Genomic DNA, 90407 nt, shown 5'->3' on the forward strand with positions numbered 1-90407 from the left:
GGTCACGGTAGCGGCTGTGCTCGAACCACCCGATGTGCGTGATGCCCAGCGGGGTACGCACCTTCCGTGGCGCCTGGCCCCACAGGCCGCGCTCGTAGCCGACCCGGGCGATCCGGGCGCCGGTGAGGTGGTGCACCGCCACGTCGAGCAGCGGCAGCTCCACCTGCAGATCGGTCGTTCGCGGCCACCAGACGCCGTCGGCGACCTCCATCCCTGGGCGCGGTGACAGAGCAAGTCGAGGGGTCTGGTCGAAGGCGTCGCTCGATGAGCCGGGCGAGCGGTTCGTCGCCGGCTCTGGGGCCGGCTCAAGGAGCGGCTGGGCCAATGGCGTGGTGAGCGCCGGCGGCTGGGGTGGGGAGGCGAGGACTGGCGGGGACAGGGGCATGGCGTTCACAGCGGCTCCTCGGGAGCGGTGGTGTGAGGGATGGACCGCGGCTCCCTCGTCACTTCCCGCCCGTGAGTCCGACGCCGCGCAAGGGTCGGGTCCTCTGTCGCCTGCCGACGCCGACAGCCCTGACGGGGCTCTCACGTCTCCTCGTCAGCCTACGCCTGACCGGCGCATTCACCTACGACGAGTCTCGTGATCGTTCCCCCACCGCCCCACGGTGGGTGCCCGGCAGCCCCGCCCACGTGGCGACTAAGCCGCGCGGCAGGGCGTCGGGGCGCAGACCACCCCAGTCGAGCAGGCGCCCGTTGAAACGCACAGGGACGGTACCGGCGGCGGAAGTCGCTCGCAACGGCGACGCGTTCCTCCACCGTGAGGAGCCGGTGATGTGGGGCGACCATAGGTCGCAACCTGACGCGATCCTGTCAAGGATCACGCTCGCCGCCTCGAACACTCGTTCGACCGTCCGGCAGACTGGCGCCATGGCCGGCGGATCAGGACGGGGGCACGAGCACCCCATCCCTCCCGTGCCACCCAGCCGCCGGCACTGTTGGGTCGCCGTCGAGGCAGTGACCGCGACACCGACGCGCCGGCGGGGCGCTTCGACCGCCTTCTTCCTCATCGCCGACATGGCCGGTGGCGCCCTGGTGCGCATGTCCCACGGCTCCTCGGACTCGGCCCTGGCTCTCCAGGGGCTCGGCGGCGTAGAGGGAGTGCCACGGCGGCAGGATCTCCGGTCGTCGCTTCGCCCTGACCCGGCCTTGGCTGCGCGACCTGCCCGCCTGCTGAAGATCACTACCGGTCCACTCTTCGCTGGACAGGCCCTCTCGCCTGTCCTGCTCGTGCGCGGCGACGTCCGCTCCGGGCTCCCGGCGCAGATCGCCGACGGCTACCACCGGGTCTGCGCCAACTATCTCACGCACGAGAACTGCGACATCCCCGTCCGTATCATCGACGTACCTGGAACGCGCTGAGCCACCATGGGATTCGCCACCCTGGCCCTGATCAGCCTCGTCGCGCTCCTCGGTCCGGTCCTGTCCCTCTCACGGTGGCTGCACCTTCCCGTTGTCATCGGCGAGCTCCTGGTGGGCATCGTGCTGGGTCCTTCCGTGGGGCCTGACGAGAGCCGTCGCTGTCGGCGTGCTGGCGGTGCCTGCCGGGTGGTTCCTGGCCCACTTCTTCGGCACAGGGCACGCAGCCCTGTACGCCGTGCTGCTCGCATCGTCGTCGGCGAGCCTGGTGCTCCCGGTGCTCGACGGCACCCCGGTAAGAGGCCCGATGATGGTGCAGCTGCTGCCGCAGCTAGCCATAGCTGACGCGGCCTGCATCGTGGCGCTGCCGCTCGCGATCGACCCGGTGCACGCCGGGCGCGCCGTGCTCGGGGCGCTCGCGGTCATTGCCTGCGCCGGGATTCTCTGGCTCTTCCTGCGGTGGTTCGTCGGGTCGGGTCGGGAGCGTCGGGTCCGTGAGGTCTCGCACGAGCGGGGCTTGGCCGTCGAGCTGCGGGCCTCTGTGGCGATCTTGTTCGGGCTCGCCGCGGTGGCATCGGCCACACACGTTTCCGTCATGCTGGCCGGCTTCGCCGCCGGCATTGCCGTTGCGGCAGTCGGTGAGCCGCGTCGCGTCGCCAGGCAGCTCTTCGCGGTGACCGAAGGCTTCTTTGCGCCGATCTTCTTCATGTGGCTAGGTGCCTCGCTTGACCTGGGCGAGCTCGGCAGCCACCCCAGCGCCATCCTGCTCGGGCTGGGGCTCGGCGCCACGGCGTTGCTCGTGCACGGTCTGATGGTCCTCACGCGTCAGCCGTGGCCGGCCGCGGTGATCACTGCGGCCCAGGTCGGCGTCCCGGTGGCGGCCGCGACGCTCGGCAGTACGCTCGGCCTGCTCAGCCCGGCTGAGGCGCCCGCGATGCTGCTCGGGGCACTGATCACGATCGTGGCAACGGCCGTGCTCGCTGGACGAGTGAAGGCGCTGGCACCAACTGCAGACGCAGATGGCCCTGTCCAACCGCCACCCGGAACATCAGGCCCGGCCGCACCCGCGCCCCCCGGCTGAGCCTCGTCGCACCGGCCGGACGCTGCTGGGAGCTTGCCGTACGCGCGCCGACTTCGAGCTACCGGCCAGCTCAGTTCCTCACCGGGCGTGGACGATCACGCCGCGGCGCGTCAGCGCCATGTCCATGTTCTCGTTACCGGGCGGTTCATCGCTGCACTGAGCTCCCGACCGATGCCGAAGGTCACGAGCACGGCCACGTCCCATCAGCGGGTAGGTCCAGTTGGGCAACCGGTCAAGACGACGCAACAACTCTCGAGCGCGTTGACGATCCAGCGCTCGGTGCGCATAGCGACTCCTCAGAGTGAGGCCCGTGCCTGCCTGTCGGGCTCGGGCTGGGAGTTGATTGCTCGTCATGGGACCGACGAAACCGACGGCGCACCAGGGCGGCGGCGCTTCACGCCGGCCTGGTCCACGGCCCTGCGCACCGCCGACTGCGACCGGCCCGTCCGGTCGGCGAGCTCGTGGATGGACCGGCCGGCGCCGTGCTGCTCGGCGCAGAACGCGAGCAACCGGGTAGAACCGCCGGGACCGCCGTATTTTCGTCGCGCCGTTGGTCCTCGAAGTCTTACACGAGGTCGCAGGCGGCGGAGTTGCCCACCAAGGTCGGCTGATGAGCGAACGCTTTCGTGGTCACCCCTTTCGGGCCTCCTCAGAGTGGCCTAGATTGCGGCCATGACCCCTCGAGACGGAACCGATCGCGGAGAACCGTCCAACGCCGACACCGGCACCAGCGCGGAGCATGACGAGCTGGCGCGCCAGCTCAGCGCCTTCGCCCGCCGAGCGCAGTCCCAGGACGACCCGGGCCTGATGCTCGACGAGGTGGTCAGGGCAGCCGTCGCCCTGATCCCGGGCGCCGAGGAAGGGTCGATCAGCGTCGTCACCGGACGCAGAGACGTCACCTCCCAGCACCCCTCCGGTGAACTCCCTGCCCAGGTCGATGCCCTGCAGACGGAGACCGGCCAGGGCCCGTGCCTGGACGCCGCCTACGAGCACGAGACGGTCCGAGTCCCGGACATGGCCACTGAGGACCGGTGGCCGAAGTTCGCCGCCCGCGCATCCGCACTGGGAGCTGCGAGCATGCTCTCCATCCAGCTGTGGGTCGAGAACGACAACCTGGGAGCACTGAACCTCTACAGCCGCACCGCCGAGAGCTTCACCGACGAGTCCGAGCACGTCGGCCTCCTCTTCGCCAGCCACGCCGCCATCGCCTTCGCGGGCGCCGACAAGGCCCACCACCTCAACATCGGCCTGGCCCGGCGCGACCTCATCGGTCAGGCCAAGGGCATTCTGATGGAGCGCTTCAAGATCACCGCGGACCAGGCGTTCGCCATCCTGGTGCGAACGAGCCAGGGCGCCAACCGCAAGCTCTACGACGTCGTAGAGGAGCTCGTCGCCACCGGGGTCATCGACGAAGGACGGCGCAGGTGACCCTGCAGCGCGGGTTTGCGCTCCTGCTCCTCACCTCCGACCTCGTCCGCGAGCGCGTGACCTCGGACGGCCCCTCCACCCCGTCGCCGTACGGTGGGCCCCAGTACAAAGGTCCACCGTGCAGATCCGCCACCGTATGCCGGCCGCGCTGACCTGGCGTGGTTGCTGAGACCGTGTCGCTGCTCGACCAGGTGGCTGAGCAGGACACGTCCGCAGGTCCGGGGCGCGTCGAGCGTGCACCCCTCCTGCGCACTCGTTGCCCCGGGTCGGCCTGCCCTTGACCCGACCCGTTCAAGGGTCTGGGTGCTCGCCAAGCCCCGGCGGCACAAGACGGACGGCCGCTTTTTGCCAACCCGTCCTGCGTGATGTGGCGCTCGACCTCGCGGAGACTGGCCTCTTGGACTCGCCCGCCCGAGCCGAAGAAGGACACTCTGACTGACGGTCGCTCATCGGCAGGAGCGCATCGCGGCAACTCCGGATGTTCGAAGGATGCGCGACAGTCGGTTGTGACGCTGGTGCCCGCGTTGGCCCGATCGTTCGTCGTCTTTGGGTGGCGGCGCTGGTCGAGCCGGTGTTCGCGACCGGGTGTCGGACCGACGTGTGGCACATGCCTGCGTCCCGCGTTAGCGTGGGGTGCGGTAGGGGCTGCGACCTGGTCGTTCCCCGTGATGGGGCGACCGCGGAACGGCCTGTGGCGACGTCTTCGAGGGTCCGCGGGGAGGTCACAATGGTGACGACGGATGCGCTAACGATCTCGTTCTTGGGCGATCCGGTTCGCGTGGTGATTGTCGGCGAGATCGACCGGGACACTCGTGAGCAGTTCAAGGCCGCCCTAGCGCGAACCTTCGGCAGCGACGGCGACACCGTGTTGGACCTGAACGGTGTGCCGTTCATGGACACCCACTCGGTGACCGCCGTGGTGCACTGTGCCAACCGACTGTTCGCCGAGGGCGGGCGGTTGATCGTCCATCGTCCGCCGCCGTCCCTGCGCCGCATCTTCGAGGTGCTGTGGGGAGGCGACGGTGGAGCACGGCTCTACATCTCCGAGAAGCAAGAAGAGCGGGGAGAACGTGAGCGACGCTGACGGCGTCCACGCCGGGCTGGTGCACGAAGCGATGCTCTACCGCGGCGACGCCGAGTTCGTGTCCGGGGTCGTCGGTCAGATCCGCGCCGCGCTTGCCGCCGACCAGCCGGTCCTGGTGGAACTGCCCGGCGCCCGCGGCGACCTGATCCGAGACGCCCTCGGAACTGATGCCCATTCCGTTCGGTTCGGCGACATGGCCGACCACGGCCGCAACCCCGGACGCATCATTCCCGGCGTCATGCACGACTTCGTCGTTGGCCACCTCGACCGCCGGGTGGTGATCATCGCGGAGTCGACCTGGGCGACACGGTCCGCCCCCGAATACGCCGCGTGCGTGGAACATGAGGCGCTGACCAACCTGGCCTTCGCCGAGCAGCAGGTCAGCATCCAGTGCCCGTACAACCTCACCGACCTCCCAGAACACGCCGTCGCCGACGCCGAGCGCACCCACCCGACGCTGTGGCAACACGGCGCACGCCGCGTTAGCACCGCGTATACGGAACCGCACGCGGTTGTCGACTCGATCGCCGCGCTGCAACCGCCGACGCCCGCGCGTGCTCGACGACTCGACTACACCTTGGTCTCCCAGGCGCGGCACGCCGCCACAGAATGGGGCAGACGCGCCGGATTGCCCGAGGACCGCCTCACCGACCTGATCATCGCGGTAAGCGAAGTCGGCGGCAACAGCGTGGCCCACACCGGTCACGGCGGGTCACTGCTGTGGTGGCAGAACGGCGACTCCCTGGTGTACGAGATGCGCGACGGTGGCCACATTCAGAACCTGCTCGCGGGTCGGGTGCCACCCCCACCGGAGGCAGAGACCGGGAGGGGCCTTCTCATGGTGAACCTGCTGTGCGACCTCGTCCAGGTCAAGACAGGCCCGTCGGGCACCGCGATCCGACTGTGGATGACGTTGCCGGCCCAGGCCCAGGGGCAGCAGCGAAGTCGCGGGACACGCTGACCCGCGGACGCGGCTCCTGCTGTCAAGGTCGGCCCCAGCGGCCCCGCCGCGCGGGAAAGCCGCGCCACCTCGCGCACTCACCCCGAGGGCGGGGCCCGCCCCCCGTGGGCGGGAGTTACGTGGAGCGCGTGCCGAACGGAGCGATGCGAGCTTCGAGCGGGAGGCAGCGGGAGGGAATCGGCGTGCAGCGGCGGGCGAACGGTCGGCAGGGGCTGGCGGTCGATCGTTGATCCGCGGCAGCTGGTCGGCAGGCGTCGCGTGATGAGCCCGAACAACGTGAGGTCGTACGGAACCTCGTCGTCAACGACGATCCCGGTACCCCCTCACGCGGGTAAGCGGCGCGCGTCGTTGACCACCCCGCGGCCATGGCGAGCGTCATCTCCGCGCTCCGGGCAGCGACGGGAAGGTCGCTGGAGACGGGAACGGCACAGGTCTGACGCGGCCCGTTCTGACCGGGCAGCCCTTTCTGCGAATCGTCCGCTCATCGGCATCATGTGGGTGAAACTTCTTCCGCGGACTCTCGGCGTGTTTCTTCGTCTGATCGCCTCGCGGGTGGGGATGGTGGGAGTGCGGACATACCCACATAAAAAACCTGAACTGACAAAAACTGCGGGCTTGATGCCCTGGGGGTCGGCTCCCCACCCGGCCAGAGGCCATACCAAAACAAATTGCCGTCACACACCCACACACACACTTTCTGGTCCGCCATCTTCTTCGTGATCGCTACTTCGTGATCTTTGACGTGGCCGGCGTGTGAGCAACCCCGCGGCGCCGGCATCTCCTTCTCGGACAACGCTTTCGGTGCCGCCCTTTCGGACCGGGTGTGTCGTGCAGCGCGGGGTTGCATCAGCTGGCACGGCACACCCACCCGGACAGGGAAGGGGGTGGCCGTCATGACCCGGGCAACACGAGACCGCATCTGGGACGCCGTCCCCCTCCGCTCCGGCGAGCAGCCCATCGGCGAGGGTCACCCGCTGGACCTGGGCCACCTCGACCCGGCCACCGAAGCCCAGGTCGTCGCCCGACTGCTGTCAGGCGACTTCGACGCCTGGTCCGAGGCCGTCTCCCGGGTCGGGCACTGCGCCAGACCGATTCGTCTCCACGGCCACTCCGACACCGTCGACGTGAACACGGGCGAGGTCGTCTCGAGCTTCTCCTCGGTCGACAGCCCGCTCGGAGTGCTCCACGTCCGGTGCGGAAACCGCCGGGCCGCCGACTGCCCGTCCTGCTCGAGGGTGTACGCCGCGGACACCTTCCACCTCATCCGGGCCGGGGTCACCGGCGGCAAAGGCGTCCCCGAGCAGGTGGGCGAGAACCCACTCGTGTTCGCGACCCTGACCGCGCCCTCGTTCGGGCTCGTCCACGGGACCCGCGGCGGCCGCACCTGCCGCCCCTTCACCACCAAGGGTCAGGACCGGACCTGTGCCCACAGCCGCCCGACGGTCTGCCACGCCCGGCACGCCGACGGAGACGAGCAGCTCGGGCAGCCGCTATGTCGGGACTGCTACGACTACGAGGGCCACCTCGTATGGCAGTGGTGGGCGCCGGAGCTGTGGCGCCGGTTCACCATCGACCTGCGCCGCGCCCTCGTCCGACACCTTGGCGTCCCCGAGTCGAGGCTCGCGGACGTCGTGACGGTGCAGTACGCGAAGGTCGCCGAGTACCAACTCCGGGGCATCGTCCACTTCCACGCCCTGATCCGCCTTGACGGCCCCAAGTCGGCGGACGGGTTCGCGCCCGCCCCGGCTTGCCTGACCGCGGCCCTGCTGGCCCGGCTCGTCGAGCAGGCCGCCGCCGGTGTGGTGTTCGACGCGCCGCCGCTGCACGAGGGTGATGTGGTGCGCCGGCTCCGGTTCGGCAGCCAGCTCGACTCACGTCCCATCGCCGCCGCGCGCCGGACCGACGACCCGGACCGGGCCCTGACCCCGGAGCAGGTCGCCGGCTACCTGGCGAAGTACGCGACGAAGTCCGCCACCGACTCCACGAACACCGACAGCCCGCACGCGCGACGGCTGCGGGCCACCATCGCGCAGGTCACCGACCGGATCCACAGCGACGCCCACGGTGACGCGGACAAAGAGGGCGTCCCGCTGCGGGAGCACCCGTACGGGCTCCTATTCAAGTGGCGGCATATGCTCGGCTTTCGCGGCCACTTCTCGACCAAGTCCCGCCGCTACTCGGTCACCCTCGGGCAGCTCCGCCGCCGACGGGTCCGGTACGAACGGGTCCTCGCCGCCGCGAAACGCGAGGGCCGCTCCCTCGACGTCCGCGAGCTCGACGACCTCCTCCAAGCCGACGTCGAGGAGACCACCCTCGTCATCGGCCAGTGGACCTACGCCGGGAGCGGCTGGGACACCGACGGCGACACCGAGCTCGCCAAAGCGGCCGCCGCCCGAGCCCGTGAGTATGCACAGTGGAAGGCAGCGCAGAAAGCGAATTCCGCGTCACCGCAGGTCGATCGGAGTAGGGGAGAAGGGCAATGAGTCAGACTGAAGTGCTTTGGACCGTGCAGGACGTAAGCGACTTCCTGCGTGTTCCGGTGGCGACGATCTATCAATGGCGGGTTCGTCACGAAGGTCCTCCGGCGATGCGGATCGGTCGTCACCTTCGCTTCGACCCTGAGACCGTCCGAGCTTGGTCTCGAGAGCAGCTGGAGGTCGTCTGATGGCGAGCATCAGCAAGAATCCTAAGGACCCCGGATGGCAAGCCAGGTGGCGCGATCCGGGTGGGCGGCAGCGCAAGAAGAACTTCACCCGCAAGGTCGATGCTCAAAGGTGGCTCGACCAGATGCAGGCGGAGCGGCATCGGGGTCAGTACATCGATCCCCGGGCCGGCAAGGTGCGAGTGCGTGACGTGGCCGAAGCCTGGGCTTCCGGCCTGACGCATCTCAAGGTGTCGACCGCGACCCGCTACCGCGGGCTCGTCAACGGGCACATCCTTCCCCGATTCGGTGGCTGGGCTATCGGGGAGCTGAGGCACAGCGACGTACGGGACTGGGTGCGCGATCTGTCGGCGAGCGGTCTGTCGCCCGGAACCGTGCGGCAGGCGCACCGGGTGCTGTCGCTGATCCTCGCCGAGGCGGTGAAGGACGGACGACTCTCTCGCAACCCTGCGTCGGGTGTGCAACTGCTCAGGGCCGTCCGGTCCGATCCGCGCTTCCTGACCGCAGCCGAGGTCGCCCGCCTCGTCGAGGCAGCGCACCCGAATGGCCTCAGCGTGGCTGTCCTCGCGTTTTGCGGCCTGCGGTTCGGTGAGCTCGCGGCGCTCCGGGTTCGTCGGGTCAACCTGCTCCGCCGTCGCCTGGTCGTCGCGGAGAGTGTCACCGAAGTGGCCGGCCGCGCAGTCTGGTCACTACCCAAGACCAACCGCACAAGGACGGTGCCGTTCCCGCCGTCACTGGCGCCGGGGATCGAGGCGCTGTGCCAGGGAAAGGGGCCCGAGAATCCGCTCTTCACGGCTCCCGAGGGGGGCGTCCTACGCCTGGGCAACTGGCGGCGCCGCGTCTTCGACCCGGCCTGCCGAGCAGCCGGCCTCGTCGACGTCACGCCCCACGACCTGAGGCACACTGCGGCCTCGCTGGCCATCGCCTCGGGTGCCAACGTCAAGGCCGTGCAGCAGATGCTGGGCCATGCCTCGGCCGCCATGACGCTCGATGTCTACGCTGGCCTGTTCGGCGACGATCTCGACGCCGTGGCGCTGGCTCTTGACGGGCTTGTGCCCCCTTTGCGCCCCCTGGAGTCCCGTGACGGTGCCGGCCCGAGAGAGGCGAACGGGGCGGACAGTGCCTGACCTGCGGAAACAAGGAGTGGGCCCCGTCGGGCTCGAACCGACGACCGGCGGATTAAAAGTCCGATGCTCTACCGACTGAGCTAGAGGCCCTTCGCGGCGCTGCTGGCCGCCCAGACAGTATGCCGCAGCGGCGTCGCTCTGCCCGCACCACGTCGGCCGGGCGCGTCCCGTCGGGCAGGACCGCGCACGCGAACGCGCCGGGCACCCGGGTCGGTGGACCCGGCTGCCCGGCGCGACGGCATACGCCCGGGTGGGGCGTCAGCCGCTGGTGCGACCCAGCGCCGGCTCGCTGACGGAGGGTGACCGGTCTCGAGGTGTCCTGCGAAGGAACGCAGGAAGGGGGTGCCGTCGGCGACGACGGTGAGGTCGTACCACCCGCCGGTGGCGGACGTGTCGACGACGACAGGACGGGCGCCGACCTTCGTGCGCCCGCCGTACGCGTTCGCGACGGAGACCGCGGCGCCCCGCGGTGCGTCGACGGCGACGGACAGGCGCTGGGTGTGACCGACCCGGGTCACCCGCACCTTCACGCGATCGGTCGAGGTGCTGCCGGAGGAGCGGCGGAAGAAACCGTCCCGGCCGTCGCCGCCTCGCGCACGTCGAGGTCGTACGGCGTCCGGTCGTGCCGGCCGGCTGCCGGTGCTCCAGGGCGACACGACGAACATCGGGACGCGCGGGACCAGGCCGTACGAGCCCGGCCCGTGCTGGCCGTCGTAGAACTCGCGGTCGGTCGGGACCGTCGAGGCGCCGGGGATGACAGGGGAGTTCGCGTGGGGCGGCACGAGATGGTCGAAGAAGCCGTCGTTCTCGTCGCAGGTGATGAGCAGGATCGTCTTCGCCCACACCTCGGGTCGAGGTCAGCGTGTCGAGGACCTTGGAGGTGTACCAGGCGCCGTAGTTCGTCGGCCAGTTCGAGTGCTCGCTGAAGGCCTCGGGGGCCGCGATGTAGCTGACCGACGGCAGCTCGCCGGCGTGCACGTCTCGACGTAGGAGCTCGAAGTAGTCCTGCCCGTCACGGGCGTTGGTGCCGCGACGAGCCTTGTCGTACAGGGGACTTCCGGGTGCGGCGTTGCGATAGCTGTTGGAGTAGAGCAGGGGAGTTGTCGCCGTAGTTGCCGATGTAGGGGTCTGATGTCCAGCCCCACGAGCCGGCGGAGTCCAGTCCCGTGCCCTCGTCCTGGTAGACCTTCCACGAGACGCCCGCCTGCTCGAGGCGCTCCGGATAGTTGGTCAGCGCGACGAGCGGCGACGACGGCGCCAGTCGGTGCATCTCGTTGAGTGCACCCCAGTCGAAGGACTGGATCGTCACCTGGTCCTCGATGCCCGGGGCCAGTCCATGGTCTTCACCTGGGCGAGCGTGAGGTCCTTGAGGTACTTCCCGACGTAGGGGTACATCGGGTCACCAGGTGTGACGGGCGCCGTGTCGCGGCACTTCTGCGCGCTCACCTGCCGGTCGTGGTTGACGACGACCGTCTCGTCCTTGGTCACCTGCATGTCGAGCTCGAGCGTGGTGACGCCGAGGCGCATCGCCTTGCCGAATCCCTCGAGGGACTCCTCGGTCGTCATGCCGATGCCGCCGCGTGGGCCTGCAGGTCGAAGTGTGTCTTCTGGGGGAGCACGGGGGGCGGTGGCGGCATCGCCGGCTGCGGCAGAGCCGGCGGCGCTCGCAGCGAGGGGGCCGGCCAGGGCCAGGGCGGTCAGGAGGTGGCGAAGCTGCATCAGAGGTCCTCTGGGGTGGTGGGGTTCTGGCCACTCGACGCTAGGGACGTCGCTGCCGATGGGGGTGCCGTCGACATGGCGCGGCCGTGAACCGTTGCCGAACTCGGGCGAACCGGACACCCCACCGCACCCGAGGACGTATGCCGTCACGCCGGCTGGGGCGACCACGGCTGGTCCAGTGGCGAGTGCACCCTCTATTCACCCGGCGGCGATACGTTCACGGTGGTGCCCGGTGTCGCTCGGGCCTCGACGTCGTGAGGAGTACGCGTGTTGGACCCTTTGCTGGCCGGTGGACGTGCGGCCCCACCCCGGACGCTGGTGGACGTGCTCGCCGACGTGACGTCCCGGCACCCGGAGGCTCCGGCCCTCGACGACACCCGGACGGTCCTCACGTACACGCAGCTCACCGAGCAGGCCGTGCGGATGGCCGCCGAGCTCACTGCGGCGGGTGTCCGCCGCGGTGACCGGGTCGGGGTGAGGGTGCCCTCCGGCACGACCGACCTCTACGTCGCGGTGCTCGGCGTCCTGCACGCCGGCGCGGCCTACGTTCCCGTCGACGTCGACGACCCGCAGGAGCGGGCCGACCTCGTCTTCTCCGAGGCCGCCGTGACCGCCGTCGTCGGCGCCCGGCGCCAGATCTCGGTGCCGGGGGTGAAGGGGCGGCGCCCGGTGCCTGACCCGACGTCCCCCGCCCCGGCCCGCAGCGTGCCCGACGTCGGCGTCGATGACGACGCCTGGGTCATCTTCACGTCGGGGTCGACCGGGGTGCCCAAGGGCGTTGCCGTGTCGCACCGGTCGGCGGCGGCCTTCGTCGACGCGGAGTCGCGGATGTTCTTGCAGGACAGCCCGATCGGTCCCGGCGACAGAGTGCTCGCAGGACTGTCCGTGGCGTTCGACGCGTCCTGCGAGGAGATGTGGCTGGCGTGGGGCCACGGCGCCTGCCTCGTGCCCGCGCCCCGCAGCCTCGTCCGCACGGGCATGGACCTCGGCCCCTGGCTCGTCGCCCAGGACGTGACAGTCGTCTCGACGGTCCCCACCCTGGCGGCGCTGTGGCCGGCGGAGGCCCTCGAGCCGGTCCGCCTGCTCATCTTCGGTGGCGAGGCCTGCCCGCCCGACCTCGCCCAGCGTCTCGTCGCACCCGACCGCGAGGTCTGGAACACCTACGGCCCCACCGAGGCGACCGTCGTGGCGTGTGGGGCCCGCATCGACGGCAGCCTGCCGATCCGGATCGGTCTCCCGCTCGACGGCTGGGACCTCGCCGTCGTCGGCCCGGACGACCAGCCGGTGCCGCCGGGTGAGACCGGCCAGCTGATCATCGGCGGGGTCGGTCTGGCCCGCTACCTCGACCCGGCCAAGGACGCCGAGAAGTACGCGCCGATGCCGACCCTCGGGTGGGAGCGTGCGTACCGGTCGGGAGACCTCGTGGTCAACGACACCGAGGGCCTCGTGTTCGTCGGCCGGGCCGACGAGCAGGTCAAGCTCGGGGGCCGCCGCATCGAGCTCGGCGAGGTGGACTCCGCCCTGCAGGGCCTGCCCGGGGTGACCGGCGCCGCCGCAGCGGTCAAGACGACGACGGCCGGCACGCAGATGCTCGTCGGTTACGTCGTCCCCGAGTCCCCGGAGTCCTTCGACCGCACCGAGGCGCTCGCGAGGCTGCACGAGGAGCTCCCGGCGGCCCTCGTGCCCGTGCTCGCGCTGACGGACTCACTGCCGACGCGAACCTCCGGCAAGGTGGACCGCGCGGCCCTCCCGTGGCCGCTCCCGGGCGCGGCCGACGACGAGCCCAGCACCCTGACGGGCACCGCCGCGTGGCTGGCGAGCAACTGGGCCGCTGTGCTCGGCACCGACGTCCACTCCGAGGACGCCGACTTCTTCGACCACGGCGGCGGCAGCCTCTCGTCGGCCCAGCTCGTCTCCATCGTGCGCAAGCGCTACCCGACCGTCACCGTGGCCGACATCCACGCCCACCCACGTCTCGGGGCGCAGGCGGAGCTCCTCGAGACCATGGTGCCGGCCGACGGGTCCACGGTCGGTCGCACGGTCCGCCGCATCCCACGCCGCAGCCAGCTCGTGCAGACCCTCGTCTCTGTCGTGCTGCTCACCGTCAAGGGACTGCAGTGGCTCGTGGCGCTCGCGACGCTCACCGAGCTCGGTCGTCTCGCCGACCTCGTCTCCTGGTCGGTGCCCGTCTCGTGGTGGGTCCTCGCCGCCGGCTGGCTGGCCTTCATCACGCCGATCGGGCGAATGGGCCTGTCGGCGCTGGCCGCCCGCGTGCTGCTCGCCGGCGTCAAGCCGGGAACCTACCCGCGCGGCGGCAGGGTGCAGATGCGGCTCTGGGCCGCGGAACGCTTCGCCGACGCCATGGGTGCCATCACGATGGCGGGTGCACCGTGGATCGTCTACTACGCCAGGCTGCTCGGCGCCTCGATCGGTCCCGGCGTCGACCTCCACTCCGTCCCGCCCGTCACGGGCATGCTGACCATCGGTGCGGGCGCGAGCATCGAGCCCGAGGTCGACCTGACCGGCTACTGGGTCGACGGCGACCTGGTGCACGTCGGGCCGGTCCACATCGGTCGCGACGCCATCGTCGGAGCCCGCAGCACCATCGGCCCGGACGTCCACATCGGCCGTGACGCCGTGGTCGAGGCAGGGTCCACGGTGCTGCGGTCGGTGCGCCCCGGCCGCGTCGTCGCGGGCTCGCCGGCGGAGCGGGTCGACCGGCCCAGCCACACGACCTGGCCCGCCGAGAGGCCGCCGAACGCTCCCGCGTGGGTCGGCGTCTACGGCCTGACCGGACTGGTGCTTTCGGTCCTCCCGTTCCTGGCCCTGCTGCCCGGCGTCGCGCTCGTGGGGGGAGGGGTCGCCCGAGCCGCCAGTGGCGGGGAGGCGACCGTGACGGCATACGCGGCCGTGCCCGTCGTGACGGTGCTGGGACTTCTCGGGCTGGCGCTGCTCACCATCGTGCTCGTGAGGCTGCTCGGGCTCGGGCTGCGCGAGGGCTTCTACCCGGTGCGCAGCCGCGTCGGTTGGCAGGTGTGGGCCACCGAGCGCCTCCTCGACCAGGCGCGCACCCTGCTCTTCCCGATCTACGCCAGCCTCGTGACGCCGACCTGGCTGCGGGCCCTGGGCGCCCGCGTCGGGCGTGACGTCGAGGCCTCGACGGTGCTGCTCCTGCCCTCGATGACGACGGTCGCCGACGGCGCCTTCCTCGCCGACGACACCATGGTCGCCGGCTACGAGCTCGCCCACGGGTGGGTGCGCATCGCACCGGCCAAGATCGGCAAACGTGCCTTCCTCGGCAACAGTGGGATGGCCGCGCCCGGTCGGCGCGTGCCCAAGCACGGTCTCGTCGCCGTCTTGTCCGCCGCGCCGCAGAAGTCCAAGGCCGGGTCGAGCTGGCTCGGCAGCCCGCCCGTCCGGCTCCGGCGCCCCCCACAGGGTTCGGACGACGAGCGCACGTTCGCTCCGCCCGTGCGGCTCAAGGTGGTCCGCGGTCTGGTCGAGTTGTGCCGCATCGTGCCCGTCATGGTCACCGTCGCCATCGCCGTGACGGTGCTCGCCGCGCTCGGGTGGCTGACGTCGACGGTGGGCCTGCTCGGCGCGGCCGCGCTCGGCGGCGTGGTGCTGGCGGCGGCCGGCGCCGTCGCAGCCGCGGTCACGACCCTGGCCAAGTGGGCCGTCGTCGGCCGCATCGGCGCCGTGGAGCACCCGCTGTGGAGCTCTTTCGTGTGGCGCAACGAGGTCGTCGACACCTTCGTCGAGATGGTCGCCGGGCCGTGGTTCGCCTGGACGGCCACGGGCACGCCGGCCATCAACGTGTGGCTGCGCACCCTCGGCGCCCGGATCGGCCACGGCGTGTGGTGCGAGACCTACTGGCTGCCCGAGGCCGACCTCGTCACCCTCGGCGAAGGCGTCACGGTCAACCGGGGCTGCGTCCTCCAGACCCACCTGTTCCATGATCGAATCATGAGCATGGACACGGTCACGCTCGAGGACGGAGCCACGCTCGGCCCCAACGGAGTCATCCTGCCCGCGGCCACGATCGGGGCGGGTGCCACCGTCGGCCCCGGCTCGCTCGTGCTGAGGGGGGAGGCCGTTCCCGACGGCTCACGCTGGACGGGCAACCCGATCGCGCCGTGGACGAGCAGCTCCGACCCGCAGCCCCAGCCGGCCGGCGCCGTCGGCACCCTCGCCTGATGGGGGGTGGCGTCACCCACGAGGCCCCGGCGCTCGCCGACCCGTACACCCCCGACCGCGGCGACCCGGCATACGCCGTCACGCACTACGACCTCGAGCTCGACTACAAGGTGTCGAGCAACCGCCTCTCGGGGCGTGCCGTCCTCGACGTCCGCGTCGTCCAGGACGCCCGCCGTCTCGTCGTCGACCTCGTCGGCCTGCGCGTCAGCAAGGTCTCGGTCGGTGGGGCTGCCGCGCGCTGGGCCCACCGGGGCGCACGGCTGGTCATCACCCCGGCCAGACCACTGACGCGTGGCGAGCGCACGCAGGTGACGATCACGTATGCCGGCACGCCCGGTCCCGTGTCGACGCGCTGGGGCGATGTCGGCTGGGAGGAGCTCACCGAGGGCGCGCTCGTCGCCGCCCAGCCCAACGGGGCGCCTACGTGGTTCCCGTGCAACGACCACCCACGAAACAAGGCGACCTACCGCCTGTCGTTCGAGTGCGACTCGCCCTTCGACGTCGTCGCCACCGGCGCGCTCGTCTCAAGCCGCGCCCGCGGCAGTCGCACCCGACGGGTCTTCGTGCAGGACGTGCCGATGGCCACCTACCTGGCGACCGTTCACGTGGGGCGCTACGTCCACCGCGACCTCGGGCCCGCAGCCGTGCCGGTCACCGTCGCACTGCCCCCCGCGGTGGAGCGTCCGGTGCTTCACGACCTCGGCCGGCTGCCGCAGATGACCTTCCACTTCGGCGAGCTCTTCGGCGACTACCCGTTCGACGACTACACGGTCGTCGTCACCGCAGACGACCTCGAGATCCCCCTCGAGGCGCAGGCGCTCGCGACGTTCGGCCCGAACTGGCTCGACGGCAACCGCCGCCACGAGCGGCTCGTCGCCCACGAGCTCGCCCACCAGTGGTTCGGCAACAGCCTCACCACGGCGACGTGGGCCGACATCTGGCTCAACGAGGGGTTCGCCTGCTACGCCGAGTGGCTCTGGGCCGAGCACGCCGACGGGGTGCCCGCCCACCTCAACGCGACCACCTACTGGGCGCGGCTCTCCCGGCTGCCGCAGGACCTCGTGCTCGCCGACCCCGGCCCCGACCTCATGTTCGACGACCGCGTCTACAAACGGGGCGCCCTGACCCTGCACGCGCTCCGTCGACGCCTCGGTGACGACGCCTTCTTCGACCTGGTGCGCGACTGGGTCGCCACCCACCGGCACGGCTCCGTGAGCACCGACGAGTTCGTCGAGCACACGGCCCGGCACGCGACTCGGGCGGAGGGCGAGCACGGCGGCGACGACGTGCGACGGCTTCTCGAGGCGTGGCTGTGGACTCGACCGCTGCCCCCGCTGGAGCCGCGCCCCTGACCTGCTCCCCTCGACTGCGGGTGCCTCAGTGCCGCCGGACCACGACGGGAGCATCCCCTCCCACCAGGGCCACGGCGACGGCGTGAACCCCGACCTGGGGTCCGGGGTCGACGTCGACGACCGAGACGACGGGGTGCCCGGCGACGACCACGCAAGCCCGGTCGACGGGGGGCGTGCGGATGCTCGTGGGGTCGGTGCGCAGCCCCACGCCGAGGGCCTTGAGCGCCGCCTCCTTGCGCACCCACGCGGTCAACCCGTCGACACTCGCCGGCCCTGTGGTCCGTTCGTCCGGATGGAGCGCGACCTCGGCGAAGCCGTCGAACGAGGTCGCCCCCCGCCGCTCGACGTCGACGCCGACGGGGCCCGACCTCGTGACGGCGAGCGCGACGAGGGTCGCAGTGCGACTCAGCGAGAAGTGCAGACTCGGCTGGTCGAGCAGCCGTGGACGACCGTGCGGCGCACCGCAGGTCTCGCACGTCCGGTCGAACCGAAGGGAGCCAGGGTCGCGGTCCACGAGTCGGCCGATCTCGTTGCGCGCCAAGGCATGCGCTGCGGCATACGACAGGGCGCTCTCAGCGTGCGCGAAGCGATGCCAACGCTCCCGCTCCACGGGGTCGAGCAGCTGCGTCCCGGGGTCGCCGGTGGTGTCCGTCGGCTCACGGAGCCAGAGGTCGACGACCGCCTCAGCCCTGGGACGGCCCACGGGTGTCGGTCACCCCAGCCGCCGGCGCGCCCGCGCCGGGCTCGGTGGCGCCCCCGTCGACGCGCCCGTCGCTGTCGCCGTCGTGGGTGGCGAAGGCGAGCCGGTCTCGGGCAGCGTGCTCGACGAGCACCGGCACGAAGTCGCGCACGTGCCCGGTGAGCTGCGAGTGCGAGAGGCGGACGGCCGCCTCGACCACCTCGGAGTCGAGGTGGGGAAAGCGTTCCTCGAGACGCGCTTGCACGTCGGCCAGCGCCCTCAGCTCGTCCGTGCGGTCCACGGTCCAAGGATGAGGTCGACGCTCGGCGCGCGCAAGCCTCCGTCCACGCCGCGCGGGGTTACGTTGAGCCCATGCGTCGCACCCCGTCCCGCCGCCATCGCGAGCCACGGTCGAGCCGGGGGGAGAACCGCTTCCCGCCCGCAGTCGCCGTGGTGGTCGCGGCGGTGGCGTATGCCGCCCTGCCGGAGTCACTGCTCGTGGGTCCTCGTCTGGCCATCCCCGTCGTCGAGCTCGTCCTGCTCGCAGCCCTGCTCGTCACCAACCCGCGGCGGCTCGTGCGCCAGACCGCGTGGTCGCGATCCGTGTCGATCGGTTTGGCGTGCCTCGTGATCGCGACCAACCTGCTGGCGCTCGGCATGCTCGTGTCGTCACTCGGCTCGTCGAAGGCCGGCGGCATGCCGCTCCTCGTGGCGGGCATGCAGGTGTGGCTGACCAACGTCATCGGGTTCGGCCTGCTCTTCTGGGAGATCGACCGTGGTGGCCCGGTGGCGCGCCAGACCGTGACCCGCGACCGGCTGCCGCCCGCGGACTGGCGGTTCTCGCAGGACGAGAACCAGGACGCCGTCAAGGAGGTGGCAGCCGGGTCGAGCGTCACGACCAACTGGCGGCCGCACTTCGTGGACTACCTCTACGTGTCGCTGACCAACTCCAGCGCGTTCAGCCCGACCGACACGATGCCCCTGTCGCCGCGAGCCAAGTGCCTCATGGGTCTCGAGGCGACGGCCGCGCTGCTCACGTCACTGCTCGTCGTTGCCAGAGCAATCGGGGCACTGCCCTCGGGCGGCTGATCCGTCGAGCCGCGACCTCAGCCGGCTCGCCCAGTGACCCACTCCTCGAGCGTGCCCTCGTCGCGTCCCTCCATCACCAGCGCCCACACGAGGACGGTCGCTGCGAAAGCGCCCACGGGCGTCTGGGAGGCCACGTCGTCGCGTACGGCCGAGAATCCGGCAGCGTCGGCGGGTTGACGGAAGCGCAGCCGGGGAGAGTCGAGGACGGCTGCCCGGGCTGCCGCCGGCAGATCGTCGAGGGTGGCCGGTCGTGCACGGGCCGCCTTGCGGCGCAAGCGCACTGCGCGCCAGCGGATGATGCCGCCGACGCCCACGCCGACGGCAGCAGCCGCAAGGACCACGGCGACGCCCATGGCCACGTCGCTCTGCCGCGGCGGCCACTGGAGGCCGACGGCCACGGCGAGCGCGAGGAGCGCGAGGGCCACGGCGAACGGCCAGCTGATCCGCCACCAGGCCCCGTCCCGCCGGAGCCGATGCTGCTCGTAGAAGCGCGAGGCCCACTCGCGCACGGCGAACACCGGGAAGTCGCTCGGCGACAAGGGATCTCGTTCGACGCCCGGTTGTTGCGGCCGCACCCTGCGCGGCTCCCGGTGTTCTCCCCTCACGGTGGCCCCCTGTCCCTTTTGCCCGGTTCGCCTCCAGGGTAGCCAGCGGGGTGAACCGTTGCAGGGACGTCCACGTCCTCGCTTTCGGAGGCGCCGGGACAGGACGGCAACCAGCCGCAGGCGGGTACGGTGCAAGAGCCAACGAGATCGCAGGAGGACCCCCATGAGCCTCGACCGTCCGGTCGCCCCCAACCCCTACGAGCTGCTGCCCAGCGTGGCCTCCTTCACCGTGACGAGCGACGACGTCACCGACGGGGCGCACCTCAAGGACGACCAGGTGGCGGCGAAGGGCAACACGTCGCCGCAGCTGTCGTGGAGCGGCGCTCCCGAGGGCACGCAGAGCTACGTCGTCACCTGCTTCGACCCCGACGCTCCGACGCCCTCGGGCTTCTGGCACTGGGTGCTGGTCGACCTGCCGGCCGACGTGACCTCACTCGACACCGGGGCGGCTGCCGCAGGACTGGCCGGCAAGGCCTTCCACGTGCGCAACGACGGTGGCGAGGCCGGCTTCATGGGCGCGGCGCCTCCGCAGGGCGACATGCCGCACCGCTACTTCTTCGTCGTGCACGCGGTGTCGGAGCCGACGCTGGGCGTCGACGACTCGGCGTCACCCGCAGTCGTCTCGTTCAACCTGGCCTTCAAGACCCTCGCACGGGCCGTCCTGCACGGGACCTACCAGCACTGACCGTCTCCCGGCGGCGCACTGCCTGGACGAGTGGGTGGTCAGCCGGTGAGCCGCGTGGTGAAGGCCCGATGGTCCGGCATCCGGTGGGATGATCACCCCACCCGATGCCGGACCATCGCAGCACGTCGTGTCGATCGCGTGCCGCATGCTCCCCCGGGATCCCCGGTTTTCGGGACGTCAGGCGCTGAGCAGCTCTGCCGAACCGAGGTGGCCGCGCAGCTCGGCGAGGATGCGACGCAGCAGCCGGCTGACCTGCATCGCGCTCAGGCCCATCGTCTCGGCGATCTCGGCCTGCGTCATGTCGTGGGCGAAGCGCAGCTCGACGATGCGCTGCTCACGGGCGGGCAGCCGCATGAGGGCGGTGCGCACGACGATGCCCTCGTCTCGGGCGGGGTCGGAGTCGTGGTCGGCGCGGGCGTCGACGAGGTCGAGAACGGGTCGGCCGCCCTCGGTCGTGGTGGCGTCGAGCGAGGCGGGGCGCAGGTTGGTCGAGGCGACCTGCGCCTCCTTGACCTCCTCGAGCGTGAGGCCGAGGGCGCGTGCGATGTCTGCGTGGTCGGGCTCGTGCCCGAGCTCCTGCTCGAGTCGGGTGCGGGCGTCGGCCACCACCTGGCGGCGCTCCTGGAGCCCGCGCGGAGGGCGCACCAGCCAGCCGTGGTCTCGGAAGTGTCGACGCAGCTCGCCGGTGATGGTCGGCGTGGCGTACGCGCCGAACTCGGTGGGCTGGGCGAGGTCGAAGCGCTGGATCGCCTTGAGCAGGGCGAGGAACGCGACCTGCTCGAGGTCCTCGCGGTCGAGGCCCTTGCCGGAGTAGCGGTGGGCCAGGGCCCGTGCCAGCGGCATGTGGAGGCGGGTCACGGCATCGAGTGCCTCCGAGCGCTCACTCTCCGACGTGCAGGTGCGGACCGTGGTGATGAGCTCACGGGTGCGAGCGTCCTTGCGGGGGCCGTGCGACGGGTTGGTCATGTCAGCTCCATCCAGAATTGGTGGCGGCGCTTTCTTGACCGACACCGGAACCCTAGACAAAGACTCAACATTGCACAAGGGCTGGACAGGAACTCATGTGTCATCGACGGCCGCGGGACCGATTGGCGACCGGTCTCGTCGGCGCCGAGGGCTAGCCTTCAGGGATGAGCGAGAGCGAGCATCGCGCCCACCGGCGGCCCGCCTTCTTCAGCGAGTCCGCGCTCGAGGCGCACGGTCCTGCGTACGACCCGACCGAGCAGATCCACGTCGCCCATGAGACGGCGCTGGCCCTCGTCCACGCGGGTCGCGCCGCCGCCGACCCTGTCGTCACCCAGAAGCTCGTCGCCCTCGTCGACGACATTGGCCTCTCGACCCTCGCCGAGCTGTGGTCCCAACGTCCGGCCCGCTCCCTGCCCGGGGCCCTCTGGCGGCTCTACGTCCTGCGCGAGTGGGTGCAGCGCGCGCCCGACGATGCCAGTCGCGAGTACGCCGCCGGCATCCGCTTCACCGGTCCCAACCACGCCGTCGCCGGGGCCGCCGAGCCGCCCGGACCCCAGGAGATGGGGCGGGTCATCGACGAGGTGATGCGCGGCGTCTTCGAGGGAGACCTCGCCGTCGCCCTCGAACGGGCGGCGGCCTTCTGCCGCGTGGTGTCCGCCGGACGTGCCGACACCTCGTCGGGCGACGACACGGCAGAGCAGGCGGCCAACGTCCTCGTCATGGCCGAGGACCTCACGGTGTGTGCCCGCCTCTGGCGCGCCGACTCGCTCGACTGACGCGCGGCCGACTGACGCCAGTTTCTGCGATGTTCTTTGGTGATCCGTTCGGGGCGATCTATCCTTGACCCGCGTCGGGTCGCGGTAGCCCCGGGTCCCAAATTCAGCCGCTGCGAGCGGCCCAGTGCCGAGAGGCGCTCCCGGCCCGACGCAACTACTTCGCACTCCGCGCCGGCTCGTCGCGCCGTCAGCGCACTCCTGTCGCAGGTCTCTCCGGGGCATGTGCAATGTCTGTCGAGGCGATGGCCCATCTCGTTCGGCCCTTCACCACACGGGCCCAGCGCAGGTGCCTACAGTGATCTCATGACACCCGAGGAGGAACGCTCCGGAGACCTGCTCGATGTCGCACTGGCCGATGAGATCGAGCTCGTGAGCGACCTGGTCGTCGCTGCCTCCTCCAGCCCGCGCCACTTCACGCCCGACGAGGTCGACGACCTGCTCGGCATCACGGGCGGGGCCCCGGCGGGGAGCCCGTCCGGCACCGCTCCCGCCTGATCGCCGTCCCATTGGTGGGGCGGGTCCCGAACGCGGGGCGAACGGCTGATGACCGCCGGGTTGCGTCCGGGTCACTACTACGCCGTAGCATCGTCCCCGGACCAGCCGCCGATCGACCGGAGCACACCTCGTGGGTTTTCGCCTCACACCCCAGGACACGAGCTTTTTCACCCTCTTCACCTCATCCGCCGAGCTCCTCGTCGAGGCGACCCGGGAGCTGACCCGCTTCCTCGAGGTCGAGCCCTCGAAGCGACAGGCTGTCGCAGACCGGCTCAAGGAGCTCGAGCACGCCGCTGACGATGCGACGCACGAGCTGATCAACAAGGTGAACACCTCGTTCATCACCCCGTTCGACCGCGAGGACATCCACAACCTCGCCGCGTCCCTCGACGACTGCATGGACTTCATCGAGGAGACCGCCGACCTGATCGTGCTCTACCGCCTCGGTGAGATTCCCGAGGGCCTGGCCGACCAGTTCGAGATCCTCGCGCGGATGGCCGAGGTCACGGCCGAGGCGATGCCTCGCCTGCGCTCGCTCAAGGACCTCAAGAGCTACTGGATCGAGATCAACCGCCTCGAGAACCAAGCCGACTCGCTGCACCGCAAGCAGGTCGCCGCCCTGTTCAACAACGCCCACGACGCGATCGAAGTCATCAAGGTCAAGGCCATCGTCGACGGGTTCGAGAACGCCGCAGACGCGTTCGAGAAGGTGGCCCACGTCGTCGAGGGCATCGCGGTCAAGGAGTCCTGACCCCCTGATGGACACGACCATCCCCGTCCTCGGGGTCGGTGCGGTCATCGCACTGGCCATGGGCTTCAACTACACCAACGGCTTCCACGACGCCGCCAACGCGATCGCGACCTCCGTCTCGACGCGAGCCCTGACGCCACGGGTGGCGCTCGGCATGGCGGCCGTGGCCAACCTCTTCGGAGCCTTCTTCGGCACCAAGGTGGCCAAGACGATCGGCTCCGGCATCATCGAGCAGCCCCAGGGCGTCGACGGCCTGTGGCTCGTCGCGGCTGCCCTCATCGGCGCGATCGGCTGGAACCTGCTCACCTGGTGGTTCGGCCTGCCGTCGTCCTCCTCGCACGCCCTCATCGGCGGTCTCGGGGGTGCGGCGCTCGTCGCCGGCGTGAAGGTGCAGTGGACCGTCATCTGGGAGAAGGTCATCATCCCGATGATCGCCTCACCGATCATCGGGATCGTGCTCGGCTACCTGGTGATGACGGCCATCCTCTGGATGTTCCGCAACGCCAACCCCGGACGCGTCTCACGCGGGTTCCGCACGGCCCAGACGGCCTCGGCCGCGGCGATGGCGTTCGGCCACGGCCTCCAAGACGCCGCCAAGACGGCCGGCGTCGTCGTGCTCGCCCTCAACATCTCGGGCCACCACACCGAAGACAGCATCCCGCTGTGGGTGCTCGTGCTGTCGGCCATCGTCATCTCGCTGGGCACGTATGCCGGCGGGTGGCGCATCATGCGCACGCTGGGCCGGCGCATCATCCACATGACGCCTCCGCAGGGCTTCGCGGCCGAGACGACGGCCGCAGCGATCCTCTACGTCGCCGGGCTCGCCTTCGGGGCCCCCATCTCGACGACGCACACGATCACGTCGTCGATCATGGGCGTCGGCGCCACGAAGCGCCTCTCGGCGGTGCGCTGGGGGGTGGCCAGCAACATCGTCGGCGCGTGGGTGCTCACCTTCCCCGGCGCCGGACTCGTCGCGGTCGCCGCCTGGTACATCACCGCGATCTTCCGCTGACCCCACGGGACGTCAGCAAAGTGCCCACTCGACCGGTCGGACCGGTCGAGTGGGCACTTTGCTGTGCGGAGCGGAAGGTGCGGCTCAGCCGAAGCGGCCGGAGATGTAGTCCTCGGTGGCCTGCTCGGTCGGGTTGTTGAAGATCCGCGTCGTGTCGTCGACCTCGATCAGGCGGCCCGGCTCGCCGGTCGCCTTGAGGTTGAAGAAGGCGGTGCGGTCGGAGACGCGCGCGGCCTGCTGCATGTTGTGGGTCACGATGACGATCGTGTAGTCGTTCTTGAGCTCGTTGATGAGGTCCTCGATCGCGAGCGTCGAGATCGGGTCGAGCGCCGAGCACGGCTCGTCCATGAGCAGCACCTGCGGTTGCACCGCGATGGCGCGGGCGATGCAGAGGCGCTGCTGCTGGCCGCCCGAGAGCCCGGCACCCGGCTTGTTCAGGCGGTCCTTGACCTCGCTCCACAGGTTGGCGCCCTGGAGCGAGCTCTCGACGATGCCGTCGAGCGTCTTCTTGTTCTTGACTCCGTTGAGCCGCAGCCCGGCGGCGACGTTGTCGTAGATCGACATCGTCGGGAAGGGGTTCGGCCGCTGGAAGACCATGCCGACCGTGCGGCGCACGGTGACGGGGTCCATCGAGGCGGCATACAGGTCCTGGTCGTCGAGCATGACCTTGCCCTCGACCCGGCCGCCGGGGATCACCTCGTGCATGCGGTTGAGCGTGCGGAGGAAGGTCGACTTGCCGCAGCCCGAGGGGCCGATGAAGGCCGTGACGGACCGGGGCTCGACCGTCATCGAGACGCCCTCGACGGCCTTGAAGGAGCCGTAGTAGACGTTGAGGTCGCTGACGTCGATTCGCTTTGCCATCGAAAGGCTTCTCTTTCTCTTACTTCTTGACCGCGTTGAAGTGGGCGACCACGCGGCCGATCACGTTGAGCAGCAGGACGAGGAGGATCAGGGTCAGCGCGGCACCCCACATGCGCTCGGCGGCCGCGGGCAGGGCGAGGTCTCCGCGGTCCTGGTTGATCATCATCGGCAGGGTGGGGAAGTTGCCGTTGAACAGGTCACGCTGGAAGTTCTTGGTGTACGGCGCGAGGATCAGCAGCGGCGCCGTCTCGCCCATGACGCGGGCGACGCCGAGCAGCACGCCGGTGATGATGCCCGAGAACGCCGTGCGCAGCACCACTTTGACGACGGTCACCCACTTCGGCACGCCGAGCGCGTACGCCGCCTCGCGCAGCTCGTTCGGCACGAGCTTGAGCATCTCCTCGGTCGAGCGCACGATGACGGGGATCATGAGCAGCACGAGGGCCAGCGAGGCGGCGAAGCCCGACTGGCGCAGGCCGAGGGTCGTGACGACGACGGCGTAGATGAAGAGGCCGGCGACGATCGACGGGATGCCCGAGAGGATGTCGACCATGAAGCTGATCGCCTTGGCGAGCGGCCCCCGGCCGTACTCGACGAGGTAGACGGCCGTCATGATGCCGATCGGCACCGCGATGATGGCCGTCATGCCGACCATCTGGAGTGTGCCCTCGATGGCGTGACGCGCGCCGCCGCCGAAGTCGGCGGAGTTGATGTTGCGCTGGTTGCCGGTCCACCACGTGGCGGTGCCGAGCATGTGGACGCCCTTGGCGACGACGGTCGACAGGATCCAGACGAGCGGGATCATGGCCAGGCCGAAGGCGAGCCACATGACGACCCGGGCCACGACGTCCTTGACGGCGCGGGCGCGGTGCGGGTTGTCCATCTCGCGAAGCGCGTCGCGGCCTCGCTTGCTTCGGGGCGGGGCGGCGTCGGGCGTGACGCCGTCGGCGGGCCCGCGGCTCTCGGTCACCGTGCTCATTCGCTGAAGGCCTTCCTGCGCTCGATGACGATGCGGGCGATGCTGTTGACGAGGAAGGTCAGCACGAAGAGCACGAGACCGGCTGCGATGTAGGCGCCGGTCTTGCTCGGGTTGCTGAACTCGGACGCGTTGTTGGCGATCTTCGAGGCGAAGGTCTCGCCGCCGTTGAAGAGCGACCACGTCCACCTGGCGCCGTCGGGAAGGGCGGAGACGAGGAAGGTGACGGCGATCGTCTCGCCGAGCGCCCGTCCGAGGGCGAGCATGGCTGCGGAGATGACGCCCGGCCTGCCGAAGGGCAGCACGGCCGTGCGGATCATCTCCCACTGCGTGGCGCCGAGGGCGAGTGCGCCCTCCTTGTGCGTCGCGGGCGTCTGGGCGAACACCTCGCGCGAGAGGGCCGTGACGATGGGCAGCACCATGATGGCGAGGACGACGCCGATGAAGGCGATGGTGCCCCCGGTGATGCCGGCCGTCCCGAAGAGCGGGAACCAGCCCAGGGTGTCCTCGACCCACTGCTGGACCGGCTTCCACACGGGGAAGAAGACGATCAGGCCCCACAGCCCGTAGACGATCGAGGGCACGGCGGCGAGCAGGTCGACGAGGCCGGCGGCGGGCCGCCGCATCCAGACCGGGGCGTACTGCGTGAGGAAGAGCGCGACGGCGACGCCGGCGGGCACTGCGATCAGCATGGCGATCGTCGAGGCGGCGACCGTGGTCCAGAGGAACTCGAGGATGCCGAACGCCGGCTTGTCACCACCGGGTGCCCACACGCGACTGGTGAAGAAGTTCTCCGAGTTGTTCGTCAGGGCAGGGATGGCCTGCACGACGAGGAACACCGCGATCAGGGTGACGATCGCGATGACGATCACGCCGGAGAACGTGGCGAAGCCGCCGAACAGGCGGTCACCCAGGCGCCCGGTGGAGGCGCGGTCGCCGCGGAGTGGCACGTGCGGCTTGCCGCCGTCGGGGCCGGGAAGTTCGTCCGCGGCAGATACACCTGTCACTGTCGACACGTGGGCCTCTTCCTTGTTGGGGAGAACTGGCGCAAGGGCGGACGCCGAGTGCGGCGCCCGCCCCTGCGTTGTGGGCCAGTCCGGTGTGATCCGGACTGGCCGGACGGTGGATCAGGAGATCGCGTCGACCGCGGTCTTGACCTTCGTGGCGACCTCGGTCGGCAGCGGGGCGTAGCCCTGTGCGGCGAGGCCCTTCTGCGTCTCGTCGGAGGCGAAGGACTTGAGGAAGGACTTGACCTTCTTGCCCGTCGCGGCGTCGGCGTACTTGGAGCAGACGACCTCGTAGGTCACGAGGACGATCGGGTACGCGCCGGCCTCCTTGGTGGCGTAGTCGATCTTGAGCGCGAGGTCGTTGCCGGTGCCCGTCTGCTTGGCGGTCGCGACGGTCTTGCCGGCAGACTCGGCGGTCAGCTCGACCGGGCCGGCGCCCGTGTCGATCTGGGCCATCGGGAGCTGGTTCTGCTGCGCGTAGGAGAGCTCGACGTAGGTGATGCCGCCGTCCTGGCCCTTCGTCGCGGTGGCGACACCGGCCGACTTCTCCTTGCCCTCGCCCTTGCCGGTCCACTTCTTGCCGGTCTCGTAGGACCAGGCGTCGGGCGCGGCGGCCTTGAGGTACTTGGTGAAGTTCTCGGTCGTGCCCGACTCGTCGGAGCGGAAGAAGACCTTGATCGCGGTCGAGGGGAGCGTGACGCCCTTGTTGAGCGCGGCGATGGCCGGGTCGTTCCAGGTGGTGATCTTGCCGTCGAAGATCTTGGCGGCGACCTCGGCGTTGAGCACGAGCTTGTCGACGCCCTTGACGTTGTAGGCGATCGCGATCGGGCCGGTGACCATGGGCAGGTTCCAGGCCTCGGAGCCGCAGGCCTGCTTGGCGGCGTCGGACTCGATGACGCCGTCCTTCGGCTTGGTCTTGAGCGCCGAGTCGGAACCGGCGAAGTCGACCTGCTTGGCGATGAACTGCTTGATGCCGGCGCCGGAGCCGGTGGGCTGGTAGTCGATCGTGGCGTCGGAGCAGGCCGTCTGGTAGGCCTTGATGGCCTCGTCGATGGCGTTCTTCTGCGCCGAGGACCCCTCGGCCTTGAGGTCACCGGAGAAGCAGTCGCCCGCGGCCGCGGAGGTGCCGCCGCCGGCGCCCGTCGAGCCGGCGCCGGGCTGGGCGCCGTTGTTCTCGGATGCGCAGGCAGAGAGCGCAAGAGCGCCGGACAGGGCGACGGCGCCGAGAGCGCTGATACGCGAAACAGACACGAGTGTGTTCCCTCTCGAAAGGATGTTCTGGACATGTTCAGGGTGGTCGGTCGACCAGGTGGAGCGGACCCTGCCGAGCGACGCTGCTGGACGGTTGATCCATCGCGAAGATAGGGCCGCCGGATGACGGGCCGCCCACGTGCGGTTAACGGAGGGTGAACGCGGGTCGACGGCTTGGTGCCGGGTCTCCACCCGGGATGCGCCACAGCACGAACGAGCGCACGATGGAGGGTTCACGCACCTCCAGGAAGGGCCGTTCAGGTGTCGATGCGCTCGACGTCGACGACGCGCGCGTCGTCGCCCTTGCCGACGAGGTGGCACACGAGCACCTCGCCCTTGCGCATCGACTCGGCTGCCGCCTGGTGCAGCTGGTCGGCGACGTCACCGCGGTCGGGGGAGTGGACGACCCGGCGGCGCAGCACGTCGATCAGCGCCGGCAGCACCGGCCCGTGGCTGCAGAGGGCCGCCGGTTCGCCCTTGCGCAGGAGGCGGTCGACCTGTGCCAGTGCGCCTTCGTGGCTCTCGGCGAAGCCTTCCTCGGACAGCGTGTCGCGGGTGCGCAGGCGAAGGCCCCGCCCGACGGCATACGGCTCGACGGTGGAGACGCAACGGGTCGACGACGACGAGACGACACGCGTGACGCCGTACGCTCCCAGCACGGCTCCGACCGAGACGGCCTGGGCGCGGCCGACGGCATCCAGCGGGCGGATGCGGTCGTCGGCCTCCCACTTGCCGCGCGGGACCGCCTTGGCGTGGCGCACCAGCGCGATCGGCCAGGTGCGCAGCTCACCGGCGCGCTCGGCCCTCACGAGGGCGAGCAGCTGCTCACGGTCGCGGGCATAGTCGAGGCGGTCGTTGGCGGAGCGGACGTCGACCCATGCCACCTCGTCGATCTCGTTCTCGAGCACGCCGGTGCCGCCGGTGACCCGGGCCGCCCAGTAGTGCACCTGCTTCGTCGCCGGACCGCCGGTGGAGTCGAGCACGGGGTACTCCGCCGAGGGCAGAGGCACTCCGAGCCGCACGACGAGCCCGGTCTCCTCGAGGGTCTCGCGGGCCGCCGCGACGCTGGGCTGCTCACCGGGGTCGAGCTTGCCCTTCGCCCACGACCAGTCGTCGTACTTCGGCCGGTGCACGAGCGCGACCTCGAGCTGCCCTTCACGGCGGCGCCACGGCAGGGTGCCGGCGGCGGGGATCACGGAGGCCACGCGCGCCAGTCTGCCCGACCGAGGCCTGCGGGTCGCCCCCACGGGCCGAACGTGCCCGTATGCCGGTCAGCTGAGCAGTTCCTCGAGCGCGCCCTCGAGCGTGGGGTGGGCGAAGGAGAAGCCCACCTCGCGAAGTACGTCGGGCGCGTGCAGTGGCGGCCCGTGAGGCCGAGCGCGGGATCGGTGCGGAGCGGGACGCTGCCGAGCCGGACGAACAGCTCGGGCGTGGGCGGCGAGGTGGGTCGGCGGAGGTGGCGCCGGAGGCTCGCCATGAGCTCGGCGTTGCGCACGGGCTGCGGGGCGGGTCCGACGACCACTCCCGCGGGGACGGGCACCTCGGCTTCCAGCCCGAGCGACGCGCGCACGAGGGCGAGCCAGTCGTCGACGTGGATCCAGCTGAACCACTGGCGTCCTGACCCGACCCGACCGCCGAGCCCGGCCCTGGTCAGCCCCGCGAGACGGCGTCCGGCGAGGTTGACGACGGTAGTGCGTGACGGCTCGGCGAGCTCACGGCTCCAGGCGCCCTGGTGCTCGCCGTCCCACTCGGCCTGCCGGTAGGGGCCAGCGGCGCGGGTCGCCGACGACGGACCAGACGGCATCCAGGCCGGTGGCGAGGAGCTGGGTGCGCGTGCGCTGCCACGTCAGGTCCTCACCGTAGGCACGCCCGCGATGGGAGGCCCCTCGGCCGACCCGTGGCGTCGGTCACGCCACCACACGGCATACGCAAGAGGCGTATGCCGTGTCGACCGGCGTCGAGCGCCGGACTCAGCGGCGGCGGGCCTTGCGACGCCGCTTGTCGTGGCGCTCGATGAGCTTCTCCTGCAGGTCGTCGAGCGGCTCGCCCGCCTCGGAGAAGTGGTGGCGCACCCAGCGACCGTCGGAGCCGAGGTCCCAGCGCGAGGTCGTCTCGGCGAAGGCGAGCTCGATCAGGTCGCCGAGCTCGACGATGTGGCCCGGGTCGGAGATGCGCACGAGCGCCTCGACCCGGCGGTCGAGGTTGCGGTGCATCATGTCGGCGCTGCCGATGTAGACCTGCGGGTCGCCGCCGTGGTCGAACCAGAAGACGCGGGAGTGCTCGAGGAAGCGGCCGAGCACCGAGCGCACCCGGATGTTCTCCGAGAGGCCCTCGACGCCAGGACGGATCGCGCAGATGCCGCGCACCCAGACGTCGACGCGCACCCCGGCGATGCTGGCGCGGTAGAGCGCGTCGATGGTGGCCTCGTCGACGATCGAGTTCGCCTTGAAGACGATCCGTCCGGGCGGGGCGTCCTTCGACCGGTTGCGGTGCAGCTCGATCTCCTCGTCGACGAGGTCGATCAGGCCAGAGCGGACCGAGCGCGGGGCCACGAGCAGGCGCTTGAACTTGCTGCGCGGCGCGAACCCGGAGAGGAGGTTGAACAGGCGCGAGAGGTCCTCTCCCACTTGGGGATCGGTGGTGAAGAGACCGAAGTCCTCATAGACGCGAGCGGTCTTCGGGTTGTAGTTGCCGGTGCCGATGTGGCAGTAGCGCACGAGGCCCTCGGACTCCTGGCGCACGACGAGACAGAGCTTCGCGTGGGTCTTGAGCCCGACGACGCCGTAGACGACGTGGACGCCCGCCTCCTCCAGCTTGCGGGCCCACGAGATGTTGTTGACCTCGTCGAAGCGGGCCTTGATCTCCACGACCGCGAGGACCTGCTTGCCCGCTTCGGCGGCGTCGATCAGGGCGTCGACGATCGGCGAGTCGCCCGAGGTGCGGTAGAGGGTCTGCTTGATCGCCAGGACGTTCGGGTCGTTCGCGGCCTGCTCGATGAAGGCCTGCACCGACGTCGAGAACGAGTTGTAGGGGTGCTGGACGAGCACGTCCTTGTGCCGCACCGCTGCGAGCAGGTCGATCGCCTTCGCGCTCTCCGCCGGGGCGAAGTCGGGGTGGGTGCGGGGGAAGAACCTGGCGTACTCGAGGTCCGAGCGGTCGACGTCGGCGATGGTGAACAGGCCGCGGAGGTCGAGCGGCGTTGGCAGCCGGTAGATCTCGCGGTCGCTGATCTGCAGCTCACGAGCGAGCATGTCGAGGACCTTCGGGTCGATCTCGTCCTCGACCTCGAGACGGATCGGCGGCCCGAACCGGCGCCGCGTCAGCTCCTTCTCGAGGGCGGTGAGGAGGTTCTCGGCGTCGTCCTCCTCGACCTCGAGGTCCTCGTTGCGGGTGACCCGGAACGAGAAGTGCTCCATCACGATCATGCCCGGGAAGAGCTGGTCGAGGTGGCTCGCTATGACGTCCTCGAGGGGCACGAACCGCTTGCGCTCCACGTCGGAGTCGACATCCTCCGCGACGAGGATGAAGCGCGGCAGGCTCGGCGGCACCTTGACGCGGGCGAAGTGCTCGCTGCCCGTCTTGGGGTTCTGCAGGAGCACGGCGAGGTTGAGCGACAGCCCCGAGATGTAGGGGAACGGGTGCGCGGGATCGACGGCGAGCGGCGTGAGCACCGGGAAGACTCGGTCGGCGAAGAAGAAGTGCAGGGGCTCGCGGTCGTCCTCGTCGAGGTCGTCCCAGCGCACGATCGTGATGCCCTGCTCCTCGAGAGTGGGCCGCACGTCGTGCTGGAAGACCGACGCGTGCTGCTGCATCAGCTCGTGCGCCAGCCGGGCGATGCGCTCGATGAGCTCGCGCGGCTCGAGTCCCGCGGCGGTGCGCACCGCGAGGCCGGTGGCGATGCGGCGCTTGAGGCCGGCCACCCGCACCATGAAGTACTCGTCGAGGTTGTTCGAGAAGATCGCGAGGAAGCGCGTGCGCTCGAGCAACGGCACGGCGGGATCCATGGCGAGCTGGAGCACGCGCTCGTTGAACTGCAGCCAGGACAGCTCGCGTTCGAGGTAGCGGTCGGCCGGCAGCTCGTCGTCCTCGGGCCCACCACCGGGGCCGACGAAGCGCCCGTTGGAGGCCCGGGCCGGGACACGGCGCGACGGGACGGTGGCGGTGAACGAGCTGACCTCGGCCGACTCGGTGCTGGGCTCCTCGGTGCTCGCCCCGCGTGTCTCGGCGGATGCTGCGTCGGGCTCGTCGAGGTCGGTGGTGGTGAGGCTGCCGGTGCTCATCTGCCCATCGTGGCACCGATGGGCGACGGGAGGGTGAACTCGTCTCAGCCGTGGGCGGTCGCGTCGGCTCCGGCCCGGGCGGACGCCGTCCGCGCGTACTGTCGGTGCACCTCGACGTCCTCGAAGCCGAGCCGGCTGTAGGTGTGCACCGCCGCGACGTTGTCCTCGTCGACGTAGAGCACGACGCGCGCCAGCCCCAGGGAGCGCAGGTGGTCGAGGCCCAGCACGGTGACCGCGCGCCCGAGCCCCTCGCCCTGGTGGTCGGGGGAGACGGCCACGACGTAGACCTCACCGACGTCACCGGTGGGCGGTTCGACCTTGGTCCAGTGGGAGGCCACGAGCGTGTCGGGGTCGGCCGCAACGACGACGAGGATCAGGCCCGCGGGGTTGAACCAGCGCTCGGCCATCCGCTGGTCGAGGTCGGCCCGCCGCAGCGACCCCTGCTCGGGGTGGTGGGCGAACGCTGCGGCGTTGAGGGCCAGCCACGCGTCCTCGTCACGTCCGCGCTCGAAGGTGCGGACGGCATACCTCGGGTCGATCTCGGCTGGCGGCCACGCGTCGCCGCTCGTGAGGGACCGTCCCATGACGTGCAGCGAACGCACCGGCACCAGGCCGAGCGCCGTCGCGAAGCCAGTAGCGGCGTCGGCGGCAGGCCCCACCGCGTGGCTCCAGAGGCGTATGCCGTCGGGCAGGACCCCGAGCAGGGCCGTGCCCACGCCGGCGCGGCGGGCACTGGGGGCGACGACGAGCTCGCCAGAAGCGGCGGCGTCCCGGCCGTCCCCGCCGTCGCCGCCGTCGTTGGGCTCACCGCTCTCGCCGGAACGGGACTGCGCGTAGCCGATGACGGAGCCGTCGTCGGCGAGCGCGAGCAGGTGGTCGACGCCGTCGTGCTCGCGGGCCCGCACCGAGAGGCGGAACTGCTCCGAGAGCGGCTGCGCGCCGTCGTGGGCGGCAGCGGCATCGGCCAGTGCGAGCACCGCGTCGGCCTGATCGGCGGAAAGGGGGTGCGTGGTGTCGTGACGCGCGATCGTCGGGGACGGCATGCGGCGATTCCACCACAGCCCGGTCGGCATGGCCGTCGAGAGGCTGGCCTCTGGATCCACTCGTTGCGGCATCGGGAACGCGGGGCGGCGTTCACGAAGCCGACACGTGCCAAGCCTCCGCTGGACGGGCTCCGACGCTACCCTCCGTTTCGTGCCCAGAAGGCACGAAACGGAATGAAAGAGGAGCACATGTCTCGAAAGACCCGCCGTACCGCCTTTGTGGCGATCGCCGCAGTCTGTGCGGCGACTCTGACGGCGCCGGCGTTCGCAGCGTCAATGCAGGGAGATGGCGACGACGGCCAGCACGGTCAGCAGGGCCAGCACGGTCAGCACGGTCAGTGGCCCAGCCGATACGCCGACCTCCAGATCTTGTCGTTCAACGACTTCCATGGGAACCTCGAGCCCCCGAGTGGTTCGAGCGGCCGAATCCAGACCGGACCACTGGCGACCAACACCACCGACGTCGGCGGAGTCGAGTACCTCGCGACGCACCTCAAGCAGGCGCGCGTCGGTCACCCCGACACCGTGACGGTCGCCGCGGGCGACATGGTCGGCGCCTCCCCCTTGCTCTCCGCCGCCTTCCACGACGAGCCGACCGTCGAGTCGCTCAACACGCTGGGCCTCGACATCACGGCCGTGGGCAACCACGAGTTCGACGAGGGCTACAAGGAGCTCCAGCGCCTGCAGAACGGAGGCTGCATCGACGACGGCCCCGACGGCGCGAACAACCAGAACTCCTGCGCCGACCACCGTTTCACGGGCGCAAAGTTCCAGTACCTCGCTGCAAACGTCGTCGAGAAGGCGTCCGGCAGGACGATCCTGCCGCCCTACGACATCAAGCGCTTCCGCAATGGCGCCCGGGTCGCCTTCATCGGCATGACGCTCAAGGACACGCCCTCGATCGTCACCGCCTCCGGAGTCGCCGGACTCGAGTTCAAGGACGAGGTCGCCACGGCCAACGCCCTCGTGCCCAAGCTCAAGCGGCAGGGCGTCAATGCCATCGTCGTCCTCCTGCACCAGGGTGGGTCCACGCCGGCCAGCACGCCGTACGACTACACGTGCAAGGGCGGCGGCACGCTGTCCGCCGACTCGCCGATCCTGCCGATCGTCAAGAACCTCGACCCGGCGATCGACATGGTCATCTCGGGCCACACGCACCAGCCGTACGTCTGCTCCATCCCCGACAAGAACGGCGTCCCGCGTCTCGTCACGTCGGCTTCCTCTTTCGGTCGCCTCTACACCGACACGCAGGTGCGCTACGACCGCTGGCGCCAGGACATCGTGCGTCCGACCGAGGCCGACTCGAAGAACAACCTGGTCACCCGGACCGTGACGCCCGACGCGGCCCAGACCGCACTTATCGCCCGGTACAAGGAGCTCGTGAAGGCGATCGCCGACAAGGTGCTCGGCCAGATCGTCGGCGCCTCGGTCAGCAAGACCCAGAACGCCGCCGGCGAGTCGCCGCTCGGTGACCTCATCGCCGACGCCCAGCTCGCCGACCCGTCCGTCGTCACCGGTGGCAAGACGCCCGTCGTCGCCTTCATGAACCCGGGTGGCATCCGCGCCGACCTGGTGGCCGACGCCAACGGGAACGTCACCTACCAGTCGGCGTTCACCGTGCAGCCCTTCAACAACTACCTCGTGTCGATGGACATCACGGGGCAGGGCATCTACGACCTGCTGAACCAGCAGTTCAACGGCGCCAACACCGCGGGCAGCCCCAAGGTGCTCCAGATCAGCAACGGGTTCACCTACAGCTACACCCAGCTCGGCAACGGCACGGTGAAGACCGACAACGACACGGCCACCGTCGACGACGGCTCGGTCAAGCTCAACGGCGTGCCGGTCGACAAGGCGGCGACCTACCGCATCGTCACCAACAACTTCCTCTCCGACGGTGGCGACGGCTTCCCGGCCTTCAAGGCCGGCACGGCCAAGTACTTCGGCGGGCTCGACATCGACGGCTTCGCGGCTTACCTCACGGCCCACTCGCCGTACTCGCCGCTCGTCCCGAGCCGCATCTCGCGGGTGCTGGTCCCGTGACCGTGGGCTAGTCCCAGCACTACTCAGGTGCCCGTATGCCGCCGAGCTCGCTCAGCGGCATACGGGCACCTCTGTCTTGAATGGCAACCACTGCTCGAGGCAGGGCACACTCGAGGTCGCGTGTCGGCGTCCTGGACCTGCGCCTCAGGCGTCGGCGGTCTGCGCGGCTGGTGCCTCGGGCCGGTCGGGCACGAGGCGGTAGCCGACGTTGCGGACCGTGCCGATGAGCGCCTCGTGGTCGGGCCCGAGCTTGGCCCGCAGGCGGCGCACGTGCACGTCGACGGTGCGCGTGCCGCCGTAGTAGTCGTAGCCCCAGACCTCCTGCAGCAGCTGGGCGCGGGTGAAGACCCGACCGGGGTGCTGGGCGAGGTACTTGATCAGCTCGAACTCCTTGTAGGTGAGGTCGAGCGGGTGGCCGCGGAACTTCGCCGAGTAGCTGGCCTCGTCGATGACGAGCTCGCCCGACGTGATCGGCATGTCGAGGTCGGCCTCGTCGTCCTGACCCTTCGTCATCACGAGCCGCAGCCGGGCATCCACCTCGGCCGGCCCGGCCGAGTCGAGCAGCACGTCGTCGAGACCCCACTCGGCTGTGAGACCAGCGAGGCCGCCCTCGGTGAGGACGGCCAGCAGGGGAGTGCCGATTCCGGTGGTGCGCAGCACCCGGCACAGCGACCGGGCGCTCGCAAGCTCTCGTCGCGCATCGACGATGACGACGTCGCAGTCGGGCGAGTCGACGAGCGCGGTGGCCTCGGCGGGCAGGATGCGGACCGTGTGGCTCAGCAGACCGAGCGCGGGCAGTACCTCGGCGCTCGGTGCGAGCGCGTTGGTCAGCAGCAGCAGTCGGGCCATCTCATGCAGGATAGGCGAGACTGGTCACCCCGGGACGGGACCACACCAACCATGAGACGGAGCGAGATGGCCACCACGACGGCAGCGCCGAAGGTCACCGTGCGCTACTGGGCGGCGGCCCGCGCGGCGACGGGCACCGACAGCGAGGAGCGCTCCGGCGCGACCGTCGGCGAGGTCGTCGACGGCGCCGTGGTCGCGCACCCGGCCCTGGGTCACGTGGCCACGGTCGCGAGCTTCCTGCTCGACGGGCGCAAGGTCGGTCGCGAACAGGTCGTGACTCCCGGCGCGACGGTCGAGGTGCTGCCGCCGTTCGCCGGCGGGTGATGCACAATGGCCCCCGTGCCTGACGACGACGCAGCCCGCACGGGAGCCCCGGAAGGGTCGCTCCGCCTGCCGCTGTCGCCGGTCCGCGCCGACCACATCCGCTGGTTCGGGGTGGGCGCGACCTTCGTGTCGGCCGTGGCGCTCCTCGTCGCCCAGGGCAACGGGTATGCCGCCACGCTGGCTGTCACGCTCGTGCTCGCCCTGGCGGTGGCGTGGGGCTGGCCGCTGCTGAGCGGCTCCTACACGCCGATGGCCACGACGGTCGCGCTCGCTGCGAGCTCGGTGGCGATGGTGCTGAGCGCCTTGCGCCAGGACCTCCTCTGGGTCCCGGCCGCCGTGGCCTTCGGCATCCTGCTCGCCTTCTCCGGCCAGCTCGTGCGGCGCACCGGGCGTGAGGGACTCGTGCTCACGCTGCTCTCGGCGTTCGGAGGCCTCGCCGTCATCGCGTCGGGCACCACGGCGGTCGTGGCGGCCAACAGCGACCGCGGTCAGGCGGTCGCCGTCGTGGCGATGGCGGCCGTCGGGGCAACCGTCGCCGTCGACCTGTTGCCGGGCGTGCGGGTGCTCGCGCCGTTCCTCGGGCTCGTGGCGCTCGCGGTGTCGGTCGTGGCGTCGCTCGTGGCGGCCAACTTCTTCGACGAGGTCGGTGCTCTCGAGGCGCTCGGCGTCGGGGCCGCCGTCGGCACCGTGTCGTGGTCGTTCCGACGGGTGCTGTCGCTGCAGCCGGCGATGCTGACCCGCCGTGGCCAGATCGGCTCCGGCGTCGGATCGGTGCTCGTCGTGGGCGCCGTCGTGCACCTCTTCTCCGTCCTCACCTGACACCCACCCCCCACCCGACCCCGGCACCCACCCGTTTGAGGTAAACCCGCCGCAAGAACAACGGCGCGTATACCTCAAACGGGTGGCGGCGCGGTCAGTAGACGAGGGCCTGGGCGCCGGGGGCCAGCGCCTCCTCGACGAAGACGGCGGCGCCCTTGATCACCGCGCCCTCGACGAGCTGGTCGTCGGTCAGCCCACGCCGAGCCGCGCACTGCGTGCACACGGTCAGCCGGCCGCCCGCGAGCACCGCGTCGCGCAGCTCGACCAGCGGTGCGGCATACGGCAGCTCGAACTCCTCGGCACGCCCCGGCACGGCCATCCACGTCGACTCACCGGTGAGCCACAGCGACACGTCGACACCGCTCGCGACCGCCGTCGCGGCGACCGTGAAGGCCTGCGAGAGACGTTCTGGCGCCTCGGTTCCGGCGGTGACCTTGACGACGAGCGAGCGCGCGGGGGTGTCCATGGGATCAGGCTACGATCGGGCGCATGTTCAACCTCGACCAGGACATCCCCGAGCCGCTGCGTCCCCTCGCGTGGCTCATCGGACGCTGGGAGGGCGCCGGGGTCGTCGGCTACCCCACGATCGAGTCGGCGCACTTCGGCCAGGAGATCGAGGTGACGCACGACGGGCGCGGCTTCCTCAAGTGGGAGAGCAGGGCGTGGATCCTCGACTCCGAGAACGGCGCCAAGGTGCGCCCCGCCGCCGTCGAGTCCGGTTTCTGGCGCCCGCTCGAGAACGGCGAGGTCGAGCTGCTGCTGGCCCACCCGACCGGCATCCTCGAGCTCTACTACGGCAAGATCGAGCCGGCCAAGGTGCAGCTGAAGACCGACGGCGTGCTCCGCGCGCCCGGCGCCAAGGAGTACAACGCGGCGACGCGCATGTACGGCCTCGTGGAGTCACAGCTCATGTGGGTGATGGACATGGCCGCCGTCGGCCAGGAGATCCAGAGCCACGTGTCCGCGACCCTGAAGCGCGTGGAATGAGCCGTATGCCGTCAGCGTTGCCCCGAGCATGAGCGACGTCGAGCTGCCCACCCGTCCCACGACGGCCCGGAGCCCCCTGCTCGCGCGGCCGGGTGCGGTCGCGGGGGAGGGCCTCGAGTCCGGTGTGGCGCTGCACTACGGCGACCCGATGCGCGAGCAGCGTCTCCTCGAGGAGGGCCTCGCCGTCGTCGACCTGTCGAACCGCGACGTCGTCACGGTCTCCGGCCCCGACCGCCTCAGCTGGCTGCACTCGCTCACCACCCAGCACCTGCTCGGCCTCGAGCCCCGGCAGTCGCGCGAGGCGCTCATCCTCACGCCGAAGGGGCACGTCGAGCACTCGCTCCACCTCGTCGACGACGGCGCGACGACGTGGATCACGACCGAGCCCGGCGCCGGCCGGGCCCTGGCCGACTGGCTCGACCGGATGCGCTTCATGCTGCGCGTCGAGGTCGCCCTCGTCACCGACGAGTGGGCCGTGCTCGGCGAGCCGCACGCGAGCGAGTGCGGCGACGGCGAGCCCCTCGCGTGGCGCGACCCGTGGCCCGACCTCGTCGGCGACACGACGGCATACGGCCCGGTCGACGAGCATCCCGGCACCGAGCGCGCGTGGCGCGAGGTCCTCGTGCGACGCGCCGATCTCGTTGCGACAGTGGGTGATCGGCCACTCGCGGGGCTGTGGGCAGCCGAAGCGCTGCGCATCGCCGCCTGGCGTCCGAGGCTCGGCCTCGAGACCGACCACCGCACCATCGTCCACGAGGTCGACTGGCTGCGCACCGCCGTGCACCTGCACAAGGGCTGCTACCGCGGCCAGGAGACGGTGGCCCGCGTGCACAACCTCGGCCGCCCGCCGAGGCGCCTCGTCTTCCTCCACCTCGACGGCTCGGGCCACCTGCTGCCCGCGCGGGGCAGCGACGTGTATGCCGGTGAGCGGGTCGTCGGCCACGTGACCTCCGTCGGTCGCCACCACGTCGACGGACCCATCGCGCTCGCCGTCATCAAGCGCAACACCGACCCGACGCTCGACCTGCTCGTCGAGGGGCTCTCGGCAGCGCAGACGATCATCGTCGCCCCCTGACCGACGGCGCCATGGGCGCTGGCAGGATGTGCGGCATGAGCACCGCACGCACCCCGTTCGGCTCAGGGAGCACCCTGATCACCGTCGCGCCCACCGGCGCCGAGACCGCCAAGGCCGACGTGCCGGCCCTGCCGACGACTCCCGAGGAGCTGGTCGAGACCGCCGTCGCGTGCGAGCAGGCCGGTGCCGCGCTCATCCACATCCACGTCCGCGACCGCGAGCACCAGCCCACCCTCGACGGGGCCTTCCTCAAGGAGGCCGTCGACGGCGTGCGTGAGGCCACCGACCTGGTCGTGCAGCTCTCGACGGGAGGCGCCGTCACCGACCCCCTCGACCAGCGCCTCACCGTGCTCGACGCCGACCCCGACTCGTGCTCGCTCACCTGCGGCACGACCAACTTCGGCGACGGTGTTTTCCTCAACCCCTGGGGCTTCATGGTCGACCTCTACACGCAGGCCCAGGAGCGCGAGGTGGTGCCGGAGTTCGAGCTGTTCGAGCTCGGCCACGTGCATGCCCTCCGCCGGCTCATCGACCAGTGCGGCCTTCCGTTCGGCGGCAAGGTGCACGTCGACTTCGTCACCGGCGTTCCCGGCTCGATGCCCGGCACCCCGCAGGCCCTGATGGCAGGCGTCGCGATGCTGCCTACCGAGGTGACCAGCTGGTCGGCCACGGGTATCGGCCGCGCCCACCTGCCGATCGTCGCCGCGGCGCTCTCCGCGGGCGGCCACCTGCGCGTCGGCATGGAGGACAACCTCATGTACGCCAAGGGCCGCCCCGTCGAGCACAACCGCGAGCTCGTGGCGCGGGCCGCCCAGATCGCGAGCGTCATGCAGCGCCCGGCCATGACGACCACCGAGGCGCGCGAGATGCTCGCGATCAAGGACCGCCGCACCCGCTGAGCACGCTCTCCCGCAGAAAAGTGCCCACTCGACCGAGAAGGTCGAGTGGGCACTTTGCTGGGCGAGTCCTACCGTCGTGTGGGCGCTGTGCTGTGTCGGCGCGGCGGTGTGGGACGCCTCACGCTGCCCGGAGTTTGCATTTTGCTTGCTCCAGTTAGCACAATGGAGGCATGAGCAAGCTTCCGCTACCCGACCTCGGGGCATACCTGCGCGAACAGCGCGAGGGTGCCCAGCTGTCGCTGCGCCAGCTTGCCGACATGGCCGGCATCTCCAACCCCTACCTGTCGCAGATCGAGCGAGGGCTGAAGCGCCCGAGCGCCGAGATCCTGCAGCAGATCGCCAAGGGGCTGCAGGTCTCGGCCGAGTCGCTCTACGTCCGGGCCGGCATCCTCGACGAGCGGGTCGTCGACCACGACCCTGCTGCCGGCCCCGACGTCCTCTCCGCCATCGCAGCCGACCCGGTTCTCACCGACCGACAGCGCGCGGTGCTCGTCGACATCTACCTGTCGTTCGTGGGCGAGGCCGGAACGCCGGCCCCCAGCAGCCCTCGGAACCCCGACGCACGAAAGCCGGCAGCACGCCGGCGCCCCACGCGCAGCAGCGTCGCTGACGCACCACCAGAGCTCAACGAGTCCATCCAGAAGGAGAACTGACATGGCTCTCAGCAAGAAGATCACCAAGGCCGTCAAGGACGCCCAGAAGCAGGCCGAGGCTGCCGTCGCCGACGTGCGTGGCCAGCTCGGTCAGGTCGACGGCAAGCTGCCCGAGGTCTCGGTCGACCCGACGCCGTTCTACGCCGTCGTCGGCGCCGCCAACATCGCCATCGACACGGTCCGCTCCGCGAGCGAGCAGCTCGAGGCCGCACGCAAGCAGGCCAAGACGGTCGACCTGCGCAAGGGCGCCAAGAAGGAGGCCGACCAGCTGCAGAAGGAGCTCCAGAAGCGGATCGTCGACCTCCAGGGCCGCACGGTCGAGCTGCAGAAGCTCGCGACCAGGTACGCCGACCGATTCGTCACGCAGGCGCAGGACCTCCCGGCGCGCGTCCTCAACGAGGGCCTAGTCATCGCGAGCAACGCCAAGGACCAGTACGACGCCGCCGCTGCTCGCGGCGAGAAGGTCGTCACCGACCTGCGGGCCCAGGGTGAGCGCACCGCGTTCGGCCTCGCCGAGCGTGGCACCGCCACCGTGACCCGCGGCCGTCGCGTCGCCGAGACCGCCGTGAGCGAGGGCGAGAAGGTCGCCCAGGGCCTCATGGACGTCGTCGTCAAGGACGCCTCCAAGGTCGGCGCCCAGGTCGAGAAGTCGGCGCAGGCCGTCGAGGCCGCCGCTGCTCCGGTCGAGCCGAAGCGCACCGCCGCCCACGAGAAGGCCATCCGCAGCTCGTCCGCCCAGAAGGCGGCCGCCACGCGCAAGGCCAACGAGGTCGAGGCGACGACGACCCGCAAGGTCGCCGCCCGCAGCTCGGCCACGACCGACGACCCGCAGGCCACCGCGGCCCGCAAGGTCGCCCCGGCCAAGCGCGCAGCCAAGAAGACGGCCAAGAAGACGGCCAAGAAGGCGGCCGCCAAGACGACCGACACCGCCAAGAGCGCGGCCGCGACCGCGAAGAAGGCGAGGCCGGCCAAGAGCACTGCCGCGAAGGCCACCTCGGCAACGAGCTGACCCTGCCGGTCGCGACTCCGGCCGGAGCCGCGACAGCCGGCACGAGGCCGTCACCCGACCGGGTGGCGGCCTCGTCGCGTTGCCTGACCGCCCCGACCTGCGACCCTGGCGGAAGTCGCCCGCGGCAGGCTCCGGCATACTGCGGGGCGTGTCGGATCACCTTGCCACCGCGTCCACCCCCGTCAGCGCGGCCCTCGCGGCAGCGCCGGTCGTCGCCCACGTCGTCCGGGCCGGCTTCGTCGAGTCGGTCCACCACGGGACCGCCGTCGTGACCGGCCCCGACGGGTCCGTCGAGCTCGAGGTCGGTGACGCCAGCGGGCCCGTCTTCCCGCGCAGCTCGAGCAAGCCGATCCAGGCGCTCGCGATGGTGCGCCACGGCCTCGACACCGACGGCCGCCTCCTCTCCCTCGCGTGCGCCAGCCACTCGGGCGAGCAGTTCCACATCGACGCCGCCCGCGAGATCCTCGCCGGCGCCGGCGTGCCCGAGACCGCGCTGCAGAACACACCTGACTACCCGTACGACGAGGCCGCACGCATCGCCTGGGTCGCGAACGGCCAGCCCAAGCAGTCGATCGTGCAGAACTGCTCGGGCAAGCACGCCTCGATGCTCGCCACCTGCGTCGCCAACGGCTGGGACCTCGAGAGCTACCGCGAACTCGACCACCCCCTGCAGGTCGCGGTCGCCGACACGGTGCGCGAGCTGACCGGCGCCGAGCCGGCAGCCGTCGCGGTCGACGGGTGCGGAGCCCCGATTCACGCCGTCCCGCTGACCGCCCTCGCGCGGGCCTTCGGGCGGCTCGCCTCTGCCACTGACGGACCGGAGGCCAAGATCACCCGGGCCATCCGCGACTACCCGGAGTACCTCGGAGGCACCCACCGCGACGTGACCACGCTGATCCGTGGCGTCGACGGGCTCGTCGCCAAGGACGGGGCCGAGGCCGTCTACGCGGTCGGGCTGCGCGACGGCCGGGGGATCGCCGTCAAGGTCGCCGACGGCACGTCCCGGGCCCGCAGCGTCGTGCTCGCCGCCGTCCTGCGTCGCATCGGGGTCGGCAGCGACGAGGTGCTCGCCGTCCTGGAGCAGTCKCCGGTGCTCGGCCACGGCCAGCCGGTCGGGGCCGTCGTCGCCGTCGGCATCTGACGGTCCGCGCGATGCGGGCGGTCCTGCAACGCGTCACGAGCGCGCGCGTCGAGGTCGAGGGCGAGGTGGTCGGCGCGATCGGCCGCGCGGGCCTGCTCGCGCTCGTCGGGGTCACCCACGACGACGGACCCGAGCAGGTTGAGCGGATGGCGCGCAAGATCGCGGAGCTGCGCATCCTGCGCGACGAGCAGAGCGTCCTCGACGCCGGGGCGCCGGTGCTCGTCGTCAGCCAGTTCACGCTCTACGCCGACACCCGCAAGGGTCGCCGGCCGTCGTGGAGCGCGGCAGCGCCCGGTCCCGTGGCCGAGCCCCTCGTCGAGGCGCTCGTCGACGCCCTGCGCGAGCGAGGCGTCGAGGTCGAGGTGGGGCGCTTCGGCGCCATGATGGAGGTCTCTCTCGTCAACGACGGCCCGGTGACGCTCGTCGTCGACGCGTAGCCGTCTGGGAGATCGCTGGGAGCTCTCAGCACCGCGGGTTACGCTTCCTCCATGCAGCTCTACTCGGGGTTCCAGAACATCGTCCTCCTCGTGCTGGGGGCGGTCGCGCTCGGCTGCGAGGCCTTCGCCTTCGTCGATGCCCTGCGCCACCCCGACAAGGCGTACGTCGCGGCTGGCAAGCGCACGCGTACCTTCTGGCTCGTCATTCTCGGTGTCGCGCTGGCGATCGGGTTCGTCACCCTCTTCAACCCGCTCAGCCTCTTCGGCCTGATCGCCTTCGTCGGCGCTGCCGTCTATCTCGCCGACGTGCGCCCGGCCCTGCGCCAGGTGCGTGGCATCGGAGGCCGGTCCAGCGGCGGGTGGTGACCTGCGTGGGCCACTCCGTCCGGCATCTGGTTCTGCGTCTGGTTCGGGGGCCGGTCCGGGTAGGGCACACTTGGCACTCACCGACGATGGGGGAACCATGACCGACCAGCACCGGGCTGGCAGCGTCTCCGCGCTCGAGCCGCACGAGCACGAGCTCGGGCCGACGCACACGCCTGACGACTACGACCTGGGTGACCGCAACCCGGCCGATGACATCTTCGTCGCCGAGCGCCCCTGGGGTCAGTTCCAGCAGTTCGTCTCCAACGAGCAGGTCACGGTCAAGATCATCACGGTCCAGCCCGGGCACCGGCTCTCGCTGCAGCGCCACGACCACCGCGGCGAGATGTGGCAGGTGCTCGACGTGCCCATCGAGGTCACCGTTGACGACCGCACCTGGACCGCCCAGCCGGGCGAGACCGTCTGGGTGCCGCGCAACGCGGTGCACCGCATGGGCAACTCCGGCGAGCGCGCCGGCCGTCTTCTCGAGGTCGGCTTCGGCCACTTCGACGAGGCCGACATCGAGCGCATCGAGGACGACTACATCCGCTGACGCGTGCCGTCCACAGCAACAGACCACGTATGCCGCCTGGCCCGGCCCGGCGGCATACCTGCGCTCGGCGTGACTGCCCCCGTCGCAGACTGATCCGCCGCTTGGTGCCCTGCGCGGTCGCGCTCAGCCGACGCCCGTGGGGCTCGGGTCGAGCAGCAGCTCGGCCCAGACCACCTTGCCGCCCGGCAGGGGGCTGGAGCCCCAGCGCTCCGACAGGGCCTCGACGATGTGGACACCTCGGCCGCTGACGTCGTCGATGGTGATCTCGCGCCGCTGCAGCGCGGTCTTGGTCGCGTCCTCGACGCCGACCCGCAGGCCTCCGCGGCGCCGGTCGACGACGGCGCGGAACGGAGAGGCCGCGTGGTGCAGCGCGTTCGTGGCCAGCTCCGAGATGATCAGCGCCGCATCGGGGGCGAGATCGGCGTGCCCCCACGCACGGAGCACGTCGACGACGAAGTGCCGCGCCGCCGGCACCGACTCGGGGGTCGGCAGGTAGACGCGCGAGCAGGCGTGGCCCGCCTCGACGACCCCGCCCTCCTCCCAGACGGAGCTCGGCGGCAGCAGGTCGGTGTGCAGCTCGCAGACCCGGCGCACGTCGACGAGCTGGGCGTGCTCGAACGCACCAGTGGGGTAGGCGCAGAGCAGCGTGAAGTCGTGCTCACGGAGCAGCAGGTTCCACATCAGCTCGAGCTCGATCGCCGCCTCGACGAGGCCGTTCTGCCAGAGCTGCGAGACCATCTCGCCGAACGCCCGGATGGGGACCCCGGCGGAGGAGGCCTCTGCGATGACCTGGCCGGCACGTTCCATGAAGCGGTCGGGGTCGACGCGACCGTCGAGCATGATCTGCTGCAGGGTCTCCACGGCGTCGAGCACGAGGTAGCGGCCCTGCTCGGTGCGCGCACCTGGGTCGTAGCCGCGAAGGGTGAGCAGGTCGGCGATGGCGGCTCGGTGCTGGGCCGTGGCCACGACGACGACGCACTCGTCTCGGTCCCACCCGTCCGCGACGAATCGCGCGACGGCATCGATACCCTCACTGTCGAGTGCGTAGAAACTCACTGCATGGCCTCGCCCCCAGGCGGTCATGCCGTCGAGCGACATGGTGCCGATGCTACGCCGACGGCAGGGTCACAGGTCGGCTGATTCTCCTGTGAGTTCCCGGGGGGTCGGTGCGACCGCCGCCCAGTCGACCGTGACCTCACCCAGCCGCCAGCGCGACGGCCCGTCGAGGAGCGGCCACCGACGGCGTACGTCCTCGCACATCGCGAGGAACCGCTGCCGGGCGCCCCAGGACGACTGCGGCGCGCTGCGGGCCCACGCTCCGTCGAGGTCGGCGAGGAACGCGTGGACCGGTTCGCCCGGCACGTTGCGGTGGATCAGGGCCTTGGGCAGCCGCTCGGCGACGTCGGACGGGCGCTCGAGCCCGCCCATCCGCAGCGAGATGGTGAGGCTGAGCGGGCCGGTCGAGTCGACGGCCACCCACGCCGCACGACGGCCGATCTCGTCGCACGTGCCGTCGACGAGCAGCCCGTCGGGCGCCAGCCGCGCCTGCACGAGGGCCCACGCGTCGGCGACCTCGTGCTCGGCGTACTGGCGCAGCACGTTGAAGGCCCGCACCACCGTGGGGCTCGCGCCGCTGTCGAGAGGCACCTCGAAGCCGCCGAGCCGGAACGTCAGGCCGTCGCGCTCGAGCGGACGTCCCGCGGCGACGCGTGCGGGGTCGATCTCGATGCCGACGACCTGCACGTCAGGTCGCACGCGCCGCAGCCGGTCGTGCAGCTCGACCGCCGTGATCGGCGAGGCGCCGTAGCCGAGGTCGACGACGACCGGTGTGGTGGTGGCTCGTCGCAGACGCCACGCCTGCGGTCCCGCGATCCAGCGGTCGCACCGGCGCAGCCGGTTCGGGTTGGTCGTCCCGCGCGTGATGGTCCCCACGGGGCGCTGCCTGGCCACGCCGCGAGCGTACGCGGTGTGTTGTGGCCCGATGTATGCCGCGGTCACCGGCGACCGCGGAATACATCGAATCGTCGGTGTGGTTGAGTCGGGGAAGAGCATGTGCGCGCAGGACGAAGGGATGCCGATGGTGGCCGATCCGAGACGGGTGGCGATGATCAGCGTCCACACCTCACCGCTGGAGCAGCCGGGCACGGGTGACGCGGGCGGGCTGAACGTCTACGTCGCCGAGACGGCCAAAGAGCTCGCCGCGCGCGGCGTGGAGGTCGACATCTTCACCCGCCGCACGACCGGCGAGACGCCCGTCGAGGTCGACCTCGCACCCGGCGTGAAGGTGCGCCACGTGACCTCTGGCCCCTACGAGGGCCTCGCCAAGGAGGACCTCCCCGGCCAGCTCTGCGCCTTCTCTGCGGGCATCATGCAGGCCGGGCTCTCGGTGCCCGAGGACCACTACGACCTCGTCCACTCGCACTACTGGCTCTCGGGCCAGGTCGGCTGGCTCGCCGCCGACCGCTGGCGCGTGGCCCTCGTCCACACCATGCACACGATGGCCCGCGTCAAGAACCTCCACCTCGCCGAGGGTGACCGCCCCGAGCCGCGCGGGCGCGAGATCGGCGAGGTCCAGGTCGTCGAGGCCGCCGACCGCCTCATCGCCAACACCGACGACGAGGCCCGCGAGCTCGTCGAGCTGTATGCCGCCCCGCCGAGCAAGGTGTCCGTCGTGCCTCCGGGGGTCGACCTGTCGACCTTCTCACCGGGCGACCGCGGGGCTGCGCGACGTGAGCTCGGCCTGCCGCTCGACGGCCGGCTGCTCCTGTTCGTCGGCCGCATCCAGCCGCTCAAGGCCCCGGACGTGCTGTTGCGCGTCGCCGACGAGCTGCTGCGCCGCGACCCGTCCCGGCGCGAGCAGCTGACCGTCGCCGTGCTCGGCGGCCCCAGCGGCAGCGGCCTGAGCCGCCCGCACGAGCTCGAGGAGCTCGCCCGCACCCTCGGCATCGACGACGTCGTCCGGTTCGTCCGCCCCGTCGACCGGCCCACGCTCGCCCAGTGGTACCGCGCTGCCGACCTCGTCCTCGTGCCGAGCTACTCCGAGTCGTTCGGACTCGTGGCCATCGAGGCCCGGGCATGCGGCACCCCGGTGGTCGCCGCCCACGTCGGTGGGCTGCCCACCGCCGTCGGCGAAGCCGGCGTGCTCGTCGACGGCCACGACATCCCGGACTGGACCGACGCCGTCGAGTCCCTGCTGCGAGACGACCACCGACGCCTCGAGCTAGGCGCAGCCGCTGTCCAGCACGCGGCGCAGTTCGGGTGGGCCGCGACGACCGACCGGCTGCTCGAGGTCTACCGGCAGGCGATCCGCGAGCGCGCCACCGGTTCGGCCGAGTCGCCGATCGACGAGGGGCAGACCCTCATCGGCGTCCCGACGGCGGTCATCCCGTGAGCGGGCAGGCGGTCGACGCCGACGGACAGTCCACGGGCGAGGCGGACGCGAGCGGCGCGGAGGCCGGCGCCGCAGCGGAAGCCCGCCTGACGGCATACCTCGGCTCGGTCGGGCTCGAGTGGGAGCTCGGCGGCCGCCCGGGGGAGTACGTCGTGACGCTGCCCGGCGAGAAGAAGCTGAAGACGGTCGTATCCGTGCTCGTGCGCGACCGCACGACCAGCCTCAGCGCGTTCGTCATCCGCAACCCCGACGAGAACCACGAGGCCTTCTACCGCACGCTGCTGCGCAAGAACCTGCGCCTGCAGGGGGTCTCGTACGCCATCGACACCGACGGCGACGTCTACCTCCGCGGCGAGGTGCCAACGGTCGCGCTCGACGCCGGGCACCTCGACCAGCTCTTCGGCATCGTGCTGGGTGCGAGCGACGACGTCTTCAACGAGCTGTTGGCGCTCGGCTTCCTCGGCTCGATGAAGAAGGAGTGGGCCTGGCGCGTCTCGCGGGGGGAGTCGACGCGCAACCTCGACGCGTTCCGTCACCTGCTGGACGACGGCTCGGGCGCCTGAACGGCCGTCGCTAGGCTGACGGCCATGACCTACACGCTCGTCCTCGTCCGCCACGGCGAAAGCGAATGGAACGCCAAGAACCTCTTCACCGGCTGGGTCGACGTCGACCTCACCGACAAGGGCCGCGCCGAGGCCGTCCGGGCCGGCCAGCAGCTCAAGGAGGCCGGCATCCTCCCCGACATCGTGCACACGTCGGTGCAGCGCCGGGCCATCAACACCGCCAACCTCTCGCTCGACGCGGCCGACCGCCACTGGATCCCGGTCAAGCGTGACTGGCGCCTCAACGAGCGCCACTACGGTGCGCTCCAGGGCAAGGACAAGAAACAGACCCTCGCCGAGTTCGGTGAGGAGCAGTTCATGCTGTGGCGCCGTTCCTACGACACCCCGCCGCCGCCCATCGCCGAGGACGACGAGTTCTCGCAGCACGGTGACCCGCGCTACGCCGGCCTCGGCCCCGCAATGCCGTCGACCGAGTGCCTCAAGGACGTCGTCGCCCGACTCGTGCCCTACTGGGAGAACGAGATCCAGACCGACCTCGCCGACGGGCTCACCGTCATGGTCGCGGCCCACGGCAACTCGCTGCGGGCCCTCGTGAAGACCCTCGACGAGATCTCCGACGACGACATCGCGGCCCTCAACATCCCGACGGGTATGCCGCTCGTCTACGAGCTCGACGAGCAGTTCCGTCCCGTCACGCGGGGTGGGCGCTACCTCGACCCCGAGGCCGCCAAGGCTGCCGCCGAGGCCGTCGCCAACCAGGGCCGCTGACCCCTTCCACGTCTGACCGTTGGAGGGTTGACGCTGCCCTGGCAACGTCAACCCTCCACGGGCTCAAACTGAGGTGGGGGTCAGGCGGGGGTGTCGTGCTCGATGGACTCGAGCACGTCGGCGTCCTCGGCGTCCTCGTGGTCGTAGCTGACCTCGGAGTCGTACTCGCCCGTGACGAGGTAGACGACCCGGCGGGCCACCGAGACGGCGTGGTCGGCGAAGCGCTCGTAGTAGCGGCCGACGAGCGTCAGGTCGAGGATCGAGCTGCGCGACCACGTCGTGTTCTCGTCGAGCAGCGCGGCGAAGAGCTGGCGGTGCAGCTCGTCCATCGCGTCGTCGTCCTTCTCCAGGGCGATGGCGGCGGCGACGTCCTTGCTCGCGATGATCGATCCGCACTTGGCGACGATCGCCTCGGCGACCTGCCCCATCTGCAGGATGTGCGAGCGAAGCTCGGGCGGCACGGCCGAGTCGGGCGTGCGCAGGCGGGCCACCTTCGCGACGTGGCGCGCGAGGTCACCCATCCGCTCGAGGTCGGAGCTCATGTGCATCGCCGTGACGACGATGCGCAGGTCGGTCGCGACCGGCTGCTGGCGGGCGAGCAGGTCGATCGACATCTCGTCGAGCTCGATGCGGATGTCGTCGAGCTTGCGGTCGGCGTCGATGACCGACTCCGCGAGGTGGACGTCGGCGTCGAGGAGCGCGGTGGTGGCGCGGGAGATGGCGGACCCGGCGAGGCGGGTCAGCTCGACGAGCTGGTCCGAGATGTTGTCGAGGTCCTCGTGGAACTGGTCGCGCATGGTCTTCCTGTCAGTTGCCGGTCGTGCCGTGGTCGGCGCGGTCTCGCACCGTCATGGCGCTGGTCGGGGCGCTGGTCGTGTCTGGCGTCGTGCTCCAGCCTGCCACCGCGCGGGCGCGCGGGCGGCACATCGCGCGGGGACGCACAGGCCCCGCTGGTGCAGAGGTTCGCAGGGCTGCGTGAATGCGTGGGGACGCTCAGGTGAACACTGGGTTCGCGCCGCGCACGACGGGACCGCGCGTGGTCAGAGCCTGCCGGGCGCATGCGTACGCTGAGTGTCGTGGACCCGACGACCGCGGCAACGCTCGGTGGCATCGCCGGCCTCGCCCTGGGCGGCGTGGCGATGGTCGCCGTACGCCTGTCGGACCGCTCGTCCGCCGCTGACGACCCGGCACCGCCCGACCCGCCGCTGCCCCCGGGCGTCGGTGAGGTGATCGCGGTGCTGCGCTCGAGCGGCATCGTCGTCGACTCGTCCGACCGGGTCGTCAACAACTCGCCGGCCGCCGTGGCCCAGGGACTGGTCCGCGGCCAGGAGCTCGTGCACCCTGAGCTGCTGCACCTCGCGAGGGCGGTGCGCCGCGACGGCGTCATCCGCGAGGCCGAGCTGGTCCTGCAGAAGGGCCTCGGCGACGGCCGCCTCGTCGTCGCGGCCCGCGTGGCGCCACTGCGGGGGGACCACGTGCTGCTGCTCGTCGAGGACCGGTCGAAGGCGGCCCGGGTCGAGGAGATCCGCCGCGACTTCCTCGCCAACGTCAGCCACGAGCTGAAGACCCCGGTGGGTGGCATCTCGCTGCTCGCCGAGGCCGTGCTCGACGCGCACGACGACCCCGAGGCCGTCGCGCGCTTCGCCAAGCGGATCAGCGTCGAGTCCACTCGCCTGACGCGGCTCGTCAAGGAGATCGTCGAGCTGTCGCGCCTGCAGGGCGCCGACGTGATCAAGGACCCCGCCATCATCGACGTCGGCGCGTGCGCCCGCGACGCGGCCGACCGCAGCCGCCTGCTGGCCGAGGAGAACCGCATCGAGCTCGCCTCGGCGATCGACGACGGGTGCGAGGTGTGGGGCGACGCCGAGCTCGTGACGACGGCGATCAGCAACCTCATCGGCAACGCCATCGCCTACTCCGAGAAGGGCACGCGTGTCGGGGTCAAGGTGCGCCGCGGGCGGCCCGGAGTCATAGAGGTCTCCGTGACCGACCAGGGCCTGGGCATCCCGGCCGACGAGCAGCAGCGCATCTTCGAGCGCTTCTACCGCGTCGACACGGCCCGTTCACGGGCGACCGGTGGCACCGGGCTCGGCCTCGCGATCGTCAAGCACGTCGCCGACAACCACGGCGGCAACGTGTCGGTGTGGTCCGAGGTCGGCCGCGGCTCGACGTTCACCATCGAGCTGCCGGCTGCCAACGCGTCGGCGTCCATCGAGCCCGCGGCACCGATGACCACCACGGCACTCGCGCCCACCGAGCCAGTGGCCGTCGACCCACCCGGGGCGTATGCCGCCGGGCCGGGTCCCGAGGCCCCCGAACCAGCGTCCCCGGCTGCGGCCGACGCGCGCCGAACCGGTCCGGGCCCGACCGTCAACGCCTGACCAGACCCCAACCCAACCCCCCGCCGGCCAGCCGCCTGACCCCGAGAGGCACGTCTTGAGTCGCATTCTCATCGTCGAGGACGAGGTGTCGTTCTCCGACCCGTTGTCCTACCTGCTCAAGAAGGAGGGCTACGACGTCGCCGTGGCCGAGACCGGGCCCGACGGCCTGGCCGAGTTCGACAAGAACGGCGCCGACCTCGTGCTCCTCGACCTCATGCTGCCCGGGCTGTCCGGCGTCGACGTGTGCCGGGCCCTGCGCCAGCGCTCCTCCGTGCCCGTCATCATGCTGACGGCCAAGGACAGCGAGATCGACAAGGTCGTGGGGCTCGAGATCGGCGCCGACGACTACGTCACGAAGCCCTACTCGAGCCGCGAGCTGCTCGCGCGCGTCAAGGCGGTGCTGCGCCGCCTGGCCGAGCCCGAGGACCTGCTGCCCTCGACCCTCGAGGCGGGCCCGGTGCGCATGGACGTCGAGCGCCACACCGTCAGCGTCGAGGGGCGATCCGCCTCGCTGCCGCTCAAGGAGTTCGAGCTGCTCGAGATGCTGCTGCGCAACTCGGGTCGGGTGCTGACCCGGATGCAGCTGATCGACCGCGTCTGGGGCAGCGACTACGTCGGCGACACCAAGACCCTCGACGTCCACGTCAAGCGGCTGCGCGCCAAGATCGAGCCCGACCCGGGCAACCCGGTGCACATCGTCACGGTGCGGGGGCTCGGCTACAAGTTCGAGGCCAGCTGAGCCTCGGGGGCACCCGGACAATCGGCACACCCGGACACACGAGGAGCGGCCCACCACGTGGTGGGCCGCTCCTCGCGTACGTGATCGGTCTACGCGCGTACGTGTGGGTCAGGCTCCGGTCGGCGCCGGCGTGAGGGTGGTGTAGTAGCCGGTGGCGGGCAGGACCGGCACCTTGACGACTGCTGTGCCGCCGGTGCTGGACGTGACGGTGACCGGCACGATGCCGCCCGGCTTGGTCTTGACGGCGCTCAGCTGCAGCCCCTTCGTGGCCAGGTCGACCTGCTGGCGCGGGCCGAGCTGCACTTCGGAGCCGGTGGGGGGCGTCGTGGCGTTGGGGTCGGCCTGCGCCGCGATCTGGACGGTCATGTCCTGCTGGCCGAGGTTGATGGCCGAACCAGAGATGACGACCGTGCCCTTGCCGTCGCCGATGAGCACGAGGTCGCGCACGGCGAGCTCACCCACGTCGGCCTGGACGCCGTCGGCGGGGGCGTACTCCACGTTGGTCTGGACGGGCGAGTTGACCTGGCAACCGGTCGTCACGGCGGCGAGGGCCACGCCGGCCAGCACCGTCGACACCCGACGGGTGGACGGGCGACGCGCGGGGGCCTGGGCGAGGATTCGACGCTTCACGGGCGACAGCCTACCGGCGGGGGTGTCAGGCGTGTCGTGCACCCGCCGCAACGGGTCCGACGGACTCCGCGGCCGGTCCCGAGCGGCGGTGGGGGTCGGTCTCGACCGTCGCCGGGAAGGGGTGAAGGCCCGTCGAGAGGCTCGCGCGATGCACGAGAACCAGCCAACTGTCAAGACGCTGAGGATGACGTCCTGGGGTCGAACTGTGGCTCTGACCTGCGATGATGCCGGATCCTGAAATCGCGATGGGCGCTGGATCGTGATAATCTGGAGGTCGCGAAAGGGGAAAACAGCAGATGGTTTTCAAGGTCGGCGAGACGGTCGTGTACCCCCACCACGGGGCTGCACTCATCGAAGAGATCAACACACGCACGATCAAGGGAGAGGACAAGCTCTACCTCAAGCTCAAGGTCGCTCAGGGTGACCTGACGATCGAAGTGCCAGCCGAGAACTGCGACCTCGTGGGCGTCCGTGACGTCGTGGGCCAGGAAGGGCTGGACCGCGTGTTCGAGGTGCTCCGCACCCCGCACACGGAGGAGCCGACCAACTGGTCGCGTCGCTACAAGGCGAACCTCGAGAAGCTCGCGTCGGGTGATGTCATCAAGGTCGCCGAGGTCGTGCGCGACCTGTGGCGTCGTGACCAGGACCGCGGGCTGTCCGCAGGCGAGAAGCGGATGCTCGCCAAGGCCCGCCAGATCCTCGTCTCCGAGCTTGCGCTCGCGGAGAAGACCGACGAGGAGAAGGCCGAGACCATCCTCGACGAGGTCCTCGCGTCCTGAGCAGCTCACACCACATGACCGGAGCCGGTCGCGTCGGCGTCATCGTCGTTGCGGCCGGCTCCGGTTCACGTCTGGGGGCCTCGGTCCCCAAGGCGTTCGTGCCCCTCGCGGGCGTGCCCCTTCTCGGGCACGCGCTGCGAGGGGTTCTCTCGTGTGCGGCGACGTCCGAGGTGGTCGTCGTGGCTCCTGCCGCGCACCGCGGTGACGCCGTGGACCTTGCCGATGGCGTATGCCGTGAGCTCGGGTCGTCCGTGCCCGTCACCGTCGTCGTCGGCGGGGCCGAGCGGGGCGACTCCGTCGCGGCCGGGCTGGCCGTGCTCGGGGAGGCCGTCGAGATCGTGCTGGTCCACGACGCGGCCCGGTGCCTGACGCCGGTGGGGGTCTTCGACCGGGTCGTGGCTGCCGTCGCGGGCGGAGCGGCTGCGGTGGTGCCCGGCACCGCGGTGGTCGACACGATCAAGCAGGTCGACGCCGAGGGCTTCGTCGTCGGCACGCCGGACCGGTCTGCGCTGCGAGCGGTGCAGACGCCGCAGGGCTTCCGACGGGACGTGCTCGAGCGGGCCCATGCCGTCTCGAGCGACGCGACCGACGACGCTGGCCTCGTCGAGCGGCTCGGCGAGCGGGTCCTCGTCGTCGAGGGCGACCCCCGCGCACTCAAGGTGACGACCCCGGCCGACCTCGAGACCGCCGCCCGACTCCTCCCCGCCACCCGTTTGAGGTAAACGCGCGGGCGGGAATGGCCGGCGAATACCTCAAAGCGGTGGGCGGCCTATCCTCGGCAGCGTGACCGAAGAGAGCACCCCCACCCCGTCCCACCCCCTCGCGCTCATCACCGGTGGCGGCACCGGCATCGGCGCGGCCATCGCCCGCCGCCTCGCGTCCGACGGCTTCGAGGTCGTCGTCGCGGGACGCCGGCGCGAGAAGCTCGACGAGGTCGTGGCCGCCGTCGAGAGCGCCGGTGGGACCGCACGCGCCGTCGTCATGGACGTCACCGACGCCGCCTCGGTCGAGGCTGGTGTCGCGGGCCTCGGCCGATGCGACGTGCTCGTCAACAACGCCGGCGGAGCCCTCGGCGTGACCCGTGTCGAGGACGGCGACCCCGAGGAGTGGGAGCGGATGTTCTCCAGCAACGTCGTCGGCACGCTCCGGGTGACCCAGGCCGCGCTGCCCCTGCTCCGGCGTTCGGCCCGCGCCACGATCGTCGACATCAGCTCGATCGCCGGCGAGCGCGTCTACGAGGGCGGCGCCGGCTACGTCGCCGCCAAGCACGGCACCTCGGTGGTCTCCGAGACGCTCCGGCTCGAGCTCAATGGCGAGAACATCAGGGTGATCGACATCCGTCCCGGCATGGTGCGCACCGAGGAGTTCTCGCTCACCCGGCTGCACGGCGACCAGGCGGCCGCCGACAAGGTCTACGACAACGTCGACCGCCCGCTCGTCGCCGACGACGTCGCCGAGTGCGTCGGCTTCGTGGTGGGCCTGCCCCAGCACGTCAACATCGACACCATGGTGATCAAGCCGGTCGCCCAGGCCGCCCCGCACAAGGTGCACCGCGGCCCGATCGACTGGAAGCAGGCCTGATGACGACGCTCCCGCGTGTCGGCGTCGGCGTGGACGTCCACGCGTACACCCCCGAGGGCTCCGACCGTGAGCTCTGGGTCGCGGGCCTGAGGTGGCCGGGGGAGCGTGGCCTCGACGGTCACTCCGACGCAGACGTCGCCGCTCACGCCGCCTGCGACGCGATCTTCTCCGCGGCGGGGATCGGCGACCTCGGCGCGCACTTCGGCACGAGCCGTCCCGAGCTCGCGGGCGCCTCCGGCGTCACGCTGCTCGCCGAGGCGGCTCGGCTCGTGCGCGAGGCCGGCTACGAGATCGGCAACATCGCGGTCCAGGTGGTCGGCAACCGGCCGAAGGTCGGGACGCGGCGCGCCGAGGCGGAGGCCGCGCTGTCTGCCGCCGTGGGGGGTGCGGTGTCGGTGTGCGGCACCACGACCGACGGGCTGGGTCTCACGGGCCGCGGCGAGGGGGTCGCAGCGATCGCCACCGCGCTCGTCGTCGCCGTGGGCAGCACCCCCTGACGCCCCGCCCGACGGTCGGTTCGCTTGGCACAGGTCGGGGCGGGGTACGCCATCGGTGTAGGGCGACGCATCGGCGCGTGGCCCGCCGAGGAGGTCGGCATGCAAACAGGCACCATCATCTGGATCGTCGTGGCGGTGGTCGTGGTTCTCGCCATCATCGGCTTCGTCGCCTCACGCGGTCGGGGCCGAAGGGCCGAGGCACAGCGGGAGCGGGCGGCGGCGATCCGCGACGAGGCCCGCGAGCACGACCAGGACCTGCGTGAGCGTGAGGCCGCCGCGACCGAGGCGCAGGCGCGCTCGCAGATGGCCCGGGCGCAGGCGCAACGCGCCCAGGTCGAGGCCGAGCGGCTCGACGCGGAGGCCCAGCAGCGCGCCGGCGGCGCCGAGGAGGTACGCCGGGCGCGCGACGAGCGGCTGCGCGAGGCCGACCTGCACGACCCCGACGTCGGCACCGACAAGGAGGGCCACCGCCTCGACGAGGACAGCAACCGCCTGAAGGCGGCAACCGGCCGGCGGCAGGATGGCCCAGACCGGGCCGACCCGGAGTGGGATCGCCGAGACCAGGCCGGTCCCGGGCCCGTCGGCCGGGAGGAGCCGGGCGGTGAGCTGAACGGTCGGGACCGGAGCGATGGCGACTGGAACGACCGTGACGTCGCCGACCGTGACGTCGCCGGCCGTGACGTCGCCGGCCGTGACGTCGCTGACGCTGACGTGCCCGACGGGCACGCTGCCGATCGGAACGCCGAGGAGTGGACCGACCCTGAGGTGGTCGACGACGACGGCAGCACCGGTAAGGGCCGCGGTCGCTGACCTGAGCCGGAGCGGCCGCGTGGGCCGACCTGACTCGTCGTACGTTGGGTGCGAACCGACCCGACCCGCGCGGCTGAGCCCCTGTCGCGGGTCGGGCGCCACCAGCGAACGAGGAGGAGCCGCAATGCCGCAGACCGTGAAGGGTGTCATCAGCCGCGCAAAGGGGGCCGACGTCGAGGTCGTCGACATCGTCGTGCCCGACCCCGGCCCGGGCGAAGCGGTCGTCGCGATCAAGACGTGCGGCGTGTGCCACACCGACCTGCACTACCGCGAGGGTGGCATCAACGACGACTACCCGTTCCTGCTCGGCCACGAGGCCGCCGGAACGGTCGAGGCCGTCGGCGAGGGCGTCACGGACGTCGCGCCGGGGGACTTCGTCATCCTCAACTGGCGGGCCGTCTGCGGCCAGTGCCGGGCCTGCGCCAAGGGCAAGCCCTGGTACTGCTTCAACACGCACAACGCCACGCAGAAGATGACGCTCACCGACGGCACCGAGCTCTCACCGGCTCTAGGCATCGGCGCGTTCATCGAGAAGACACTCGTCGCCGCCGGCCAGTGCACGAAGGTGCCCGAGGCAGATGCGGCCGCCGTGGGCCTGCTCGGCTGCGGTGTCATGGCGGGCTTCGGCGCGGCCGTCAACACCGGCGGAGTCGGCCGCGGCGACTCGATCGCCGTCATCGGCTGCGGCGGCGTGGGCAACGCCGCCATCGCTGGGGCCAAGGTCGCGGGTGCGACGACGATCATCGCCGTCGACATCGACGACCGGAAGCTCGAGCAGGCCAAGCACTTCGGTGCCACGCACACCGTCAACAGCGCCGACACCGACCCGGTCGAGGCGATCCGCGGCCTGACGGGTGGCAACGGCGCCGACGTCGTCGTCGAGGCAGTCGGACGGCCGGAGACGTACGAGCAGGCCTTCTACGCCAGGGATCTCGCCGGCACCGTCGTGCTCGTCGGTGTTCCCACGCCCGACAAGCAGGTCACCCTGCCGATGATCGAGATCTTCGGCCGCGGGGGCGCGCTGAAGTCGAGCTGGTACGGCGACTGCCTGCCGAGCCGTGACTTCCCGATGCTCGTCGACCTCTACAAGCAGGGCCGCTTCGACCTCGACGCCTTCGTCACGGAGCGGATCGGCCTCGGCGACATCGAGGCTGCGTTCGACAAGATGCACGCCGGCGAGGTGCTGCGATCGGTGGTCGAGCTGTGAGCGCCGACGGTGGCGCAGAGCGGACCAAGCCCTCGCCGGGCGGTGTGCGGATCGACCACACGACGACGTCGGGCACGTTCAGCCTCGACGGCGGCACGTGGGACGTCGAGAACAACGTGTGGGTCGTCGGTGACGACGAGTCATGCGTCGTCATCGACGCCCCGCACGACGCTGCCCCGATCCTCGAGCTCGTCGGCGACCGGCGCCTGACGCACGTGCTGCTCACGCACGCGCACGACGACCACGTGACCGTCGTGCCCGAGCTTTTGGCCGCCCACCCCGACGCCGAGGTCGCCCTCCACCCGGATGACCGCGTGCTGTGGGACCAGAGCCACTCCGACCTCGCGCCGTCGCAGGACCTCGCCGACGGTGACGTCGTGCAGGTCGGCGACGTCGCGCTCGTCGTGCTCCACACGCCGGGCCACGCACCCGGCGCCTGCTGCTTCCACGTGCCCGACCTCGGCGTCGTCTTCACGGGCGACACGCTCTTCCAGGGCGGCCCKGGCGCGACGGGCCGGTCCTTCTCCGACTTCCCGACCATCGTCGACTCGATCCGCGAGCGGTTGCTGTCGCTGCCGCCGGAGACGACGGTGCTCGTCGGCCACGGCGACGCGACGACCATCGCCGCTGAACAGCCCGACGTCGACGAGTGGGTCCGCCGCGGCCACTGATCATTTCCATCGAGAAAGCAATCCGTCCGCCGGACGGATTGCTTTCTCGATGACTCTCAGGTGTGTGGGGTCTGGCGGAGGAGGCTGATCTTCTGCCAGATCTTGCGGCTCATCCCGGTCGTGAGGTTCTCGATCTCGCTCACCGTGTCGAGCACCAGGGCGTCGGTCGACTCCTCGGCGCACAGGGCTGCCGCCTTGGAGGTCAGCGAGAGCAGCTCGGAGCAGTACTCGAGGTAGAGGCCGTAGTCGCGCGCCGACATCGTGCGCGGGCTGAGGCGCCCGGCGCCATCTGCGCCCTCGGACCCTGGTGCAGCGGCGCGCCCGAGCACGGGTGCAGGGTCCTTGCTCATCTGGTGCATGTCGATGATGTGGGCCAGCGAGCGCAGCCGGTGCAGGCGCCGGATCAGGTCGTTGCGCACCACCCGGTCGGCCAAAGAGAGCAGGAACCAGATGGCGATGCCGGCGAAGACGAGGTCGTTGATCAGGCTCTCGAGCACGGGCAGCCACTCGAAGGCGGCCAGCTTGCCGGCGCGGCCCACCGCGTCGCGGACCGCGATCGCCACGGCGACGAGCGACACGGCTGCGACGATTCCGATCAGCACCCGTGAGACGAGCAGCAGCGCGGCCCGCTGCCGGGGCGCGCTCCGCCGTCGCTCCTGGAGGCCGTCGACGACCTTGCCGAGCTCGTCGGTCGCGGCGCGCAGCCCGGGATGTCGCGGCAGGTAGGTGTCGATGCGTTCGCCCAGGTAGGTGATGACGGCCCGCACCTCGGAGCCGTCGAGCCGCTCGTAGCTCGTCAGCCGCGGTTCCGCCATGGCGCGAGCGTAGCCGCGGGGACGCTCGCGGAGGCGGTCAGCGCGCGCCGGCCGGACGGCATACGTGCTCGGGCGCGCGTGGTCGGGTGCGACGCGACGCGCCGATAGACTTCAGCGGGTGACCCTACGACTGTTCGACACCGCTACCCGGGAGCTGCGCGACTTCACGCCGCGCGAGACGGGCAAGGTCGGCATGTACATCTGTGGTCTCACGACGCAGGGTGCACCGCACATCGGGCACATCCGTTTCGCCGTCGCGTTCGACGTGCTGCGCCGCTGGCTCGAGACCGGTCACGGCTACGACGTGACGCTCGTGCGCAACGTGACCGACATCGACGACAAGGTGCTGCGCAAGGCCGCCGAGGCGGGTGAGGACTGGTTCGCCCTCACCTACCGCAACGAGCGGCTCACGTCGCAGGCGCTCGACGCGCTGGGCGTCGAGCCGGCCACCTACGAGCCGCGGGCCACCGGCCACGTGCCCGACATGATCACGCTGATGGAGACGCTCGTCGAGAAGGGCCACGCGTATGCCGCCCCCGACGGCAGCGGCGACGTGTACTTCGACGTGCGCTCGTGGCCCGAGTACGGCTCGCTCACGGGCCAGTCGCTCGACGACATGGCCAGTGCCGACGACGCCGACCCGCGAGGCAAGCGCGACCCGCGCGACTTCGCGCTCTGGAAGGGCCGCAAGTCCGACGAGCCCGAGAGCGCCTCGTGGCCGACGCCGTTCGGCATCGGCCGCCCCGGCTGGCACCTCGAGTGCTCGGCGATGGCGCGCCGCTGGCTCGGCGACGAGTTCGACATCCACGGCGGCGGCATCGACCTGCGCTTCCCGCACCACGAGAACGAGCAGGCGCAGTCGCGGGCCGCGGGGCTCGGCTTCGCCCGCTACTGGCTCCACAACGCGTGGGTGACGGTCAAGGGCCAGAAGATGGGCAAGTCGCTCGGCAACGCCCTCGAGGTGCGTCACCTGCTCGAGCAGACGCGGCCGATCGTGCTGCGCTACTACCTCACCGCCGCGCACTACCGCTCGATGATCGAGTACCACCCCGGGTCGCTCGACGAGGCAGCCGCCGCCGTCGAGCGCATCGAGGGCTTCCTCGAGCGTGCGTCGCGGCGAGGCGCCGTCGAGCCGCTCGCGGCCGACGCGCTTCCCGAGGCGTTCGTCGCCTCGATGGACGACGACCTCGGTGTCAGCGGGGCGCTCGCCGTCGTGCACGACACCGTGCGGGCCGGCAACAGTGCCCTCGACGAGGACGACGACGAGGCCGCGGTCGAGGCTGCTGCCGCGGTCATCGCGATGACCGAGGTGCTCGGCGTCAACCCGCTCGCGGCCCACTGGGGCTCCGGCGGCAGCCGCGAGGACGCCGCCGCCGAGCTCGCCCTCGACGCCCTGGTGCGCGCCCAGCTCGACGCCCGTCAGGTCGCCCGCCAGGAGCGCGACTTCGAGCGCGCCGACGAGATCCGCGACACGCTGACCGCGGTCGGCATCGAGATCACCGACACCCAGTCGGGCGCCCAGTGGTCGCTCGCCCGCCCCACGCGGGCAGGTGCGACCGACGCACCCGACCCACTCGACTCCACGAACGCGGCCCACGGGGCCGAGAAGGCACAGGGCTGACATGCCAGGCAACTCCCAACGGCGCGGCGCCATCCGCAAGGGTGGCAAGGGCGCATCCGTCGGTTCCGGCGGCCAGCGTCGCCGTGGCCTCGAGGGCAAGGGGCCCACGCCCAAGGCCGCCGACCGCGAGTACCACCCGGCCCACAAGCGGGCCAAGGCCGTGGCAAAGCGGGCCGGCTCCGGCGCGGGCGGGTCCGCTGGGCGAGGCCCGGCGCGGCCGGCGCGCAAGGCAAAGGGCTCGAGCGAGATGGTCTACGGCCGCAACTCGGTCGTCGAGGCGCTGCGCGCCGACATCCCCGTGGCGACGATGTACCTCGCCTCGCGCATCGACACCGACGACCGCGTCCGTGAGGCCCTCAAGCTCGCGAACCAGCGCGGCCTGGCCATCCTCGAGACACCCCGCGGCGAGCTCGACCGGCTCACCGACGGCGGTGTGCACCAGGGCCTCGCCCTGCAGGTGCCGCCCTACGACTACGCCCACCCGAACGACCTCATCGACCCCGAGATGCCGGGCATCCCGCTGATCGTGGCGCTCGACGGCATCACCGACCCGCGCAACCTCGGCGCGATCATCCGTTCGGTCGCGGCGTTCGGCGGCCACGGCGTCGTCGTGCCCGAGCGTCGCTCGGTCGGCATGACCGCGTCGGCGTGGAAGACCTCGGCCGGGGCCGCGGCCCGCGTGCCGGTCGCCAAGGCGAGCAACCTCAACCGGGCGCTCGAGGAGTTCAAGAAGGCCGGCTTCTTCATCCTCGGCCTCGACATGGACGGCGACGTCGAGCTGCCCGACCTGACCCTCGCCACCGAGCCGCTCGTCATCGTGACGGGTTCGGAGGGCAAGGGGCTCTCGCGCCTCGTCAGCGAGACCTGCGACCAGATCGTCTCGATCCCGATGAGCTCGGCTGTCGAGTCGCTCAACGCCGGGATCGCCACGGGCGTCACGCTCTACGAGATCGCCCGCCAGCGACGCGGCTGACGTAGGCCGTCCGCCCGGCCGGACGGCATACGTGCTCGGTGGCTTCACCTGCGTGAGCAAAGTGCGCCATGGCGCAGTTGGCGCGCATGGTTCGGTGGCTGTCGGCCGCGGGAAGTGCGCTGCGGCGCAGTTGGCGCGCTGTTCGGGGTGCGGTGCGGTGCTGTTCGGGGTGGGGCGAGAGGTCGGGTTCGGTGCTCGGGAACTCCGCGAGGGCCTGCGACGCTGGTCAATGTGACGTCGGTAGAGTTGTCGCTGGACAACTACGAGATGTAGTAACTATTGCGGCTGCATTCGGCAGCAGACAGAGGACGGAACCCGTGGCCAAGAGCAACCGCGCAGAGACGGCAGCCCGGGCAGCGAAGCTGCGTGCCGAAGCGGCCCGCAAGGACCGCCAGCGCACGCAGGTCATCGCGGCGTCGGTGGCCGTCGTCGTCGTGGTGATCGCCGTCGTCCTCGGCGTCGTCATCTCCAACCGTCCCAAGGACGCGCCCGCTGCCTCGGCGGGCGGGGCGGGGGCCACTGCGCTCGCCACGCTCCAGAAGCTGCCGGCGGACCTCCTCGACAAGGCGCCCGCACCGTCACCCTCCCAGGCACCGGCCAGGCTGCAGGGTGGCACGGCGCTCACGCAGGACGGCAAGCCCAAGGTCCTCTACATCGGGGCCGAGTACTGCCCGTTCTGCGCGATGGAGCGCTGGGCGCTCATCGGCGCGCTGTCGCGCTTCGGCACCTTCACCGGCATCACCGAGACGACGAGCTCGAGCACCGACGTGCACCCCGACACCCCGACCTTCTCGTTCAAGGACGCGAAGTTCACGAGCGACGTCCTGGCCTTCCAGGCGATCGAGACGCAGGACCGCAACGGCAAGCCGCTCCAGACGCTCGACGGCGACAACCTCGCGCTCTTCCAGAAGTTCAACCCCCAGGGGGGCATCCCGTGGATCACCTACGGCGGCACCACCGCCACCAACGGTGCGACGGTCGACGCCAACGCCTTCGAGGGCAAGACCTACGACCAGATCATCGCCGGCATCCAGGACCCGACCTCCGACATCGGCAAGACGGTCACCCCGGCCATCAACATGATCACCGCGCAGATCTGCGCGCAGACCAAGGGGCAGCCGGCCAACGTCTGCACGAGCCAGGGCGTGCAGTCCGCGTCCGTCCTGCTCAAGCGGTGACCTCGGGTGAGCTCGCTGCGTGACGACGTGACGACCGGCCGGTCCGAGCCGCCCGCCCCCCGGGTGCGGCCGGCCTGGCTCGCGCCGGTGACGCTGGTGCTCTCGGTCGTGGGGCTGCTCGTCTCCGGCTACCTGACCTTCGAGCACTTCACGGCCAACGCGACCCTCGCGTGCAGCATCGGGGGTCTGGTCGACTGCGCGAAGGTGACGACGAGTGCCTGGAGCACGTTCATGGGCGTCCCCGTGGCGCTGCTCGGGCTCGTCTTCTTCGTCGTGACGCTCGGCCTCTGCCTGCCCTCCGTGTGGCGCCGGCCGGAGCGGTGGCTCGACCTGGCGCGCATCGGCTGGCTCACCGTGGGCCTCGGCATGGCGCTCTACCTCGTGTGGGCCGAGCTCTACCGCATCCACTCGATCTGCCTGTGGTGCACGGCGGTCCACGTCGTCACGTTCGTGCTGTGGATCGCCGTGCTCTTCGGTCAGATCCTCTCGGGGCCGGCGGAGGACGGCGCGTAGGTTCCGCGCCCGTCGAGGTATGCCGTCGCGTCGAGTCGCGACGAACCACCTCGACCTGACTTGGCTGCGTCCCCGGTCGAGGTATGCCGTCGCGCTGGGTCGCAGCGCAGCACCTCGACCGATGTCGTTGCGGCTCAGTCCAACCGGCCGATGACCGGCATCTCCTCGGTGTCAACGCCCAGCACCGACTTCTCCTCGGGCTTGGCCGGGAGGACCGTCGCGAGGTAGTCCCGAAGGGCCTCCTCGATGGGCGTGTCGTGCCCGGCCCTCTCGCTCATGTACCAGCGGTGCTCGAGCACCTCGTGGAAGATCTCGGCGGGCTCGAGGCGGGTCTTGAGGTCGCGGGGGACCGCGCGGACCACGGGCTCGTAGCAGCGGGAGAGCCAGTCGTGCGCGACGATCTCCTCGTCGTCGCCCTGACGGTCGGTCGCTGCGGCGTACGCGTCGAGGTCGTTGAGCAGGCGGCGGGCCTGGTTCTCGCCGACGTCGAGGCCGGTGAGGCGCAGCAGGCGCCGTGAGTGGTGGCCTGCGTCGACGACCTTGGGGGTGATGACGATCTCGGTGCCGCCGATGTCGGTCGTGATCGAGAGCTCGTCGACGTCGAAGCCGAGCTCGTTGAGGCGCCGGATGCGCTCGTCGACGCGCCACCGGTCGCCGACCTCGAAGCGCTCGGTGCCGGTGAGGGCGCCCCAGAGCGTGTGGTAGCGCTCGATGATCGAGGCCGCCACCTCGAAAGGGTCGGCGGTCTCCTCGAGGAACCCGCCGGCATCGAGGTCCATCAGCTCGCCGGCGATGTTGACCTGGGCGATGTCGAGGTCGTGCTCGCGCTGCCCATCGGTGAGCCTGGCGTGCAGCTCGCCGGTCTCGGCGTCGACGAGGTGCGCGGCGAACGAGCCGGCGTCGCGCCGGAACAAGGTGTTCGACAGCGACACGTCGCCCCACCAGAAGCCCTCGAGGTGCAGGCGCACGAGCAGCAGGGCGAGGGCGTCCATGAGGCGCACCGCCGTGTCGGGCCGGAGGTTCTGGCTGTAGAGCGCGCGGTAGGGCAGCGAGAACTGCAGGTGGCGCGTGATGAGGCACGCGTCGAGCGGCTCGCCGTCGGCGGTGGTGCGGCCGTGGACGACGCCGAACGGCTCGACGCAGGGCACGTCGAGGCGACGCAGGTTGCGCAGCATGGCGTACTCGCGGTCGGCGATGTCGTCCTTGATCTCCTTGACCGCCAGCACTCGTGGGCCGAGCTTGACGAAGCGGACGACGTGGCGGGAGATGCCGCGGGGGAGGGCCGCCAGGTAGGACTCGGGCCACTCCTCGAGCGGGCTCGACCAGGGCAGGTCGAGCAGGGCGGACTCGGGTCGCGCGGTGGTGATCTCGAGGGTCACACGGTCATCGTGGCACGGTCACGTGACAGACGTCGATCAGCCCACCGCGCGAGCGCGGCGAGGGCCAGGAACAGCACGGCGATCCCGGCGTAGTTCAGCAGCGTCGAGCGGTACCCGATCCGGTCCACGTCGATGAACGGGTAGGGGTACCAGTCCACGGCCGGCCCGAGGGCGAGCGTCGCGACGAGCCAGACGACGGGCCAGATCAGGGACGGCAGCACGTCTGCGCGCGTGACGAATCCGCGCGGGCCGAACACGATCCACCCGAAAGGTCAGCAGCGGCACGACGATGTGGGGCAGCCGGTCGCAGAGCAGGTTGAGGGCGGTGTAGTTCGCCGAGGGTGGCAGGGCGGCGGCCAGATGCCGAGTGCCGCCCGACCCGCCACTCTCGTCACAGGCGCGAGCCCAGGGCCACGGAGCGACACTGTGCAGCATCCTGTCGAGCCTTGCGCCGCAACGCTGCTGGGCCGGCACCCACACGGGGTGCCGGCCCAACGGCATACCTGGTCAGACTCCGGTCAGTTGCCCACGCGCAGACCCGACTCCGAATTGAAGACGTGCACGTGGCCCGGCTTCGGCTTGAGATAGATCTTGTCGCCCTTCTCCGGCGGACGACGACCGTCGACGCGCGCGATGAAGGGGACGGCGCCGGCGTTCTCGCCAGTGGCCTCGAGGAGCTTCTGCTCGCTCGAGCCGTAGATGTAGGCGTCGGCGCCGAGCTCCTCGACGACGTCGACCGTGACCGGGATGCCGGACTGGTCGGACGAGAGGTCGAGGTCCTCAGGGCGGACACCGAGGGTGACCTCCTTGCCGACACCCGCGAGGTCCTCGCGGGAGACCGGCACGGTGTGGCCGTGGAGGTCGACGCCGCCGTCGGTGACCGGGACGCTCATGAGATTCATGGCGGGCGAGCCGATGAAGCCGGCCACGAAGACGTTGGCCGGGTGGTCGTACATCCGGCGGGGGCTGTCGCACTGCTGCAGGATGCCGTCCTTGAGCACCGCGACGCGGTCACCCATCGTCATGGCCTCGACCTGGTCGTGCGTCACGTAGACCGTCGTGACGCCGAGGCGGCGCTGGAGCGAGGCGATCTGCGTGCGCGTCTGGACGCGCAGCTTGGCGTCGAGGTTCGAGAGCGGTTCGTCCATGAGGAACACCTGGGGCGAACGGACGATCGCGCGACCCATGGCGACGCGCTGGCGCTGGCCACCGGAGAGGGCCTTCGGCTTGCGGTCGAGGTACGGCGTCAGGTCGAGGATCTTGGCGGCCTCTTCGACGCGTTTGCGGATCTCGGACTTGTCGACGCCGGCGATCTTGAGCGCGAAGCCCATGTTGTCGGCGACCGTCATGTGCGGGTAGAGCGCGTAGTTCTGGAACACCATCGCGACGTCGCGGTCCTTGGGGGACAGGTTCGTCACGTCGCGGTCGCCGATGAGGATGCGTCCGCCGTTGACCTCCTCGAGGCCGGCGAGCATGCGCAGGGACGTGGACTTGCCACATCCGGAGGGCCCGACGAGGACGAGGAACTCCCCGTCCGCGATCTCGATGTTGAGCTTGTCGACGGAGGGAATCGGGTTCCCTGGGTACTGCCTCGTCGCGTTGTCGAACGTCACAGTTGCCATGGCTTCATTGCCTTCCTTCACCGGCAGGAACGTGCCGGACGATCCGTTGTAAAGGTGTGCCTGCCCGGGTGAGCAGGCATCGCCATCATGTCCCATGCCGCTCGGCTTGACCACCCTCGTCCGTCGCAGGTGCCACCCTCGCTCTTCGGGTTGTATCCAGAATGTTGCAAAAAGTTGCTGCAAGCGGTGGTCCAACCCCTTGCAATTTCTTGCTAATGTCCGGGGCACAAACCGGTGGCGGCGTGTGCCACCTGGCTTCAAAGGAGAATCCATGCACAAGCGTGCGCTCGGCGCTGCTGCCGTCACGGGTGTTGCCGCCCTGGCCCTCAGCGCCTGCGGTGGGTCCAGCCCCACCACCCCGTCCAACACCGGCGCCGCCGGCACGAGCAAGGCCGCTGCCACCACCACCGGCACGCCGGAGACGCCGAGCGGCACCGCTGCTCCCGTCCGTGACGCCAACGTCGACCTGGTCATCTGGACGGACGCCGACCGCTCCAAGGCGGTCCAGAAGTACGCCGACCAGTTCGCCGCCGAGAACGGCATCACGGTCAAGGTCCAGATCGCGACCGACACCCGCACCCAGTTCAAGGACGCCACCAAGGTCGGCAAGGGTCCCGACGTCATCGTCGGCGCCCACGACTGGCTCGGCGAGCTCGTCCAGAACTCGACGGTCGCCCCCGTCAACCTCTCGGCCGACGTGGCCGCCAAGTTCCTGCCGACCGCCATCGCGGCGACGAAGTTCAACGGCCAGTCCTACGGCGTGCCCTACGCCGTCGAGAACATCGGCCTCATGTACAACAAGGACCTCGTCCCGAACCCGCCGAAGACCATGGACGAGCTCGTCGCCACGGGCGAGAAGCTCGTCAAGGAGGGCAAGGCCAAGCAGGTCATGTCCCAGTTCGTCTCCAAGGTCGGCAACGCGTACTTCGCCTACCCGTACCTCGCGGCCTTCCCCGAGGGCGGCATCTTCGCCACGAAGGCCAACGGCGACTACGACCCGAACAAGCTGCTCGTGAACAGCGCCGGCTCGGTCAAGGGCGGCGACGTCCTCGCGGCGCTCGGCAAGCAGAAGGTCCTCTCGACCAACGTCGACGACACGAACCAGGACGCGATCTTCGACTCGAAGGCCGCCCCGTTCATGATCAGCGGCCCGTGGAGCGTCGCCAAGGCCAAGGCCGCCGGCATCAACTACGGCATCGCCCCGCTGCCCAGCCTCACCGGTGGCGGCGCCATGCAGCCGTTCCTCGGTGTGCAGATGTTCTACGTCTCGAGCAAGGCCAAGAACGCCGCCCTCGCGCAGGAGTTCGTCACGAACTACATCCCGCGCAAGGACGTCCAGCTGGCGCTCTTCGAGGTCGGCAAGCGTCCGCCGGCCCTCAAGGAGGCCTACGACGAGGTCTCGGCGACCGACCCCGACGTCAAGGCCTGGTACGAGGCCGGCACGGGCGGCAAGCCGATGCCGAACATCCCGGCGATGAACTCGGTCTGGGGCCCCTTCGGCCAGGCGACCGCTGACATCATCTCCGGCAAGGCCGGTGCCAAGGAGCGTCTCGACGCTGCGGCCAAGGAGATCGCGGCCAACATCGCCAAGGGCTGAGCTCCCTTGATCTGAATGGGACTCCGGGGTCTGCCGTTCTGGCGGACCCCGGAGTCCCGGCCCAGCCGGCGCGGCCCGGTCGAGGCCACCCCGGAGTCCCGAGATGCTGAGCTCGTGGCGCTCCGCCCCCTCCGTGCACCTACGGCAACGGCGCCGGCTCGGCGCAAAAGGACGTGTCACATGACCAAGCCCATCGCGCTCACGATCAAGTGGGTCCTCATCGCCGCGACGCTGGCCGGCATCCTGTGGATCGCCGCCAAGCTCGCCGCGGCAGGCAACCTGCCGGCAGTCATCATCGCGGGCATGGTGCTGATGGCAGTCCTCGCGGTCTACGCGACCCGCCGCGCCGTCCCGCTGAAGTACCTCGTGCCGGGCCTGGTCTTCATGGCCCTCTTCCAGCTCTTCCCGGTGATCTACACCGCGAACCTCTCGCTGACGAACTACGGCGACGGCCACCTCAACACCAAGGAGCAGTCGGTCACCGACATCATCGCCCAGTCGGTGCGTGAGGTCCCCAACACGCCGCGCTACAAGATGTCGGTCGCGACCAAGGAGGGCCAGAGTGCCGACACCGGCGACCTCGTCCTGCTGCTGACCAAGCCCGACGGCTCGACGTTCGTCGGTGACAAGGAGGGTCTCGAGACCCTCGACCCGGCCGGCGTCGAGAAGACGCCCGTCGGCAAGATCACCAAGGCACCCGGCTTCACGATCCTCAACGCCAGGCAGGTCAACGCCCGCAAGGATCTCCAGACCCTGGCCGTCCCCACGAGTGACGGTGGCGGCATCAAGCCAGTCGGTCTGTCCGAGGCCTTCGAGGGCAAGTCGACCGTCAGCTACGACGCCAAGGCCGACCGCCTCACCGACACCGCCACCTCGCCGCCGACGGTCTACGAGCCGCGCGACGCCCGGTGGGTCAACACCGCCGACGCCACCCAGTCCTTCCCCCAGGGCTGGAAGGAGAACATCGGTCTCTCCAACTACACGCGGATCCTCACCGACGACACGATCCGCAGCGGCTTCATCAAGATCTTCATCTGGAACGTCATCTTCGCGGTCGTGTCCGTGCTCTCGACGTTCCTGCTCGGCATGCTGATCGCGCTGCTCTTCAACGACCCGAAGCTGCGGGGCAAGGGCATCTACCGCTCGCTCCTGATCCTCCCGTACGCGTTGCCCGGCTTTGTCACGGCGCTGGTGTGGAAGGGCATGTTCAACCAGGACTACGGCATCATCAACCAGACGCTGGGGCTCGGCATCGACTGGCTCGGCACCGACCTGGGGGCCAAGGCCGCGATCCTCATCACGAACCTGTGGCTCGGGTTCCCCTACATGTTCATCGTGTGCACCGGTGCGCTGCAGTCGATCCCGCAGGACGTGCGAGAGGCTGCGACGATCGACGGCGCCAACGCCTTCCGCACCCTGCGCTCGATCATCATGCCGTTGCTGCTCGTCGCCGTCGGGCCGCTGCTGCTCGCGTCGTTCGCCTTCAACTTCAACAACTTCGGTCTCATCTACCTGCTGACCAAGGGCGGCCCGTTCAACGGTGCCGACACCTCGATCGGGTCGAGCGACCTGCTCATCACGTACGCGTACCGCCTGGCCTTCTCGGGCACCGCGCCCAACTACGGCTTCGCGGCCGCGGTCTCGGTCGTGATCTTCCTGCTCGTGGCGCTCATGAGCATCCCGGGCTTCCGGCGCACCAAGGCCCTCGAGGAGGTCAACTGATGTCCACCGTCAACGCTCCCGTCCCCACCGACCCCCGTCTCGAGGCGCGTGTCGAGACCGAGACCGCTCGAAGCACGCCGGCGTCGCCCAAGCGGTCGGGGCTCGGCGGCAGCGTGTGGTGGCGCCACGTCCTCGGCCTCGTCGCCCTCGCGTGGGCGCTGTTCCCGATCCTGTTCATCTGGTCGGCCGCGACGAATCCCAGCGGCACGCTGAACACGGCGAGCCTGTGGCCCTCGGGCTTCTCGACGGCGAACTTCACCACGCTGTTCAGTGACAGCTCGCGGCCGTTCTGGAGCTGGTACAAGAACTCGATGATCATCTCGTTCGTCGGGGCGGTCGGCGCGGTGTTCATCGGCGCCTGTGCGGCATACGCCTTCTCCCGCCTGCGGTTCAAGGGGCGGCGCGGCGGCATGATGTTCCTGCTGCTGACGACGTTCTTCCCGGCGCTGCTCGCCATCGTCGCGATGTACATCATCTTCGCCGGCATCGGTGACGCCCTTCCGTCCTTCGGCCTCAACACCCTGACGGGCCTGATCCTCGCCTACCTCGGCGGCGCACTCGGTGCCAATGTCTGGCTGCTCAAGGGCTACTTCGACACGGTGCCCCGCGAGCTCGACGAGGCGGCGATCGTCGACGGCGCGAGCCACGCCCGCATCTTCTTCACCATGACGCTGCGCCTCGTCATGCCGATCCTCGTCACGGTCTTCATGCTCGTCTTCGTCGGCCTCTACGGCGAGTTCATGCTCGCCAGCGTCTTCCTCACCGACGTCGAGACGCAGACGCTCGGTGTGGGCCTCTACGGCATGACCCTCGGCAACAACGCCAACGAGCTCTTCGGCCCGTTCGCCGCCGGCGCCCTGCTCGGCTCCATCCCGGTCATGCTGCTCTACCTGGCCTTCCAGAAGCAGCTCGTCGGCGGACTCACCACCGGATCCGTCAAGTGAGCCCTGCCCCGACCCGCCGCGACACGTGGCTGAGCCAGCCGCACCACGACGGGTCGGGGCGGTACGTCTCGAACCAGGCCCCCCGTCTCGGTGATCGAGTCGACGTGCTCGTACGCGTGCCGGTAGAGGCCGAGGTCGACGCCGTCCACGTGCGCACCGCACCCGACGGTGAGGCGACGTTCACCGTCGCCAAGAAGGTGCGCACCACGGCGAGCGACGACTGGTGGCGCGCGACACTGACCTGCCACAATCCGGTCACCAACTACCGCTTCCTGCTCACGGGCGGCCCGACGAAGTATGCCTGGCTGAACGGCACCGGCGTGCACCACCGCGACGTCCCCGACGCGAGCGACTTCCGCATCGTCGCCCACGCCTCGCCGCCGCCGGAGTGGGCGCTCGGCTCGGTCGTCTACCAGATCTTCCCCGACCGCTTCGCCCGCTCGAAGGGCGCCGACAAGCACGAGACGCCCGACTGGGCGATCCCGGCCGCCTGGTCCGACCCGGTCGACACCAGCCCGAGGGGAGTCGCCCACCAGCTCTACGGCGGCGACCTCGACGGCATCACCGAGCACCTCGACCACCTCGAGTCGCTCGGCGTCGACGTCGTCTACATGACGCCGTTCTTCCCCGCTCGGTCCAACCATCGCTACGACGCGTCGTCGTTCGAGCAGATCGACCCGCTGCTGGGCGGGGCGCCGGCGCTGCGGCGCCTGACCAAGGCCGCGCACGACCGCGGCCTCAAGGTGATGGGCGACTTCACGACCAACCACACGGGCAACGCCCACGAGTGGTTCCTCAAGGCGGCCGGCCCGGGTGGGAAGAACGCCCCCGAGCGTGACTTCTACATCTGGGAGGACGGCAACTACGTCGCCTGGCTCGGGGTGCCCTCACTGCCCAAGCTCAACCACCTCAACGCCGCTCTGCGCCACCGGATCTTCGAGGACGCCCAGGGAGTCGTACGCAAGTGGCTCGGCCGCTCGGGTGGCCTCGACGGCTGGCGGGTCGACGTCGCCAACATGACCGGCCGCTGGCGCGCCACCGACGTCAACCACGACGTGGCCCGTCAGATGCGCGACGTGATGGGTCGGGTGGCACCCGATGCCCTCCTCGTCGGGGAGCACTTCCACGACTACACCGTCGACATGCCCGGCGACGGCTGGCACGGCGTCATGAACTACGCGGGCTTCTGCAAGCCGGCGTGGACATGGCTCCGGAAGGAGTCCAAGGACCCGCGGTTCCTCGGCGCACCGGTACGGCTGCCCCTGCTCGACGCAGGTTCCGTCGTCGAGACGATGCGCGACTTCACGTCGCGCATCGCGTGGCAGTCGCTCGTCCACTCGTTCAACCTCGTCGGCTCGCACGACGTGCCCCGCATCCGCACCCTCGTGGGCCCGGAGTCCGTCGAGGTCGCAGCCGGCCTGCTCTTCACCTTCCCGTCGATGCCGATGCTCACCTACGGCGACGAGATCGGCATGGAGGGCACCTTCGGCGAGGACGGTCGCCGTCCGATGCCGTGGGACCAGAGCGACTGGGACACAGAGACGCTCGACGTCTACAAGGGCCTGATCGCCGCTCGCCAGAGCTCGATCGCGCTGCGTCGCGGCGGTCTTCGCTGGGTGCACGCCGAGGGCGACGCCATGGTCTACCTGCGCGAGACGCTCGACGAGGTCGCCCTCGTCCATGTCGCCCGCGCAGCGCACGACCCGGTCGTCCTCGACCCGCGGCACCTCGCCGGAATCGAGTCCGGCGCACCGGTATACGGACTTCGCCCGAAGATCGGCAAACGTGCTGTCACACTGAGCGCCACCGGGCCGGGCGTCAGCATCTGGACCTGGCGCCCCGCCGACGACGGGGCACGTCACGTGCGACGAAGGGGGAGGTGACGTGAAGGCACGACTGCGAGACATCGCCGACCAGGCGAGCGTGTCAGAGGCCACCGTGTCGCGAGTGCTCAACGGCAAGCCGGGGGTGGCAGAGTCCACCCGCCAGGCGGTGTTGACGGCTCTCGACGTGCTCGGCTACGACCGGCCGAGTCGCTTGCGGCGCAAGAGCGCCGGGCTCGTGGGACTCATCGTCCCGGAGCTGACCAACCCCATCTTCCCGGCGTTCGCACAGATCATCGAGAACTCCCTCGCGCAGAACGGCTACACGCCGGTGCTGTGCACGCAGGTCGCGGGCGGGGTGCACGAGGACGACTACGTCCAGATGCTGCTCGAGCGCGGTGTCGCCGGCATCATCTTCATCTCCGGCCTGCACGCCGACACGACGACCGACCCCGACCGCTACATCGCGCTGCGTGACCGCAACCTGCCGCTCGTGCTCGTCAACGGGTTCATCGAGGGGGTCGACGCGCCGTTCATCAGCAACGACGACGTCGCCTCGATGGGGCTCGCCCTCGAGCACCTCGTCAGCCTCGGCCACCGCGAGATCGGCCTGGCCGTGGGTCCCGACCGCTACGTCCCGGTCATCCGCAAGATCACGGGCTTCCGGCACTCGATGCAGGAGCTGACCGGGCGCTCCGACGTCGACGACCTGATCGAGCGCTCGCTCTTCAGCGTCGAGGGCGGGGCGTCTGCCGCCGGTCGGCTGCTCGACCGTGGCGCGACGGCCGTCGTCTGCGGCTCGGACCTCATGGCCCTCGGCGCCATCCGTGAGGCGCGCAAGCGCGGCCTCAGCGTGCCACGCGACTTCTCGGTCGTCGGCTACGACGACTCGACCCTGATCGCGTTCACCGACCCACCGCTGACCACGGTGCGCCAGAGCGTCAACGCGATGAGCGCCGCGACAGTGCGGGCGCTGCTCGACGAGATCGCCGGCCAGCCCTCTCCCAGAGCGGAGTACGTCTTCCGTCCCGAGCTCGTCGTCCGCGGGTCGACGGGTGCCGTCCGGCGCCACTGACCTCGCTGCTCGGCGGCGCGCGCTGGCACCAGCGCTCGGTCAGCGGGCCGACTCAGCCGGGCATACGTGGCGGGGCGGATCGAGGACCGGAAGCGCGCCAACTCAGCCCGGGCGCCGACAACGCTTGCGTATGCCGGCCGGCGCGGTGGGGCGGTCAGCCGGCGACGTGGGCGGCTGAGGCCAGACGGCAGAGCTCGGCGAGCAGCTCGGCGACCGCCGCCTCGTCGTCGACGCGGTAGTGCGCCGCCGTGGAACCGGTTCCGACCTTGACGGTGACGTCCTCCGGGCGGGTCATCCGCATGAAGGCGTCCTCGTCGGTGACGTCGTCGCCGAGGTAGACCCGCGCCGTGGCACCGACGTGGCGACCGAGCGCCGTGACGGCAGAGCCCTTGTCGGCGTGCGACACCGACAGCTCGAGCACCGACTTGCCCTTGAGCACCTTGACTCCCGGGTGGTCGAGCGCGACCCGGCGGGCGTCGGCGATGGCCGCGTCGCCGATCTCGCGCGGCACGCCGCGGACGTGGACGACGACGGCCGCCGACTTGTACTCGATGCCGGCCTCGGGGTGCGACTCCTTGACGAGCGTCTCGATGTCGGAACGCAGCTCGGCGAGGGTCACCTCGTCGTCGGGCGTGACGGCGGCGGCCTCCATCGCCTCGCGGACGGCGGAACTCGACGACTCAGCGCCGTGGCTGCCGATGAGGACGATCTCCTCGTCGGGTCGTAGGCCGGTCAGGGTGCGGAGGGTCTCGAGGTCACGCCCGGACACGACGGCGACGTGGACGTGGGGGAGCGCCGCCAAAGCACGGAGGGTGTCCATGGCACCCGGCACCGGGGTGACGTCCATGGGGTCGGACTCGAAGGGTGCGAGCACGCCGTCGAAGTCGGTCGCGACGAGCAGCGTGGACGCACCGGCTGCGCGCTTCAGGACCTCGGCGCCGGGGGACTCGACGCTCACGAGCGAGAACCGCTGCGTGACGAGCCGGACTGCCTTGCAGTGCCGGACTGTTCGCTCGGTGACGGCATCAGCGGTGTCTCCTCGGCGTGCGGCGTCGGGCGGCCGCGCGGGTCGGGGCGGGGCTGCTCGGGGGCGGCGTCCAGCGCTGCGAGGTAGCGGGCGGCCCAGCGCTGCACGTCGTGGTCGGCGACGCGGCGGCGCAGCGCCTTCATGATGCGCTGCTTGTCCTTGGTGGGGGTGTTGATGGCACGCAGGATGGTCTGCTTGAGGCCCTCGATGTCGTGCGGGTTGCACGCGAACGCCTGGTGCAGCTCGTGCCAGGCCCCGGTGAACTCCGAGAGGACGAGAGCGCCCCCGAGGTCGTGGCGGCACGTGACGTACTCCTTGGCGACGAGGTTCATGCCGTCGCGCAGGGGCGTCACGAGCATGACGTCGGCCGCCTGGAACAGGGCCGCCATCTCCTCGCGGGGGTAGGAGTGGTGCAGGTAGTGCACCGCCGGCGCGCCGATCTGGCCGAGCTCACCGTTGATGCGGCCGACCGTCTGCTCGATCTCGTTGCGCAGCTTGCGGTAGGCGTCGACACGCTCACGGCTCGGGGTCGCAACCTGCAGGAGGGTGACGTCGGGCGGCCCGATGCGCCGTTCGGACAACAGCTCCTCGTAGGCCTTGAGCCGGTGCCGGATGCCCTTGGTGTAGTCGAGGCGGTCGACGCCGAGCATGAGCACCTTCGGGTTGCCGAGGCTCTCGCGGATCTCGCGGACGCGCGCCATGACGTCGGGTCGCTTGGCGAGCTGCTCGAGGCCCTGGAAGTCGACGGAGATCGGGATGGCCGCCGCCCGGACCTGGCGCTGCGCCCCCTCGACGGTGACGCGGTCACCCTTTGTCGGGGCGCCGAGCAGCTGTCGGCACGCGCGCACGAAGTTGCGGGCGTCGGCCTGCCGCTGGAAGCCGAGGAAGTCGGCGCCGAGCAGGCCCTCGAGCAGCTGCGCGCGCCAGGGCAGCTGGGCGAAGAGCTCGACGGGAGGGAACGGGATGTGGTTGAACCAGCCGATGCGCACGTCAGGACGCAGTCGGCGCACCAGCGCGGGCACGAGCTGCAGCTGGTAGTCCTGCACCCACACGCGGGCGCCCTCGGCGGCCACCTCGGCGATGGCCTGGGCGAACCGCTCGTTGACGGCGCGGTAGGCAGCCCACCACTCGCGGTGGAAGGTCGCGGGGACGATGACGTCGTGGTAGATCGGCCACAGGGTGTCGTTGGAGAAGCCCTCGTAGTAGTCGCGGACCTCGTCGGCCGAGAGGGCGATCGGGTGCAGGTGGATGCCGTCCTCGTCGAACGGATCGGGCGCGTCGCCGGCGTCGCCGGCCCACCCGATCCAGGCCCCGGGCTGGCTGCGCATGACGGACTCCATCGCGGTGACCAGGCCGCCAGGACTGCGGCGCCACTCGACCTGGCCGTCGTCGGTGACGACCTTGTCGACAGGCAGTCGGTTCGCGGCGATGACGAGGTCAAAGGTCGGACGTTCGGACGGCACCCAATCAGCTCCTGCGGTTCGAGGGGACTCGACCGGGCCCACACCGCTCCGCGGGACGGGCCCGAGGCGGGGGTGGGCTGCGATCGGTCTCACTCTAACGAGCGAACGGTGGCGCCCGGTGCGGTCCCGTTCTAGGGTCAAGTCAGGGCATCTCTGGCGGAGCAGGTTCGAGCCGCCGAGGGCATCGCGCCGAGGTGAAGGAGTCGCCGTGAAGATTTCCGACGTGCTGCGCAACAAGGGCAGCGAGGTCATCACCATCAAGCCCGACGAGACGGTGGCGACGCTGCTCGCCCTGCTCGACGAGCACCGCATCGGCGCCGTGGTCGTGAGCACCGACGGTGGGTCCGTCGACGGCATCGTCAGCGAGCGCGACATCGTGCGACACCTGCACGGCACCGGCCCCAGCATCCTCGAGGCCCCCGTCTCGCAGATCATGACGAGCGAGGTCACCACCGGACAGGCGACCGACAACATCGCCGACCTCGCCGGCACGATGACCGAGATGCGTGTGCGCCACGTGCCCATCGTCGACGCCGACGGGCGCCTCTCGGCGATCGTCAGCATCGGCGACATCGTCAAGCACCGGCTCTCCGAGCTGCAGTCCGAGCGCGACCAGCTGCGCGACTACATCACCAGCTGAGGTCCCCGACCGGCCGTCGGCGCAGACCGGACGAAGCAGCACAACCGCGGCACGCTGCCGCGGGGTTCTGGCGTGCACGGGTTGGTCGCATACCGTAGGGGCCATGACTGCGTACGACCGGACCGAGCGCGTGGCCAGCCCGCGCGCCGGCGCGCGCACCGGCGGCGTGCCCGTCGGCGGTTCGGGCGGACCGGGAGGCGCCCCACGGATCGGGCCCTACCGCCTCATCGAGGAGATCGGCGAGGGCGGCATGGGCGTCGTCCACCTCGCCCTCGACCCCCGTGGTCGCGCCGTCGCGATCAAGGTCCTCCGGGCCCACGTCGCCCACGACGCCGACGCCCGCCAGCGCCTGGCGCGCGAGGTCGAGACGCTCTCGCGCATCCGAGACGCCCGCGTGGCCAGCGTCATCGACGCCGACGTCATGGCGCCCAGGCCCTACATCGTCACCCGCTACGTGCCCGGTCCCGCCCTCGACGAGGTCGTCGAGGACCACGGCGCCATGGAGCCGGCCCAGCTCGTGCGCCTGGCCCGCGGCATCGCCGAGGCCGTGCGTTCCATCCACGCGTGCGGGGTCGTGCACCGCGACATCAAGCCGGGCAACGTCCTCATCGAGGACGGCGAGCCGGTGCTCATCGACTTCGGCATCGCCCACCTCCAGGACGACGTCCGCCACACGGTCGGCGGCCTGGTAATGGGCACACCCGGCTACCTCTCGCCCGAGCTCGTCGAGGGTGCTGCTATCACCGACGCCACCGACTGGTGGGGCTGGGCCGCCACGATCACGTATGCCGCCTCGGGCCGCCCGCCCTTCGGCCGGGCCCGCATGGACGCCGTGCTCACCCGGGTTCGCGCCGGCGACGTCGACCTCGACGGTGTCGACCCGCGCCTCGTCCCGCTGCTGCGCGCCTCGCTCTCACCCGACCCTGCCCGCCGCCCCCACGCCGACGAGGTGCTCGCGGCCCTCGAGCTCTATGCCGCCGGGCGGGCCGCGACGGTGCCTACGCCCAGCGGTGGGCTCTGGGACCCGGGCCGGCCTGGTGCGGCCCTCGCCGCCCCCGGAGACACCCAGGTCGTCGAGGGGCGCAGCACCTCAGTGATGCCACCCGTCAGCGCCACGGCCGTCCAGCCGGTCGCCGAGCCCCCGCGTTGGTCACCACCCCTGACGGGTGTGCCGGCAGCGGCACCGGGGCAGGCGGCATACGCAGGCAGGTGGGACGACGAGCCCGACGGTGACTGGGGCGGCGCGCAGGCGTACGACGAGCGGCACGGCCGCGGCGACGACGACGACTGGCCCGACGACGAGTGGGACGGCGACGACGAGGTCGTCGAGCGGGAGGGTGACCCGCGCATCGGGATGCCCATGCGCAGTGGGCTGCTCGCCGCGGTGGCGCTGGCCTGGACCGGTGCGCTCATGGCGTGGCCCGGCATGGCGCTCGTCGCACTCGTGGTCCTGTCGGCGCTCGCCCGCGCCACCGACCGCTCGGTCACCGCGCTGGTGCTGCGCCGCTACGACTACGGGCGGCGGCGCAGCGACGTGCCGTTCGCGGTCGTCTCCAGCCCCTGGCACCTCGTCGTGGGAACCGTGGCCACGGCCGTCGCCCTGCTGCTGCCCGCCGCCGTGGCCCTCGCGGGCATCTACGCGGTGGCGCTGATGCTCGCCGGCACTCAGGGCACCGAGCTGGGCCCCGGCGCGCCCATCACGCTCGCCGTGGGCGGGCTGGTCGGTCTACTCGTGCTCTGGTGGGGACCGGGCGGGGCGTCGCTGCGTCGCGGGTCGCGATCGATGGCGCGCCGGCTCGTGCCGTCGGGCGTCGCCAACCAGGTCGTGACGCTGGTGCTCGCGGTCGGCGGGATCGTGGTGGCGCTGGTGGCGCTCCAGCACGGCGGCAGCCTCACCTGGGCGCCCTTCGCGGCCAACCCGCTCGGCCGCTGACGCCGAGCTGGTCGAGCAACCCCGCTGGGAGCGCGTTCTTCGCCCCTGTCAGAGGTCTGTGCCGCCCCTGTTCGCCTACCTCATCAGGCCGCGGATCCGGATCAAGAAAAGATCACGGAAGTATCTCGACATGTCTTGTGCGGCCCCCCGACGTCACGTACCGTCGTTGCTCGGCGGCCCCGGCTCTCGGGTCGGACTGCGGGTCTCACCATTCGACCCCGGGCCGCTTCTCCGCGTCCGGCTCCACACGAACGCTTCCACAACTTCACATGGACACCCATCAAAACCGTTCCCTGAGCGCGCCGAGCCTCGCCAGCCAGGGATGCAGCCCACACCCGTGGGCCGGGCGAGGACGGGGGACCCAGTGTGGCCAGTGAGTGCATGTGTGTTCGAGCGCATGACAAGAGGACGAGATCTGGCCTTGGGGTGAGGTCGCGCGAGCGACGGGGCACCTGACGCCCTAACCCGACAGCTAACCCCGCAGGCGCGCGTCAGGAAGGAAGCACTCATGCAGTACTTGTCCAAGCACGCTGCTGCCAAGAAGGTCTCGGTCAAGCAGCGCATCGCAGGAGTCGGGATCGCCGGAGCAGCCACCCTCATCGGTGGCATCACGACCGCGGGGTCGGCCAAGGCCGCCTCGGTCTGGGACCGCGTCGCGGCGTGCGAGTCGAGCGGCAACTGGCACATCAACACGGGCAACGGCTTCTACGGAGGCCTGCAGTTCGTCCAGAGCACGTGGGTCGGCTACGGCGGCCGTGCCTACGCCCCGCGCGCCGACCTCGCGACGAAGGCGCAGCAGATCGCGATCGCGCAGCGCGTGCTCGCCTCGCAGGGCCCGGGCGCCTGGCCCGTGTGCTCACAGCGTGCCGGCCTGACGCGCGCCAACGGTGGCGCCACGTCCACGCCGGTGTCGCGCTCCACCGTGCGCAAGCCGATCGTGACGAAGAAGGTCGTCAAGAAGAAGACCTACGCCAAGCCGGCCGCGACCGTGGCCAAGGGCGCCCGCGTCACCGTGCGCAGCGGCGACACGCTCGGCAAGATCGCCGCGCGCTACCACGTGGCCGGCGGCTGGAAGGCCCTCTGGAGGGCCAACGCTGCCCGGGTCTCCAACCCGAACATGATCTTCGTGGGCCAGGTCCTCCGTCTGCCCTGAGTTGCTGGTAGAACTGAGCCGGACGGCCTCGCGCGACCAACCCCTGGGTTGCGCGGGGCCGTCCTTCTTTGGGCGTATGCCGTCGCCCTCGGTTACGCTTTCGCCCGTCCGCGGACGTGTGCCGCGGACGTGCTGGCGTGGCGCAATTGGCAGCGCACCTGTCTTGTAAACAGGTGGTTGGGGGTTCGAGTCCCCCCGCCAGCTCTCTGAACTGCGGAAACATGGCGCGAGTCGTGCTCCTGCTCGCATCACCCACCGCTTTGCCCACCTTTTTCGACCGTGGCGAGGCCACGGAGCGGGTCCACAGACTCCAGCGCGGCCAGGACCCGAGGGTCGACGAGGCCGCGGCCAAGGTAGACGTCCTGAGCCATCGAGACGCGCGTGTGGCCTAGCTGGTCAGCGATCATCCGACCCGTTGCGCCCATCTCGTCGAGGACGGTTGCCGTCGTCTTGCGCCAGGCGTGCGCCGTCACCCACTCCAGACCGACCGCCTCGCGTGCCTCTTTGAGGAACCGACTCACGTTGCGCGGGTCGCGGAACTCGCCGTCGATCGTGCCGAACACCGGGCGGCTCGGGTCATAGAGGGTTCGCGCGCGACGGCGCAGCATCGCCATGCACCAGCCAGGCAGCAGGAGGCGGCGCTGGCCGGCGTCGGACTTGGTTCCCTTCCGGATCAGCCCACGGCCCGTGACGCGAATCAGTGTCGACGAAACGGTGACCGTCGAGGTGTCGAAGTTCGATGTCGGACCAGATCACCGCCAGCGCCTCGCCGATACGGAGACCTGTCGCCAGCAGGAACGCGGACAGGTCGAGGATGTCCCGCTCCATCGCCTTCTTGTCGGCCGCCACCCCGACGAACCACTGCGTCCGCTCGGCGACGGTCAGGGCTCGCGGCTGACGCTTCGGCCTCGATCGCAGACGCTCCACGTCGCGGGCCGGGTTGACCTGCACGGCGCCGTGACGAACGGCTCGGCCCATCACGCCCGAGACGATGGAGCGACACGTCCGCGCAGTTGCTGCCCCGACCGACGTGTGAAGGTCGACGATGACGCGGTTGACGGCCGGTGTCGTCACCTGTCCCAGGCGCAGCTCGCCCAACGCCGGCAGGACGTGGCCGTCCAAGGCGCGCGTGTACGTCTCCAAGGTCCCCGCGGAGCGCTGGCCACTCTCCACCAACCGTGCGATCTCACCCAGCCAGTCCCGGGCGGCCGCATCGAACGTGTCCTGGCGCGTCAGACCACCGATGCCGGCCGACCGTGCGAGCTCCGCGAGCGCTTCCGTGAGCGACTCGACGGCAGCTCGACGTGTCTTACCGATGCGCTCGACGACGCGGACCCGCCCATCCTGACCACGAAGTCGGGCCCGGGCGCGGTGACGGATCGGGCTGGCCGACACCCGGGCTGTCGAGATCTCACCCCACTCGCCCGGCTTCAGTCGCTCACGAGGCATCTCACGCCGCCGTCTGCTCGTCGAGCCAGCGCTCCACGTCCTCGGGTCGGTACCGAAGATGGCGACCGACCTTGACCGCCCGCGGTCCGCGCTTGCGCATTCGCCAGTCGTACAACGTCTGGACCGGGACCCCGAGATACTCCGCAACCTCCGCCACCTTGAGCAGCGGAACAAATGTCGTCTTCACTTCAATCTGCCTCTCTCAGTTGGACTTTCTCCGTGCGCTGGCTGCTCGTTCCTGTGCGTACTCGCGGGCGCGGGCGGCAGCGGCTTTGGCGAGTTGGGCGTCGCCGTCGGTGTCCCAGCCCGATCCGGCGTAGATCCAGTGGCCGACGACGAGGGTGGTCTCGGTGTCGTCGTCTTCCAAGAGGTCTTCGAGGCCGCGGGTGTCGAGGGTGCGTCCCTCGACTTTGGCCGCGGTGAGGCGGCGTTGGAACCGGACGCGGGCGCGGCGTAGCCGTCCGAGGGTGACGCTGTAGCGGCGGGACTTGGAGGAGAAGTGCCCGCGGAAGCCGAGCATGTGGGCCCACTTGCCGAGCAGCGCGTAGGGGTGCTCGGCCATGGGTGCGTCGGCGGCGGTCGCCTCGATCTGCTGTCGGTGGATGACCTGGGCGATGGTGGCCCGGAGCCGGTGCAGGTGGGGGCTGGTCGTGTCGGTGGAGTCGGTCGCGGACTTCGTCGCGTACTTGGCGAGGTAGCCGGCGACCTGCTCGGCCTCGAGCTGCCGCTCGGGGTCGTCGGTCCGGTGGGCGTCGCGGACCGGGCGGGCGTCGACCTGCGTGCCGAACCGGAGCCGCCGGGCCAGGTCGCCACCGAACAATGGTGGGGCGTCGAACCACACGCTCGCGGCGGCGGTCTCGATGGCCGACGACAGCAGCGCGGCGGTGATCCCGGCCTGGGACGGCGCATGCGATTCCCCGTCGTCGGAGGTCTTGCCGTCGACGCGGACCAGGGCGTGGAAGTGGACGAGGCCGCGTAGCTGGTACTCGGCGACCTTGGCGAACTGGACGGTCGCGATCGTCGCCAGCCGGTGAGCATTGATCCCGAGCATCCGCGCGAGGGTGCGGCGCAGGGCGATGGTGAACCGGCGCCACAGCTCGGGCGCCCACCACTGCCACACGACGTGCGAGCGGTAGTCGTAGCAGTCACCGCACAACGGCTGCCCGAGCAGCAGGTCACCATCGACGTGGGTGGCGTGGCACGTCGTCGGCCGGCCGTGCACACACTGATCTGCCTTGGTCCTGGCCCGGTAGGGGCGGCAGCGGCGGCCGTTGCGGCTGCCGTGCACGGGTCCGAACGAGGGCGCGGTCAGGGTCGCGAACACCAGCGGGTTCTCCCGCACCTGCTCGGGGACGCCTTTGCCGCCGACGACGCCGGCCCGGATCAGGTGGAACGTGTCTGCGGCGTAGACGCGGGAGCAGGACGGGCAGTCGGCGGCGCGCCTGTTGCCGCAGCGCACGTGCAGCACCCCGAGCGGGCTCTCAGCGGACGAGAACGAGGACAGGACTTCACCGGTGGCCGCGACGATGGTCTGGCAGGAGCCGTGCAGCCGGATCGGTCTGGCGCAGTGCCCGACCCGGGAGGCGGCCTCGGACCAGGCGTCGAAGTCCCGCGACAGCAATCGTGCCAGGACCTGCGCCTCGGTCGCCGCGTCGAGGTGGCTCAGGTCGAGCGGGTGACCTGCACGGTCCGAACGGTCATCGGCGTGGTGGGGGTGCAGGGGGACGGCGTCCCAGACGCGGTCCCGTGTTGCCCGGCTCATCTCGGCCACCCCCTTCCCTGTACCGGGTGGGTGTGCCGTGCAGCTAGTGCAACCCGCGCTGCACGACACACCCGGTCCAGAAGCGCGGCCACTGAAAGCGCTGTCCGAGAAGGAGATGCCGGCGCCGCGGGTTGCTCACACGCCGACCACGTCAAAGGTCACGAAGAAGATGGCGGACCAGGAGATGCGTGTCTGTGTGCGACGGCAATTCGTGTGTATGGCCTCTGGCCGGGGTGGGGAGCCGACCCCCAGGGCATCAAGCCCGCAGTTTGTCAGTCAGGTTTTTGTGTAGGTATGTCCGCACTCCCAGAATCCACACCCGAGGTGCCGAGAGACGAAGAAACACGCCGCGTGTCGCGCGGTCGAACATCATCCCCCGGGCCAACAAGGCGGGACCCGCAGCGATGTGGCGTGACAGTCCGCTCCTGGCATGGCGGGGACCCTTCTCCTAGGACGCACGGCGGCGCCGGCCGGGCAAGCAGCATGCGATGGCAGACGTGGCGGCTGCGCTCGCTCCCCGCGGCCCAACAATCGGACTGCCGTGGCCGCGGGTCCTCTGCGTCGCTGTCCCGCAGGCTGTCCATGGCCATGAGAAAGTCCCCACTGGTGGCCAGGTGGAGGTCCCCGGTGGTGGCCACGTAGAAGTCCCCATTCCTCGCTCGTCGTGTCGACCCGGAGCGTGAAGCCCTGAGCGGTGAGGTGGCGGTGTCTAAGCCAGTCACCGCACCGCCCAGTGAGCTCCATTGTGATGTCTGCGAGGGAACGAATGAGCATCATCTCCGCCTACCAGCAGGTGGGCACCTACCGTGGGGCGGCCGCGATCTGCGGGACCACCCACAAGACTGTCAAGCGGGTCATCGAACGTGAGGAGGCCGGCGGGGTCGCGGCCGGCCCGTGAGCCGCGGCCGGCGAACTTCGAGGCGGTGCGCGATCTGGTCGCGCAGGCCGTGAAGAGCACTCGGGGCAGGATCAGCGCGAAGCGGCTGCTGCCCAGGGCCCGCGCCGCGGGGTACGGCGGGTCCGACCGCAACTTTCGGCGTCTGGTCGCGCAGGAGAAGCAGGCGTGGCGCAGTGATCACGGCCGGGGGCGTCGGCCAGCGGTGTGGGCCCCGGGTGAACACCTGGTCATCGACTGGGGCGTGATCGCCGGCGTCCACGTCTTCTGCGCCGTGCTGGCGTGGTCACGTTGGCGGTTCGTGCGGATCGCGGCGGATGAGAAGTCGGCCACGACGTTGGCGATGCTGGTCGAGTGCTTCGAACAGCTGCGCGGCGTCCCGAAGGTCGTGCTCGCGGACCGGATGGGCTGCCTGAAAGGCGGCGTCGTCGCGAATCGTGTTGTCCCGACAGGCGATTACGTGCGGTTCGCGTCGCACTACCGGTTCCGGCCGGACTTCTGCGAGGCCGCGGACCCGGAGTCCAAGGGCATCGTCGAGGCCCTCGTCGGGTACGGCAAGGACGACTTCCTCACCCCGCTGTTGCTCGAGGCTGGCGGCTTGGACCCGAGCGCGGGGGCCACTGTGCTCGGGGATCTGCACGGTGCGAACGAGCAGGCCCGGTCCTGGTGCGAGGAGGTCAATGCGGCCGTGCACAGCGAGGTCGCTGCGGTCCCGGCCGAGCGGCTGCAGGTCGAGCGGGAGCTGCTCACCGACCTGCCGTCACTGCGCCCCTCGATCGGGCCGGCGCCGAGCAGGCGCAAGGTCGACAAGCTGGGCACGATCCGGCTCGGGTCGGCCCGCTACTCGGTCCCGAACGCGCTCATCGGTGCGAGCGTGGCAGTGGTGGTGGCCGGAGCGCGGGTGGTCATCTTCGACCCCGACACCGGGCTCGTGCATGCCGAACACGCGCTCGTCGGGCCCGGGGAGGCCTCCATCCTCGATGAGCACTACGGCGGCCCGAGGCTGGCACCGCGCAGAGCGATCCGACCGAAAACCATTGCCGAGCAACAGTTCTGCGCCTTCGGTCCGGCAGCGGAGGCGTTCATCGCCGGCGCCGCCGCAGCCGGTCACACCCGGCTCGGACCGGAGCTGGCCGAGCTGAATACCCTCGCCGCCGCGCACGGCGAGCCAGCGTTCATTGCCGCGCTCGAGCGGGCGGTCGCCTTCGGCCGGTGGCGCGCCGCCGACGTCCGCTCCATCCTCGCCGCCGGCGCCGGCACCCCGCGGCCGCGCCCCGCCGGCGAGGCCCTCGTGATCGACCTGCCCGTCGCCACGGCACGACCGCTGGCCGAGTACACGCCAGCCACGTCGACACCAGCCAAGTCGACAGCAACTCGAGCGGAATCCACTGGTGCGACAACGAACCCGTCCGATGAGGCACTCGACGGTTCACACGATGCCACGGCGGTGATGTCATGACCACGAAGACCCCGCCCACGCTGCCGGCGGACCTGGCTGCGGGCCTGCGGCGGCTCAAGCTCGCCACCATCCGCGAGCTCGCCCCCGAGCTGCTGCTGACGGCCAAGACCCAACGCTGGGCACCCGAGGAGGTGCTGCGCACCCTGATCGAGGCCGAGGTCGCCGCCCGCGACGCCTCCAACGAACGAGCCCGGCTCAAAGCTGCCGGGTTCCCCGTGCTCAAGACGATCGAGGAGTTCGACCTGGCCGCCTCGTCCATCCCGGCCCCGACCTGGGCCTACCTCACCTCGCTGGAGTGGATCGCCGCGAAGGAGAACCTTGCGCTGATCGGCCCGGCCGGCACCGGCAAGTCCCACACCCTCATCGCGCTCGGGCACGCCGCCGTGACCGCCGGCCACAAGGTCAAGTACCTGACCGCGGGCGACCTCATCGAAACCCTCTACCGCGGGCTCGCGGACAACACCGTCGGCAAGACCATCGAGGCCCTGCTGCGCAACGACCTGCTCCTGCTCGACGAGGTCGGCTTCGCCCCGCTGGACGACACCGGCGCGCAGCTGCTGTTCCGGCTCGTCGCGGCCGCCTACGAGCGCCGCGCCCTCGGGGTCGCCTCGCACTGGTCGTTCGAGGACTGGGGCCGGTTCCTGCCCGAACACACCACCGCCGTCAGCCTGCTCGACAGGCTCCTGCACCACGCCACCACCGTCGTCACCAGCGGCCAGTCCTACCGCATGCGCGAGGCCAAGACCAGGTCAGGAGGGCGCCCCACCACGAGCTGAACAACCGCGAGGAGTGGGGACTTTTACTTGGCCACCAGCGGGGACTTCAACTTGGCCATTGACACGCAGGCCGTGATGCCCGTACCTCGGCTGACTGGTTAGGCCGGTGTCGCTCCTCCCGATGCGGACGGCCGTGGCAGGTCCTCGTCGGCGCGCATGCGGCGTTTCGTCTCCGCGGCCTCCCGGGCGATGGTGGCTTGCTCCCTTCCGGCCACCGCTGAGCTGCGCATCAGGGCGGCCTCGCTGCGGTCGAGTTGAGCGTTGCTCGAAGCCAACAGCGCCCGGGCGCGGGCGATCGCCCGCTGAGCGACCTGCTGGGGAGTGCTCGCGTCCTCGCCCTGGTTTCGGGCGCGCCGATCCAAAAGGGCCGACCGCCGGTCGAGGTGCTCCTCTCGAGCGTCGAGGGTGCCTTCCCGTTGGTCCGCGTCCCGGGCTCGCTCGTCGCTGATGCGGTCCCGCTCATCCGCGCGGTGCTCGCGCTCATCGCTGATGCGGTCCCGTGCATCCGCAAGGTGCTCGCGCTCTTCGGCCTCGGCTTCGCGTTCGGCGGCTCGGATGTCGCGTTCATCTGCGCTTGGCTCCCGGCGGTCCGCGGACCGGCCCCGCGCTTCCGCGGCTTGGTCGCACTGGTCCTTTGCGTGACCCCGTCCGTCGTCGGAGGTGGAGTCTGACTGCATCACCAACCAAGCATGCTCCCCCTTGGGGGTTCGGGCGCCTCGTGGACCGAAATCTATTCAGCGGCCCTGCGGTGCCCGGCCCTGCGGTGCCCGGGCCAGCGCAACCGAATGCGAGTCACACCCCGCGGCTTGGGGGCGTGATGTCGACGGTCCCGGTCTCGATGACGTCCTGCGCTACTTCGCGCAGTTTGCGGTTGGTGTTCTGGCTGGCGATCCGCAGCAGGTCGAACGCCTGTGTTCGGGTGATCTTGTGCTGGGCCATGAGAACGCCGATGGCGGTCCCGATGTCACGGTTGGAGGCGAGGGCACGTTCGAGGTTGTCGACCTGGTTGCGCAGCCGCGCGGCGGCGACGGCTTGGGCGGCGTGAGTGACCAGAAGGAGGCCCTCGGCCAGGTCTCGGTCGTTGAAGGCGTCTGCCTCTTGGGCGTAGAGGTTCAAGCCGGCGATGACGCCGGCCTGCTCCAGGGTCATGCGGTAGGACAGCATGGCTCGCAGGCCCAGCTCGTCGACGACGCGGCGGCCGTACTCCGGCCAGCGGTCATCGACGGCTAGGTCTTTCGGGTTGTAGACCGTCTCGTCGAGGATGGCGTCGACGCATGGCCCGGACCCGAGGTCGTACTGGAGGCGATCCGCCCGAAGGGCGATCTCGTGGGTCGCCGCAACGGTCTTGAAGCGGCCGTGCTCCAGGATGGTGATGCTTGCCGCCCGGGCCGTAGGGACGCGTTCGACGGCGAGGCGCGTCACGGCCTCGAAGGCGGTGGGCTCGGCGGTCTGCGACATCGCTTCTCCCAGCTCTTGGAAGTCGTGAGCCACCTGACGTAGGTGTTCCGTCAGGTCGGGGCCGGGTGTCACATCGTTCATGGGTTGCCCTCTGTTTCGGGACCCCGGCGAGTGGCACGGAGGCGGGTGTCAGGAAAGGCGGCTGCGGTTCTGATCACGCTGAGGGGTCACGGGCCCGTCTGGCGGGCGGTCTCTGTCACCCTAGCCCACGGCGAACCCGACCTGGCCCCTGAAGCGCACCCAGCCAAGCACGGGGGGCCGGGTGCTCCCGGGGGCCAGTGCCTGGGTTGCGCGGTTGACCGACTGCCCCGGCAGAGCATGGGGTATGCCAAGTCCGTGGAGCCCATCCCGGAGACCGAGCTGGCCTTGACCCTGCTGGACATCGACGACGAGGGCCTGGCTGAGGACATGCGGCTGGCCGCCAGCGCTCTGCAGACCGCGGCACCGGGCACGATGGCCTTCAGCCTCGCGGTCTTGGCCGAGGACGTAACCCTGACCTACGTGTCCTCCGCACCCTCGGCCGCGCTGCTCGACGCGCTCCAGTACCTCGACGGCGGACCGTGCGAGCAGGCCCTATCCGCGGGCACGGCACTGGAGTTCGGTGAGGACAACCCTCTGGATGAACAGTCCTGGCTGCTCTTCGCGCAGGCCACTGCCGCGCGCGGCGTCCACAGCACTCTGTCACTGCCGGTTCTGGCAGATGATGCGGTCGTCGCCACCGTGAACCTGTACGGCAGCCGGGGCGACACTTTCCAAGGACGTCACCAAGCGGTGGCGAATGTCTTCGGCGCCTGGGCGCCCGGCGCCGTAGCGAACGCAGACCTGTCCTTCAGCACCCGACTGGAGGCGGCCAAAGCCCCCGGCCGCATCACCGACCGCGCCCTCATCGAGAAAGCCGTTGGCGTGTTCATGGTCCGGTACGGCCTTGCCCCCCAGCAGGCGCGGGACAGGCTGCTGCAGTCTGCAGCCAAAGCCGGTATCACCGTCACAGCCCTCGCCCACGTCATCATCGACGAGCTCAACCGTCGGCCCTGAGCAACACCGGGCTCGGCCAGGCGTAGCACCGACCTCAACGTGCGCGCCAGCCCACGAGGCCGGCGAGCAAGCGGAGCCGCTACACCTTCCCAGGGTGGCGAGCCTGGATGAATACGCCACCAGCTGCGCCACGGTACGGGCCGGTCAGTGCCGCGGTGGACTCGACGCACCCGGTGAGACACGAAGGAATCGACGCCCCACCCAGTATCCGGGCCTTGTCGGCTCAGCCGCGTTGAGGGCCACCATGCTCGACCCGAACATACCGCCGGCAGATCGTGCATCGCCAAGGCGGCGGAGCATCACAACTGGCCCTGCGCGGGTCTACCCGTTTGCGCCCCTCTCGCTTGCGCCGGACCCGCGACTCAGGCCTATCGTTGGCTGTGAACGATTAAGCAGCATGCGGGCCGTCCGGATCGGCCCCCTGCAACCCAAGGCCTCGGGTCCGAGTCTGGAAAGGAGACGTCAGTGACGCGCATCACCGACAGCGCGCTGCCAGCGGCCGTCCCACACCCTGCCTCAACGAGTGTCGACCGCCCGACTTGCAAGGCTCCAGCGCCCGCGCACTCCGCCGGGCCTGCCGGGGTCGAGGAAAGGCTGCAGCAGGCCGAGCAGAAGATCGCCAACCTGTACCGAGCGTTGGGGCACAGCCGGGACATCGGCGCCGCCGTGGGGATCTTGATGGCGCAGAGGCGCCTCCCCCGTGAGGAGGCCTTCGATCTGCTGAGGGAGGCGTCGATGCGCACCAACACCAAGCTCTACGAGCTCGCTCTGGAAGTCGTCGAGACGGGTGCGCTGCCCGAGCGTCGGTAGCCCGAGTCTCCCCTGGCTCACCCGGCCGGGCCGGTGAAGGTGGCAGACTGGACCGCGACGTGTCCGAGTCATGCCTTGGGTGAGGCGGAGACCGTCGGGCGCCGTTTCAAAGAGCGGGGCGGAGCCGCCCGGAACGCCCCCGCGGACCTGGTCCCTTGTGTCGTGGGCATGACGGAAGCAGCCCGTCCACTCCTAGCACGCTGTGGGCGGGCTGCGCAGCGCAGTGCGAGCGTGGGCGCAGCGTTGCGGCAACCGGAGTCCGCTCGTCCGCGAGCTCGCGAACCGGCGCCGACCGTGGCCGGTTGGCCACTTGGGGCAGGGCTCCCCGCAACCCGGTTCGGGCCAAACACCCTAGGAGCGCCACGATGGGCGCGCCTACCCACCTTCGGCAACGGCCACGCCAGTTGGTGAGGCGATGTGATCGAGTGTCGGTGATGCGCCTGCGACTCTGGCGCATCACGAGGCACGGAAGGCGCCTTCGGAGTTGGGTGTGATCCGTCAGCTGAGGTGCGACGTTTCTCCGTCACCTGATGTGCGACACCAGGGCTAGAAAAGTAGGGGTCGATCCGTGGTCGACTGCTGGCCATCGTAGGCCCGTCGTGTTGCTCGACTACTCGTTCGAGGCTCGCGGGTGGAACGCCTTGACGTTCCGCACCGGCAGCGTGGTGGTCCG

Annotated in this window: 91 protein-coding genes, 2 tRNA genes, 2 pseudogenes and 1 riboswitch; of the genes and pseudogenes, 58 read left to right on the forward strand and 37 right to left on the reverse strand. The window is 70.6% G+C overall.

Translation table 11 applies throughout. The features are described 5' to 3' along the window. The coding region (locus AC1DE0_RS20525; RefSeq protein WP_478105078.1) for a DUF5994 family protein at positions 1 to 211 on the reverse strand (211 nt) is incomplete at its 3' end. A 656-nt stretch (positions 212 to 867) separates the two neighbouring features. Between AC1DE0_RS20525 and AC1DE0_RS20530 the strand changes: the two genes are divergently transcribed. Further along, positions 868 to 1359, forward strand: coding sequence for a hypothetical protein (locus AC1DE0_RS20530; RefSeq protein WP_478105080.1), 492 nt, complete (start codon positions 868 to 870; stop codon positions 1357 to 1359). Positions 1360 to 1534: 175 nt separating this feature from the next. Then, positions 1535 to 2437, forward strand: coding sequence for a cation:proton antiporter (locus AC1DE0_RS20535; protein WP_478105302.1), 903 nt, complete (start codon positions 1535 to 1537; stop codon positions 2435 to 2437). 350 nt (positions 2438 to 2787) lie between these two features. Here the strand turns inward: AC1DE0_RS20535 and AC1DE0_RS20540 are convergent, their stop codons facing one another. Then, positions 2788 to 2946 carry a helix-turn-helix domain-containing protein gene (locus AC1DE0_RS20540; protein WP_478105083.1) on the reverse strand — a complete coding sequence of 53 codons (159 nt, stop codon included), beginning with the start codon at positions 2944 to 2946 and terminating at the stop codon, positions 2788 to 2790. Between the two features lie 163 nt (positions 2947 to 3109). Between AC1DE0_RS20540 and AC1DE0_RS20545 the strand changes: the two genes are divergently transcribed. The 6 genes from AC1DE0_RS20545 (at position 3110) to AC1DE0_RS20570 (ending at position 9699) form a co-directional block, all read left to right on the forward strand. Further along, positions 3110 to 3865 carry a GAF and ANTAR domain-containing protein gene (locus AC1DE0_RS20545; protein WP_478105086.1) on the forward strand — a complete coding sequence of 252 codons (756 nt, stop codon included), beginning with the start codon at positions 3110 to 3112 and terminating at the stop codon, positions 3863 to 3865. 727 nt (positions 3866 to 4592) lie between these two features. Continuing rightward, positions 4593 to 4949: an STAS domain-containing protein gene (locus AC1DE0_RS20550; protein ID WP_478105088.1), complete on the forward strand. Its 357-nt coding sequence runs from the start codon at positions 4593 to 4595 to the stop codon at positions 4947 to 4949. Further along, positions 4936 to 5910, forward strand: coding sequence for an anti-sigma factor RsbA family regulatory protein (locus tag AC1DE0_RS20555; protein WP_478105090.1), 975 nt, complete (start codon positions 4936 to 4938; stop codon positions 5908 to 5910). Before AC1DE0_RS20550 ends, AC1DE0_RS20555 begins: the two co-directional genes overlap by 14 nt. Positions 5911 to 6803: 893 nt before the next feature. After that, on the forward strand, positions 6804 to 8393 hold the full coding sequence (locus tag AC1DE0_RS20560; RefSeq protein WP_478105092.1) for a replication initiator: 1590 nt from the start codon (positions 6804 to 6806) through the stop codon (positions 8391 to 8393). Then, positions 8390 to 8575 carry a helix-turn-helix domain-containing protein gene (locus AC1DE0_RS20565; RefSeq protein WP_478105096.1) on the forward strand — a complete coding sequence of 62 codons (186 nt, stop codon included), beginning with the start codon at positions 8390 to 8392 and terminating at the stop codon, positions 8573 to 8575. The genes AC1DE0_RS20560 and AC1DE0_RS20565 overlap by 4 nt, the downstream gene beginning before the upstream one ends. After that, positions 8575 to 9699 (forward strand): tyrosine-type recombinase/integrase, encoded by a 1125-nt coding sequence (locus tag AC1DE0_RS20570; RefSeq protein ID WP_478105099.1) that lies wholly within the window; start codon positions 8575 to 8577, stop codon positions 9697 to 9699. The genes AC1DE0_RS20565 and AC1DE0_RS20570 overlap by 1 nt, the downstream gene beginning before the upstream one ends. Before the next feature lie 17 nt (positions 9700 to 9716). Here AC1DE0_RS20570 and AC1DE0_RS20575 read toward each other — a convergent pair. From AC1DE0_RS20575 to AC1DE0_RS20595, 5 genes and pseudogenes are all read right to left on the reverse strand, one after another. Further along, positions 9717 to 9789, reverse strand: a tRNA-Lys gene (locus AC1DE0_RS20575). Further along, positions 9780 to 10364: a phospholipase domain-containing protein gene (locus AC1DE0_RS20580; RefSeq protein WP_478105304.1), complete on the reverse strand. Its 585-nt coding sequence runs from the start codon at positions 10362 to 10364 to the stop codon at positions 9780 to 9782. The genes AC1DE0_RS20575 and AC1DE0_RS20580 overlap by 10 nt, the downstream gene beginning before the upstream one ends. A 30-nt stretch (positions 10365 to 10394) precedes the next feature. Further along, a pseudogene (locus AC1DE0_RS20585) lies at positions 10395 to 10794 on the reverse strand (alkaline phosphatase family protein); the annotation flags it as partial. Next, positions 10712 to 11008 carry an alkaline phosphatase family protein gene (locus tag AC1DE0_RS20590; protein ID WP_478105103.1) on the reverse strand — a complete coding sequence of 99 codons (297 nt, stop codon included), beginning with the start codon at positions 11006 to 11008 and terminating at the stop codon, positions 10712 to 10714. The pseudogene AC1DE0_RS20585 and the gene AC1DE0_RS20590, both read right to left, overlap by 83 nt. Continuing rightward, on the reverse strand, positions 11005 to 11418 hold the full coding sequence (locus AC1DE0_RS20595; protein WP_478105105.1) for a glycerophosphodiester phosphodiesterase family protein: 414 nt from the start codon (positions 11416 to 11418) through the stop codon (positions 11005 to 11007). The genes AC1DE0_RS20590 and AC1DE0_RS20595 overlap by 4 nt, the downstream gene beginning before the upstream one ends. Positions 11419 to 11742: 324 nt before the next feature. Between AC1DE0_RS20595 and AC1DE0_RS20600 the strand changes: the two genes are divergently transcribed. Continuing rightward, a complete protein-coding gene (locus AC1DE0_RS20600) occupies positions 11743 to 15615 on the forward strand; it encodes a Pls/PosA family non-ribosomal peptide synthetase (protein ID WP_478105107.1) in 3873 nt (1290 codons plus the stop codon). Then, entirely contained in the window at positions 15615 to 16967 is a 1353-nt protein-coding gene (locus AC1DE0_RS20605) for a M1 family metallopeptidase (protein WP_478105110.1), read from the forward strand. Before AC1DE0_RS20600 ends, AC1DE0_RS20605 begins: the two co-directional genes overlap by 1 nt. A gap of 25 nt (positions 16968 to 16992) precedes the next feature. Here AC1DE0_RS20605 and AC1DE0_RS20610 read toward each other — a convergent pair whose 3' ends face one another. Together AC1DE0_RS20610 and AC1DE0_RS20615 are read right to left on the reverse strand one after the other, a co-directional pair. Continuing rightward, on the reverse strand, positions 16993 to 17670 hold the full coding sequence (locus tag AC1DE0_RS20610) for a 4'-phosphopantetheinyl transferase family protein (RefSeq protein ID WP_478105112.1): 678 nt from the start codon (positions 17668 to 17670) through the stop codon (positions 16993 to 16995). Then, the gene (locus tag AC1DE0_RS20615; RefSeq protein WP_478105115.1) at positions 17651 to 17947 is read right to left on the reverse strand and encodes a three-helix bundle dimerization domain-containing protein; all 297 of its coding nucleotides are present in this window, start codon (positions 17945 to 17947) and stop codon (positions 17651 to 17653) included. The genes AC1DE0_RS20610 and AC1DE0_RS20615 overlap by 20 nt, the downstream gene beginning before the upstream one ends. A gap of 71 nt (positions 17948 to 18018) precedes the next feature. Between AC1DE0_RS20615 and AC1DE0_RS20620 the strand changes: the two genes are divergently transcribed. Continuing rightward, complete coding sequence (locus tag AC1DE0_RS20620; protein ID WP_478105117.1) at positions 18019 to 18735, forward strand: hypothetical protein; 717 nt, start codon at positions 18019 to 18021, stop codon at positions 18733 to 18735. A gap of 17 nt (positions 18736 to 18752) precedes the next feature. Here the strand turns inward: AC1DE0_RS20620 and AC1DE0_RS20625 are convergent, their stop codons facing one another. Beyond that, positions 18753 to 19274, reverse strand: a complete 522-nt coding sequence (locus AC1DE0_RS20625) for a hypothetical protein (protein ID WP_478105119.1) — start codon at positions 19272 to 19274, stop codon at positions 18753 to 18755. A 229-nt stretch (positions 19275 to 19503) separates the two neighbouring features. Between AC1DE0_RS20625 and AC1DE0_RS20630 the strand changes: the two genes are divergently transcribed. Beyond that, entirely contained in the window at positions 19504 to 20025 is a 522-nt protein-coding gene (locus AC1DE0_RS20630) for a YbhB/YbcL family Raf kinase inhibitor-like protein (RefSeq protein ID WP_478105122.1), read from the forward strand. Positions 20026 to 20202: 177 nt separating this feature from the next. Here the strand turns inward: AC1DE0_RS20630 and AC1DE0_RS20635 are convergent, their stop codons facing one another. Continuing rightward, complete coding sequence (locus tag AC1DE0_RS20635) at positions 20203 to 20991, reverse strand: sigma-70 family RNA polymerase sigma factor (RefSeq protein ID WP_478105126.1); 789 nt, start codon at positions 20989 to 20991, stop codon at positions 20203 to 20205. A gap of 164 nt (positions 20992 to 21155) precedes the next feature. On the opposite strand from AC1DE0_RS20635, the gene AC1DE0_RS20640 reads away from it, so the two are divergent. The 4 genes from AC1DE0_RS20640 (at position 21156) to AC1DE0_RS20655 (ending at position 24025) form a co-directional block, all read left to right on the forward strand. Beyond that, on the forward strand, positions 21156 to 21767 hold the full coding sequence (locus tag AC1DE0_RS20640; RefSeq protein WP_478105129.1) for a hypothetical protein: 612 nt from the start codon (positions 21156 to 21158) through the stop codon (positions 21765 to 21767). A gap of 303 nt (positions 21768 to 22070) precedes the next feature. Continuing rightward, positions 22071 to 22262 (forward strand): hypothetical protein, encoded by a 192-nt coding sequence (locus AC1DE0_RS20645; protein ID WP_478105132.1) that lies wholly within the window; start codon positions 22071 to 22073, stop codon positions 22260 to 22262. A 130-nt stretch (positions 22263 to 22392) separates the two neighbouring features. Next, the gene (locus AC1DE0_RS20650; protein WP_478105136.1) at positions 22393 to 23013 is read left to right on the forward strand and encodes a DUF47 domain-containing protein; all 621 of its coding nucleotides are present in this window, start codon (positions 22393 to 22395) and stop codon (positions 23011 to 23013) included. 7 nt (positions 23014 to 23020) lie between these two features. Then, positions 23021 to 24025, forward strand: a complete 1005-nt coding sequence (locus AC1DE0_RS20655) for an inorganic phosphate transporter (protein WP_478105141.1) — start codon at positions 23021 to 23023, stop codon at positions 24023 to 24025. An 84-nt stretch (positions 24026 to 24109) separates the two neighbouring features. Here the strand turns inward: AC1DE0_RS20655 and pstB are convergent, their stop codons facing one another. From pstB to AC1DE0_RS20700, 9 genes are all read right to left on the reverse strand, one after another. Further along, the gene (gene pstB, locus AC1DE0_RS20660; protein ID WP_478105145.1) at positions 24110 to 24886 is read right to left on the reverse strand and encodes a phosphate ABC transporter ATP-binding protein PstB; all 777 of its coding nucleotides are present in this window, start codon (positions 24884 to 24886) and stop codon (positions 24110 to 24112) included. A gap of 19 nt (positions 24887 to 24905) precedes the next feature. After that, positions 24906 to 25865: a phosphate ABC transporter permease PstA gene (gene pstA, locus AC1DE0_RS20665; protein WP_478105148.1), complete on the reverse strand. Its 960-nt coding sequence runs from the start codon at positions 25863 to 25865 to the stop codon at positions 24906 to 24908. Next, a complete protein-coding gene (gene pstC / locus AC1DE0_RS20670; RefSeq protein ID WP_478105152.1) occupies positions 25862 to 26878 on the reverse strand; it encodes a phosphate ABC transporter permease subunit PstC in 1017 nt (338 codons plus the stop codon). Before pstC ends, pstA begins: the two co-directional genes overlap by 4 nt. A gap of 111 nt (positions 26879 to 26989) precedes the next feature. After that, complete coding sequence (pstS, locus tag AC1DE0_RS20675) at positions 26990 to 28120, reverse strand: phosphate ABC transporter substrate-binding protein PstS (protein ID WP_478105156.1); 1131 nt, start codon at positions 28118 to 28120, stop codon at positions 26990 to 26992. 257 nt (positions 28121 to 28377) lie between these two features. Continuing rightward, positions 28378 to 29325, reverse strand: a complete 948-nt coding sequence (locus AC1DE0_RS20680; RefSeq protein WP_478105160.1) for an NUDIX hydrolase — start codon at positions 29323 to 29325, stop codon at positions 28378 to 28380. Next, entirely contained in the window at positions 29313 to 29924 is a 612-nt protein-coding gene (locus tag AC1DE0_RS20685; RefSeq protein ID WP_478105163.1) for a hypothetical protein, read from the reverse strand. Before AC1DE0_RS20685 ends, AC1DE0_RS20680 begins: the two co-directional genes overlap by 13 nt. Before the next feature lie 166 nt (positions 29925 to 30090). Next, positions 30091 to 32400, reverse strand: coding sequence for an RNA degradosome polyphosphate kinase (locus AC1DE0_RS20690; protein ID WP_478105165.1), 2310 nt, complete (start codon positions 32398 to 32400; stop codon positions 30091 to 30093). 44 nt (positions 32401 to 32444) lie between these two features. Then, complete coding sequence (gene mshD / locus AC1DE0_RS20695) at positions 32445 to 33443, reverse strand: mycothiol synthase (protein WP_478105168.1); 999 nt, start codon at positions 33441 to 33443, stop codon at positions 32445 to 32447. A 273-nt stretch (positions 33444 to 33716) separates the two neighbouring features. After that, a complete protein-coding gene (locus AC1DE0_RS20700; RefSeq protein WP_478105312.1) occupies positions 33717 to 33959 on the reverse strand; it encodes a hypothetical protein in 243 nt (80 codons plus the stop codon). On the opposite strand from AC1DE0_RS20700, the gene AC1DE0_RS20705 reads away from it, so the two are divergent. Continuing rightward, positions 33870 to 35486, forward strand: a complete 1617-nt coding sequence (locus AC1DE0_RS20705) for a bifunctional metallophosphatase/5'-nucleotidase (protein ID WP_478105306.1) — start codon at positions 33870 to 33872, stop codon at positions 35484 to 35486. The genes AC1DE0_RS20700 and AC1DE0_RS20705 overlap by 90 nt on opposite strands. A 144-nt stretch (positions 35487 to 35630) precedes the next feature. Here AC1DE0_RS20705 and AC1DE0_RS20710 read toward each other — a convergent pair whose 3' ends face one another. Beyond that, positions 35631 to 36335, reverse strand: a complete 705-nt coding sequence (locus AC1DE0_RS20710) for a response regulator transcription factor (RefSeq protein ID WP_478105171.1) — start codon at positions 36333 to 36335, stop codon at positions 35631 to 35633. Between the two features lie 51 nt (positions 36336 to 36386). On the opposite strand from AC1DE0_RS20710, the gene AC1DE0_RS20715 reads away from it, so the two are divergent. Then, positions 36387 to 36659 (forward strand): MoaD/ThiS family protein, encoded by a 273-nt coding sequence (locus AC1DE0_RS20715; protein WP_478105173.1) that lies wholly within the window; start codon positions 36387 to 36389, stop codon positions 36657 to 36659. A 6-nt stretch (positions 36660 to 36665) separates the two neighbouring features. Further along, the gene (locus AC1DE0_RS20720; protein WP_478105176.1) at positions 36666 to 37478 is read left to right on the forward strand and encodes a hypothetical protein; all 813 of its coding nucleotides are present in this window, start codon (positions 36666 to 36668) and stop codon (positions 37476 to 37478) included. 94 nt (positions 37479 to 37572) lie between these two features. Here AC1DE0_RS20720 and AC1DE0_RS20725 read toward each other — a convergent pair whose 3' ends face one another. After that, entirely contained in the window at positions 37573 to 37944 is a 372-nt protein-coding gene (locus tag AC1DE0_RS20725) for a DsrE family protein (RefSeq protein WP_478105179.1), read from the reverse strand. A 23-nt stretch (positions 37945 to 37967) separates the two neighbouring features. Between AC1DE0_RS20725 and AC1DE0_RS20730 the strand changes: the two genes are divergently transcribed. The 9 genes from AC1DE0_RS20730 to AC1DE0_RS20770 all read left to right on the forward strand — a co-directional run bounded on the left by AC1DE0_RS20730 (position 37968) and on the right by AC1DE0_RS20770 (position 44595). Beyond that, positions 37968 to 38465 (forward strand): heme-binding beta-barrel domain-containing protein, encoded by a 498-nt coding sequence (locus AC1DE0_RS20730; RefSeq protein WP_478105183.1) that lies wholly within the window; start codon positions 37968 to 37970, stop codon positions 38463 to 38465. A 28-nt stretch (positions 38466 to 38493) separates the two neighbouring features. Then, positions 38494 to 39540: a CAF17-like 4Fe-4S cluster assembly/insertion protein YgfZ gene (gene ygfZ, locus AC1DE0_RS20735; RefSeq protein ID WP_478105186.1), complete on the forward strand. Its 1047-nt coding sequence runs from the start codon at positions 38494 to 38496 to the stop codon at positions 39538 to 39540. A gap of 35 nt (positions 39541 to 39575) precedes the next feature. Continuing rightward, positions 39576 to 40439, forward strand: coding sequence for a beta-keto acid cleavage family enzyme (locus AC1DE0_RS20740; RefSeq protein WP_478105188.1), 864 nt, complete (start codon positions 39576 to 39578; stop codon positions 40437 to 40439). A 170-nt stretch (positions 40440 to 40609) separates the two neighbouring features. Continuing rightward, entirely contained in the window at positions 40610 to 41092 is a 483-nt protein-coding gene (locus tag AC1DE0_RS20745; RefSeq protein WP_478105190.1) for a helix-turn-helix domain-containing protein, read from the forward strand. Between the two features lies 1 nt (position 41093). Next, positions 41094 to 42101, forward strand: a complete 1008-nt coding sequence (locus AC1DE0_RS20750; protein ID WP_478105192.1) for a hypothetical protein — start codon at positions 41094 to 41096, stop codon at positions 42099 to 42101. Positions 42102 to 42249: 148 nt separating this feature from the next. Further along, complete coding sequence (locus AC1DE0_RS20755; RefSeq protein WP_478105194.1) at positions 42250 to 43242, forward strand: asparaginase; 993 nt, start codon at positions 42250 to 42252, stop codon at positions 43240 to 43242. 11 nt (positions 43243 to 43253) lie between these two features. Further along, on the forward strand, positions 43254 to 43679 hold the full coding sequence (gene dtd, locus AC1DE0_RS20760) for a D-aminoacyl-tRNA deacylase (protein WP_478105196.1): 426 nt from the start codon (positions 43254 to 43256) through the stop codon (positions 43677 to 43679). A 51-nt stretch (positions 43680 to 43730) separates the two neighbouring features. After that, positions 43731 to 44045 (forward strand): DUF2516 family protein, encoded by a 315-nt coding sequence (locus tag AC1DE0_RS20765; RefSeq protein ID WP_478105200.1) that lies wholly within the window; start codon positions 43731 to 43733, stop codon positions 44043 to 44045. Positions 44046 to 44142: 97 nt separating this feature from the next. Further along, positions 44143 to 44595, forward strand: a complete 453-nt coding sequence (locus tag AC1DE0_RS20770) for a phosphomannose isomerase type II C-terminal cupin domain (RefSeq protein WP_478105202.1) — start codon at positions 44143 to 44145, stop codon at positions 44593 to 44595. A gap of 123 nt (positions 44596 to 44718) precedes the next feature. Here AC1DE0_RS20770 and AC1DE0_RS20775 read toward each other — a convergent pair whose 3' ends face one another. Beyond that, positions 44719 to 45651 (reverse strand): MEDS domain-containing protein, encoded by a 933-nt coding sequence (locus AC1DE0_RS20775; RefSeq protein WP_478105204.1) that lies wholly within the window; start codon positions 45649 to 45651, stop codon positions 44719 to 44721. Between the two features lie 69 nt (positions 45652 to 45720). After that, complete coding sequence (locus tag AC1DE0_RS20780) at positions 45721 to 46545, reverse strand: class I SAM-dependent methyltransferase (RefSeq protein ID WP_478105207.1); 825 nt, start codon at positions 46543 to 46545, stop codon at positions 45721 to 45723. Between the two features lie 121 nt (positions 46546 to 46666). Between AC1DE0_RS20780 and mshA the strand changes: the two genes are divergently transcribed. The 3 genes from mshA (at position 46667) to AC1DE0_RS20795 (ending at position 49317) form a co-directional block, all read left to right on the forward strand. After that, on the forward strand, positions 46667 to 47986 hold the full coding sequence (mshA, locus tag AC1DE0_RS20785; RefSeq protein WP_478105308.1) for a D-inositol-3-phosphate glycosyltransferase: 1320 nt from the start codon (positions 46667 to 46669) through the stop codon (positions 47984 to 47986). An 86-nt stretch (positions 47987 to 48072) separates the two neighbouring features. Next, entirely contained in the window at positions 48073 to 48549 is a 477-nt protein-coding gene (locus AC1DE0_RS20790) for a YbjN domain-containing protein (protein ID WP_478105310.1), read from the forward strand. A 24-nt stretch (positions 48550 to 48573) separates the two neighbouring features. Then, positions 48574 to 49317, forward strand: coding sequence for a phosphoglyceromutase (locus tag AC1DE0_RS20795; protein ID WP_478105209.1), 744 nt, complete (start codon positions 48574 to 48576; stop codon positions 49315 to 49317). Positions 49318 to 49397: 80 nt separating this feature from the next. Here the strand turns inward: AC1DE0_RS20795 and phoU are convergent, their stop codons facing one another. Continuing rightward, positions 49398 to 50114, reverse strand: coding sequence for a phosphate signaling complex protein PhoU (gene phoU, locus AC1DE0_RS20800; RefSeq protein WP_478105212.1), 717 nt, complete (start codon positions 50112 to 50114; stop codon positions 49398 to 49400). Positions 50115 to 50393: 279 nt separating this feature from the next. Between phoU and AC1DE0_RS20805 the strand changes: the two genes are divergently transcribed. Both AC1DE0_RS20805 and AC1DE0_RS20810 read left to right on the forward strand, forming a co-directional pair. Beyond that, entirely contained in the window at positions 50394 to 51698 is a 1305-nt protein-coding gene (locus AC1DE0_RS20805) for a sensor histidine kinase (RefSeq protein ID WP_478105215.1), read from the forward strand. A gap of 55 nt (positions 51699 to 51753) precedes the next feature. Next, a complete protein-coding gene (locus tag AC1DE0_RS20810; protein WP_478105218.1) occupies positions 51754 to 52437 on the forward strand; it encodes a response regulator in 684 nt (227 codons plus the stop codon). Positions 52438 to 52545: 108 nt separating this feature from the next. Here AC1DE0_RS20810 and AC1DE0_RS20815 read toward each other — a convergent pair whose 3' ends face one another. Next, complete coding sequence (locus AC1DE0_RS20815) at positions 52546 to 53067, reverse strand: hypothetical protein (RefSeq protein ID WP_478105220.1); 522 nt, start codon at positions 53065 to 53067, stop codon at positions 52546 to 52548. Between the two features lie 296 nt (positions 53068 to 53363). Here AC1DE0_RS20815 and AC1DE0_RS20820 point away from each other — a divergent pair, with 296 nt between their 5' ends. The 7 genes from AC1DE0_RS20820 to AC1DE0_RS20850 all read left to right on the forward strand — a co-directional run bounded on the left by AC1DE0_RS20820 (position 53364) and on the right by AC1DE0_RS20850 (position 58612). Then, positions 53364 to 53846 carry a CarD family transcriptional regulator gene (locus AC1DE0_RS20820; protein WP_030199704.1) on the forward strand — a complete coding sequence of 161 codons (483 nt, stop codon included), beginning with the start codon at positions 53364 to 53366 and terminating at the stop codon, positions 53844 to 53846. Positions 53847 to 53860: 14 nt separating this feature from the next. Then, positions 53861 to 54568, forward strand: a complete 708-nt coding sequence (gene ispD, locus AC1DE0_RS20825) for a 2-C-methyl-D-erythritol 4-phosphate cytidylyltransferase (RefSeq protein ID WP_478105223.1) — start codon at positions 53861 to 53863, stop codon at positions 54566 to 54568. 61 nt (positions 54569 to 54629) lie between these two features. Beyond that, on the forward strand, positions 54630 to 55427 hold the full coding sequence (locus AC1DE0_RS20830) for an SDR family oxidoreductase (RefSeq protein WP_478105225.1): 798 nt from the start codon (positions 54630 to 54632) through the stop codon (positions 55425 to 55427). Then, complete coding sequence (ispF, locus tag AC1DE0_RS20835) at positions 55427 to 55924, forward strand: 2-C-methyl-D-erythritol 2,4-cyclodiphosphate synthase (protein ID WP_478105229.1); 498 nt, start codon at positions 55427 to 55429, stop codon at positions 55922 to 55924. The genes AC1DE0_RS20830 and ispF overlap by 1 nt, the downstream gene beginning before the upstream one ends. Before the next feature lie 99 nt (positions 55925 to 56023). Further along, the gene (locus AC1DE0_RS20840; protein WP_478105233.1) at positions 56024 to 56734 is read left to right on the forward strand and encodes a hypothetical protein; all 711 of its coding nucleotides are present in this window, start codon (positions 56024 to 56026) and stop codon (positions 56732 to 56734) included. Positions 56735 to 56858: 124 nt separating this feature from the next. Further along, the gene (locus AC1DE0_RS20845; RefSeq protein ID WP_478105235.1) at positions 56859 to 57941 is read left to right on the forward strand and encodes an S-(hydroxymethyl)mycothiol dehydrogenase; all 1083 of its coding nucleotides are present in this window, start codon (positions 56859 to 56861) and stop codon (positions 57939 to 57941) included. After that, entirely contained in the window at positions 57938 to 58612 is a 675-nt protein-coding gene (locus AC1DE0_RS20850) for an MBL fold metallo-hydrolase (protein ID WP_478105239.1), read from the forward strand. The genes AC1DE0_RS20845 and AC1DE0_RS20850 overlap by 4 nt, the downstream gene beginning before the upstream one ends. Positions 58613 to 58668: 56 nt before the next feature. On the opposite strand, the gene AC1DE0_RS20855 is transcribed toward AC1DE0_RS20850, so the two are convergent. Beyond that, positions 58669 to 59427 carry a hypothetical protein gene (locus AC1DE0_RS20855; protein ID WP_478105242.1) on the reverse strand — a complete coding sequence of 253 codons (759 nt, stop codon included), beginning with the start codon at positions 59425 to 59427 and terminating at the stop codon, positions 58669 to 58671. 118 nt (positions 59428 to 59545) lie between these two features. On the opposite strand from AC1DE0_RS20855, the gene cysS reads away from it, so the two are divergent. From cysS to AC1DE0_RS20875, 4 genes are all read left to right on the forward strand, one after another. Next, complete coding sequence (gene cysS / locus AC1DE0_RS20860; protein ID WP_478105244.1) at positions 59546 to 61048, forward strand: cysteine--tRNA ligase; 1503 nt, start codon at positions 59546 to 59548, stop codon at positions 61046 to 61048. Position 61049: 1 nt separating this feature from the next. After that, positions 61050 to 62021, forward strand: a complete 972-nt coding sequence (rlmB, locus tag AC1DE0_RS20865; RefSeq protein WP_478105246.1) for a 23S rRNA (guanosine(2251)-2'-O)-methyltransferase RlmB — start codon at positions 61050 to 61052, stop codon at positions 62019 to 62021. 317 nt (positions 62022 to 62338) lie between these two features. Further along, entirely contained in the window at positions 62339 to 63199 is an 861-nt protein-coding gene (locus tag AC1DE0_RS20870) for a DUF929 family protein (RefSeq protein WP_478105248.1), read from the forward strand. Between the two features lie 6 nt (positions 63200 to 63205). Further along, the gene (locus AC1DE0_RS20875) at positions 63206 to 63712 is read left to right on the forward strand and encodes a vitamin K epoxide reductase family protein (protein ID WP_478105250.1); all 507 of its coding nucleotides are present in this window, start codon (positions 63206 to 63208) and stop codon (positions 63710 to 63712) included. A gap of 134 nt (positions 63713 to 63846) precedes the next feature. Here the strand turns inward: AC1DE0_RS20875 and AC1DE0_RS20880 are convergent, their stop codons facing one another. The 3 genes from AC1DE0_RS20880 to AC1DE0_RS20890 all read right to left on the reverse strand — a co-directional run bounded on the left by AC1DE0_RS20880 (position 63847) and on the right by AC1DE0_RS20890 (position 66713). Next, positions 63847 to 65091, reverse strand: coding sequence for a DUF4032 domain-containing protein (locus AC1DE0_RS20880; RefSeq protein WP_478105255.1), 1245 nt, complete (start codon positions 65089 to 65091; stop codon positions 63847 to 63849). Further along, positions 65088 to 65348, reverse strand: a complete 261-nt coding sequence (locus tag AC1DE0_RS20885) for a Pr6Pr family membrane protein (RefSeq protein WP_478105257.1) — start codon at positions 65346 to 65348, stop codon at positions 65088 to 65090. The genes AC1DE0_RS20880 and AC1DE0_RS20885 overlap by 4 nt, the downstream gene beginning before the upstream one ends. A 261-nt stretch (positions 65349 to 65609) precedes the next feature. Then, positions 65610 to 66713, reverse strand: coding sequence for an ABC transporter ATP-binding protein (locus AC1DE0_RS20890; RefSeq protein ID WP_478105260.1), 1104 nt, complete (start codon positions 66711 to 66713; stop codon positions 65610 to 65612). A 271-nt stretch (positions 66714 to 66984) separates the two neighbouring features. Here AC1DE0_RS20890 and AC1DE0_RS20895 point away from each other — a divergent pair, with 271 nt between their 5' ends. The 5 genes from AC1DE0_RS20895 to AC1DE0_RS20915 all read left to right on the forward strand — a co-directional run bounded on the left by AC1DE0_RS20895 (position 66985) and on the right by AC1DE0_RS20915 (position 73874). Beyond that, positions 66985 to 68310, forward strand: a complete 1326-nt coding sequence (locus AC1DE0_RS20895; RefSeq protein WP_478105262.1) for a sugar ABC transporter substrate-binding protein — start codon at positions 66985 to 66987, stop codon at positions 68308 to 68310. Between the two features lie 180 nt (positions 68311 to 68490). Next, positions 68491 to 70032, forward strand: a complete 1542-nt coding sequence (locus tag AC1DE0_RS20900) for an ABC transporter permease subunit (RefSeq protein WP_478105265.1) — start codon at positions 68491 to 68493, stop codon at positions 70030 to 70032. Beyond that, on the forward strand, positions 70032 to 70976 hold the full coding sequence (locus AC1DE0_RS20905) for a sugar ABC transporter permease (protein WP_478105267.1): 945 nt from the start codon (positions 70032 to 70034) through the stop codon (positions 70974 to 70976). The genes AC1DE0_RS20900 and AC1DE0_RS20905 overlap by 1 nt, the downstream gene beginning before the upstream one ends. Further along, positions 70973 to 72859, forward strand: coding sequence for a glycoside hydrolase family 13 protein (locus AC1DE0_RS20910; protein WP_478105269.1), 1887 nt, complete (start codon positions 70973 to 70975; stop codon positions 72857 to 72859). Before AC1DE0_RS20905 ends, AC1DE0_RS20910 begins: the two co-directional genes overlap by 4 nt. Before the next feature lies 1 nt (position 72860). Further along, complete coding sequence (locus AC1DE0_RS20915) at positions 72861 to 73874, forward strand: LacI family DNA-binding transcriptional regulator (RefSeq protein ID WP_478105271.1); 1014 nt, start codon at positions 72861 to 72863, stop codon at positions 73872 to 73874. A gap of 154 nt (positions 73875 to 74028) precedes the next feature. On the opposite strand, the gene otsB is transcribed toward AC1DE0_RS20915, so the two are convergent. Together otsB and AC1DE0_RS20925 are read right to left on the reverse strand one after the other, a co-directional pair. Continuing rightward, on the reverse strand, positions 74029 to 74832 hold the full coding sequence (gene otsB, locus AC1DE0_RS20920) for a trehalose-phosphatase (RefSeq protein WP_478105273.1): 804 nt from the start codon (positions 74830 to 74832) through the stop codon (positions 74029 to 74031). Further along, positions 74829 to 76364: an alpha,alpha-trehalose-phosphate synthase (UDP-forming) gene (locus AC1DE0_RS20925; RefSeq protein ID WP_478105275.1), complete on the reverse strand. Its 1536-nt coding sequence runs from the start codon at positions 76362 to 76364 to the stop codon at positions 74829 to 74831. The genes otsB and AC1DE0_RS20925 overlap by 4 nt, the downstream gene beginning before the upstream one ends. A gap of 208 nt (positions 76365 to 76572) precedes the next feature. On the opposite strand from AC1DE0_RS20925, the gene AC1DE0_RS20930 reads away from it, so the two are divergent. The 4 genes from AC1DE0_RS20930 to AC1DE0_RS20945 all read left to right on the forward strand — a co-directional run bounded on the left by AC1DE0_RS20930 (position 76573) and on the right by AC1DE0_RS20945 (position 80294). Then, positions 76573 to 77004 (forward strand): CBS domain-containing protein, encoded by a 432-nt coding sequence (locus AC1DE0_RS20930; RefSeq protein ID WP_478105277.1) that lies wholly within the window; start codon positions 76573 to 76575, stop codon positions 77002 to 77004. 103 nt (positions 77005 to 77107) lie between these two features. Further along, positions 77108 to 78937 carry a serine/threonine-protein kinase gene (locus tag AC1DE0_RS20935; RefSeq protein ID WP_478105279.1) on the forward strand — a complete coding sequence of 610 codons (1830 nt, stop codon included), beginning with the start codon at positions 77108 to 77110 and terminating at the stop codon, positions 78935 to 78937. Between the two features lie 330 nt (positions 78938 to 79267). After that, positions 79268 to 79439: riboswitch (cyclic di-AMP (ydaO/yuaA leader) on the forward strand. A 6-nt stretch (positions 79440 to 79445) separates the two neighbouring features. Continuing rightward, on the forward strand, positions 79446 to 80090 hold the full coding sequence (locus AC1DE0_RS20940; protein ID WP_478105281.1) for a transglycosylase family protein: 645 nt from the start codon (positions 79446 to 79448) through the stop codon (positions 80088 to 80090). Positions 80091 to 80221: 131 nt separating this feature from the next. Then, positions 80222 to 80294: transfer RNA gene (locus AC1DE0_RS20945), tRNA-Thr, on the forward strand. A gap of 44 nt (positions 80295 to 80338) precedes the next feature. On the opposite strand, the gene AC1DE0_RS20950 is transcribed toward AC1DE0_RS20945, so the two are convergent. From AC1DE0_RS20950 to AC1DE0_RS20965, 4 genes are read right to left on the reverse strand one after another with little or no spacing between them, the layout of a single operon-like run. Further along, entirely contained in the window at positions 80339 to 80704 is a 366-nt protein-coding gene (locus tag AC1DE0_RS20950; RefSeq protein ID WP_478105284.1) for a tyrosine-type recombinase/integrase, read from the reverse strand. Next, positions 80667 to 81485: a phage integrase central domain-containing protein gene (locus tag AC1DE0_RS20955; RefSeq protein WP_478105286.1), complete on the reverse strand. Its 819-nt coding sequence runs from the start codon at positions 81483 to 81485 to the stop codon at positions 80667 to 80669. The genes AC1DE0_RS20950 and AC1DE0_RS20955 overlap by 38 nt, the downstream gene beginning before the upstream one ends. Positions 81486 to 81540: 55 nt before the next feature. Continuing rightward, positions 81541 to 81726, reverse strand: a complete 186-nt coding sequence (locus AC1DE0_RS20960; RefSeq protein WP_045190904.1) for a helix-turn-helix transcriptional regulator — start codon at positions 81724 to 81726, stop codon at positions 81541 to 81543. A gap of 15 nt (positions 81727 to 81741) precedes the next feature. Beyond that, complete coding sequence (locus tag AC1DE0_RS20965; RefSeq protein ID WP_478105289.1) at positions 81742 to 83301, reverse strand: replication initiator; 1560 nt, start codon at positions 83299 to 83301, stop codon at positions 81742 to 81744. Between the two features lie 745 nt (positions 83302 to 84046). Here AC1DE0_RS20965 and istA point away from each other — a divergent pair. The 3 genes and pseudogenes from istA to AC1DE0_RS20980 form a co-directional block, all read left to right on the forward strand. Continuing rightward, a pseudogene (istA, locus tag AC1DE0_RS20970) lies at positions 84047 to 85562 on the forward strand (IS21 family transposase); the annotation flags it as partial. 89 nt (positions 85563 to 85651) lie between these two features. Next, a complete protein-coding gene (istB, locus tag AC1DE0_RS20975) occupies positions 85652 to 86431 on the forward strand; it encodes an IS21-like element helper ATPase IstB (RefSeq protein ID WP_478105291.1) in 780 nt (259 codons plus the stop codon). Positions 86432 to 86685: 254 nt separating this feature from the next. Beyond that, entirely contained in the window at positions 86686 to 87102 is a 417-nt protein-coding gene (locus AC1DE0_RS20980; protein ID WP_478105293.1) for a hypothetical protein, read from the forward strand. A gap of 121 nt (positions 87103 to 87223) precedes the next feature. Here the strand turns inward: AC1DE0_RS20980 and AC1DE0_RS20985 are convergent, their stop codons facing one another. Beyond that, positions 87224 to 87970: an ANTAR domain-containing response regulator gene (locus AC1DE0_RS20985; RefSeq protein ID WP_478105295.1), complete on the reverse strand. Its 747-nt coding sequence runs from the start codon at positions 87968 to 87970 to the stop codon at positions 87224 to 87226. Between the two features lie 255 nt (positions 87971 to 88225). Here AC1DE0_RS20985 and AC1DE0_RS20990 point away from each other — a divergent pair, with 255 nt between their 5' ends. Then, entirely contained in the window at positions 88226 to 88924 is a 699-nt protein-coding gene (locus tag AC1DE0_RS20990; RefSeq protein WP_478105297.1) for a GAF and ANTAR domain-containing protein, read from the forward strand. A 465-nt stretch (positions 88925 to 89389) separates the two neighbouring features. After that, positions 89390 to 89734 (forward strand): ANTAR domain-containing protein, encoded by a 345-nt coding sequence (locus AC1DE0_RS20995; RefSeq protein ID WP_478105300.1) that lies wholly within the window; start codon positions 89390 to 89392, stop codon positions 89732 to 89734. Positions 89735 to 90407: the final 673 nt, after the last annotated feature.

Source organism: Terrabacter sp. 05T424 (assembly GCF_056396225.1).

What these genes read in the sequence shown, in the direction of transcription:
- AC1DE0_RS20725 (WP_478105179.1), bottom strand. Translation starts at nt 37,944, where the DNA reads ATGGACACCCCCGCGCGCTCGCTCGTCGTCAAGGTCACCGCCGGAACC.
- AC1DE0_RS20855 (WP_478105242.1), bottom strand. Translation starts at nt 59,427, where the DNA reads ATGGCGGAACCGCGGCTGACGAGCTACGAGCGGCTCGACGGCTCCGAG.
- AC1DE0_RS20770 (WP_478105202.1), top strand. Translation starts at nt 44,143, where the DNA reads ATGACCGACCAGCACCGGGCTGGCAGCGTCTCCGCGCTCGAGCCGCAC.
- AC1DE0_RS20845 (WP_478105235.1), top strand. Translation starts at nt 56,859, where the DNA reads ATGCCGCAGACCGTGAAGGGTGTCATCAGCCGCGCAAAGGGGGCCGAC.
- AC1DE0_RS20965 (WP_478105289.1), bottom strand. Translation starts at nt 83,301, where the DNA reads ATGAGCCGGGCAACACGGGACCGCGTCTGGGACGCCGTCCCCCTGCAC.
- AC1DE0_RS20580 (WP_478105304.1), bottom strand. Translation starts at nt 10,364, where the DNA reads ATGTTCGTCGTGTCGCCCTGGAGCACCGGCAGCCGGCCGGCACGACCG.
- rlmB (WP_478105246.1), top strand. Translation starts at nt 61,050, where the DNA reads ATGCCAGGCAACTCCCAACGGCGCGGCGCCATCCGCAAGGGTGGCAAG.
- AC1DE0_RS20605 (WP_478105110.1), top strand. Translation starts at nt 15,615, where the DNA reads ATGGGGGGTGGCGTCACCCACGAGGCCCCGGCGCTCGCCGACCCGTAC.
- AC1DE0_RS20940 (WP_478105281.1), top strand. Translation starts at nt 79,446, where the DNA reads ATGCAGTACTTGTCCAAGCACGCTGCTGCCAAGAAGGTCTCGGTCAAG.
- AC1DE0_RS20740 (WP_478105188.1), top strand. Translation starts at nt 39,576, where the DNA reads ATGAGCACCGCACGCACCCCGTTCGGCTCAGGGAGCACCCTGATCACC.
- AC1DE0_RS20645 (WP_478105132.1), top strand. Translation starts at nt 22,071, where the DNA reads ATGACACCCGAGGAGGAACGCTCCGGAGACCTGCTCGATGTCGCACTG.
- AC1DE0_RS20745 (WP_478105190.1), top strand. Translation starts at nt 40,610, where the DNA reads ATGAGCAAGCTTCCGCTACCCGACCTCGGGGCATACCTGCGCGAACAG.
- AC1DE0_RS20985 (WP_478105295.1), bottom strand. Translation starts at nt 87,970, where the DNA reads ATGAACGATGTGACACCCGGCCCCGACCTGACGGAACACCTACGTCAG.
- ispD (WP_478105223.1), top strand. Translation starts at nt 53,861, where the DNA reads ATGACCGGAGCCGGTCGCGTCGGCGTCATCGTCGTTGCGGCCGGCTCC.
- AC1DE0_RS20550 (WP_478105088.1), top strand. Translation starts at nt 4,593, where the DNA reads ATGGTGACGACGGATGCGCTAACGATCTCGTTCTTGGGCGATCCGGTT.
- AC1DE0_RS20765 (WP_478105200.1), top strand. Translation starts at nt 43,731, where the DNA reads ATGCAGCTCTACTCGGGGTTCCAGAACATCGTCCTCCTCGTGCTGGGG.
- AC1DE0_RS20950 (WP_478105284.1), bottom strand. Translation starts at nt 80,704, where the DNA reads ATGGCGATGCTGCGCCGTCGCGCGCGAACCCTCTATGACCCGAGCCGC.
- AC1DE0_RS20935 (WP_478105279.1), top strand. Translation starts at nt 77,108, where the DNA reads ATGACTGCGTACGACCGGACCGAGCGCGTGGCCAGCCCGCGCGCCGGC.
- AC1DE0_RS20595 (WP_478105105.1), bottom strand. Translation starts at nt 11,418, where the DNA reads ATGCAGCTTCGCCACCTCCTGACCGCCCTGGCCCTGGCCGGCCCCCTC.
- AC1DE0_RS20895 (WP_478105262.1), top strand. Translation starts at nt 66,985, where the DNA reads ATGCACAAGCGTGCGCTCGGCGCTGCTGCCGTCACGGGTGTTGCCGCC.
- AC1DE0_RS20685 (WP_478105163.1), bottom strand. Translation starts at nt 29,924, where the DNA reads ATGCCGTCTGGTCCGTCGTCGGCGACCCGCGCCGCTGGCCCCTACCGG.
- AC1DE0_RS20560 (WP_478105092.1), top strand. Translation starts at nt 6,804, where the DNA reads ATGACCCGGGCAACACGAGACCGCATCTGGGACGCCGTCCCCCTCCGC.
- AC1DE0_RS20530 (WP_478105080.1), top strand. Translation starts at nt 868, where the DNA reads ATGGCCGGCGGATCAGGACGGGGGCACGAGCACCCCATCCCTCCCGTG.
- AC1DE0_RS20655 (WP_478105141.1), top strand. Translation starts at nt 23,021, where the DNA reads ATGGACACGACCATCCCCGTCCTCGGGGTCGGTGCGGTCATCGCACTG.
- AC1DE0_RS20905 (WP_478105267.1), top strand. Translation starts at nt 70,032, where the DNA reads ATGTCCACCGTCAACGCTCCCGTCCCCACCGACCCCCGTCTCGAGGCG.
- dtd (WP_478105196.1), top strand. Translation starts at nt 43,254, where the DNA reads ATGCGGGCGGTCCTGCAACGCGTCACGAGCGCGCGCGTCGAGGTCGAG.
- phoU (WP_478105212.1), bottom strand. Translation starts at nt 50,114, where the DNA reads ATGCGCGACCAGTTCCACGAGGACCTCGACAACATCTCGGACCAGCTC.
- mshD (WP_478105168.1), bottom strand. Translation starts at nt 33,443, where the DNA reads ATGCCGTCCCCGACGATCGCGCGTCACGACACCACGCACCCCCTTTCC.
- AC1DE0_RS20730 (WP_478105183.1), top strand. Translation starts at nt 37,968, where the DNA reads ATGTTCAACCTCGACCAGGACATCCCCGAGCCGCTGCGTCCCCTCGCG.
- AC1DE0_RS20640 (WP_478105129.1), top strand. Translation starts at nt 21,156, where the DNA reads ATGAGCGAGAGCGAGCATCGCGCCCACCGGCGGCCCGCCTTCTTCAGC.
- AC1DE0_RS20570 (WP_478105099.1), top strand. Translation starts at nt 8,575, where the DNA reads ATGGCGAGCATCAGCAAGAATCCTAAGGACCCCGGATGGCAAGCCAGG.
- AC1DE0_RS20545 (WP_478105086.1), top strand. Translation starts at nt 3,110, where the DNA reads ATGACCCCTCGAGACGGAACCGATCGCGGAGAACCGTCCAACGCCGAC.
- ispF (WP_478105229.1), top strand. Translation starts at nt 55,427, where the DNA reads ATGACGACGCTCCCGCGTGTCGGCGTCGGCGTGGACGTCCACGCGTAC.
- AC1DE0_RS20820 (WP_030199704.1), top strand. Translation starts at nt 53,364, where the DNA reads ATGGTTTTCAAGGTCGGCGAGACGGTCGTGTACCCCCACCACGGGGCT.
- AC1DE0_RS20840 (WP_478105233.1), top strand. Translation starts at nt 56,024, where the DNA reads ATGCAAACAGGCACCATCATCTGGATCGTCGTGGCGGTGGTCGTGGTT.
- pstB (WP_478105145.1), bottom strand. Translation starts at nt 24,886, where the DNA reads ATGGCAAAGCGAATCGACGTCAGCGACCTCAACGTCTACTACGGCTCC.
- AC1DE0_RS20690 (WP_478105165.1), bottom strand. Translation starts at nt 32,400, where the DNA reads ATGAGCACCGGCAGCCTCACCACCACCGACCTCGACGAGCCCGACGCA.
- pstA (WP_478105148.1), bottom strand. Translation starts at nt 25,865, where the DNA reads ATGAGCACGGTGACCGAGAGCCGCGGGCCCGCCGACGGCGTCACGCCC.
- ygfZ (WP_478105186.1), top strand. Translation starts at nt 38,494, where the DNA reads ATGAGCGACGTCGAGCTGCCCACCCGTCCCACGACGGCCCGGAGCCCC.
- AC1DE0_RS20720 (WP_478105176.1), top strand. Translation starts at nt 36,666, where the DNA reads ATGGCCCCCGTGCCTGACGACGACGCAGCCCGCACGGGAGCCCCGGAA.
- AC1DE0_RS20620 (WP_478105117.1), top strand. Translation starts at nt 18,019, where the DNA reads ATGCGTCGCACCCCGTCCCGCCGCCATCGCGAGCCACGGTCGAGCCGG.
- AC1DE0_RS20710 (WP_478105171.1), bottom strand. Translation starts at nt 36,335, where the DNA reads ATGGCCCGACTGCTGCTGCTGACCAACGCGCTCGCACCGAGCGCCGAG.
- AC1DE0_RS20890 (WP_478105260.1), bottom strand. Translation starts at nt 66,713, where the DNA reads ATGGCAACTGTGACGTTCGACAACGCGACGAGGCAGTACCCAGGGAAC.
- mshA (WP_478105308.1), top strand. Translation starts at nt 46,667, where the DNA reads ATGCCGATGGTGGCCGATCCGAGACGGGTGGCGATGATCAGCGTCCAC.
- AC1DE0_RS20630 (WP_478105122.1), top strand. Translation starts at nt 19,504, where the DNA reads ATGAGCCTCGACCGTCCGGTCGCCCCCAACCCCTACGAGCTGCTGCCC.
- AC1DE0_RS20635 (WP_478105126.1), bottom strand. Translation starts at nt 20,991, where the DNA reads ATGACCAACCCGTCGCACGGCCCCCGCAAGGACGCTCGCACCCGTGAG.
- AC1DE0_RS20900 (WP_478105265.1), top strand. Translation starts at nt 68,491, where the DNA reads ATGACCAAGCCCATCGCGCTCACGATCAAGTGGGTCCTCATCGCCGCG.
- AC1DE0_RS20795 (WP_478105209.1), top strand. Translation starts at nt 48,574, where the DNA reads ATGACCTACACGCTCGTCCTCGTCCGCCACGGCGAAAGCGAATGGAAC.
- AC1DE0_RS20565 (WP_478105096.1), top strand. Translation starts at nt 8,390, where the DNA reads ATGAGTCAGACTGAAGTGCTTTGGACCGTGCAGGACGTAAGCGACTTC.
- istB (WP_478105291.1), top strand. Translation starts at nt 85,652, where the DNA reads ATGACCACGAAGACCCCGCCCACGCTGCCGGCGGACCTGGCTGCGGGC.
- AC1DE0_RS20750 (WP_478105192.1), top strand. Translation starts at nt 41,094, where the DNA reads ATGGCTCTCAGCAAGAAGATCACCAAGGCCGTCAAGGACGCCCAGAAG.
- AC1DE0_RS20715 (WP_478105173.1), top strand. Translation starts at nt 36,387, where the DNA reads ATGAGACGGAGCGAGATGGCCACCACGACGGCAGCGCCGAAGGTCACC.